General features: G+C 31.4%; 98 protein-coding genes, 2 pseudogenes and 2 riboswitches (2 of these 102 running past the window's edge). Of the genes and pseudogenes, 50 read left to right on the top strand and 50 right to left on the bottom strand.

Features of this window, described 5'->3' with window-relative positions; genetic code table 11:
* Positions 1-608 carry the 5' portion of a BglG family transcription antiterminator gene (locus C4N20_RS00610; RefSeq protein WP_005981968.1) on the bottom strand. It extends 811 nt beyond the left edge of the window, so 608 of the gene's 1,419 nt are visible here — the first part of the coding sequence; its start codon is at positions 606-608; its stop codon lies off the left edge, out of view.
* Positions 609-824: 216 nt separating this feature from the next.
* Between C4N20_RS00610 and C4N20_RS00615 the strand changes: the two genes are divergently transcribed.
* Entirely contained in the window at positions 825-1,118 is a 294-nt protein-coding gene (locus C4N20_RS00615; RefSeq protein WP_005981966.1) for an HU family DNA-binding protein, read from the top strand.
* Between the two features lie 24 nt (positions 1,119-1,142).
* Here the strand turns inward: C4N20_RS00615 and C4N20_RS00620 are convergent, their stop codons facing one another.
* Both C4N20_RS00620 and C4N20_RS00625 read right to left on the bottom strand, forming a co-directional pair.
* A complete protein-coding gene (locus C4N20_RS00620) occupies positions 1,143-1,601 on the bottom strand; it encodes a threonine/serine exporter family protein (RefSeq protein ID WP_005981964.1) in 459 nt (152 codons plus the stop codon).
* A gap of 1 nt (position 1,602) precedes the next feature.
* The gene (locus C4N20_RS00625; RefSeq protein WP_005981955.1) at positions 1,603-2,367 is read right to left on the bottom strand and encodes a threonine/serine exporter family protein; all 765 of its coding nucleotides are present in this window, start codon (positions 2,365-2,367) and stop codon (positions 1,603-1,605) included.
* Positions 2,368-2,483: 116 nt separating this feature from the next.
* On the opposite strand from C4N20_RS00625, the gene C4N20_RS00630 reads away from it, so the two are divergent.
* Complete coding sequence (locus C4N20_RS00630) at positions 2,484-2,894, top strand: RrF2 family transcriptional regulator (protein ID WP_005981953.1); 411 nt, start codon at positions 2,484-2,486, stop codon at positions 2,892-2,894.
* A gap of 233 nt (positions 2,895-3,127) precedes the next feature.
* Here C4N20_RS00630 and C4N20_RS00635 read toward each other — a convergent pair whose 3' ends face one another.
* The 6 genes from C4N20_RS00635 to C4N20_RS00660 form a co-directional block, all read right to left on the bottom strand.
* Entirely contained in the window at positions 3,128-4,459 is a 1,332-nt protein-coding gene (locus tag C4N20_RS00635) for an alanine/glycine:cation symporter family protein (RefSeq protein WP_005981951.1), read from the bottom strand.
* A 129-nt stretch (positions 4,460-4,588) separates the two neighbouring features.
* Positions 4,589-5,590, bottom strand: a complete 1,002-nt coding sequence (locus C4N20_RS00640; RefSeq protein ID WP_005981949.1) for a 7-cyano-7-deazaguanine synthase — start codon at positions 5,588-5,590, stop codon at positions 4,589-4,591.
* 2 nt (positions 5,591-5,592) lie between these two features.
* Entirely contained in the window at positions 5,593-6,141 is a 549-nt protein-coding gene (locus C4N20_RS00645) for a cell division protein SepF (RefSeq protein WP_005981947.1), read from the bottom strand.
* A 14-nt stretch (positions 6,142-6,155) separates the two neighbouring features.
* A complete protein-coding gene (locus tag C4N20_RS00650) occupies positions 6,156-6,833 on the bottom strand; it encodes a YggS family pyridoxal phosphate-dependent enzyme (RefSeq protein ID WP_005981945.1) in 678 nt (225 codons plus the stop codon).
* Between the two features lie 15 nt (positions 6,834-6,848).
* On the bottom strand, positions 6,849-7,925 hold the full coding sequence (gene hemW, locus C4N20_RS00655) for a radical SAM family heme chaperone HemW (protein WP_005981935.1): 1,077 nt from the start codon (positions 7,923-7,925) through the stop codon (positions 6,849-6,851).
* 25 nt (positions 7,926-7,950) lie between these two features.
* Positions 7,951-9,681, bottom strand: a complete 1,731-nt coding sequence (locus C4N20_RS00660) for a phospho-sugar mutase (RefSeq protein WP_005981933.1) — start codon at positions 9,679-9,681, stop codon at positions 7,951-7,953.
* Positions 9,682-10,023: 342 nt separating this feature from the next.
* On the opposite strand from C4N20_RS00660, the gene gltS reads away from it, so the two are divergent.
* Complete coding sequence (gene gltS / locus C4N20_RS00665) at positions 10,024-11,211, top strand: sodium/glutamate symporter (RefSeq protein ID WP_005981931.1); 1,188 nt, start codon at positions 10,024-10,026, stop codon at positions 11,209-11,211.
* An 86-nt stretch (positions 11,212-11,297) separates the two neighbouring features.
* Here gltS and groL read toward each other — a convergent pair whose 3' ends face one another.
* Together groL and C4N20_RS00675 are read right to left on the bottom strand one after the other, a co-directional pair.
* Entirely contained in the window at positions 11,298-12,917 is a 1,620-nt protein-coding gene (groL, locus tag C4N20_RS00670) for a chaperonin GroEL (RefSeq protein WP_005981929.1), read from the bottom strand.
* Between the two features lie 16 nt (positions 12,918-12,933).
* The gene (locus C4N20_RS00675) at positions 12,934-13,203 is read right to left on the bottom strand and encodes a co-chaperone GroES (RefSeq protein ID WP_005981927.1); all 270 of its coding nucleotides are present in this window, start codon (positions 13,201-13,203) and stop codon (positions 12,934-12,936) included.
* A 196-nt stretch (positions 13,204-13,399) separates the two neighbouring features.
* On the opposite strand from C4N20_RS00675, the gene C4N20_RS00680 reads away from it, so the two are divergent.
* Positions 13,400-14,752, top strand: coding sequence for an MATE family efflux transporter (locus C4N20_RS00680; protein WP_005981925.1), 1,353 nt, complete (start codon positions 13,400-13,402; stop codon positions 14,750-14,752).
* 8 nt (positions 14,753-14,760) lie between these two features.
* Positions 14,761-15,213 carry a hypothetical protein gene (locus tag C4N20_RS00685; RefSeq protein WP_005981923.1) on the top strand — a complete coding sequence of 151 codons (453 nt, stop codon included), beginning with the start codon at positions 14,761-14,763 and terminating at the stop codon, positions 15,211-15,213.
* Between the two features lie 278 nt (positions 15,214-15,491).
* Here the strand turns inward: C4N20_RS00685 and C4N20_RS00690 are convergent, their stop codons facing one another.
* Positions 15,492-16,148, bottom strand: a complete 657-nt coding sequence (locus C4N20_RS00690) for a YczE/YyaS/YitT family protein (RefSeq protein WP_005981921.1) — start codon at positions 16,146-16,148, stop codon at positions 15,492-15,494.
* A gap of 295 nt (positions 16,149-16,443) precedes the next feature.
* Here C4N20_RS00690 and rsgA point away from each other — a divergent pair, with 295 nt between their 5' ends.
* Positions 16,444-17,409: a ribosome small subunit-dependent GTPase A gene (gene rsgA / locus C4N20_RS00695; RefSeq protein WP_106878536.1), complete on the top strand. Its 966-nt coding sequence runs from the start codon at positions 16,444-16,446 to the stop codon at positions 17,407-17,409.
* A 97-nt stretch (positions 17,410-17,506) separates the two neighbouring features.
* Positions 17,507-17,779: a metal-sensing transcriptional repressor gene (locus C4N20_RS00700; RefSeq protein WP_005981917.1), complete on the top strand. Its 273-nt coding sequence runs from the start codon at positions 17,507-17,509 to the stop codon at positions 17,777-17,779.
* A 118-nt stretch (positions 17,780-17,897) separates the two neighbouring features.
* On the opposite strand, the pseudogene rbr reads toward C4N20_RS00700, so the two are convergent.
* From rbr to C4N20_RS00710, 3 genes and pseudogenes are all read right to left on the bottom strand, one after another.
* Positions 17,898-18,419 (bottom strand): annotated as a pseudogene (gene rbr, locus C4N20_RS16625) (rubrerythrin); the annotation flags it as partial.
* A 54-nt stretch (positions 18,420-18,473) separates the two neighbouring features.
* Positions 18,474-19,922 (bottom strand): annotated as a pseudogene (locus C4N20_RS16630) ([FeFe] hydrogenase, group A); the annotation flags it as partial.
* A gap of 47 nt (positions 19,923-19,969) precedes the next feature.
* Positions 19,970-20,347, bottom strand: coding sequence for a Fur family transcriptional regulator (locus tag C4N20_RS00710; RefSeq protein ID WP_005981913.1), 378 nt, complete (start codon positions 20,345-20,347; stop codon positions 19,970-19,972).
* A 261-nt stretch (positions 20,348-20,608) separates the two neighbouring features.
* On the opposite strand from C4N20_RS00710, the gene C4N20_RS16435 reads away from it, so the two are divergent.
* The 12 genes from C4N20_RS16435 to C4N20_RS00760 all read left to right on the top strand — a co-directional run bounded on the left by C4N20_RS16435 (position 20,609) and on the right by C4N20_RS00760 (position 34,508).
* Positions 20,609-20,770 (top strand): hypothetical protein, encoded by a 162-nt coding sequence (locus tag C4N20_RS16435; RefSeq protein WP_005981911.1) that lies wholly within the window; start codon positions 20,609-20,611, stop codon positions 20,768-20,770.
* A gap of 26 nt (positions 20,771-20,796) precedes the next feature.
* Positions 20,797-22,662, top strand: a complete 1,866-nt coding sequence (locus C4N20_RS00715; protein ID WP_005981907.1) for a heavy metal translocating P-type ATPase — start codon at positions 20,797-20,799, stop codon at positions 22,660-22,662.
* Between the two features lie 280 nt (positions 22,663-22,942).
* Positions 22,943-23,194, top strand: coding sequence for a YhdT family protein (locus C4N20_RS00720; protein WP_005981906.1), 252 nt, complete (start codon positions 22,943-22,945; stop codon positions 23,192-23,194).
* Positions 23,194-24,636 carry a sodium/pantothenate symporter gene (panF, locus tag C4N20_RS00725; protein ID WP_005981905.1) on the top strand — a complete coding sequence of 481 codons (1,443 nt, stop codon included), beginning with the start codon at positions 23,194-23,196 and terminating at the stop codon, positions 24,634-24,636. Before C4N20_RS00720 ends, panF begins: the two co-directional genes overlap by 1 nt.
* 429 nt (positions 24,637-25,065) lie before the next feature.
* Positions 25,066-25,209, top strand: coding sequence for a hypothetical protein (locus C4N20_RS16440; protein WP_167537219.1), 144 nt, complete (start codon positions 25,066-25,068; stop codon positions 25,207-25,209).
* Positions 25,188-26,762 (top strand): ABC transporter substrate-binding protein, encoded by a 1,575-nt coding sequence (locus tag C4N20_RS00730; protein WP_005981904.1) that lies wholly within the window; start codon positions 25,188-25,190, stop codon positions 26,760-26,762. Before C4N20_RS16440 ends, C4N20_RS00730 begins: the two co-directional genes overlap by 22 nt.
* 30 nt (positions 26,763-26,792) lie before the next feature.
* A complete protein-coding gene (locus C4N20_RS00735; RefSeq protein ID WP_005981903.1) occupies positions 26,793-27,971 on the top strand; it encodes an amidohydrolase in 1,179 nt (392 codons plus the stop codon).
* Between the two features lie 34 nt (positions 27,972-28,005).
* The gene (locus C4N20_RS00740; RefSeq protein ID WP_005981902.1) at positions 28,006-29,574 is read left to right on the top strand and encodes an ABC transporter substrate-binding protein; all 1,569 of its coding nucleotides are present in this window, start codon (positions 28,006-28,008) and stop codon (positions 29,572-29,574) included.
* 29 nt (positions 29,575-29,603) lie between these two features.
* Positions 29,604-30,776 carry an amidohydrolase gene (locus C4N20_RS00745; RefSeq protein WP_005981900.1) on the top strand — a complete coding sequence of 391 codons (1,173 nt, stop codon included), beginning with the start codon at positions 29,604-29,606 and terminating at the stop codon, positions 30,774-30,776.
* A 380-nt stretch (positions 30,777-31,156) separates the two neighbouring features.
* Positions 31,157-32,707, top strand: a complete 1,551-nt coding sequence (locus tag C4N20_RS00750; RefSeq protein WP_005981898.1) for an ABC transporter substrate-binding protein — start codon at positions 31,157-31,159, stop codon at positions 32,705-32,707.
* Positions 32,708-32,848: 141 nt separating this feature from the next.
* Entirely contained in the window at positions 32,849-34,018 is a 1,170-nt protein-coding gene (locus C4N20_RS00755) for a M20 metallopeptidase family protein (RefSeq protein WP_005981896.1), read from the top strand.
* Positions 34,019-34,028: 10 nt separating this feature from the next.
* Positions 34,029-34,508, top strand: coding sequence for a peptide deformylase (locus C4N20_RS00760; RefSeq protein ID WP_005981895.1), 480 nt, complete (start codon positions 34,029-34,031; stop codon positions 34,506-34,508).
* A gap of 381 nt (positions 34,509-34,889) precedes the next feature.
* On the opposite strand, the gene C4N20_RS00765 is transcribed toward C4N20_RS00760, so the two are convergent.
* From C4N20_RS00765 to C4N20_RS00785, 5 genes are all read right to left on the bottom strand, one after another.
* A complete protein-coding gene (locus C4N20_RS00765; protein WP_005981893.1) occupies positions 34,890-35,492 on the bottom strand; it encodes a hypothetical protein in 603 nt (200 codons plus the stop codon).
* Positions 35,493-36,362 carry a DMT family transporter gene (locus tag C4N20_RS00770; protein ID WP_005981891.1) on the bottom strand — a complete coding sequence of 290 codons (870 nt, stop codon included), beginning with the start codon at positions 36,360-36,362 and terminating at the stop codon, positions 35,493-35,495.
* A 66-nt stretch (positions 36,363-36,428) separates the two neighbouring features.
* Entirely contained in the window at positions 36,429-37,310 is an 882-nt protein-coding gene (gene galU / locus C4N20_RS00775; RefSeq protein WP_005981889.1) for a UTP--glucose-1-phosphate uridylyltransferase GalU, read from the bottom strand.
* A gap of 25 nt (positions 37,311-37,335) precedes the next feature.
* The gene (gene metG, locus C4N20_RS00780) at positions 37,336-39,261 is read right to left on the bottom strand and encodes a methionine--tRNA ligase (RefSeq protein WP_005981887.1); all 1,926 of its coding nucleotides are present in this window, start codon (positions 39,259-39,261) and stop codon (positions 37,336-37,338) included.
* 31 nt (positions 39,262-39,292) lie between these two features.
* On the bottom strand, positions 39,293-39,934 hold the full coding sequence (locus C4N20_RS00785; RefSeq protein WP_005981885.1) for a lysophospholipid acyltransferase family protein: 642 nt from the start codon (positions 39,932-39,934) through the stop codon (positions 39,293-39,295).
* A 641-nt stretch (positions 39,935-40,575) separates the two neighbouring features.
* On the opposite strand from C4N20_RS00785, the gene C4N20_RS00790 reads away from it, so the two are divergent.
* A complete protein-coding gene (locus C4N20_RS00790; RefSeq protein WP_005981884.1) occupies positions 40,576-41,532 on the top strand; it encodes a hypothetical protein in 957 nt (318 codons plus the stop codon).
* A 152-nt stretch (positions 41,533-41,684) separates the two neighbouring features.
* Here C4N20_RS00790 and carB (C4N20_RS00795) read toward each other — a convergent pair whose 3' ends face one another.
* Positions 41,685-44,891 (bottom strand): carbamoyl-phosphate synthase large subunit, encoded by a 3,207-nt coding sequence (gene carB / locus C4N20_RS00795; RefSeq protein ID WP_005981883.1) that lies wholly within the window; start codon positions 44,889-44,891, stop codon positions 41,685-41,687.
* A gap of 9 nt (positions 44,892-44,900) precedes the next feature.
* Entirely contained in the window at positions 44,901-46,004 is a 1,104-nt protein-coding gene (locus C4N20_RS00800; protein ID WP_005981882.1) for a carbamoyl phosphate synthase small subunit, read from the bottom strand.
* Positions 46,005-46,377: 373 nt separating this feature from the next.
* On the opposite strand from C4N20_RS00800, the gene C4N20_RS00805 reads away from it, so the two are divergent.
* Both C4N20_RS00805 and C4N20_RS00810 read left to right on the top strand, forming a co-directional pair.
* The gene (locus tag C4N20_RS00805; protein ID WP_005981880.1) at positions 46,378-47,583 is read left to right on the top strand and encodes a M20 family metallopeptidase; all 1,206 of its coding nucleotides are present in this window, start codon (positions 46,378-46,380) and stop codon (positions 47,581-47,583) included.
* Between the two features lie 134 nt (positions 47,584-47,717).
* Positions 47,718-47,892: riboswitch (Lysine riboswitch) on the top strand.
* A gap of 141 nt (positions 47,893-48,033) precedes the next feature.
* On the top strand, positions 48,034-49,440 hold the full coding sequence (locus C4N20_RS00810) for a YfcC family protein (protein WP_005981878.1): 1,407 nt from the start codon (positions 48,034-48,036) through the stop codon (positions 49,438-49,440).
* Between the two features lie 119 nt (positions 49,441-49,559).
* Here the strand turns inward: C4N20_RS00810 and C4N20_RS00815 are convergent, their stop codons facing one another.
* The 7 genes from C4N20_RS00815 to C4N20_RS16775 all read right to left on the bottom strand — a co-directional run bounded on the left by C4N20_RS00815 (position 49,560) and on the right by C4N20_RS16775 (position 58,208).
* The gene (locus C4N20_RS00815) at positions 49,560-50,372 is read right to left on the bottom strand and encodes a hypothetical protein (RefSeq protein ID WP_005981876.1); all 813 of its coding nucleotides are present in this window, start codon (positions 50,370-50,372) and stop codon (positions 49,560-49,562) included.
* A gap of 555 nt (positions 50,373-50,927) precedes the next feature.
* Complete coding sequence (locus tag C4N20_RS00820) at positions 50,928-52,052, bottom strand: patatin-like phospholipase family protein (protein WP_005981874.1); 1,125 nt, start codon at positions 52,050-52,052, stop codon at positions 50,928-50,930.
* A gap of 28 nt (positions 52,053-52,080) precedes the next feature.
* Positions 52,081-53,058, bottom strand: a complete 978-nt coding sequence (locus C4N20_RS00825) for an AGE family epimerase/isomerase (RefSeq protein ID WP_040490883.1) — start codon at positions 53,056-53,058, stop codon at positions 52,081-52,083.
* A 241-nt stretch (positions 53,059-53,299) separates the two neighbouring features.
* Complete coding sequence (locus C4N20_RS00830; protein ID WP_008695801.1) at positions 53,300-53,530, bottom strand: hypothetical protein; 231 nt, start codon at positions 53,528-53,530, stop codon at positions 53,300-53,302.
* 204 nt (positions 53,531-53,734) lie between these two features.
* Positions 53,735-56,941 (bottom strand): carbamoyl-phosphate synthase large subunit, encoded by a 3,207-nt coding sequence (gene carB / locus C4N20_RS00835; RefSeq protein WP_005981872.1) that lies wholly within the window; start codon positions 56,939-56,941, stop codon positions 53,735-53,737.
* A gap of 24 nt (positions 56,942-56,965) precedes the next feature.
* Positions 56,966-58,018 (bottom strand): carbamoyl phosphate synthase small subunit, encoded by a 1,053-nt coding sequence (locus C4N20_RS00840; RefSeq protein ID WP_005981870.1) that lies wholly within the window; start codon positions 58,016-58,018, stop codon positions 56,966-56,968.
* A gap of 64 nt (positions 58,019-58,082) precedes the next feature.
* Positions 58,083-58,208: a hypothetical protein gene (locus C4N20_RS16775; protein ID WP_261672018.1), complete on the bottom strand. Its 126-nt coding sequence runs from the start codon at positions 58,206-58,208 to the stop codon at positions 58,083-58,085.
* 206 nt (positions 58,209-58,414) lie between these two features.
* Here C4N20_RS16775 and C4N20_RS00845 point away from each other — a divergent pair, with 206 nt between their 5' ends.
* Together C4N20_RS00845 and C4N20_RS00850 are read left to right on the top strand one after the other, a co-directional pair.
* On the top strand, positions 58,415-58,798 hold the full coding sequence (locus tag C4N20_RS00845) for a GrdX family protein (RefSeq protein WP_005981868.1): 384 nt from the start codon (positions 58,415-58,417) through the stop codon (positions 58,796-58,798).
* A 17-nt stretch (positions 58,799-58,815) separates the two neighbouring features.
* Entirely contained in the window at positions 58,816-59,487 is a 672-nt protein-coding gene (locus tag C4N20_RS00850) for a hypothetical protein (protein WP_005981866.1), read from the top strand.
* 99 nt (positions 59,488-59,586) lie between these two features.
* Here the strand turns inward: C4N20_RS00850 and C4N20_RS00855 are convergent, their stop codons facing one another.
* On the bottom strand, positions 59,587-62,049 hold the full coding sequence (locus tag C4N20_RS00855) for an AMP-binding protein (protein ID WP_005981864.1): 2,463 nt from the start codon (positions 62,047-62,049) through the stop codon (positions 59,587-59,589).
* A 603-nt stretch (positions 62,050-62,652) separates the two neighbouring features.
* On the opposite strand from C4N20_RS00855, the gene C4N20_RS00860 reads away from it, so the two are divergent.
* The gene (locus C4N20_RS00860; RefSeq protein ID WP_005981860.1) at positions 62,653-63,846 is read left to right on the top strand and encodes a coenzyme F420-0:L-glutamate ligase; all 1,194 of its coding nucleotides are present in this window, start codon (positions 62,653-62,655) and stop codon (positions 63,844-63,846) included.
* An 87-nt stretch (positions 63,847-63,933) separates the two neighbouring features.
* Here C4N20_RS00860 and C4N20_RS00865 read toward each other — a convergent pair whose 3' ends face one another.
* The 7 genes from C4N20_RS00865 to C4N20_RS00890 form a co-directional block, all read right to left on the bottom strand.
* Positions 63,934-66,435, bottom strand: a complete 2,502-nt coding sequence (locus C4N20_RS00865) for an AMP-binding protein (protein WP_005981858.1) — start codon at positions 66,433-66,435, stop codon at positions 63,934-63,936.
* A 27-nt stretch (positions 66,436-66,462) separates the two neighbouring features.
* Positions 66,463-66,609 (bottom strand): hypothetical protein, encoded by a 147-nt coding sequence (locus tag C4N20_RS16445; RefSeq protein ID WP_005951366.1) that lies wholly within the window; start codon positions 66,607-66,609, stop codon positions 66,463-66,465.
* A gap of 12 nt (positions 66,610-66,621) precedes the next feature.
* Entirely contained in the window at positions 66,622-67,299 is a 678-nt protein-coding gene (locus C4N20_RS00870; RefSeq protein ID WP_008695817.1) for a winged helix-turn-helix domain-containing protein, read from the bottom strand.
* 11 nt (positions 67,300-67,310) lie between these two features.
* On the bottom strand, positions 67,311-67,940 hold the full coding sequence (gene trhA / locus C4N20_RS00875) for a PAQR family membrane homeostasis protein TrhA (protein ID WP_005981857.1): 630 nt from the start codon (positions 67,938-67,940) through the stop codon (positions 67,311-67,313).
* A gap of 243 nt (positions 67,941-68,183) precedes the next feature.
* Positions 68,184-69,791: a gamma-glutamyltransferase gene (gene ggt, locus C4N20_RS00880; protein WP_005981855.1), complete on the bottom strand. Its 1,608-nt coding sequence runs from the start codon at positions 69,789-69,791 to the stop codon at positions 68,184-68,186.
* A gap of 55 nt (positions 69,792-69,846) precedes the next feature.
* Positions 69,847-71,025: a hypothetical protein gene (locus C4N20_RS00885; RefSeq protein WP_005981853.1), complete on the bottom strand. Its 1,179-nt coding sequence runs from the start codon at positions 71,023-71,025 to the stop codon at positions 69,847-69,849.
* A 236-nt stretch (positions 71,026-71,261) separates the two neighbouring features.
* A complete protein-coding gene (locus C4N20_RS00890; protein ID WP_005981851.1) occupies positions 71,262-71,915 on the bottom strand; it encodes a GntR family transcriptional regulator in 654 nt (217 codons plus the stop codon).
* A 224-nt stretch (positions 71,916-72,139) separates the two neighbouring features.
* Positions 72,140-72,319: riboswitch (Lysine riboswitch) on the top strand.
* 303 nt (positions 72,320-72,622) lie between these two features.
* Between C4N20_RS00890 and nhaC the strand changes: the two genes are divergently transcribed.
* Together nhaC and C4N20_RS00900 are read left to right on the top strand one after the other, a co-directional pair.
* A complete protein-coding gene (nhaC, locus tag C4N20_RS00895) occupies positions 72,623-74,017 on the top strand; it encodes a Na+/H+ antiporter NhaC (protein WP_005981849.1) in 1,395 nt (464 codons plus the stop codon).
* 154 nt (positions 74,018-74,171) lie between these two features.
* Positions 74,172-75,317, top strand: coding sequence for a M20 family metallopeptidase (locus C4N20_RS00900; protein WP_005981847.1), 1,146 nt, complete (start codon positions 74,172-74,174; stop codon positions 75,315-75,317).
* A gap of 184 nt (positions 75,318-75,501) precedes the next feature.
* Here the strand turns inward: C4N20_RS00900 and C4N20_RS00905 are convergent, their stop codons facing one another.
* Genes C4N20_RS00905 through C4N20_RS00915 form a run of 3 tightly spaced genes read right to left on the bottom strand, consistent with a single transcriptional unit; the run spans position 75,502 to position 77,499 of the window.
* On the bottom strand, positions 75,502-75,894 hold the full coding sequence (locus C4N20_RS00905) for a YccF domain-containing protein (protein WP_005981845.1): 393 nt from the start codon (positions 75,892-75,894) through the stop codon (positions 75,502-75,504).
* Positions 75,895-75,931: 37 nt separating this feature from the next.
* Positions 75,932-76,693: a tRNA 2-thiocytidine(32) synthetase TtcA gene (locus tag C4N20_RS00910; protein WP_005981843.1), complete on the bottom strand. Its 762-nt coding sequence runs from the start codon at positions 76,691-76,693 to the stop codon at positions 75,932-75,934.
* A 2-nt stretch (positions 76,694-76,695) separates the two neighbouring features.
* Positions 76,696-77,499 (bottom strand): tRNA lysidine(34) synthetase, encoded by an 804-nt coding sequence (locus C4N20_RS00915; RefSeq protein ID WP_005981841.1) that lies wholly within the window; start codon positions 77,497-77,499, stop codon positions 76,696-76,698.
* 102 nt (positions 77,500-77,601) lie between these two features.
* Here C4N20_RS00915 and C4N20_RS00920 point away from each other — a divergent pair, with 102 nt between their 5' ends.
* From C4N20_RS00920 to C4N20_RS00960, 9 genes are all read left to right on the top strand, one after another.
* Positions 77,602-77,916, top strand: coding sequence for a hypothetical protein (locus tag C4N20_RS00920; RefSeq protein ID WP_005981839.1), 315 nt, complete (start codon positions 77,602-77,604; stop codon positions 77,914-77,916).
* A gap of 345 nt (positions 77,917-78,261) precedes the next feature.
* On the top strand, positions 78,262-78,786 hold the full coding sequence (locus C4N20_RS16635; RefSeq protein ID WP_005981837.1) for a helix-turn-helix domain-containing protein: 525 nt from the start codon (positions 78,262-78,264) through the stop codon (positions 78,784-78,786).
* 114 nt (positions 78,787-78,900) lie between these two features.
* Complete coding sequence (locus C4N20_RS16640) at positions 78,901-79,131, top strand: hypothetical protein (protein ID WP_147385049.1); 231 nt, start codon at positions 78,901-78,903, stop codon at positions 79,129-79,131.
* Complete coding sequence (locus C4N20_RS00935) at positions 79,118-79,921, top strand: ATP-binding protein (protein ID WP_040490881.1); 804 nt, start codon at positions 79,118-79,120, stop codon at positions 79,919-79,921. Before C4N20_RS16640 ends, C4N20_RS00935 begins: the two co-directional genes overlap by 14 nt.
* A gap of 25 nt (positions 79,922-79,946) precedes the next feature.
* Positions 79,947-80,186, top strand: coding sequence for a helix-turn-helix domain-containing protein (locus tag C4N20_RS00940; protein ID WP_005981833.1), 240 nt, complete (start codon positions 79,947-79,949; stop codon positions 80,184-80,186).
* 108 nt (positions 80,187-80,294) lie between these two features.
* On the top strand, positions 80,295-80,615 hold the full coding sequence (locus C4N20_RS00945) for a hypothetical protein (RefSeq protein ID WP_005981831.1): 321 nt from the start codon (positions 80,295-80,297) through the stop codon (positions 80,613-80,615).
* 439 nt (positions 80,616-81,054) lie between these two features.
* Positions 81,055-84,477 carry an autotransporter outer membrane beta-barrel domain-containing protein gene (locus tag C4N20_RS00950; protein ID WP_005981829.1) on the top strand — a complete coding sequence of 1,141 codons (3,423 nt, stop codon included), beginning with the start codon at positions 81,055-81,057 and terminating at the stop codon, positions 84,475-84,477.
* Positions 84,478-84,556: 79 nt separating this feature from the next.
* On the top strand, positions 84,557-84,847 hold the full coding sequence (locus C4N20_RS00955; RefSeq protein ID WP_005981827.1) for an HU family DNA-binding protein: 291 nt from the start codon (positions 84,557-84,559) through the stop codon (positions 84,845-84,847).
* Entirely contained in the window at positions 84,840-85,106 is a 267-nt protein-coding gene (locus C4N20_RS00960; protein WP_005981825.1) for an HU family DNA-binding protein, read from the top strand. The genes C4N20_RS00955 and C4N20_RS00960 overlap by 8 nt, the downstream gene beginning before the upstream one ends.
* A 129-nt stretch (positions 85,107-85,235) precedes the next feature.
* On the opposite strand, the gene C4N20_RS00965 is transcribed toward C4N20_RS00960, so the two are convergent.
* The 3 genes from C4N20_RS00965 to sppA form a co-directional block, all read right to left on the bottom strand.
* On the bottom strand, positions 85,236-86,171 hold the full coding sequence (locus C4N20_RS00965) for an SPFH domain-containing protein (protein ID WP_005981822.1): 936 nt from the start codon (positions 86,169-86,171) through the stop codon (positions 85,236-85,238).
* Positions 86,172-86,350: 179 nt separating this feature from the next.
* Positions 86,351-86,707 (bottom strand): YbaB/EbfC family nucleoid-associated protein, encoded by a 357-nt coding sequence (locus C4N20_RS00970; RefSeq protein WP_005981820.1) that lies wholly within the window; start codon positions 86,705-86,707, stop codon positions 86,351-86,353.
* A gap of 68 nt (positions 86,708-86,775) precedes the next feature.
* A complete protein-coding gene (gene sppA, locus C4N20_RS00975) occupies positions 86,776-88,530 on the bottom strand; it encodes a signal peptide peptidase SppA (RefSeq protein ID WP_005981818.1) in 1,755 nt (584 codons plus the stop codon).
* 627 nt (positions 88,531-89,157) lie between these two features.
* Here sppA and C4N20_RS00980 point away from each other — a divergent pair.
* From C4N20_RS00980 to C4N20_RS01000, 5 genes are all read left to right on the top strand, one after another.
* Positions 89,158-90,702: an AbgT family transporter gene (locus tag C4N20_RS00980; protein ID WP_040490918.1), complete on the top strand. Its 1,545-nt coding sequence runs from the start codon at positions 89,158-89,160 to the stop codon at positions 90,700-90,702.
* Positions 90,703-90,819: 117 nt separating this feature from the next.
* A complete protein-coding gene (locus C4N20_RS00985) occupies positions 90,820-91,704 on the top strand; it encodes a DMT family transporter (protein WP_005981814.1) in 885 nt (294 codons plus the stop codon).
* A gap of 9 nt (positions 91,705-91,713) precedes the next feature.
* A complete protein-coding gene (locus C4N20_RS00990) occupies positions 91,714-92,079 on the top strand; it encodes an ACT domain-containing protein (RefSeq protein ID WP_005981803.1) in 366 nt (121 codons plus the stop codon).
* An 85-nt stretch (positions 92,080-92,164) separates the two neighbouring features.
* On the top strand, positions 92,165-93,478 hold the full coding sequence (locus C4N20_RS00995) for a hemolysin family protein (protein ID WP_005981801.1): 1,314 nt from the start codon (positions 92,165-92,167) through the stop codon (positions 93,476-93,478).
* Positions 93,479-93,497: 19 nt separating this feature from the next.
* A complete protein-coding gene (locus C4N20_RS01000) occupies positions 93,498-94,421 on the top strand; it encodes a DMT family transporter (protein ID WP_005981799.1) in 924 nt (307 codons plus the stop codon).
* A 185-nt stretch (positions 94,422-94,606) separates the two neighbouring features.
* Here C4N20_RS01000 and pepF read toward each other — a convergent pair whose 3' ends face one another.
* Entirely contained in the window at positions 94,607-96,433 is a 1,827-nt protein-coding gene (pepF, locus tag C4N20_RS01005) for an oligoendopeptidase F (RefSeq protein ID WP_147385051.1), read from the bottom strand.
* 336 nt (positions 96,434-96,769) lie between these two features.
* Between pepF and C4N20_RS01010 the strand changes: the two genes are divergently transcribed.
* Genes C4N20_RS01010 through C4N20_RS01020 form a run of 3 tightly spaced genes read left to right on the top strand, consistent with a single transcriptional unit; the run spans position 96,770 to position 99,811 of the window.
* Positions 96,770-97,729 carry an ABC transporter substrate-binding protein gene (locus tag C4N20_RS01010; RefSeq protein WP_005981795.1) on the top strand — a complete coding sequence of 320 codons (960 nt, stop codon included), beginning with the start codon at positions 96,770-96,772 and terminating at the stop codon, positions 97,727-97,729.
* 16 nt (positions 97,730-97,745) lie between these two features.
* Positions 97,746-98,609, top strand: a complete 864-nt coding sequence (locus tag C4N20_RS01015; RefSeq protein ID WP_005981793.1) for an ABC transporter permease — start codon at positions 97,746-97,748, stop codon at positions 98,607-98,609.
* On the top strand, positions 98,609-99,811 hold the full coding sequence (locus C4N20_RS01020; RefSeq protein WP_005981791.1) for a quaternary amine ABC transporter ATP-binding protein: 1,203 nt from the start codon (positions 98,609-98,611) through the stop codon (positions 99,809-99,811). The genes C4N20_RS01015 and C4N20_RS01020 overlap by 1 nt, the downstream gene beginning before the upstream one ends.
* 266 nt (positions 99,812-100,077) lie before the next feature.
* Here the strand turns inward: C4N20_RS01020 and C4N20_RS01025 are convergent, their stop codons facing one another.
* The 6 genes from C4N20_RS01025 to C4N20_RS01050 form a co-directional block, all read right to left on the bottom strand.
* The gene (locus C4N20_RS01025; RefSeq protein WP_005981789.1) at positions 100,078-102,660 is read right to left on the bottom strand and encodes an autotransporter outer membrane beta-barrel domain-containing protein; all 2,583 of its coding nucleotides are present in this window, start codon (positions 102,658-102,660) and stop codon (positions 100,078-100,080) included.
* Positions 102,661-103,742: 1,082 nt separating this feature from the next.
* Complete coding sequence (locus C4N20_RS01030; protein WP_035959974.1) at positions 103,743-104,993, bottom strand: uracil-xanthine permease family protein; 1,251 nt, start codon at positions 104,991-104,993, stop codon at positions 103,743-103,745.
* A gap of 77 nt (positions 104,994-105,070) precedes the next feature.
* Entirely contained in the window at positions 105,071-105,448 is a 378-nt protein-coding gene (locus C4N20_RS01035) for a thioesterase family protein (RefSeq protein WP_005981785.1), read from the bottom strand.
* A 63-nt stretch (positions 105,449-105,511) separates the two neighbouring features.
* Positions 105,512-105,769, bottom strand: a complete 258-nt coding sequence (locus tag C4N20_RS01040; RefSeq protein ID WP_005981783.1) for a hypothetical protein — start codon at positions 105,767-105,769, stop codon at positions 105,512-105,514.
* A gap of 22 nt (positions 105,770-105,791) precedes the next feature.
* The gene (locus C4N20_RS01045) at positions 105,792-106,424 is read right to left on the bottom strand and encodes a thiamine diphosphokinase (protein WP_005981781.1); all 633 of its coding nucleotides are present in this window, start codon (positions 106,422-106,424) and stop codon (positions 105,792-105,794) included.
* A 15-nt stretch (positions 106,425-106,439) separates the two neighbouring features.
* Positions 106,440-107,264: an endonuclease/exonuclease/phosphatase family protein gene (locus C4N20_RS01050; protein ID WP_005981779.1), complete on the bottom strand. Its 825-nt coding sequence runs from the start codon at positions 107,262-107,264 to the stop codon at positions 106,440-106,442.
* A gap of 155 nt (positions 107,265-107,419) precedes the next feature.
* Between C4N20_RS01050 and C4N20_RS01055 the strand changes: the two genes are divergently transcribed.
* The 6 genes from C4N20_RS01055 to C4N20_RS01080 all read left to right on the top strand — a co-directional run.
* Positions 107,420-108,136, top strand: coding sequence for an HAD family hydrolase (locus tag C4N20_RS01055; protein WP_005981777.1), 717 nt, complete (start codon positions 107,420-107,422; stop codon positions 108,134-108,136).
* A gap of 26 nt (positions 108,137-108,162) precedes the next feature.
* The gene (locus C4N20_RS01060; RefSeq protein ID WP_005981775.1) at positions 108,163-108,501 is read left to right on the top strand and encodes a hypothetical protein; all 339 of its coding nucleotides are present in this window, start codon (positions 108,163-108,165) and stop codon (positions 108,499-108,501) included.
* A gap of 58 nt (positions 108,502-108,559) precedes the next feature.
* Entirely contained in the window at positions 108,560-112,789 is a 4,230-nt protein-coding gene (locus C4N20_RS01065; RefSeq protein WP_005981773.1) for a 2-hydroxyacyl-CoA dehydratase, read from the top strand.
* Positions 112,790-112,854: 65 nt separating this feature from the next.
* Complete coding sequence (locus tag C4N20_RS01070) at positions 112,855-113,961, top strand: pyridoxal-phosphate-dependent aminotransferase family protein (protein ID WP_005981771.1); 1,107 nt, start codon at positions 112,855-112,857, stop codon at positions 113,959-113,961.
* A 145-nt stretch (positions 113,962-114,106) separates the two neighbouring features.
* Positions 114,107-114,835: a GntR family transcriptional regulator gene (locus tag C4N20_RS01075; protein ID WP_005981769.1), complete on the top strand. Its 729-nt coding sequence runs from the start codon at positions 114,107-114,109 to the stop codon at positions 114,833-114,835.
* Between the two features lie 168 nt (positions 114,836-115,003).
* Positions 115,004-115,343, top strand: the 5' portion of a protein-coding gene (locus C4N20_RS01080; RefSeq protein ID WP_005981767.1) for an RrF2 family transcriptional regulator. 95 nt of this gene lie beyond the right edge of the window; only the first 340 of its 435 coding nucleotides appear in the window; the start codon lies at positions 115,004-115,006; its stop codon lies off the right edge, out of view.

Raw genomic sequence — 115,343 nt, forward strand, 5'->3', positions numbered from 1 at the left:
ATATTTTTGTCTGCCTTTTTAAGAAGTCTATTCCCTTTTAATATATATTCATTCAGCTCCTCTTCTGTAACTATAGAATAGAGAAGCTCTTTAAATACATTTTTCAGCTTTTTCCCTTTTGAAATAAATTTAGCAAGGAAAGAAAGCAGCAGTATTTTTTGATGCCTCTCATCTCCATGTAAAGTAATTCCCTTTCCATGTATGACTTCAACAGTTATAGAATAGGGGATTAGAAACTTTTTTATTTCTACCAGATCATAATTTAAGGTTCTTCTTGTTACATCTAATATTCTGCTTTCATGACTTAATATTATTTTGTCATCTATTAAAAGTTTAGTTATTAAATAATCTCTTCTATCAATAAAAGTAAGCGAAGAAAATTCAGAAATTAGCTTTTTTATTTTAGGCATTTCTTTTTTTTCAAGAAAATATTTATCTTTATTTTTTAATATTCCATTTAAATTACATTTATTTAACACTGTATTTATATCTTTAATGTTATAACGTATAGTCCTCGAATTGAGATTTAAAACAGAAGATAAATCCTCAACAGTGTATTTATTCTGAAATAAAAGCTCTAGAATATTCAGATTTTTCCCATTAAGCATCTTTAACTCCTTTCAAATTTTGTATACAACCTTATCAAAAAGTGACATATGAAATTTTTTTCATTATTTTTGAAAAAAAATTCGAATTTTATATTAATCAAAACAATGTTAATATAGGTTATATTAACATGAATATACTAATAGTATACTTCATTTTAAGAAAAAAAAGAACCATCTTTAAAAATAAAAATGGAACAAGTAAGGAGGCACACAAAAATGACTGAAAAAGAATTTATGAAAAAATATCTGGAATCTTTCAAGTTAGATGGAAGACTAAAAAATATAGGTGAAGCTAAAAAAAGAGTAAAAGTTTTTTTTGACACTTTAAAACAGGTTATTGATAAAGATGAAAAAGTTATTTTTAAAGATTGGGGTAAATTCGAAATAGAGCACAGAGAGCAAAGAACTTATGGTAACCCTAGAACTAAAGAAAGAATAATTATTCCAGCTAAAAAAGTTTTAAAATTCACAGTTGGAAAGAAATTTGCTGACAGAGTAAAAAACAGTTAAAAAGGGGAAAAAATTCCCCTTAATCTAAGTGTTCTTATTAACTCTGGACTTTATCTCATCATAAAGTCTAAAGACAGTTGATGCTGAAAAGATTCCTACAGCCATTGCTCCTGCTATAATAAAAGTCTGGATACCTTTTTGGACTGCCATGGGATAATTTTTATCGATCAGGTTATACATTGTATAGTAGATCCCTCCTCCAGGTGCCAAAGGTATCAATGCAGCTATCAATATTGTTGTTACAGGTGTGTATATTATTCTGGAAACTGCTTCTGAATATAGTGCAAGTGCAAATGTTGCTATGAAGAAGGTCAATCCTTCAGAATAGTTTAAATGCTGTCCTAAAAGATATACTGCCCAGCTCAATCCACCAGCTATACTGGTATGAAAGAGATTTTTGTGTTTGATATTAAACATCAATCCAAATCCAAAGGTAGTAAATATAGCAGCTGCAATTTGAAATATTATTTTTTCTACTGACATATTATACACCACCTAAATTTAGAAGTAATTTTAATGCTATACCTGAACCTACCGCTATAGAAGTTCCTATCATCGCTACTTCTCCTAGTCTGGAAAGTCCTGTAACAAGATCCCCAGAGAATATATCTCTCATGGAATTAATAAAAGCAACTCCCGGAACCAATATCATTAATGTTGAAATTATTGGAATGGAAACATCTGTTATAAATCCTAAATGAAGGAATAAACATGCTGTTCCTGAAGATATTCCACCACAGAGGAGATTGGTAAAGAACGTTCCTAATTTCAGTGCATCTGTAATTTTAGATGCTGTTGCAATAAGTATTCCGCATAAAAAGGCAGCTATAAATTCTCTTATATTCCCTGAAAAAAGGAAAGTAAAAAATCCAGCTCCTATGCAGTTTCCTGCTGCATTTATAAGAAAAGGATATGGTTTTTCATTTTCAATATTGAGGAGTTTTTCTCTAAGTTCATCACAGTTGTAGTCACTTATATTTCTTATAAGAGAATAGACTTGATAAACTTTATCTAAATTGGTAGTTCTAGATGTCACTCTTTCTACAAGGGAGATCACTTCTCCTTCAGAATTTTTAAGAGTTATTATTATACAAGTGAGCGTAGCAAAACATTGAGGAGTCATTCCATAGTATTCAGCTACCTGGCAAATATGATTTTCTACTCTGTATACTTCAGAGCCGTTCTGCAACATGATTTTTCCTGTAAGGCAGGCAAGTGAAAGAATCTTATATTCGGTTTTTTTATCCATTAAAATCTCCCAGATATGATTTATATTTGCCTAAATTATAGCATAAAATACAAAAAATAGAATATATAAAAATACAATTTTATAAAACAATTTAATTAAACAAGGAGTGATACATAATGAAAATAACACAAGAAAGCGATTACGCAATAAAGATAGTACTATATTTATCAAAACTAGATAAAGGTGAAATAGCAAATGCAAGAGAGATCAGTGAAGCTGAACAAATGTCTATGAAATTTGCTCTTAAAATATTAAGAAGACTTTGCAAAGTTAAACTTGTTGAATCTTTTAGAGGAATCAAAGGAGGATACAAATTAAAAAAGTCTGCAAACGATATAAGCTTGAGAAGTGTAATAGAAGTTATTCAAGGTGATCTTTTTATCAACACAAGTTTAAAGAATGTAAATTCCGCTAAAAAAGTTGAAGCTGACCCAGTAAACTCTTTACTTTATTCTATACAGGAAGAAGTTAAGGCGAAATTGAGCAACACAAGCTTCAAAGATTTAAAAGACGCTTCAGCTGAATAATAGTAATTAATATAATAATATAAAAGTAGATATCTCAAAAGAAAATTGAATAAGTTTTAGAGCTTTGGAAATTAGAGAGATTTGCGTAATTAATGATGCAAGTAAAATGTAAAAAATAGTATGTTTGAGTGAAACGAGTTTACTATTTTTAATTTTATGAGCAAGATTAATAGGAAATCTTTCTACTGGAAAAGCTCTAAAATTATATTTTGACTAATGAGATACCTACTTTTTTATTTTCTTATATATTCTTTTTCATATTCTTTCAGTGATTCAACCGCCTTGTAAGTCAATGGATAAACTCCCATAAGATTGACTATTGTCATAAGTCCCAATCCCAAATCAGCCAGATTCCACACTAAAAAGTTTTGTCTCACTCCTCCAACAAAAAGCATTACCAAAGTAAAAACTTTAAAGGCTTCCTGAAGCCATGGTTTATCATATAAAAAGGCCAGATTAGGTTTAGCATAGAAACTTACACCTAGTATAGTACTAAAGGAAAATAGGAATAATATGACTGCTGTGAATATAACTCCCCAATTTCCCACCTGATATCTAAATGATTCCTGTAGAAGCGTCATTCCTCCAAGTCCTTCTGGAATATCTCCTCTTGATAAAAGTATAACAAAAGCTGTTGCACTGCATATTAATATAGTATCTACAAATACTCCCAAAGCCTGTACCAGCCCCTGCTTCACTGGATGATCTATATCAGCCGCCGCTGCTGCACAAGGAGCAGATCCTGATCCTGCCTCATTAGAAAACAATCCTCTTTTTACTCCCTGCATTACTACAGTTCCAAATGTTCCACCTAAAAATTGTTTTATACCAAAAGCATGTTCAAAAATATCTTTGAGTGTTGCTGGAATCAAAATTATATTTTTCACTATAATGAAAATAACTACAATAAGGTAGATAGCAGCCATTGCTGGAACCATTTTATCCAAGACCTTTACTATCTTATCTCTTCTCCCAAAAAGAACTGCTGCTGCCAATACTACAATCACTATAGATGTAGTTTTTGTGTTTATTCCAAAGGCAGTATTGAAAGATTCTGTTACAGAGTTAGATATTATTTGAAAAACTCCTGCCCAGCATATAAGAGCAAATATTACAAAGAGAACTCCCAGCCATCTTTTATTCAATCCTTTTGTAAGAAAATATGGAGCTCCTCCTCTATATCCACCTTGAGGATCTTTTTCTCTGTATATTAAAGCTATTGTTGACTCTACAAATGCAGTGGCTGAACTCAAAAGAGCAACTATCCACATCCAGAAAACCGACCCCGGTCCTCCTACTGAAACTGCTGCCACTACTCCAGCCAGATTTCCTACTCCTACTCTTGAAGCTGTACTTATACAAAAAGCCTGAAATGAACTTATCCCTTCTCTATTTTTTTTCGTTTTTTTCGTTATGAGAGATATCATATGTCCAAATAATCTGAACTGTACTCCTTTTGTTTTTACAGTAAATATTATTCCACTCACTACTAATATTACTACCAACAAATTTTTATTCCACATAATATTATTCACAAAATTAACTATTGACTCAAAAGAATTCATTTTTCCTCCAATTTTTAAATACAAAAAGAGCCTGATACAAAAATACTTTATATACCTCTGATGTGAATAGATATAAGTAATTTTTGAATTAGACTCTTTTAATTTTTTTACTTTATATTCTCTATTCTACTATCCTACTATTTGAAACTCTTTTATCTTTTCTTCTACTTTTTCAATATCTACTGGGAGAACTTTTACTATATTACCATTTACTCTAACTTCTATCTCTGTTTTCCCTTTTACTTTAGAATATCTTGAAAATAAATCTACTGCAAACTGTTTTTCCTCTTCTGTAAGCTCACCATAACCGAGTATATGAGGCCCTGCTATCTGGCATCCAGTTACATGAAGACTTCCTAGTTCTTTATATTGATCTATCTTATTATTTCCTTCTTCATCTCTTCCAATAAAGAAATATTTTCCCTTATCCAGTCTATAGAATCTCCCTACTTTTAACAAATGGAACAGATATGAATTTTCCTCTTCAAGAAGTCCATCCTTTTCTAATATTTCCAGTCTGTCTGAATAAGCTGGATCTGTCAGAAGACATCCACCACCTGGCGAAGGGTAATCCTCAATTCCATAATATTTCATAAGATCCATCTGTCTTCCTCTGCCTCTTCCTTGAATATCCAGAAGTTGTTCTCTGTCTACCCATCCTTCCAGTTCTGCCTTGCTTGGAGGAAGAAGTTTAGCTGATAATGGTCTTAATACTAAATCATCCATTCCTGAAAGTTTCTTTACTTTTTCTAATGCAGCTGCATTCTGCGACATTGGTCTTTGACCAAGTACTTCTCCAGATATTACAAATTGAGCTCCATATTCTTCTAAAAGCTCCCCTGCTATTTTAAACATCAGAGAATGACAGTCAATACATGGATTCATATTTTTTCCTCTTCCATATACTGGGTTTTTTAATATTTCTGTATGTCTGCTTTTAAAATCTATATATTCTAATTTTATTCCAAGCTGCTCTGCCATTTTTTCTGCTTTTTCATTTTTACCGCCAAAAAAATGCGAAACAAAGTTCAGGGCTACAACCTCTACTCCCTGATCTTTTACAACTTTTACAGCAAGTGCACTATCCAGCCCTCCTGAAAAAAGAGCCAATGCCTTTATCTTTTTTTCCACTTCTATTTTTCCTCTCTTCCAAAATCTAAAATTGTTCTTCCTTTACTGTCCTTTTTCCCTTCATAGTATACTTTCATACTTTTAGGAACAGCAGTATATACTTTTTTACTAATCTCAATAAAGCTGGCACCTTTTATGCTCATAGCCCCTGCTAGGAAATCCATCAATCTTTGAGCTGTAGGAAGATCAAGATATTCAAGATTTAAAGTTACCATTTTATCACTTTTTATGTATGTAGCTATTTTTTTACAATCAGCAAAAGTCTTAGGATCCACGAATATAGTCTGATAGTTTCCACTTGCATTCAATTCTGCTTCAAGACTTGAAGATGACTTCCCATATCCACCTAAATTTAATGGAGTGCTTTCTTTTGGAGTAGATGTTTCAACTTCCTTTCCATTAGAATTTACTTCAATTATTCCAGTTTCATCTAAACCTTCTAATCCTTCCATATCGTCTATTTCATTTGTTTCAGGATTATCTATCCCTAAAAGTTCTTTTAAGTCCTGAAAAACTTTAAAAGAGTTTTTTCCGCCTTCTTTTTTCTTCATTATATTAAAACCTCCTATTGAAAAATCTTTCTGCCTACTCTTATCAATGTTGCCCCTTCTTCTAATGCTATCTTGTAGTCGTTAGTCATTCCCATAGAAAGTTCAACCAATTTTCCTTTAAACCATTTTTCATTCAATTCATCTTTTATTTCTCTTAATCTTTTAAATACACTTCTCAACAGCTCTTCATCTTCAACAAATGGAGCCATAGTCATAAGTCCAATTATATTTATATTTTTCAGTTCCATCAACTGAGGAAGTTCTTTGTACAGCTCTTCCAAATCATATCCTTCCTTGCTCTCTTCTCCAGCTATATTTATTTCAAGAAGAACATCAATGACCCTGTTATACTGCTCTGCTCTCTTATCTATCTCCTGAGCAAGAGAGAGTTTATTTACTGAATGTATCATTTTTACATACTCAGCAATATACTTAACTTTATTTTTTTGAAGATTTCCAATGAAATGCCATTCTACATCTTTTATTCCCATTTCATTAAATTTTTCCTGTTTATCCTTCATAACCTGAGCTTTGTTTTCTCCAAAAACTTTTACTCCGCAATCTATTATTGGAAGCATCTCTTCTGGCCCTACATATTTTGTAACAGCTATAAATCTTGACTTTTCAGGATTTAATGAGTGCTTTTTTATATCCTCTTCTATTTCTGAAATATTCTTTTTTATGTCACCCATTATTTTTTCAACTCCTTATATAAATTCATCTAATACATCATTTGCAACCATAAGTCCTTTTCTGGTCAAAATGAAATATTCACCTTTTTTTGTAAGATAACCTCGTTTTTCAAGAGATACACACTTCTCTATATACTCCCCTTCTGGCTTAACTCCTTTTTTTAAAAGTCTAAACCCAAGAATATATTTATATTCCTCTCTTTCTTTTAAAGTTACCATTTCTTTTTCCATAATAGGTTTTACTCTACTTTCTATACTATCATAATATTCTAAAAATTTCATCTGATTTTTATATCTTATATCATTAATATATCCAGAAGCTCCTAATCCTATTCCTAGATACTCTTTATTTTCCCAGTATTTTGTGTTATGGACAGCTTCTTTTTCAGGCAGAGAAAAATTAGATATTTCATAATGAATATATCCTGCCTCTTCAGCTGTATCTATTATTTTTTCAAACATATCTGCTTCTATTTCATTTTCAGTTTCTCTTAGAAGCCCTTTCTTCAGTTTTTCAAAAAATACAGTTCCTTCCTCCCAGATAAGTGAATAAATAGAAAAATGTTCTGGCTTCATACTTAATAGTTTTTTCAAATCATTTTCTACTTCTTCCACACTCTGACCTGGCAATGAAAACATCAGATCGAGACTTATATTTTCAAAACCTGCTTTTCTTGCATTGTAATAGGTTTCTATTCCTTCTTCTGAAGAATGCATCCTTCCAAGTATTCTCAAATATTTTTCATCAAATGACTGTATTCCTATACTCAGTCTGTTTATTCCGATTTTTTTTAATTGGACAAGTTTATCATAATCTACAGTCTTAGGATTTACTTCAAGAGTTACCTCTGCTCCCTCTTCTATATCCAGTTTTTCCAATATTCTTTCTATATCTTCCAAATCTAAAAGAGAGGGGGTACCACCCCCGAAATAAACTGTATTGTATTTATATGAAGGATATAGTTCCATCTCCTTCAGCAAATAATCTACATATTTTTTTCTGCTCTCTTTATCAGATTTGAATGATAGGAAATCGCAGTAATTACATTTGTTTAAACAGAAAGGAATATGTATATATATCCCATCTACCATTGATTTTCCTCCATTTACATTATAATTATAGTGAATCTACATAAGCTTGGAATCCAGCTTTTACCTCTTCAAGCTTAGCTAATGATTTTTCTTTAGTTGAATCTACAACACAGATATAATATTTGATTTTTGGTTCAGTTCCAGAAGGTCTTGCTGTTACACAAGTTCCGTCTTCAAGTATGAATTGGATAACATCTGATTTAGGCAGATCTATTTTTGAAGTTTCTCCAGTTTTCATATTTTTTTCTACTTGAAGTTTAAAATCTTTGTAGCATTCAACTTTTCTTCCAGCTACTTCTGTATGTTCATGTGTTCTTAGGTTCTCCATTATTCTTCCGATTTCTTCCAATCCATCTTTACCTTGTTTAGTGATAGCAACTGTTTCTTCAACAAACCATCCATATTTATCATATAGTTTATTTAATTCTTTATATACAGTTGTCCCAATACTATTATAGTAAGCAGCCATTTCAGATATCATCAAAGTAGCTACTACAGCATCTTTATCTCTTACATGTGTACCAACTAAATATCCTATAGACTCTTCAAATCCAAACAGGAAAGTTCCATCTAATTCTTTAGTTTCAAACTGTCTGATTTTTTCTCCTATGTATTTGAATCCAGTAAGTGTTCTGTATAGTTTTATTCCTTTGTCTTTAGCTATTACATCAAGCATAGGAGTAGAAACTATTGTAGATATTACAGCTCCATTAGCTGGTATATTCTTATTCATCTCTAATAGATAGTTCATTAAAAGAACCCCTATTTGATTTCCATTAGGATATACCCAGTTTCCTTCATTATCTCTAATTGCCATACCAGTTCTGTCAGCATCAGGATCGTTAGCAAGACAGATATCTGCTCCTATTTTATCAGCAAGCTCTGTACTTAATTTAAATACTGCTTTATCTTCTGGATTGGCATATGGACAAGTTGAGAACAGTCCATCAGGCATTTCCTGCTCAGGTACTGTATATACAGAATCAAATCCCATTTCTTTCAATACTCTCTGCACTGCCACTCTACCAGTTCCATGAAGTGGAGAATAAACTATTTTAAAGTCTTTCTTTCCAGGAATATCTCTGTTGATAGCTTGTTTTTCTACCTCTTCAACAAATCTGTCATCTATTTCTTTACCTATATATTCCAGCAACCCTTTAGCTTTTGCCTCATCTTCTGAGATCATTTTTATATCTTTAAATATATCTACATTATTTACTTCATTTACTATACCGCTTGCCTGAGGTTCTACTATTTGTGCTCCATCTTCCCAGTATACTTTATATCCATTATATTCCTGTGGATTATGAGAAGCTGTTACCATTACCCCTGCCTGAGCTTTTAATTCTCTTGTAGCAAATGAAAGTTCTGGTGTTGATCTCAATGATGTGAAAAGATAAGCTTTTATTCCATTTCCTGCCAAAACAAGTGCTGTATTTAATGCATACTCAACAGAACCTATTCTACAATCATAAGCTATGGCAACTCCTTTTTTCTTTCCAGTTTCTCCTGTACTTTCTATTATATAATTAGCAAGCCCCTGAGTTGCTTTTCTTATATTATATTTATTAATTCTGTTTTTCCCTATTCCTCTTACTCCTCTCATTCCAGCAGTACCAAAGCTTAGGTCAGTATAGAATCTGCTTTCTATTTCTATATCATTTCCTTTTATGCTCATCAATTCCTCTCTATCTTCTTTATCAAGATAGTCCGAAGCCATCCACATTTCATATCTTTCTAAAATTTCTTTTTCCATACCCATCCCTCCAAATATCTTAAATTTTTCATTCTATTTAAAAAGTATTCTATAATTACATATTATACCTCATTTGAACCTTATTTAGAAAATATTTTTAAAATATTTTAAAAAATATTTTCTTTTTTCTCTTCTTTGGTGTTTCATTTTTTTAGACAAATGACTTATAAATATACAAAACATTTATAAAATTTAACTTTATTTAAAATTAATATATTTTATATATTTGAAGTATATATAAAATTTGTGGTATATTAATTCTTGTAGTATATTTTATATATGATTAGAATATAATTTTTTTTACGGTATAAAATAATGAATATTTTCAAGGAGGACACAAAAATGATATTAAATCTTACCACTATTCAGACTATGGCATTAGCTGTCTTAGTTCTTTATTTGGGAAAATTTATCAACAACACTTTCAAATTTCTAAAAGAAAACTGTATCCCTGATGCAGTTACAGGAGGGACTATATTCTCTATACTGACTTTGATAGGACATGAAACTGGTATTTTTTCTTTTATATTTGAAGATACATTGAGAGAAGTTTTCATGATAGCTTTCTTTACAACAGTTGGTTTTTCTGCAAGTATAAAGTTATTGAAAAAAGCTGGAATCCCTGTTCTAATGTTCCTGCTGGCAGCTGTAGGACTTGCTGTTCTGCAAAATGTCTTTGGAGTAGCAATGGCTAAATTCCTTCACATAAATCTTCTTATCGGACTTGCTACTGGTTCACTTGCTACTACTGGAGGTCCTGGTACTGCTGGAGCTTTTGGTCCTATCATAGAACAGTTTGGTGCTCAGGGAGCAACTATGGTAGCTATGGCAACTGCTACTTACGCCCTTATTGCAGGAAGCATAATTGCTGGTCCTATATGTAAAAGACTTATAAAGAAGCATGAGCTGCTTGAAAAGAAAAATGGTAACTCTACATTTGAAAATTCTGGAAGCAAAAGTGAGTTTCTTTCAGCTAAAAGAGTTCTTCCAACTGGTTTCCAAATAGTTATAGCTATGGGAGCTGGAAGCCTTATTTCAAATTTCCTAAGCAGCTTAGGTTTAGTACTTCCACCATATATAGGAGCAATGTTTGCAGCTTCTATTATGAGAAATATGTCAGATTACTCTGGAAAGTTTGAAATTGACTTGGATATTATCTCTATTATTGGAAGTTTTACTCTTGCCATGTTCCTTTCAATGACTCTTATGAGTTTTAAATTATGGGAATTAAAAGAATTAGCTCTTCCATTAATTCTTATGCTTGTTGGACAGACTATTCTTATGGGTGCATTTGCATACTTTGTCACTTTCAATATCACTGGAAGAGATTATGATGCTGCTGTTATGACAGGAGGGCACTGTGGATGTGGATTTGGTACTACTCCAAAAGCTCTTGCAAATATGGAAGCTCTTACAGAAAAATATCTTCCATCACCTAAAGCATTTTTCGTTATCCCTATTGTTGGTGGACTATTTATAGATTTCTTTAACGCTGCTATTATCACATTTTTTATAAATCTGGTTAAATAATTCCCCCCCTTTTAACCAAATCCCAAAAAACCCTCTCCAAAGATCATTGATCTATGAAGAGGGTTTTTATTATAAGTTATTAATTATTACATCATTCCCGGCATCATACCTGGATTACCCATTTCTGGTTCTTTTGCTTCTTTTTTAGTAGCAACTAATACTTCTGTTGTAAGTATTAAAGCTGATACTGATGCAGCGTTTTGTATTGCTGATCTAGTTACTTTAGCTGGATCTATGATTCCTGCTTCTACCATATTTACATATTTTTCTGTTGCAGCATTAAATCCAAATCCTTCTTCCATTTCTCTTACTTTTTCTACAACAACTGCTCCATCTACTCCAGCATTTTCTGCTATCTGTCTCAATGGTGAAGTCAATGCTTTTTTAACTATTTCTACTCCGATACCTTCTTCTCCTTCAAGTTTGAAGTTTTCCATAGCTTTTACAATCTCTAACAGGATAGTTCCTCCACCAGGCACTATTCCTTCTTCTACTGCTGCTCTTGTTGCATTTAGAGCATCTTCTATTCTCAATTTTTTATCTTTCATTTCTGTTTCAGTAGCTGCTCCTACTTTGATTACTGCTACTCCGCCAGATAATTTTGCCAATCTTTCCTGTAATTTTTCTTTATCATAATCAGAAGTTGTAGCTTCTATTTGATTTTTAATAGAATTTACTCTTCCTTTGATATCTTCGCTTGTTCCCATTCCGTCTACTACTACAGTCATATCTTTTGTTACTTTTACTTTTTTAGCTCTTCCCAATTGACTGATAGTTGTTTCTTCAAGTTTCATTCCTTTTTCTTCAGAAATTACTTCTCCTCCAGTAAGCACTGCTATATCTTCCAACATAGCTTTTCTTCTGTCTCCAAATGCTGGGGCTTTTACAGCTACAACATTTAATGTTCCTCTTAATTTATTGATTACAAGTGTAGTAAGTGCTTCTCCTTCAAGTTCATCAGCAATTATCAATACTGGTCTTGAAGCTTGTACTGTTTCTTCCAATACAGGAAGTATATCTTTCATACTTGATATTTTTTTATCTGTTATAAGGATAAATGGATTATCAAGTTCAGCTGTCATTCTCTCTGTATCTGTTACCATGTATGGAGAAATATATCCTTTATCAAACTGCATTCCCTCTACAACTTCTAATGTTGTTTCAAGAGATTTTGCTTCTTCTACAGTTATAACTCCTGTTTCTCCTACTTTCTCCATAGCCTGAGCTATAAGTTTTCCAATCTCTTCATCTCCTGCTGATACAGAAGCTACCTGAGCTATCTCATCATTAGATTGAATTTTTTTAGATCTTGCTTTAAGATGTTCTATAACCTCTTTAGTTGCTTTGTCTATTCCTTTTTTGATAAACATAGGATTAGCTCCTGCACTTACCATTTTCAATCCTTCTTTAACTATTGCCTGAGCCAGTATAGTAGCTGTTGTAGTTCCATCTCCAGCTACATCATTTGATTTAGTAGCTACTTCTTTCACTAATTGAGCTCCCATATTCTCAAATGGATCTTCCAATTCTATTTCTTTAGCTATTGATACTCCATCATTTGTAATAAGAGGCGATCCATAGCTTTTTTCAAGAACAACATTTCTTCCTCTTGGTCCTAATGTTACTTTTACTGCATCTGCTAATATATTTACACCTTTTTCAAGTTTTTTTCTTGCTTCTTCGTCAAATTTTAATATTTTTGCCATTGTGTTTCCCTCCTGATTATTCAATTACTGCTAAGACATCTTCTATATTTAAAATGAGATATTTCTCTTCTCCATCCTTTATCTCAGTTCCAGAAAATTTAGCATAAACTACCTTTTCTCCAACTTTGATATCAGATAATTTTTCTCCCTTTCCTACTGCGACAACTTCTCCTAAATTAGGTTTTTCCTTGTCTCCAGTTCCTGGAAGAATAATTCCGCTTGCAGTTTTTTCTTCCACTTTTACAAGTTTAATTAAAACTCTCTCTCCTATAGGTCTGATATTCACAACATATCCCTCCATTCATTATTTTTTTATTAGCACTCATTGATAACGAGTGCTAGTTTTTACATATACATATTAAAACATTTGTTTTTCTCTGTCAATACTTTTTTTCAATTTTTTATTTTCTTTTTATGACTCTTGTATTTTAAATTTTTTATTGATAAAATATCTAAATAGCATATTTATCTTGGGAGGATTCATGCAAAAAGAAAAAGTAGATTTATCAGAATTTTATAGAAGTTTCCTTACTATAGGAATACCTTTAATGATACAGCAGCTCATATCTTCTTCATTAAATTTTATTGATAATCTTATGATAGGAAGGTTAGGAACTGAATTTATTGCCGCTGTGGGATTTGCCAACAGTGTTTACAGGATATTGGACCTTTTTTTATTTGGTCTGTGCAGTGGAATGGGAGTATTCATAGCTCAATATTTTGGAAAGAAAAATTTTGAAATGATAAGAAGAATACTAGGTAAACTGGTGTTAGCTGGTATTACTCTTTCACTTATTTTCTCTATCATCACTTTTATAGGTGCTGAAAAAATAATTGGAATCTTTACTAAAGAGCCTCAGGTATTGGCTATTGGTGTTTCATATATAAGAAGAGCTCTATTTTCATATACATTCTATGCAATTTCCTTCAGTGTAGGATTTTGCCTGAGAGCTATGGGGCTTACTAGAATCCCTATGATCTCTGCATCCATTGGAGTTACTGCAAATACATTTTTCAACTATTGCCTTATCTATGGAAATTTTGGATTTCCTCGTTTAGAAGAAAGAGGAGCTGCAATAGCTACTGTTATGGCTAGAATGCTTGAACTCTCTACTATTTTATTTATAGTTTATAAAAAAGATTTTAATCTGAAAGGGAATCTTCAATCATATTTGAATCTGCCTAAAGCTCTTATGAAAGAAATAATCAAAATATCTACTCCTATTTTTCTTACAGAAATGCTGTGGATACTTGGAGTGGTTTCTCTTTCAGTTGCATATTCAAGACTTGGAACTACACAAGCTGCCTGTGTACAGATAGCTGATATCATCACTGCTATTTCATCAGTATTATTCATGGGAATATCTAATTCAGCTTCTGTTATAATCGGACATACTATTGGTAAGGGAGATAAAAATAAAGTTATTGCTTATTCAAGAAAAATATTACAGATAGCTTTTGGAATGGCTATTGTTAGTCTGATGCTCGTTCAAGGGCTGACTAATACCATTGTTTCATTATATCATCTTCCACCAGAAACTCACATAATGGCTGTAAGAACTATGAGAACTGTAGGTATGTTTGTTTTCTTAAAAATGATTAACTGGACTTTGCTGATAGGACTATTCAGAGCAGGGGGAGATACAAAAGTAGCATTCTGTCTGGATATATTTCCTCTCTGGTTTTATGCTGTCCCAGTAGCTTTTATTGGAGCATATTACAAAGTCCCAGTATATATCCTTGTTGGAGTAGCTGATTTTTCTGAAGTTATAAAATTGATTTCTTCATTATTCAGATACAAGACTTTAAAATGGATAAAAGATGTTACAGTATAGGAGAAAAAATGATAGATAAAGAATTTACAGAAGATATATACGACATAGAACAGGAACCTCTAGATTTAAATATTTCAACTTTTGGGAAATACTTCCCAGCTAAAAGTTTAGAAAAAGTTCTTGGAGATTCTCTTTATGATAATTATTTCAGTGAAAATAGAATATGGAAAGATGAAATTTTACTTGATTATATAAAAGCTAGAATAGAAAAGATAAAACAGCAGAAATCTTTAGATAAAGAAGATAATATAATCTTGAAACTCTTTGAAGTATTTGAGCTTATGTATGAAGCTGAAAAAAATACTGATGAAGATTTTACAATGCAATATCTAGACCTTTATGATGAAAAAGAAATCCTACTTAAATTGATGATGATGATAGAAAAGAAATTTAAGGATTCTCTTGATACAGCCCTTGACCTTATTATTGGGCAATCTTTTTCTGATATTAATGAGGAATAAAAAAAGACTGCCTTCATAATTTGAGGGTAGTCTTTTATTTTGGGTTTTATTTTCACAACTCTTCATTATCTTCTTTTATAATTCCTATAAGCGTCAGTATAAAAAGATAGATAAAATAAAATGGTAAAAATAAACAATATAATATTTTTCTCATTTTCTCTCCCCAGAACTCATCTACCAGCTCTATTTTATCGAGTTATTCTTTTCTTTCCATATTTTGAGTAATTTATAAGTTGAAAGATAATTCTGGATTATATTTACTTTTAGCTTCTTTTTTTTTATTTTACTTTTCCAACTTTACTTAAATGCTTTATTTCTTCTTTTATGTTTCTGTGCTGAAGCTCCTTTACATCTACATTGTAGGACTTAAACATCACTTCTAAAATTATCCCCATAGCTAAGGCTGTAACTATTGTTCCAAGCCCAAGTTCTCCTCCTAAAAGCCATCCTAGAGAAAATGCAATTACTTCTATAACATTTTTTATCAGTCCAACAGAGTATTTTGTCCTCTTGGTAAGTATCTGCATAAATCCATCTCTTGGTCCACATCCCATTCCCTGAACCATATACAGAAAAATTCCATAGCTATAAATGAATATTCCAACTAACAGCATAACCACTTTTAATACCAATGAATCTGTAACAGGAAGGAAATCTAAATATAGTATCAGGTCCATAAAAACTCCTATTGACATAAAATTCAATACTGTACCCAATCCTATAGGCTGACCTAAAAATATATCCAGCACCACTATCATCAATCCTAATCCTATACTTGCCTGTCCTATTGTTATTCCTAAAGTTTTAGATAATCCCTGATGAAGCACATCCCATGGAGATAACCCAAGGTCTGCTTTTAAAATTATCATGCACCCAAGTGCACAGGCAAATAATCCAATAAATAGTTTTGTAAATCTTATGATCTCTTTTTTCATTTTCTCCCCCTGAATGAATATCACTCCACAACAATATCTTTATCTTACTACATATTTTCTTTTATTTCTATGGTTTTTAAATTTATTTTTTATTTTAAATTTTTCTTTAATTATCATCAAATAAGTATGCAACTTTGTTTTACATATGTTATAATTAAAATAGATTTTTATGGAGGTGTGGTTTTATGAAAAAAATGGATAGTGTATTCTTCCTATAGTAGGAAGGTACTCTTAAACCTTTCTATTATGGGTTTCTAAGAAAATAAAAACTTAAATAATAGTAAAGGAGATAAAAATGAATAATTATAGAGTTATATCTGTAGGAAAAAATATATACAAAATTTCAAATGGAACTGAGGAAATCAATGCTGTAATCACTGGAAAAATGGCATATGAAAAAGTGTTTCCAGTAGTGGGAGACTATGTTGTTGTAAGTGAGGAAAAACAAATAATTGATATTCTTCCAAGAAAAACAAAATTATCCAGAAAAGCTGCTGGAAAAGATATGAGAGAACAGGTCATAGTCAGTAATATTGACTATATTTTTATAGTTACTTCTTTAAATAAAGATTTTAATATAAAAAGATTGGAAAGATATCTCACTCTGGTATATGATTCTGGTGCTGCTCCAGCTTTTATTCTGACTAAAGCTGATTTAGAAGATAATATTTCTGAAAAAGTATCTGAATTGGAATCTATAGCTTTTGGAGTTCCCATTCATGTAGTTTCATCTTATGAAGAAAAAGGTATTGATGAAGTTAAAAGTTATCTAAAAGATAATATCACTATCGCTTTAATAGGTTCTTCTGGAGTTGGCAAATCAACTCTTATCAATAAGCTAATTGGAGAAGATATCATCAAAACATTAAGCATAAGGGAATCTGACGCTAAAGGAAGACATACTACTACAAGCAGAGAGATATTTAAAGTTGGAAATGGTTTCATAATAGATACTCCCGGTATGAGAGAACTTCAAATTTGGAACGGAGATACTGATACTGCTTTTAAAGATGTCGAAGAACTTGCTCTTCAATGTAGATTCAGCGACTGTACTCATACTTCTGAACCTGGATGTGCTGTAATCAAAGCTGTTGAATCAGGAGAAATTTCTCAGGAAAGGCTGGATAACTACTTCAAATTAAAAAAAGAAATAGTTAATACTCAAAACAAACTTTTACATGGACATAAATTTATGGAAAAAGAAAAAGTAAAAAATATGATGGGATCATTAAGTGCAAGAAAAAAGCTTAGTAATAAGTAGCTTCCCACTTATACAATATCTGCCTTTTATTTTTGACATAGTAAATATCCTGTGTTAGAATACAGATACCCCTAGCAGTATAAAGGATGGTGTAAAAATGAAAAAATGTATGGACTCTAAGACTCTTCATGTAAGAATAAAAAAAATCATTGGGCAGTTAAATGCTATAGATAAAATGATTGATGAAGATATTCCATGTGAAGATGTTCTTATTCAAGTAAATGCTACCAAAAGTGCATTACATAAAGTAGGGCAGGTAATATTGGAAGGGCATTTGAATCATTGTGTTCGTGAAGGAATTGAACATGGAGATTCAGAAAAAACTATTGAAAAATTTACTAAAGCTATTGAGCAGTTTTCAAGAATGTAGCTACTAAAAAATTTAAAAGAAAAAGAGGATTCCTCTAAGGAGAAAAGTATTGAATCTAATTTCCTTGAAGATATCCTCTTTTTTAATTCAGACAGATTTTTTACTGTCTTATTTTATCTTAATAGTTTTCAGCTTTTCTTTCAAAGTAAGCTTTAGCAAATCCACAAGTTGGACAGCTTTCAGGAGCTTCAGCACCATAATGTACATGTCCGCACTGTCTGCACATCCATTTAGTTTCTCCCTCATTTTTGAATACAAGGTTTTTCTCAACATTAGCAAGAAGTTTTAAGTATCTTTCTTCATGCTCTTTTTCTACTCTAGCTACATTTTCAAATTTAACAGCTAACTCTTCAAATCCTTCTTCTCTTGCTTCTTTAGCCATACGAGCATACATATCTGTCCACTCGCCATTTTCTCCCTCAGCAGCAGTTTTTAAGTTTTCAGCTGTATTTCCAAGTCCGTGGAATTCTTCATACCACATTTTAGCATGTTGGCTCTCTTGCTCAGAAGTTTCCATAAATATAGCAGCTATTTGTTCAAATCCTTCTCTTTGTGCTACTTGTGAGAAATATTTATATTTGTTTCTAGCTTGTGATTCTCCAGAAAAAGCTTCCATAAGATTTTTCTCAGTTTTAGTTCCTGCATATTTGCTTCCAGAAGCTTTCTCTTCTTCTACTAAAACAAATTTGTCTGCCCCTTGTTTACATACTGGGCACTTTTCAGGTGCAGTTTCCCCTTCATGAATATATCCACATACTGTACATCTAAATTTTTTCATACTATCCTCTCCTTTTCCTAATTCTTTACTTCTATCATAATATTGAGTATGCAGCATTTCTTCTGCCAGCTCACTCAATGGATGACCATAAAATTCTTTGTATAACGCTATTATTTCACTATTTTCATGACTGCTTCTTATTGGTGTAAGTGTATCTTTTTTATATAGGCTGTCTATTCTTTTCTGATTTATCTCATCTCTTTCTGCATCGAGATCTTTAGGCTGACCTCCTCCACCAATACATCCACCTGGACAAGTCATCACTTCTATAAAATGATATGATTTCTCACCATTTTTAACTTTCTCTATAACCTTATCTGCATTCTCTGTACCATATATTACTGCTACATTTACAGTTAAGTCTCCAACCTTTATTCCAGCTTCTTTTATTCCTCCCATTCCACGAACTTCTTTTAATTCGAATAAGTCAGCAGGTGCTTTTTCATGAGTAACATACTCATAAGCTGTACGAAGTGCTGCTTCCATTACTCCACCTGTGTTTCCGAATATTATTCCTGCTCCTGTAGATTCTCCCATCACTTTATCAAATGATGATTCTTCTAAAGCTTTAAAATCCACTCCTGCTTCTTTAGCCCAAAGAGCCAGCTCTCTTGTAGTGATTACATAATCCATATCACGCATATCTTCTATTCCAAGTTTTTTACCAGCATCTTTCATTTCATCTCTGCGAATTTCAAACTTTTTCGCTGTACATGGCGTTACAGCTACATTTACTATTTTTTCAGGGTCAATATTCATCTTTTTAGCAAAATAAGTTTTTATAGTTGGACCCTGCATTCCAATAGGGCTCTTTGCAGTAGACAGATTAGGCAGTATTTCTGGATGATAGATCTCTGCATATTTTACCCATGCTGGACAGCAGCTTGTAAACTGCGGCAAAGGTTTGCTTCCAGTAGTTATTCTTTGAATAAGTTCGCTTGCTTCCTCCACTATAGTAAGGTCGGCTGCAAAGTTAGTATCAAGAATATAGTTTCCTCCCAATGCTCTCAAAAGAGATACCATCTTTCCTTCTACTAAGCTCCCTTTCTCCATTCCAAATTCTTCACCCAAGGCTACTCTTACTGAAGGAGAAGTTGAAAAAATAACTATCTTATCTTTGTTTTTTACTGCTTCAGCAATCTGCTGATACTCGTATTTTTCTGTGATACTGCTTGCTGGACATACATTAGCACATTGACCACAGTTAATACAAACAGCTGTATCATTTGTATCTTTCAAACTGTATGTTCCATGTACACCTATGTAATCACGGCATATATCTCTGCACATACCACACTTAATACATTTTTCTTCAAAACGCATAATTGACGGATTATCAAGCTCAATAGGAACTCTGATATCCATTGATAAGTGTTTACTCACGGCATTTCCTCCTAAAATTACATTTTTTCTTACATTTTTTTCTTACACTCTTTACATATTCCTACAAACTCTAAATTATGACTTTCTATTAAAAACCCATCTTCATCTTCGTGATTGATAATCTCGTGATAAGGATAAGTACTGTCAATTATTTTTCCACAGATTTTACATCTCAAATGATAATGTTTTTCTGTATGAGGATCATATCTGTCCTCTCCATCTGGAGAACTTATCTTAGTAATTATTCCATCTTTTTCAGCTTCATTCAATACTCTGAAAACAGTGGCTCTACTTACTTTATATCCTCTTTTTTCCAGTTCTTCCATTAATACAGCAGCAGTAGGATGGTTGTCTAGTTCTTTTATTACTTCAAATATAGCTTTTTTTTGCGGTGTATTCCTTTTCATCCTAACACCTCCTTATTAATACTTAGTCTCAATAAGATAATAATATATTTTTTATAAAAAATCAAGCTTTTTTTTCGTCTTTATACAAGAGTATGGATTATATTTTTATTCCAACCAAAGAAAATACTGGAAAAGAATCAATTTATATTTAAATAATTTTTTTATTTTTTTCTTGACTTCATATACCCCTATAGGTATAATTATACCCATAGGGGTATATTGCTTTTATATCCAATTTTTAATTATTTAAAGGAGGAGTTTATGTATTTTACTATTTTCATGATCATAGCTGGTTTTTGTCTTCTGCTTGCTGGACTTCATTTTTTCATCAAAGAAAAGCACGATAAAGACAGTAGAAAAGTTTATGGAAGTATGACTTTGATAGGAGCAATTATAGTTATAATCAATATTTTTAAAATTTAATTTATAAAATTTAAGGGGGAAATACTTTGGAAAAAGCAGAAGAATTTTTAAGCAGTATTCCTATGACAATCATAGGAGGAATATTTTTAGGAATAAGTCTTGTTTGTATGCTTATGGGGATAGAACTTCCTGTAAATCCAGCATGGGTACCAATAATAATATCTGGTATTCCTATCTTATATGGAGCTTTAACAGCTCTTTTTTGTGAAAAAACTATTTCATCTGAACTTTTAGTCTCTACTGCAATAGTTGCATCTGTTGCAATAGGAGAGATATTTGCAGCTGGGGAAATTGCCTTTATTATGGCAATAGGGGAAATACTGGAAGATATTACTGTAAACAGAGCAAAAAAAGGTATCAGCCAGCTTATTAAATTATCCCCTCAACAGGGACGTAAAATAATAAAAGAAAATGAAAAAACAACAGAAAAAATTGTTCCAATTGAGGAAATATACAAAGATGATATATTGAGAGTACTCCCAGGAGAAATGATTCCTGTAGATGGAAAAATAATTTTTGGAAATTCATCTGTTGACCAGTCTATAATGACAGGGGAATCACTTCCTATAGATAAAACTATTGGAGATGAAGTTTTTTGCGGTACTGTAAACTGTGACGGCTCTATTGATATCATAGCCACTAAAATTGGAGAAGATTCTTCTCTTCAAAAACTTATAAGAATGGTAAAAGAAGCTGAAGAAAACAAAGCTCCAATGCAGAGAATCGTTGATAAATGGGCTGGTTGGCTAGTTCCAGCAGCTTTAATTATAGCTGTTGCAGCATATTTCATCACATCTGATATTATTAGAGCAGTTACTGTTTTAGTTGTTTTCTGTCCTTGTGCTCTGGCTCTTGCCACTCCTACATCTATCATGGCAGCTGTGGGACAGGCTGCTAAAAATGGAGTTTTAATAAAATCTGGAGAAGCACTGGAAAAAATGGGAAAAGTCAACTGTATTGCCTTTGATAAAACAGGTACGCTTACCTTTGGAAAGTTGAAAATAAGTGATATTATAACAACTTCTTCAGCAACAGAAAATGAATTATTAAAACTGGCTTGTTCTTCTGAAAAAAGGTCTGAACACCCATTGGGAAAAGCTATTGTGGAACATGGAAAAAAACAGAATGTAGAATTTCTGGAAATGGAAGACTTCAAAATGATTCCGGGAAAAGGGATTGCAGCAAAAATTGAAAATAATGAGATATATTGTGGAAACAGCAGATTTCTTCAAGAACAGGGAATAATTTTAGATGAAAATATTGAAAGTATTCTGGAAAATCTTCGTAAACAGGGAAAAGTATCAATATTAGTAGGAAAAAATAGAGAATGTATAGGTGTAATAGCTCTATCAGATACTATTCGCCCTACTGCTAAAGAAATAGTAGTAAAATTGAAAAATATGGGAACAAGGGTAGTTCTTCTTACAGGAGATCACAAACAGACAGCAGATTATTTTGCTGAAGAGGTAGGAATTGAAAATGTATATTCTGAGCTTCTTCCAGCTGAAAAAGTTACATATATAAAAAAATTGGAAGAAGATGGAAATAAAGTCTGTATGATAGGAGATGGAGTAAATGATGCTCCTGCTCTGAAAACTGCTGATGTAGGAGTATCTATGGCAAGTATGGGAACTGATATTGCTGTTGAAGCTTCTGATATTGCTCTTATGGGAGATAATATAGAAAAAATTCCATATCTGAAAAAATTATCTACAGCCACTATAAAAACTATAAAATTCAACATCACTGCTTCTATGGTTATAAATCTTGCAGCAATTATTTTATCTGTTATGGGACTGCTGAATCCTATCACTGGGGCTCTTGTGCATAATGTAGGATCTGTTCTTGTAGTATTAAATGCTGCTCTCCTTTATGATCGTAAATTTGCATAAGATTTAAAAATATTAGAAATATCAACAAGCTGATTTAAAAGTTAGAATGAATTTTAAATATTTGAAAATTGAGAGGTTTTAAAATTTTCTCCTCTTTATATTGAAAAATTATTAAAATAATATTCAGACTTATGAATCAGCCTTTTTTATAATCTATCCAAGTATAAAAATATTCCAGATAAATATTTTTTGTTAATTGTATGTAAAAAAAATTGATTTTTTTTGTATTTTAATATATTATCCTCTTGTATAGCAAATAAATTTCAATAAGAGGTGAAAAATGAATGTCAGAAAACAAATAAACAAAGAAGTCGTTATTACTATTATTCTTTATTTAATATATTTTATATGGTGGTATTTCTGGGGATATATTGATGAAAATATTCCCCCTTCAGAATATAAATTTATTTTAGGGTTGCCTAGATGGTTTTTTTATTCATGTGTTGTTGGACTGTTTCTCATTAACATACTTGTTTTTTTAGCAGTAAAATTTTTCTTTAAAGATATTGATTTAAATCAGGAGGAAGAATAATGATAATAATTCCAATAATAATCTACATTTTAGTTATTCTTCTTATAGCATGGAAAATGGGAAAATACAAAAATGAAAGTGGAAAGTTTATAGAGGAATACTTTATTGGAAGCAGGAGCATGGGAGGTCTTGTTCTTGCTATGACTCTTATCAGTTCCTATGTAGGAGCCAGCTCTTTTATAGGCGGTCCCGGAATAGCATATAAATTAGGGCTCAGCTGGGTATTTCTTGCCTGTATTCAAGTTCCTACTGCTTTTCTCACTCTTGGAGTATTGGGAAAAAAACTTGCCATTATATCAAGAAAAATAAATGGTGTCACTATAACAGATTTTTTAAGAGCAAGATATGAAAGCAACCTTGTTATTATTCTCTCATCTCTTATGATGCTCATATTTTTCATCGGAACTATTGTAGCTCAATTTGTAGGAGGAGCCAGATTATTTGAAAGTGTAACAGGATATTCCTATACTCTTGGACTTATAATATTTTCTGCTGTAGTAATTATCTATACAACTTTTGGAGGATTTCGTGCTGTAACTATAACAGATGCCATACAGGGAATAGTCATGCTTCTTGCTACTGGGCTTTTATTTGTGATAATCCTGAATAAAGGCGGTGGCATGGAAAACATCATGAAGAAAGTTCTTGAAACTAATCCTTCTCTCCTGACTCCTGATGGCGGAGGTGCTGTATCAAAACCTTTTATATTATCTTTCTGGATGCTGGTAGGAATAGGAGTATTAGGACTTCCTGTCACTGAAGTTCGATGTATGGGATTTAAAGACAGTAAAGCTATGCATAGAGCTATGATAATCGGAACTTCATTTGTAGGTCTGCTTATGCTTGGAATGCATCTGGTTGGAGTGATGGGAATAGCTGTAGAGCCCGGAGTTGAAGTTGGAGATAAAATAATCCCTATTCTTGCAATAAAAAATATGTATCCAATACTTGCTGGTATATTTATAGCCGGCCCTTTAGCAGCTATAATGTCATCTGTAGATTCTCTTTTGATAATGTCATCAGCTGCTATTGTCAAAGATTTATATATAAACTACATAGAAAAAAATCCCAGTGAAGCAAGAATTAAAAAGCTTTCTCTAGCAACTTCCCTCACACTAGGAATAATTGTTTTTGTTTTAGCTTTAAATCCTCCACAGCTTCTGGTGTGGATAAATCTCTTTGCTCTGGCTGGACAGGAAGCTGCTTTTTTCTGTCCTATACTCTTTGGATTATACTGGAAAAAAGCTAATGCTACTGGAGCAGCTGTTTCTATGATATTCAGTGTAGTATCTTATCTCTACATGGTAGTTATGGATATAAAATTCATTGGTATGCATCAGATTGTCCCTGTAATAATTTTTTCTGTAATACTTTTTGTTGGAGGTTCTTTCCTTGGAAAGCCTAATTCACAAAAGGTTGACAACTTATTTTTTGGTAAGTAAGTATCATTTTTTTGTAATTTTTAAAAATTTTCCTTGCATTTTTTTCAATTTAGGTTTATACTCTGGTCAACAAATAAATCAAGGGGAGGTTAGAATATGTTTTTATTTAACATAATAATATTTGTCATATGTATAATAGTGCTCATACTCGGTTCTAATAAAATTTCATATGCCAATAATTATGTTAAGGTCAATTTAAACATTATTCGACTTTTCAAAGGTTCAAAAATATATAGCTTGAATTAAATTTGGATGGTACAGCCATATATTAAGTTCCTATTGATAAATATTCTGCATTCTTTGTAGTACTCTCTATGAGTCTATCTATATAGGAATGAAATATAAAATGTCGTTTTAGTTATTAAAGCAGCCTAACTGGCTGCTTTTTTTTATACAAAATATTAAAAAATAACTTTAGGGGGAATAAAAATGAAAAACTTTAAAACTAACTATTCAACACTACTCTGTTCATCACTATTACTAAATGCTGGAAGAAATATTTCTAATTCTATCTTTAATAATTTTGATGATAAACACAGGGAGTGGTATAAATGGAAAATAAAAATAAAGTAATAAAAAGAATCGGAGTGGCAGCTGTTGCAGCAGCAGTTATATTTTTTACAGGAATGAATGTTATTGCTACTGATAAAAAAACTGAAACTAAGAAAGCTGAAATAGTTAAACCATATAAAGAAAACATCGTAATAGCTTCAAAAGCTGATGCTAAAACACTTGATCCTCAAAGAACTATTGACACAACATCTAACAAAACTATTCGTTTGATATTCAATGGATTGTTGTCACTAGATAAAGATTTGAATGTTCAGCCTTGTTTAGCTGAAAGCTGGGAAGCAGTAGATGATACAAACACTGTATTCCATTTGAAAAAAGGGGTAAAATTTCACAATGGAGATACAATGACTGCTGAAGATGTAAAATTTTCTATAGACAGAGCAAGAGTTTCTAATCAAACTGCTTATTTATATAAACCAATAACTGAAGTTACTGTTATTGATGAAAATACTGTAAAAATAACTACTGAAAAACCTTTTGGTCCTTTATTGACAAACTTGGCTCAAACACAAGGTTGTATAGTGAGCAAAAGAGCTGTGCAGGAAGTTGGAGAGGAAAATTTCTTCCAGCACCCAGTAGGAACTGGACAATATAAATTTAAAGAATGGATTCCTGGAGACAGAATAATCGTTGAAGCTTTTGATGAAGCTTTCCAAGGTGCTCCAAAAGTTAGACAGATTACTATGAGAACTATAACTGAAGTAAGCAACAGAATGATAGCTTTGGAAACTGGAGAAGCTGATATCGCTTTCGATATTGGAATAATGGATAAGGAAGCTGTTAAAAATAATAAAAATATGGAATTTTTAGAAGTTGCTTCTCCATCTTCATTGTACTTAGGATTTGACCAGACAACTCCTGAATATCAAAATAAAAAATTAAGACAGGCAATAGCTTATGCTGTAGATACTAAAGTCTTGGCTGATGCTGTATTCAGAGGCTCTGCAATAGCTGCTGACTCTGCTTTGCCAAAAGCTTGTCCTGCTCACATCACTCCAGCTAAACAATATGATCAAGATATTGAAAAAGCTAAACAATTAATGGCTGAAGCTGGATACAAAGATGGATTGAATATAGAGTTGTGGGTAAATGATGATGGTCCTAGAACTGATATGTGTGTAATTATGCAGGAACAGTTAAAAGCCATTGGAATCAATGCTGAAATTAAAATATTTGAATGGGGAGCATATGTATCAAGAACTGCTCAGCCTAACAAGCAATTATACTTGCTTTCTTGGAATTCTACTAGTGATGGAGATGCTGCTTTATATGCTTTATTCCACTCTACTCAACAAGGATTGTCAGGAAACAGAAGTTACTATAAAAATGAAAAATTAGATGAAGTTTTAGATAAAGCAAGATACTCAGTTAATCAGGAAGAAAGAACAAAAATGTATCAGGAAGCTCAGGAAATATTACAGGAAGATATTCCTCATTACACTTTAGTATATCCAATGTTGAATGTAGCTATAAGAAAAAATGTAAAAGATATGGTATTCAGAAACGATGGATATATCAGTGTTGAAAATATGTATGTTACAAATGAAAAATAAAATAGATAAATAAAAATGGGAGGAACCAATATGAAAACTATAGATTTAGCTAAAAAGAACCACGATTATGTCATACAAATGAGAAGAGAATTCCACATGAATCCAGAAGTGAGCATGCAGGAATATAATACTTGCAGAAGAATAAAAGAGGAACTTGAAAAAATGGGTGTTGAATATAAAGGGATAGCTGGTACTGGAGTAATAGCTACTATCAAAGGAACTAAACCTGGGAAAACTGTAGCACTTAGAGGAGATATAGATGCTCTGGCTGTTGTAGAGGAAACTACTCATGACTACGTTTCTAAAGTTCACGGAATGATGCATGCCTGTGGACATGACACTCATGGAGCTATGCTTCTTGGAGCTGTAAAAGTTTTAAATGAAATGAAAGATGAAATAGAAGGTACTGTTAAATTCTTCTTCCAGCCAGGAGAAGAGGTAGGAAAAGGAGCTGCTGCTATGGTAGCAGAGGGAGCTCTTGAAGGTGTAGATGGTGTTATGGGAATACACATATCTTCTGATATGCCTGTTGGAACTATAAATGCTGATCCAGGACCTAGAATGGCTTCTGCTGATTGTTTTAAAGTAACTATCACAGGAAAAGGCGGACATGGAGCAAGACCTGAGCAATGTATAGATGCTGTTGTAGTAGGTGCTGCTACTGTTATGAATCTTCAATCAATAGTAAGCAGAGAACTTTCTCCATTTGACCCTGTTGTAGTGACTACTGGATCAATAAAATCTGGAACTAGATTTAATGTAATAGCTCCTACTGCTGTATTGGAAGGAACTGTTAGATATTATAAACCTGAATACAAACAAGTCATAGCTGATGCTATTGAGAGAATAGCTAAATCTACAGCTGAAGCTTACAGAGCTACTGCTGAAATGGAATATTCTAGTCTTGTAAAACCTACTATCAATGATGATGCTTGTGCTGAACTTGCTCAGGAATCAGCTGCTAAAATAGTTGGAAAAGAAAATGTAGTACATACTCCTGCTGGTACAGGTGGAGAAGATTTCTCTGAATTTTCTTCAATAGTTCCAGGAGTTATGACTAGACTTGGAGCTGGAAATGTGGAAAAAGGAATAACTTACCCTCATCATCATGGAAAATTTGATGTGGATGAAGATTCTTTTGTTTATGGAGTTGCATTTTATGCACAATATGCTATCGATTATTTAAAGAAAAATCCTAAGCCCCTCTAAGGGGCCTTGGGAATAACTAAGGAGATGTGAAAAAATGAATTATAAAACGTTTAAAAAACTCGGAATGTGTATGTTATTGGTTTGTGTTGGGTTATTTAGTGCTATGAAACTTTCTGCCTCATCAAAAGATGAGAAAAAAACAGATCCTGCCGCTACTTCTGCTAAAGTCCAACTGAAAGATACTCTTGTTGTAGCAATGAAGTCTGATCCTAAGACTGTTGATCCTCAAAAGAGTATTGATACTATGTCTAATAAATCTATCAATCTTATGTATGACTCTCTTTTAGAATTAGACGAAAACCTTAATGTAGTTCCTGCTCTTGCTGAAAGATGGGAAAGAATTGATGAATATAGTGTTGTCTTTTATTTAAGAAAAGGTGTTAAGTTCCATAATGGAGATGAACTGAAAGCTGAAGATGTAAAATTTACATTGGAAAGAGCTGTTGCTTCTCCTCAAACTATGTATCTTTACAACCCTATTTCTGAAGTTACAGTTATAGATGACTATACTGTAAAAGTTACTACAAAGGCTCCTTTTGGTGCTCTTTTACAAAACCTTGCTGCTGTTCAGGGAGGAATTGTAAACAAGAAAGTAGTAGAAGCTGCTGGGGATGATTATGTTAAAAATCCTGTAGGAACTGGACAATACAAATTCAAAGAATGGCTTCCTGGAAACAAGATTGTTTTTGAAGCGTTTAATGATTCATATCATGGTGCTCCTAAAATCAAAGAGATCACTTTCAAAACTGTTCCTGAAGTAAGCAACAGAATGATCTATTTGGAAACTGGGGAAGCTGATATCTCTTTTGACATTGGTCTTATGGATAAAGAAGCTGTTAAAAATCATAAAAATTTAGAGCTGCTTGAAGTTGAATCTCCTTCTATCCTTTACATTGGATTTGACCAAAGTGTACCTAAATTCCAAAATAAAAAATTAAGACAGGCAATCGCCTATGCTATTGATAATAATGTTTTTGTAGATGCAATCTTCAGAGGTTCAGCTGTTGCTGCTGATTCAGTTATGGCTAAAGCTTCTCCTGCATACAATCCTAATGTAAAAAAATATGACCAGAATATCGAAAAAGCTAAAGAACTTTTAAAAGAAGCTGGATATCCTAATGGACTTGACCTTCAATTATGGGTAATGGATGATGGTCCTAGAGTAGATATGTGTGTAATTATTCAAGATCAATTAAAAGCTATTGGTATCAATATCGAAATCAAAGTTTTTGAATTTGGAGCTTATGTATCTAAGACAGCTCTTCCTGACAAAGAACTTTATTTCCTTTCATGGAATTCATCTGGAGATGGAGACGCTTCTCTTTATCCTTTATTCCACTCTAGCCAGCACGGAGCATCTGGTAACAGAAGTTTCTATTCTAACAAAGAGATTGATGAACTTTTAGATAAAGCAAGAACTTCAGTAGATCAAGATGAAAGAACTGAGATCTACAAAAAAGTACAAGATATTCTTCAAGAGGAACTTCCTCATTACACTTTAGTTTATCCTAAATTAAATCTTGCAAAAAGTACTAAAGTAAAAGGTATGATCTTTAAGAAAAATGGATATGTTGATATGACAAAAGCATATGTTGAAAAATAAAAGCTAAACCAACTGGGAGGAAAAAATAAATGCAAACTAAAAAATTAGCAGAGAAATATAAAGATTATGTAATAAAAATGAGAAGAGAATTTCATATGAATCCTGAAGCAAGTATGGAGGAATACAACACTTCAAGGAGGATAAGGGAAGAGCTGGACAAAGCTGGTATTGAAAACAGAAGCATAGCCAGTACTGGAGTTATAGCAACTATCAAAGGTGATCATCCCGGAAAAACTGTAGCTCTGAGAGGTGATATTGACGCTCTGGCTGTAATAGAAGAAAGTGGAAAAGAATATGCTTCAAAAGTTCACGGGCTTATGCACGCCTGTGGACATGATACTCATGGAGCTATGCTTCTGGGATCAGCTATGGTGCTCAATGAAATGAAAGATAAAATCAATGGAACTGTTAAATTTTTCTTCCAGCCTGGTGAAGAAGTTGGAAAAGGTGCTGCTGCTATGGTGGCAGAGGGAGCTCTCGAAGGTGTAGATGGTGTTATGGGAATGCATATTTCCAGTGGACTTCCATCTGGTACTATCAATGCTGACCCTGGTGCAAAGACAGCTTCTGCTGACTATTTTAAAATTACTGTAACTGGAAAGGGTGGACATGGTGCTGAACCTGAAAAAACAATAGATGCTGTTGTTGTTGGTTCTGCTGTTGTTATGAATATGCAGTCTCTTGTCAGCAGAGAATTCAGTCCTTTTGATCCTCTGGTTGTAACAATTGGTTCTATCCAGTCAGGAACTAGATTCAATGTAATAGCTCCAAGAGCTGTTATTGAAGGGACTGTAAGATACTATAACCCAGAATTTAAAGAAAAAGTTCCAGCAGCTATTGAAAGAATAGCTAAGGCTACTGCTGAAGCATATAGAGCAACTGCTGAAATGGAATACTCTAATCTAGTAAAAATAACTATCAATGATGATGCCTGCACTTCCATTGCTCGTGAAGCAGCTGGAAAGATAGTAGGAAAAGAAAATGTAGTAGAAACTCCTCCAGCTACTGGTGGAGAGGATTTTTCTGAATTTTCTTCTATTGTTCCTGGAGTTATGTGCAACTTAGGTGCCAGAAACGAAGAAAAAGGCACTACATATCCACATCATCATGGAAAATTTGATGTAGATGAAGATGTATTTGTAGGTGGAGTAGCATTCTATGCCCAATATGCTCTTGATTTCTTAGATAAGAATAAAGATTAAAAAATATTTTAAAATATTTCTTGACTTTTCGTTTTTTTAGTATTACAATCCTCTACAAGAAGTAATCATTTTGAAAAGGAGGACACAGGGTATGTTAAGAACTAACTTAGAATTTAGAGCATTTGTATATTTTTATTACTTTTACTACTTTTTTTACTTTTACTTTAAAAGAAATATATATACAATTATCTCTGATGTTAGGTTTAGTTTTCATAGTTTTAATAACTTTTGTGTTCCTATTGATATCAGTCATAATTAATAGGGAACCCTTATTGGTTATGAGTGTATAAGTCAAATGATTATTTTAGGATAAATAAAAGTATATTTAGAGCAGCCTGACTGGGCTGCTTTTTTTTATACAAAATTTAAGGGGGAAAAAAATGAACAAGAAAATTTTAAAAACATTGGGATTGATACTAACGATACTGGTATTAGTTGGATTTGGAAAAACTGTTGCTGCTGAAAAGAAAACTGGTAATGATACTGCTTTAAAAGAGACTCTTGTTATAGCTCAAAAATCTGATGCTAAAACTCTTGACCCTCAAAAGAGTATTGATACTGTTTCAAACAAAGTTATGCAGATGATGTTTGATACTTTGACTTCTATGGATGAAAATCTTAATATCGAACCAGGGCTTGCTGAAAAATGGGAAAGAGTAGACGACTACAGCATGATCTTCCATTTGAGAAAAGGAGTTAAATTCCACAATGGAGATACAATGACTGCTGAAGATGTAAAGTACTCTCTCGACAGAGCAATAGCTTCTCCACAGGCTTCATACCTTTTTAATCCAATAAAAGAAGTTGCCATCATTGATGAAAACACTGTAAAGGTAACTACAAAAGAACCTTTTGGTCCTTTGCTAAAACATCTGTCTACTACTAATGGTTCTATTATCAACAAAAGAGCTGCTGTAGAGGCTGGGGATGATGTTTTCAAAAATCCTGTAGGAACTGGACAGCATAAATTCAAAGAATGGATAACAGGAGACAGAATAGTTCTTGAATCATTCCCTGAGAGTTGGAAAGGTGAATCAAAAATAAAAAATGTAGTTTTCAAAAATATCCCTGAAGTAAGCAACAGAATGATATCTTTGGAAACTGGTGAAATAGATGTAGCTTTTGATATTGGTATCATGGACAGAGAAGCTGTTATGAATCACAAGAAGCTTGAATTAGTAGAAGTGGAAGCTCCTTCAAGTCTTTACCTTGCTTTTGATCAGACAAATCCATTATTTGTTGATATCAGAGTAAGACAAGCCATTGCTTATGCTGTAGACAACAGAGTTCTTGCAGAAGCTGTATTCAGAGGTGCTGCTGTTCCGGCAAATTCAACACTTCCTACTGTAGTAGCTGGATACAATCCTGACTCTAATATCTATGAAGTAAATATAGAGAAAGCTAAGGAGCTTTTAAAAGAAGCTGGATACCCAGATGGCTTCAATATAAAATTATGGGTAAATGATGAGTCTACAAGAGTTGATATGTGTGTTATCATTCAAGATCAGCTGAAAGCTGTTGGGATAAATGTTGAAATAGAAGTTTTTGAATGGGGAACTTACCTTTCAAAAACATTAGAGCAAAATAAACAACTGTACCTTTTCTCATGGAATGTATCTTCTGGAGATGCTGACGCTGCTCTATACCCAATGTTCCACTCTTCACAGAGAAATGGTTCAGCTAACAGAAGCAACTATGTATCTAAAGAAGCTGACGAACTTTTGGATAAAGCAAGAAACTCTGTAAATGAAGATGAAAGAAACCTTATTTACAAAGAGGTACAAGATATACTTCAAAGAGATCTTCCTCATTACACTTTAGTTTTTCCTAAACTTAATCTGGGAATGAATAAAAATGTAAAAGGGCTTCTTATGAAAAAAACCGGTTATATAGATATCACTAACACTTACATAACAAAAGATAATAAATAATTTTATATCAATAAATAAAAATATAAGTTAAAATAGATCTAAGATCTTAAACTAATCCACAATATTTAATATAAATATAACTTAAAAAATAAGTAAATATAGAAAATATTTCATATTTACATTATACAAGGGGGAAATAAAATGAAATCACAAGAATTAGCTAAAGAGTACAAAGATTATGTCCTAAATATGAGAAGAGAATTTCATATGAATCCAGAACCAAGTCTTCAAGAATATGAAACTTCTAAAAGGATAAAAGCTGAACTGGAAAAAGATGGAATAGAATGTGAAATAGTTGCTGATACTGGAGTAGTTGCTACTATCCATGGAGCTAATTCTGGAAAAACTGTTGCTTTAAGAGGAGATATTGATGCCCTTGCTGTTATTGAACAGACTGGGAAAGAATATGCTTCTAAAGTTCATGGGTTAATGCATGCATGCGGACATGACTCTCATGGAGCTATGCTTTTGGGAGCTGCTAAAGTTCTAAACAGAATGAAAGATGAAATAAATGGTACTGTAAAACTTTTTTTCCAGCCGGGAGAAGAGGTAGTACTTGGTGCTAAAAAAATGATAGCTGCTGGAGTTATGGAAGGTGTAGATGCAATTATGGGTATCCATGTATCATCTGATGTTCCTTCTGGGCAAATATCTGCTGACAGTGGAGCAAGAATGGCATCAGGAGATATGTTTAAAATAACTGTAACTGGAAAAGGGGGACATGGAGCAAGACCAGAGCAGTGTATAGATGCTGTTGTAGTAGGTTCTGCTATTGTTATGAACCTTCAGCCTATTATCAGCAGAGAGTATTCACCTTTTGATCCTGCTGTGCTTACTGTTGGAGAAATTAAATCTGGAACTAGATTCAATGTTATAGCTCCTACTGCTATATTGAGTGGTACTACTAGATGCTACAGCCCTGAAGTTAGAAAGAATTTCTTTGACTCTATAACAAGAGTAGCTAAATCTACAGCTGAAGCTTACAGAGCCACTGCTGAAGTAGAATTTACAGAGGGAGTAGGGCCAACTATCAATGATGATAACTGTGCTGCGTTAGCAAGAGAAACTGCTGCTTCTCTTGTAGGAAAAGAAAATGTTATTGCTGTTCCCCCTTCTACTGGAGGAGAGGATTTCTCATTCTTCTCTAATATCGTTCCAGGAGTTATGGTAAAACTTGGAACTGGAAACAAGGAAAAAGGAACTGACTTCCCTCATCATCATGAAAAATTTGATATAGATGAGGATATGCTTGAAGTTGGTACTGCATTGTATGCTCAATTTGCTTTAAACTACTTAGCTAATAACAAATAAGGAGATTGCTATGAAAAGAGAGATTCTGCTTCTTGGAAATGAGGAATTATACCAAATAAGTGAGCCCGTGAAACCAGATGAAATTGAAACTCTTAAATCTGTAGTTCAGGACCTTCATGATACATTGATGGATTTCAGGGAAAAATATCATGCTGGACGTGCTATTGCAGCACCTCAGATAGGAGTTAAAAAAAGACTTCTCTATATGTTCATTGATAAACCTGTGGTATTTATAAATCCAGTTCTGGAGTTTCCTGATAATGAAATGATGGAAGTATTAGACGACTGTATGTCTTTTCCAAATCTGCTTGTTAAAGTGATGCGTCATAAAAGATGCAGAATAAAATATTTAGATATGGACTGGAAAGAGCAGGTAATGTCTTTAGAGGGAGATCTTTCTGAGCTTTTACAGCATGAGTTTGATCATCTGGATGGGATATTGGCTACAATGAGAGCTATAGATAATAAATCATTAGTAATAAAAAAATAAAATTACTTATATTTTCAATAAAAAAAGACCAATCTATTAGATAAAAGAATCTCTTAGATAAGAGAAATATAAAATTATCCTGTATTTTATGTAATAATTTAGCTAAATTAAAAAGAATAATTTTTTTTAGTTTAAGACTAGCTTCAGTAGAAAGAAAACCTATTAATTTTGTTCATACTCCTAAATCGGTAAACTCATTTCGCTTATCGCTTCATTCAAACAGTACCGATTCTAACGAAGTATATCACTTCATTAATTTTACGATTTTCCTTCTAATTTTCACTAGTCTTAAACTAAGATATTTTTTATAGCAAATAGTTACTATTTTATATTTTTTGCTTGGTCTTTTTTTATTATATTTTTATCTTGGGCTGACCTCTTTTATTTTTTTAATTCCTCTATCACTTTATATGCTTCATCAGCCATATCTACACATACATCTGTTTTACATGAAGCTTTTTTATTAAATATAGTATTAAAAATAGTATATGCTGCTAAAGTCGATCCTGCCTCAGAAGCATGTTTATTATCTTTAAAATAAAGCTCAATTTCAGGATGTTTTTTCTTAAAGTTCCACCATATTATTCCTACAGGAGCTACTGCTATATTAAGTTTTAAACCTAAATTTAAATAAGCATCTGACATAGCTTTCTGTTTATCCTCTTCTCCTTTTAAAGTCCAAGGCATATACAATACAGCTTTTGATCCAGCCATTTTTATAAACTTATTAATCGCTTCAACAGAAGTTCCAAGAACTTTTTCATCAAATCCAGATTGAAGGTGCTGAAGCACTACATAGTCATAATCTCCATAAAGTATATTAAATCTAACTTCTGGTTCATCTTTATGAAAATCCAATCCCTTATAACCATGTGCTATCATTGTTACTTCCATGGCAATATTATTTTCTTTGCATATCATTTTAAAAATATGAGGCATATCATTAAAATAAGTATGACTATTTCCTATAAATAAAACTCTCATTTATTCCTCCTTGTTCTTTGTAAGCTCACTTATTAAAGTTGAACCTAAAATTAGAACACCTCCTGCTATCTGCAAGAGTCCCATTCTTTCTCTTAAAAATATAGCTGAAATTATTACAGCAGATATAGGGTCTATATAACTCATAACTGCTATAGTTTGACCTTTCAATTCTTTCAAAGATGAAAAATATAGCAGATAAGCAAGCCCAGTATGAACTACTCCCAATATCAATATATATGGTATTGAAGATGCAGGCATTCTGAAAATATTAAATCCTTCAACAGTAAATACATAAGGCATAAGTACAACTGCTGCTAAAATTAATTGTATGTAAGTTGTTTCAAGACTTTTTAAATTCTTTAGAAATTTATTCATAAGCACAACACTAGCATAAAAAGCTGCTGCTGCAAGTCCATAAGAAATTCCTAGAAAATCATTTCTCCCCTCAGTAGCTCCCCCACTGTTTCCTACTATACACATCATTCCCAGCATTGCACAGGCAACACAGAGTATTTTTTTTAGAGTAAGTTTTTCTTTCAATATAAATGGCGAAAGAAGCATGACAAAAACTGGAGCAAAATAATAACTTAATGTAGCATTAGAAATAGTTGTATATTTATATGCCTGAAACAGAAATATCCAGTTCAATCCAATTGCTCCCCCTGATAATAATAGAAGCAGAAGATTTGCTTTTACATCTTTAAAAGAAACTTTATTTTTTATAAGAAGAGAAACTACAACAAGAACAATTCCCCCTATTACTCCTCTTACCAATGCTATTTCACTGGAAGTCAAATCTATATTTTTTACAAATAATCCTATTGTTCCAAATATCAGCATTGCACTTACATTTCTTAACTTCGCTCCCATTCTCTCCCCCTATGTATAAAAAGAATGATGAGGTGATTTATAAAATCATACTCATCATCTTAGTTATTAATCTAATTTAAGTTCTGTTTTTAAATATTTTAATAATTCTTCTCTTGTTTCTTCATTTTTAAGTCCAAACTCTATATTAGCTTTTAGAAGTCCTACTTTATTTCCAATGTCATATCTTTTTCCTTCAAAGTTGTAAGAAAGAACTCTTTCCCCATCTTTAAGCATATCCAATATAGCATCTGTAAGCTGTATTTCTCCACCTTTACCAGGTTTAACCTCTTCAAGATACTTGAATATCTTTCCTGTAAGAAGGTATCTTCCAAGACATGCAAAATTTGAAGGTGCTTCCTCAATAGATGGTTTCTCTATAAAATCTTCTATGACGCAAGTACTATCATCAAGTCTTTCAATAGGCTTCACTATTCCATATTTAGAAATATCTTTTTCTGCCACTTCCTGACATCCTACTATACTTGATCTATATTTTTCATATACATCTATCAGCTGCTTAGCTACTGGTCTTTCTGGATTATCTACTATATCATCTCCCAGAGCTATAACAAATGGATCATCTCCTATAAAAGGTTTTGCTTTTAATATAGCATGTCCCAAGCCTTTAGGAAGGTTCTGTCTCACATAAAAAATATTTGCCATAGTTGAAAGGTTTTCTATTTTTTCTAAAAGCTCATCTTTTCCATCTTTTTGTAATGTATTTTCAAGTTCATATGAATAGTCAAAGTGATCCTCTATAGAATTTTTATTTCTTCCTGTAACAATTACTATATCTGTGATTCCAGATTTTACAAGCTCTTCTACAATATATTGTAAAGAAGGTTTATCAACTATTACAAGCATCTCTTTAGGCTGTGCCTTTGTAGCAGGTAATACTCTTGTTCCTAATCCTGCTGCTGGAATTACTGCCTTTGTAACTTTTTTCATTCTATATTTTCCTCCTGTATATTCCTTATTTTGCTCTTGACCCTACTACTACACTTTTATCTACTTCTACTAATTTTAATCCATTTACTTTGTCTTCAGTACTTAAAAGCATTCCTTGAGATACTTCACCTCTTAGTTTAACTGTTTTTAAGTTAGTTATAGCAAGAACTTTTTTACCTACTAATTTTTCAGGTTCTGGATATGATTTTGCAATACCAGAAACTATTTGTCTAGCATGATCTCCAACACTTACTTTAAATTTAAGAAGTTTATCTGCTCCAGCTATTTTTCCAGCTTCTAATATTTCCACAACCTGTATTTTTAATTTATCAAATTCAGAAATATCTACAGCATTTTCTATTACTAATTCTGGATCAATTACCATTGGATCTTTTTTAGGTTCAAGAGCTTCTAAGTCAAGTCTTGGGAATATTGGTTCAGCATTTCCTAATACATGTCCTGCTGGAAGAAGATCCCAACCTTCAACCTCTGCTACTTTAGCATCTCTTACAGGTTTTTGTACTCCTAATTGATCCCAGATTTTTTGAGCTGCTGTTGGCATACATGGATAAATCATTACAGCAGTTTTGTATAATCCATTTACTAAATGGTTCATTACTACTGCAAGTCTGTCTTTTTTATCTTCATCTTTGGCAAGTGCCCAAGGCATAGTTTCATCAATATATTTGTTAAGTCTTGATATAAATTTCCATATAGCTTCAAGAGATTTTGAGAATTGAACTATATTCATTTGTTCAGTAACTTCTTTTAAAGTTTCATTCCATAAATTTTCTATTTCATCATCAAAAGCATCTCTTGTTGTTCCAGCGGCTATTACACCATTAAAATATTTTTTATACATTCCAAGTGTTCTGTTCAATAGGTTTCCTAAGTCATTTGCAAGATCAGAGTTTATTCTAGTTACCACTGATTTTGTTGAATAGTCTCCATCATTTCCAAATTGAACTTCTCTTAATAAGCAGTATCTGAAAGCATCTACACCATATTTTTTAGTTTCTGCCACTGGGTCTACTACATTCCCTTTAGACTTAGACATTTTTTCTCCCTCAGAAGTCCACCAACCATGAGCAACAATATTATCTGGAAGTTTTACTCCTGCTGAAAGAAGCATACAAGGCCAGATAATAGCATGGAATCTTACTATATCTTTTCCTAAAAGATGTACAACTTCTCCATTAGTCCAGAATTTATCAAATAACTCAGGATTATTTTCATACCCTACAGCTGTAAGATAGTTAGTAAGAGCATCAAACCATACATAAGTTATATGTCCTGGTGCAAACTCTATTGGAATACCCCATTCAAAAGTATTTCTAGATATAGACAGATCCTGTAATCCCTGTTTAATGAAAGAAACAACTTCATTTTTTCTCGAACGAGGAAGAATAAAGTCAGGATGAGAATCTATATGAGCTAAAAGAGCATCTTGGTATTTTGACATTTTAAAGAAGTATGATTCCTCTTTTACTACTCTTAATTCTTTTCCACAGTCTGGACAATGATTTCCATTTACTATTTGATTTTCAGGAACAAATGTCTCACAAGATACACAGTATTTCCCTGAATACTCTCCTTTATATATATCTCCATTTTCATACACTTTTTTCAATATTTTCTTTACAGCTTCCTTATGTCTTGGTTCTGTAGTTCTTATAAAATCTGTATATTCTATATTTAAAGCTTTCCACATCTCCACAAATTTTGGTGCCATTATATCTGTCCACTCTTGAGGTGTATATCCTTTTTGTTTAGCAGTTTCTTCTACTTTCTGTCCATGTTCATCTGTTCCAGTTAAGAAGAAAACATCATACCCCATAGTTTTTTTATATCTAGCTATAACATCTGCTGCTATTGTTGTATAAGCACTCCCTACATGCGGATCTCCATTTACATAATAAATTGGTGTTGTTACATAAAAATTTTTACTCATTTATCTCTCCTCTCAATATCAGATCTTCTCACTAAAAATATTTTTCAGCTTCTTTATCTAATTCATTTAATTTATTTTTTAATATTTCACAGTATTCCTCTACATTTGCATCTTTAGGTATATCTATTGGATCTCCCATTAAAAATACCATTGTTGTAAAAGGTTTGGGAAATTGAAATTTATCCCAAGCTTTATTAAATGTCCATTTACTCTTATAGGCCCCTCCCAGGGGAACCATCCGCATACTTCCTTTTTGAGCTAAATAAATCATTCCGGGCTTCACCTCATATATAGGTCCCTTAGGTCCATCTACTGGAGTCCCTATACTATATCCCTTTTTCATCAGTTTAATAAGAGATATCAAACTGGATGTTGAGTTTTTATCTGAAGAACCTCTTACCATATGAAATCCCATTTTTTCCAAAGGCACAGAAATAAGCTCGCCATCTTTTGAAGGACTGGCAAGCACTGCTCTCTTTTCTATATAATCAAGACAAAGAGTTGGAGCTACAAGTTTATTATGCCAAAATGCAAAAACATAACTCTCTTCATTTTCTTTGACTTTATCATTCTTTATTATTTTTATATTTAATGTTTTTCCTACTATTCTCAGTATGTAATAAAGAATTAATCCATACCTACGATATTTAACTGCCTCTCTTTCCCTGCTCATGTCAATTCTCCTCAAGTCAATTATAGTATCTATTAATTATAACATTATTCATTTTTAAAGTAAATGTAAAACTGCTAAAACCTTATACAGTTCTATTATCAAAAATTTTCAAATAAAAAAATCATCTTATATTTTATATCATTTATAAAATAATTTATTTTTTCTTTAGAAAATTTAAAACTTAATATTTTTTCTATTGTATATAATTATATTTTAAGAGATGTTATAAATCAACTGTTTTCTATAAAAACTTTATCTCAGATTAATCACATATAAAATATTTTTATTTAAAATTAAAATATAAATAAAATTTTAAAAACTTAAAATCTACATTGGATCTCAGATTAACAATAAGTTATAAAATATTAAATTTAGTTTTTTATTTTTCCAACACAATAAAAGCATTAAACAATCATTTAACTATAATAGAATAATTTTGTATTTTTACGTTTTTAAACATTAATATCCTTAAAAATTACAATTTAGTTTTATCTGCTTGTTTTTTAAGAATATTTGAATTTGACAAAAACTGCAATATAAGATAAACTTATTTTGAAATATGGTTTTTATCACTCAATAAAAACTTATATCTCTCTACTTGAAATATTAAAATTATAAAATATTATATATAGGAGTTATTTATGAACCAATTAGAAAAAAGAGAATACTATGAAGAAGATGAGATAGATATCTATGAGTTAGTCGATATCATCATCAAAAGAAAAATTTTAGTTTTGGGGATTTTTATTATCTGTTCTTTGTTGGGATTAGGAGCTGCACTCTTTGTCAGAAGCCACAAAGAAAATACTTTGGCTTTAAAATTTAATATCAATTATTACAAACTTGAAAGTAATTATTTCTTTAAAAAGTCTGGATTGACTTTGAATAGAATAAATATAGATAACATTTTAATTACCAATAAATATGTTGATGAATTTTTCAAAATTGAAGAATTAAACACTCTTTATTTAGAAAAGATTAGCAAAGAAAATGAAAGTGATTATTCAAAATCTAAATTTTTAAACAATATTTTAAGAATAAATTATAATAAAGACAGTAATAGCTACACTGTATCAGTTACTATGAAAAAAAATCTTGAGCTTCAAAAAAATATTTTGAATAAATATATTGATATTGTAAAATCTATCAGCCATATACAAGTTGATGATGAAATAGAAAATAGATATGAATTTCTTGAAAAAGAAAATAAAGAATCAAGAGAAAAACTTAATATAATAGAAAATACTATTAAAGAACTTATTGAGAAAGAAAAGAATACTATAACAAAAGATACTAATATAAAAGACTTTATAGAATACACTAATCCTGTTCTAAATGTAGAAAAGGAAAAAGTAAGTGATTTATATAATCAAAGCTCTGAAATGCTTATTGGTTTAAATGGATTGACAAGAGATCCTAATATAAAAAATATAGTTTCTTTAGATTCTTCTGTCTATGAAATAGAAGCAAAAAGCAAAGCTAAAATGATTCTGGCAATAGGGGTATTATTCGGAATAGTACTGGGAATAATGAGTGCTTTCGTTGCTGAATTTATAGATAATTACAAGAAAAGATCAATTACTCTTATTAAAAAATAATACAAAAATTGAAATATAATGTACTGCATCTAAAATCTTAGAAATTAAGAAAGAAGGTGCAGTTTTTATATTCTCTTCCTTAAATTTTTTAATTCTAACATAATAGGCTATAGATAAAATAAATTATCTATAGCCTGCTGTTTTAACTAGAACTAAATTTTACTTACATCAAACACTTCTAGTTTTGCTTCATCTACGTGTCTGTCCTGCATTCTAAGAATAGCACTTATAGTATCAAGAGATGTTAATACTTCTACTCCATACTCTATTGCTGTCCTTCTCATTTTAAATCCATCTCTTTGAGCGTCATTTGCTTTTGTTGGTGTATTTATTAATAGATCTACTTCTCTATTTTTTAATACATCAGAGATATTTGGCGATGGCTCATCTATTTTATTTATTACTGTTGCCTCTACTCCATTTTCTGCTAGGAATTTTTGTGTTCCACTTGTTGCAAATAGAATTGATCCGTGCTCTACCAGACTTTTAGCAATTGGTAAAAACTCTGCTTTATCTTTGTCTCTGATAGTTACTAATATTTTTCTGTCTTTGATAAGATGTACTCTTTTTGCTCCAAGCAGTCCTTTATAGATAGCCTCATCTACATTATTTCCTACTCCCAGTACCTCTCCTGTTGATCTCATTTCTGGTCCTAATGATACCTCTACACTTGATAGTTTTTCTGTTGAGAATACTGGTACTTTTACTGCTACTACATTTGGCTTCTTGTAAATTCCTGTTCCATATGCCATATCTTTTAGTTTTTCTCCAAGCGCTACTCTTGTTGCTATTTCAATAACCGGCACTCCTGATACTTTTGAGATATATGGAACTGTTCTTGATGATCTTGGGTTTACCTCTATTACATACAGCTCATTTTCATAAGCGATAAACTGAATATTCATCATACCTTTTACTTCAAGAGCTTTTGCTATTTTATATGTTATTTCAAGAATCTTGTCCTCTGTTCCCTCATATAGATTCTGCTGAGGATAGATAGTGATTGAGTCTCCAGAGTGGATACCTGCTCTTTCCAAATGCTCCATTACTCCCGGAATAAGTACCTCTTCTCCATCACACACTGCATCTACTTCTAATTCGATTCCGTTTAGATATTTATCTATCAACACTGGATTTGATGGATCTCTGTCAAATGATGCTTCCAGATATTTTACTAGATTGTACTCGTCATGGCATATTTCCATTCCTTGTCCACCTAGTACATATGATGGTCTTACCAGCACTGGATAGTTTATTTCATTTGCTATTTCTATTCCATGCTCAATATCCCACACTGCTCTTCCTTTAGGCCTTTTTATATCCAGTTCTTCCATCATTTCTTCAAATCTTTCTCTGTCTTCTGCTTCGTCTATTTTGTCTGCACTTGTTCCTATTACTTTGATTCCTCTATCGCTCAAATCATTTGCTAATTTGATTGCTGTCTGTCCTCCAAATTGAAGTATTACTCCCTCTGGTTTCTCTTTTTCAAGGATATTCATTATATCTTCTGTTACTAATGGTTCAAAGTATAGTTTGTCTGCTGTTGAGAAGTCTGTTGAAACTGTCTCTGGGTTATTGTTTATTATGATGCTTTCTATTCCCAGTTTTTTCAATGTTTTTACTGCATGAACTGTACAATAGTCAAATTCTATTCCTTGTCCAATTCTTATCGGTCCTGATCCTATTACCACTATTTTTCTTCTGTTAGATACTTCTACTTCATCATATTGATCATATGTTGAGTAATAATATGAAGATGTTGCTTTAAATTCTCCAGCACAAGTGTCAACCATTTTATATACCGGCAATATATGAAGCTCTTTTCTCTTAGAAGTTATATCTTCTTCACTTATTTTCATAAGTTCAGCTATACCTTTATCTGAGAATCCTTTCTTTTTAAGCTTTCTTAAATAGATCTCATCTAAATCTCTAAGAGACATTCTTTTTACTATTTCTTCCTGTTTAACAATCCATTCAATTTTCTCCATGAAGAATTTATCTATTCCAGTAATTTTCTGTAATTTTTCTTTGATGTATCCTCTTCTAAGCATCTCTGCCACTATGAAGATTCTTTCATCATCTGGTTTTACAACTGCTGCTTTTAACTCTTCCATAGTCATTTTCTTAGCAACTGGATGTTCTAAATTGTATCTTCCTATTTCAAGTGATCTGATACCTTTCAGTAATGCTGCCTCAAAATTATTTCCTATTGCCATAACTTCCCCTGTTGCCATCATTTTTGTACCTAATCTTCTATTTGCTTTTTTGAATTTATCAAACGGCCATTTAGGTATTTTTACAACTATATAGTCAATTGTAGGATCAAAGCAGGCATAAGTAGTTTGAGTAGCCTCATTGATTATCTCATTAAGAGTATATCCCATAGCCAGCTTTGTTGATACTCTTGCAATAGGATATCCTGTTGCTTTAGAAGCTAGTGCTGATGATCTTGATACTCTTGGGTTGATCTCTATTATTGCATACTCAAATGATTTTGGATGAAGAGCAAATTGTACGTTACATCCTCCAATAACTCCAACTTCATTTACTATTTTTACAGCTGAAGCTCTCAGCATTCTGCACTCTTTATCAGATAAAGTCTGTGTAGGAGCAACAACTATTGAGTCTCCAGTATGAATTCCCACTGGATCCACATTCTCCATATTACATACAACTATTGTATTTCCATTTTTATCTCTTATTACTTCATACTCTATTTCTTTCCAACCATATATAGATTTTTCAAGAAGAACCTGTCCTACCATTGACAGAGCCAGCCCTTTCATAAGGATGTCTTCCAGTTCATTAGGGTCGTTTGCTATTCCTCCCCCAGTACCTCCCAATGTATAAGCAGGTCTTACTACTACTGGATAACCTATTTCTCTAGCTACTTCAAATCCTTCTTCCAAAGTTTCTACTATTTTACTTTGAATAATAGGCTCTCCAAGTTTATTCATAGTTTCTCTGAATATCTCTCTGTCTTCACCTTTTTTGATAGCTTCTACAGATGTTCCTATTACTTTTACTCCATATTTTTCAAGAATACCTTTTTCATGTAATTCTACCACCATGTTCAGACCTGTTTGTCCTCCCATTCCAGCGATTACAGAGTCTGGTTTTTCTTTAGCTATTACTTTCTCAACAAAGTCCAAAGTAATTGGCTCGATATATATTCTATCAGCTACTGCTTTATCTGTCATTATTGTTGCTGGGTTAGAGTTGATAAGCACAACTTCTATTCCCTCTTTTTTCAAAGTTTCACAAGCTTGAGTTCCTGAATAGTCAAACTCTGCTGCCTGTCCTATTATGATTGGTCCTGAACCTATAACTAATGTTTTCTTTATAGACTTATCTAACATTTTCCCCTCCTAATTCAGATGTGCTTCTTTTTTTTCACATTCTTTATCATTATTTTTTTCAACTATCCCTTTTTCAATTACAGCCATGAAATCAGTAAACACATTATTCAAATCTTCTCCAGAAAGATCCGGCATAAATTGAACTCCCATAGCAGCAAGAGAATCACATCTAAATCCTTCTATTGTTTTGTCATTAAGATTCATGTGAGTAGTTTCAGAAGCTCCACCTAGATTTTCTATTGAATATCCATGATTCTGATCTGTTATATATATTTTTTTTCTATTTAAATCTTCTACAGGGTGATTTACTCCTCTGTGTCCATTTTTCATTTTTGTTACACTTCCACCTAGAGCTAAATTCATTATTTGAGCTCCAAGAGATATTCCAAGCATTGGAACATTAGACAGTGTTCCTTTTACTTCCTTAATTATTTCCTTCATTTCGTTTGGATCTCCAGGACCACTTGAAATAATAAGACCATCAAGACTATGTCTCAATAATTCATTTGATGAAGTATTATAAGGGAATACAGATACAGCAAATCCCATTTTTTCCAATAGATCTAAAGTACTTCTTTTTACCCCTAAGTCTAATACACCTATTTTTAGTCCATTTCCGCCAATTTCAATTATACCTTTTCTGCTCACCTGCTCTACTGCATTTTCATATGAAAAATTATCAAATCTTTCTTTTAATTCTTTGTGTGTTAATTCTTTATCTGTAATAATAGCCTTCATCGAACCTTTATCTCTTATTATTTTAGTTAATTCTCTAGTATCTACACCTTTGAATCCAACTACATTATATTGACTTAAAAATCCTTCTAAAGTCATCTCACATCTAAAGTTATTTGGAAGTTTCGCATCTTCCTTTATAATAAATCCTTTTAGATGAATTTTGTCTGATTCCATATCCTCAAGATTTAATCCATAGTTCCCAACCATAGGATACGTCATAACAACTATCTTTCCATAAAGAGATGGATCTGTTAAAACCTCCTGATACCCAGTCATTCCAGTAGTAAAAACTATTTCCCCAGTTGTCTCTCCAAAATGTCCAAAAATTTTTCCATCAAAACTCATACCATTTTCTAGAATAAGCTTTCCTTTCATCTTACCTCCTCTAAAAAAAAAGATATAACTATAAAAGTTATATCTCTATAATATAAAAATTTAAATTGCAATCATAAAGTGTAAAATTAGAAAAAATTTTTCTTAAAAAAAAATTGAAAAATGAATTAAAAAAGTTTGGATCAAATATCTGTTTGTCAATAAGCATTGATATTTCTAACCTTTTCATTTCTTTCCTCCTAATTTTTACTAAGAAGTATTATAACGATTTTTCACTAATTTGTCAAGAAATTTCAAAATATATTTACTTCCTGAATATCTCTTTCAAATTAATTATATCAAATAATCAATTGACATGCTATATTTTTTGATGTAACATTTATAATTATTAAATAATATAAGTCTGGAGGGAAAAATGTTTAAATTAGAAGGTATTAAAAAAGAACTTTATGCTGTTGAAGACACTTGCAAAAAAGATATTGAAGCTGTTTGTGACTATATTTTTAAAAATCCCGAGCTTGGAGAAAAAGAATTTCTTTCTTCAAAATACCTTATAGACCTTTTAAAGAAAAATGGTTTTACTGTAGAAGAAAATTATTGCGAACTTCCTACGGCTTTCAGAGCTGAATATGGAGATAACAATGGACCTAGCATAGCTTTTCTTGCTGAGTATGATGCCCTTCCTGGATATGGACCTGATAAAGTTCCTGGACATGCTTGCGGACATAACTGGATAGCTGCTGGAACTTATGGAGCTGCTCTGGTTTTATCAAAATTTAAAAATAATTTCAAAGGTAAAGTAATTTTAATTGGAACTCCAGCTGAAGAGACTTTAGGTGGAAAAGTAAACATGGTTGAGCAAAATGCTTTTGATGATATTGATGTTGTTCTTCAAATGCATTTGGAAGCTAATAATAATCTTAGTTGTAAAACTCTGGCTATTGACTGCATAAAATTCCAGTTTACAGGTAAAGCTGCCCACGCTGCTGCTCATCCTGATGAAGGAATAAATGCTTTAGATGCTGTTCAGTTGATGTATAGCGGTATAAACTGCTTGAGACAGCATATAACTTCTGATTCAAGAATTCATGGTATTATCACAAGCGGAGGAGATGCCCCTAATACTGTTCCTGATTTTGCTGAATGTAAATTTCATATCAGATCAAATGACAGAGCTTATTTAAATACTCTTACTCAGAAAGTAATAAACTGTGCAAAAGGTGCAGAGTTTATGACAGGTGCTGTTTTGAAATATGAAAAGTATGAAAATTCATTTGATAATTTATTAAATCTTCCATCTCTACAGGATTTAATGAGAAAAAATCTTATAGAAGTTGGAGTAAGTAATTTTTTAGATGAGAAACATGGAGCCAGTGGTTCATCTGATATAGGAAATGTAAGTCAGGTCTGTCCTACTATGTATACAGAGTTAGCTCTTGATATTGATGAAGTATGCTTTGTTCATGATGAGGCATATTTAAAATATGTAAATTCAGAAGAAGCATATGATAAACTTCACAAATCTGTAAAAGCTATGACTGGAACTGCTTTGGAACTTTATTGTGAACCTGAATTATTAAAAGTTGTAAAAGAAGATTTTAAAAAATTAAAAAGAAGTTAATTTCTGGTTATTAAAGAATAACTATTGATTTTATTATGTCCATTTTTTATATTTATAAAAAAAATATAATTGATTCATTTATTATATTTTACTTTTTATGTATGTTGACGTATAATCAGCCTTATAAAATTAAAAAGAAAGATAGAGGCGCAGAAAACATCAGTAGGATCATTTAGTTTAGCAAACAGTGAGGTGATCTGAAAGGGAATTCTGCCGAAATGAAAAAGAATGCTGAAGCTTTTTTGTTGGGAGTATAGATAATATCTGTACTACTGTCATTGATTACTTCAATGGAGTGCTATCTGTGATTCTGATCTATGTGCATTTTTTGCTTTGCATATAATTAAGTTGTTTTGTCACAGTTTAGTGTTCTGAGCTGTGACTTTTTTATTTTATAAAAATATCAAAAACATGTTTTTATATATTAAAATTATCTTGAGGGAGGAAAAAATGTCAGAAAACACTACTAGAAGAAAACTTACAATACCACATACTTATGTGATAATTGGAATCATTCTTGTTATTTTAACTGTTTTAACTTATATCATACCAGCAGGTACTTACGAAAGGGCTGTAGATCCAGTTTTAAATAGAACTATGGTTGTTCAGGGATCATTCAAATATATTGAGCAGACTCCTGTATCTCCTTTCCATATGTTTATGGCAGTTGTAGAAGGGCTTGTTTCTACTGCTGATATCATATTCTTTATCTTTTTTGCTTATGGTTTTGTATATCTTTTGATAAAAACAGGAGCTTTTTATGGTTCTCTTGGTTCTCTTATCAAAAAATTTCATGGTAAAGAAACTATGATTTTCCCTATCTTCATGATAGTATTTGGAATCTGTGGATCTACTTTTGGTCTTTATGAAGAAACTTATGGTCTGCTTCCTGCATTCATGGGAATATCTGTAGCTCTAGGATATGATGCTCTAGTTGGAGGAGCAGCTGTTATCCTTGGTACAGCTACTGGATTTGCTGCTGCTACACTTAATCCTTTCACTATTGGAATAGCTCAAGGAATAGCTGAACTTCCAATAGGTTCTGGAATAGGATTGAGAATCATATGTTTTATAGTTTTTCAAGGAGCTGCTATTATCTATCTTATGCTTTATGCAAGAAAAGTAAGACGTCATCCTGAATTATCTATAGTTAAAGATGTTAAATTTAATTTTTCAAATGGTATGAATCGTGAAGAGATGGAAAAACTTCCATTCAATGGAAAACATAAACTTATCATGATGCTTTTTGTTGTAACAATAGTTTTGTTAGTATATGGTACAAGCCAGCTTGGATGGTATCTAAACGAACTTTCAACTCTGTTCTTTATTATGATGATGATAACTGGACTTGTTGGTGGATACAACTTCAGCCAGATTGCTTCTCTTTTTATAGAATCAGTTTCTGATGTTATCTTTGGAGCTTTGGCAGTTGGAGTAGCAAGATCACTTACTATAGTAATGGAAAACGGTCATATAATTGATACAATCATTAACTTTATGGCTAATACTCTTGCTACTATGCCAAAAACTGTTGCAGCTATTGGAATGGTTGTTGTACAAAACTTTATCAATTTCTTTATTCCATCTGGTTCAGGACAGGCAGCTACATCTATGCCTATCATGGCTCCTCTTGCAGATGCCATTGGACTTACAAGACAGACAGCTGTACTTGCATTCCAGTTTGGAGATGGATTCTCAAATATGTTCTGGCCTACATCAGCAGCCACTGTATGTGGACTTATGAGCCTTCCAATAGAGAAATGGTATAGATTTATTACACCATTATTTCTATTTATGTTCCTGCTGCAAGTTGTATTTATGGTTATAGCAGTGGCAATTAATTATGGACCTTTTTAATATTTAACATATATAAAGGGGCTGTCTATATGGCAGCCTTTTTAAGTTTAAAAATTTTTTAATAAAAAAATGTTGATACCCTTTTAGTATCAACACCAAGTATTATACAACTATATTTACTATTTTATTTTTGTTTTTAATTTTCTCTGATTATATTTCTTCGAAAATTCACACAGCATAACAGCAAAAATTCCTGCTACTATTCCAAAAATATTCATCATTAGAAATATTTTTAGAAAGTTATCCTTTTTATTCATTGACACATTATCTATTACTACCATATTTTCATATCCTTTTTGAAGTTTCAAACCTGTCAATGTTCTCATTTGTTCTAGACAAATTTCAATCGTTTTTCTTAACTCTTCTCTTCTTACAGTATCTGTACTTCTTGTCATTTCTCCAGAAAAATATTCGATATTTCCTGTTGCTTTTTTCTCCTCCACTGTAATCATTTCTTCCATTTTTTTTGATATATATTTATTAATTTCAAAAAATATTTTATCTTTTTCAGCGAATAATTTTTCTCCATCTTTACTTTCAAGAAAATAAATAGTGTTATTTTCTTTTTTTATATTTCTTATCTCTATAATATTAGAACCATAATTATATTGTTTTATATTCTGTATTATCGGAATTTCTTGCTGTAGAGCAGATTTTTTTATATATTTTGATATATTTTCCAAATCTAAACGTGGAAACAGAATCCCAGATTTTTGATATAGCTCATCATTTAAAACTCTTTCTTTGTCTATATGAAACTCTATCCTTAGTTCATCTTTTTTATTCCTATTCTGAGAATATGAAACTATTATACTTGCAATAAATACTACAACTACAATTGAAAAAAACATTTTCTTCCACTCTAAAAAAATATCTACTATCTCATATATATCTATTTCCTCTTCCATATCTTCAATTCTATCTTTGTTCATAAATTTCCCCTTATTTTTTAACTTTTATTTATTTTTAAAGACTAGCATTTGTTAATTTATTATCCCCTATCTGCATTATTTTTATGTATAAAAATAAATATCCACTGATTCAAATTCAATTAAAATATTCTTTATACTTGATAATAGTATATATAATAAAACTTAATTTTTTATTCTAATAAAAGTTCGCTTTTATATAAAAAAGAGAACTTTTCTGAAATAGAACAATATGCAGTTAATTTTTTGTTTTATTTTCACGAAATCTTTTAAGAATTAAAGGTATGATTCGCTTTAAAATTATATTATTTTTTTATTTCTTTGTCAACATAAATATATAAAGGAATATTTTTTTCTTTTATAAAACTTAGAATTTGAGAATTAAATATCAGTGTTCGTGTTATTATATAAAAGCGAACCGTTTTAACTTTACTATATTTTTGATTTTTATTCTTTTTTAAAATTAAAAACCCATGAATTTCAGAATATTAATTCTTAAAATTACATGGGCTTGATTTTTTAGGATAGCAGATATGAAATTATTCTTCTAAAATTAATTTATTTAAGTGTTGACTCATAAGAATAATATACACATTTAGCATTTTCATATCCGTGCCTTACTATTAAATCAAAATCTTTTTCACTAGGTTTGAATAAAGTTGTTGGATAGTTTTTCAATTTTTCGCTTTCCTCTTTACCTAAACATTCTTTTAAAAGTCTCTCTTTTACTTTTTCATCTATTATTCCTCTAGCAGTTATTTTTTCAGCTGAATTTCCAATTTTTACACACATACCTGATTTTTTATTAATTATAAAATCAACAAAATTTCTCAATCTTAATCCCGCAACCTGATCCATATCTATATCCACAAGTCTTTTTATATCTGTCAGCTTTCCAAATAAATTTTTACTTGGTTTTGTAAATTCCTCTGTTCCTGCTGAAGCATCACTTACAATACAGAAATTTATTCCCTTTCTGCATTCTCCACCATTATCTGGTTTGTATAGAGCTTCTATTCCAAGATTGTCATATACTCCTCCATCCCAAAGGTGAATTTTATCTGCTGGTAATTTTACCTCTTCTCCTTCATAATTTTTCCAGATATATTTATCAGTTTTTACTTCTGTCATTCCTATTAGTATGGGGAATCCAGCTGAAGCAGCTACTGCTTCTGCAATAGGAAAATTGCTGCCATCAAAATATCCTATTTTATAGTCTCCACATCTTTTTTGACTGAAACGGAAACATTTTCCAGTTTCAAAAGTTGTACAGTTTATATACCATGCTGGTTTTTCAGATAATTCTTTAATTATTCCATCCATTTTCCAGTATTTTTTCATAGTTTTAGCAAGAGATTCTGTCTTGCTTTCAAATAGTTTCTTTATATCCCATCCTTCAAGAGTTTTTCCAAAAGCTCCAAATGTTACATCTTTATCTAAAATCTTTTTCTTTATTTCAGGAAGTACTTTTTCAAGATATTCCTTGCTTGAAGGCCACTTCATATTATTTGATGAATAGACTAATCCAGCACAAATACTCCCACCAGATACTGTTGATACATGTTCAATATTTTCTAGAAGTTTCATTTCAGCCAGCCATTTTAATATTCCCAAATGAAAAAGAGTAGCTCTCATACCTCCCCCTGATAATGCAAGCCCTATTTTTATTTCTTTTTTATCCATATTTTTTTCCTCCCTTAATTAAGCAATATTAATGAAGTCCATTGTAAGTTACAATTGAAATACTATTTCCATCTGGCATAAACTCTATTTTTTCTCCCTTTTCTATTTTTACTATATTCCCAAAGAACATATATGGAGCTATTGTATAGTGTGATGCATTTTCCCATTCAGGAAGTGCATAATAAAGTTCAAATTCTTTATTTTTTATCTGACTGGCTGTCATATAACTGAATAAAACATGTTCAAAGCTATGCAATGATGTCTTCCAGTTATGTACTTTTGGATAATTTATTACTGGTTTATGAGTTTTCCCATCTACCATATGCCATATTTCTCCATATTCATGATCTACCATTTTATCCAGCCAGTAACGCTGTGTGTTATTTAAATAAGCATAATAAGAAGGATCATGAATAGCTAATATTTCACAAGCCTGATCCAGCTCTGCTAATATCCACCATTCTTTATCTATATCAATATTACCTTCAGAATCCAGACGACATGCCCAGCTTCCTTTTATAACATCAGAAATATTCTCCTCAACAAAAGCATCTTTTGATATTTTATCAATCTTCGGACGAGCAAAATCTATATAAAAAGGTTCACCTAACATTTCTCCTACTTTTTGTATTACCCAAAAAGTTTTTACTGAATGTCCAAAGTCTGTATGATCAGTCCCAAGGCATAAATTTGAAGTTTCTGTTTCTACTCCCCAAAAGAATTTATATCTTTCACTATAAAAATGAGTTATCAATATATCAGCTACTTTTTTCATGTCTTTCTTCCAAATATCTTTGTATGGCTGAGGCAGTGTTGGTGTAAGCATTACTATGTAAGCATAAAGCTGATCTAATTGAGCTACTATCTGCACTTCTGGATCTTTTGTATGTTTAGGATACCAAGTAAAATATCCACGCCCATCATCTAAATAGACACTAAATATATAATCTTTAAGCTGAATTATTTTATGAAGTACTCCAACATCATGAGTTAAGAAATAATACATTCCTAATCCTGTAATTCCATAAGCAAGGTCCTGACTAGTATGTTCATATCTCTCTGCTCCCCATTCTCCTGTTTCTATATTTTTTTAGTAAACATTCCGTAATTTCCATCTATTGCATCTATTAATGCTAAAGTACCTTTTCTGCATAATTTCAGATACTCAGGTTTCCCAGTCATATGAAAGGCTATACCATAGGCGTATGTCTGACGTGAATGTGCTCTTATAAAATTATATTCTGTTTCTATCCTTCAGTTATTTTATCTTTTAAAGCTTCTTTAAATTCTTCTGGCCATTCTTCTTGATTCTTCGAAAGAACTTCTCCTTTATTTGTACGATATGTTGGAAATAAATCATCTTTTAATTCTACAGCATCTGGAAGAGTCCAAAATTTCATTAAATCATTTTCTAAATGGTTAAGCCATACTTCTGGACCTAAAGCATTTTCTATTAACTCTTTTGTTTTTTCAGCCATTATTTTTCTCCTTTTAAAATATTATACTTCTACATGCTATTGTATTACTCTATTTCCATTTATTTGTCAATGCCTATAAAAAATAATCTTTGAATAATATTATTTTTGAAATAAAATCCAATAAATTATGCTATATTATAAACTTATAAAAAAAAGAACAGCTAAAGCTGTTAAAGCTTTTAACTGTTCCATTTTATATAATTATTAGATTTTACTTACATCAAATACATCTAGCTTGTCTTCTTCTATATGTCCATCCTGCATTCTAAGAATAGCATTAATTGTATCAAGAGCTGTTAATACATCCACTCCATACTCTATTGCTGTTCTTCTCATTTTAAATCCATCTCTTTGAGCGTCATTTGCTTTTGTTGGTGTATTTATTAATAGATCTACTTCTCTATTTTTTAATACATCTGAAATGTTTGGCGATGGTTCATCTATTTTATTTACTACTGTTGCTTCTACTCCATTTTCTGCTAGGAATTTTTGTGTTCCACTTGTTGCAAACAAGATTGATCCATGTGCAATTAAGCTCTTAGCAATTGGTAAAAATTCATCTTTATCTTTATCTCTGATAGTTACCAGTATTTTTCTGTCTTTGATAAGGTGCACTCTGTTAGCTCCAAGCAGTCCTTTATAGATAGCTTCATCTACATTGTTTCCTACTCCCAGTACCTCTCCTGTTGATCTCATTTCTGGTCCTAATGATACCTCTACACTTGATAGTTTTTCTGTTGAGAATACTGGTACTTTTACTGCTACTACATTTGGCTTCTTGTAGATTCCTGTTCCATATGCCATATCTTTTAATTTTTCTCCAAGTGCTACTCTTGTTGCTATTTCAATAGCTGGTACTCCTGATACTTTTGAGATATATGGAACTGTTCTTGATGATCTTGGGTTTACTTCTATTACATAAAGTTTATTTTCATATGCGATAAACTGAATATTCATCATACCTTTTACTTCAAGAGCTTTTGCTATTCTCTTAGTTATTTCTAAAAGTTCAGCTTCAGTTCCTTCATATAAATTTTGCTGTGGATAAATAGTGATTGAGTCTCCTGAGTGAACTCCAGCTCTTTCTAAATGCTCCATTACTCCCGGTATTAAGATATCCTCTCCATCACAGATAGCATCTACTTCTAATTCGATTCCATTTAGATATTTATCTATCAACACTGGATTTGATGGATCTCTGTCAAATGATGCTTCTAGGTATTTTACCAGATTATATTCATCGTGACATATTTCCATTCCCTGTCCACCTAGTACATATGATGGTCTTACCAGCACTGGATAGTTTATTTCATTTGCTATTTCTATTCCATGCTCTACATCCCATACTGCTCTTCCTTTTGGTCTAGCAATATCAAGCTCTTCCATCATTTCTTCGAATCTTTCTCTGTCTTCTGCTTCATCTATTTTATCTGCACTTGTTCCTATTACTTTGATTCCTCTATCGCTCAAATCATTTGCTAATTTGATTGCTGTCTGTCCTCCAAATTGAAGTATTACTCCCTCTGGTTTCTCTTTTTCAAGGATATTCATTATATCTTCTGTTACTAATGGTTCAAAGTATAGTTTGTCTGCTGTTGAGAAGTCTGTTGATACTGTCTCTGGGTTATTGTTTATTATGATACTTTCTATTCCTAGCTTCTTTAATGTTTTTACTGCATGAACTGTACAGTAGTCAAATTCTATTCCCTGCCCAATTCTTATCGGTCCTGATCCTATTACCACTATTTTTCTCTTGTTAGATACTTCTACCTCATCATATTGATCATATGTTGAATAGAAATATGATGAATCAGCTGCAAATTCTCCAGCACAAGTATCAACCATTTTATATACTGGCTCTATGTGGAAATATTTTCTTTTTCTTTCAATATCTTTTTCAGTAACTCCCATTAAAGACGCAATTCCTTTGTCTGAGAATCCTTTCTTTTTAAGATTTCTTAAATATGTTTCATCTAAATTTTTAAATTCTGTATCTTTTAAAATTTCTTCCTGTTTAACAATCCATTCGATTTTCTCCATGAAGAATTTATCTATTCCAGTAATTTTCTGTAATTTTTCTTTGATGTATCCTCTTCTAAGCATTTCTGCCACTATGAAGATTCTCTCATCATCTGGTTTTACAACTGCTGCTTTTAATTCTTCCATAGTCATTTTTTGAGCTACTGGATGCTCTAAGTTGTATCTTCCTATTTCAAGTGATCTGATACCTTTCAGGAACGCTGCTTCAAAGTTATTTCCTATTGCCATAACTTCCCCTGTTGCCATCATTTTTGTACCAAGTTTTTTATCAGCCTTTTTAAATTTATCAAACGGCCATTTAGGTATTTTTACAACTATATAGTCAAGAGCTGGCTCAAAACAAGCAAAAGTTTTTCCAGTTACTTCATTTTTTACTTCATCTAACAGGTATCCTAGAGATAATCTTGTAGCTACCCTTGCAATAGGATATCCTGTTGCTTTAGAAGCTAGTGCTGATGATCTTGATACTCTTGGGTTGATCTCTATTATTGCATATTCAAATGATTTTGGGTGAAGAGAGAACTGTACATTGCATCCTCCAATAACTCCAATTTCATTTACTATTTTAATAGCAGAAGTTCTAAGCATTTGATATTCTCTATCTGATAAAGTTTGAGAAGGAGCAACAACTATTGAGTCTCCTGTATGGATTCCTACTGGGTCAATATTTTCCATATTACATACTGTAATACAGTTTCCATCTTTATCTCTTATTACTTCATACTCTATCTCTTTCCAACCAAGGATAGATTTTTCAATAAGTACCTGTTTTACTCTAGACAGAGCCAGTCCTTTCATAAGGATATCTTCAAGCTCTTTTGGATTATATGCAAATCCTCCACCAGTTCCTCCCAATGTATAAGCAGGTCTTACTACTACTGGATACCCTATTTCTCTAGCTACTTTAAATCCGTCTTCAAGGTTTTCTACTATTTTACTTTGAATAATAGGTTCTCCTATTTTTTCCATAGCTTCTCTGAATAGTTCTCTGTCTTCTCCTCTTTTGATAGATTCGATAGGAGTTCCGATTACTTTTACTCCATATTTTTCAAGAATACCTTTTTCAGATAACTCAACAGCCATATTTAATGCTGTCTGTCCTCCCATTCCAGCAAGAATAGAGTCTGGTCTCTCTTTAGCTATTACTTTTTCAACAAAGTCTGCTGTGATTGGTTCTATATATATTCTGTCTGCTACTGCTTTATCTGTCATTATTGTTGCTGGGTTAGAGTTGATCAGTACAACTTCTATCCCCTCTTTTTTCAGAGTCTCACAAGCCTGAGTTCCTGAATAGTCAAACTCTGCTGCCTGTCCTATTATGATTGGTCCTGAACCTATAACTAATGTCTTTTTTATAGACTTATCTAACATTTTATTCCTCCCTCAAACTTTAAATTAACCTTCTATAACTTGTAAGAAATCATCAAACAGATAATCAGAATCAGATGGTCCAGGCCAAGCTTCTGGATGGTACTGTACACACATTATTTTCAATTCGCTGCTTTTCATTCCCTCAATAGAATTATCGTTCAGGTTTATATGAGTTACTTTCATAGCCTCTGGTACATTATCCACTACATAACCATGGTTTTGTGAAGTTATGAATATCTTATTTTTCTCTAAATCTTTAACTGGATGATTGCATCCTCTGTGACCATATTTTAATTTAGTAGTAGATCCTCCAAGTGCCCATGCCAGAAGCTGATGTCCAAGACATATTGCAACTATTGGAAGTTTTCCTATCATTTTCTTTATTTCATTTATTACTTCTGTAAGATCAGCTGGGTCTCCTGGTCCATTTGAAAGGAACAATCCATCAAGATCATATTTCATTATCTCTTCAGCAGTTGTGTTCCAAGGGAAAACTACCATATGGCAATCTCTCTTTTTAAAACTTCTAAGGATATTTCTTTTGATTCCAAAATCCATTACCCCTATTCTTTTTCCAGTACCTGGTATTTCATATATCTCTTTTGTACTTACTTTGCTCACTGCATCTTTGTTGCAGAATTTTTCAAAATGTTCATCTATCTCTTTTTGAGTCAGGTCTTGAGAAGTGATTATAGCTCTCATAGCTCCCTCTTCTCTTATTATCTTTGTAAGCTGTCTTGTATCTACACCTTTGAATGCCACAACTTTATTTTGTCTTAAGAATCCATCTAAAGTCATCTCACATCTAAAATTATTTGGAAGTTTTGCATCTTCTTTAATAACAAACCCTTTTAAATGTATTTTAGAAGACTCCATGTCCTCTAGATTTATTCCATAATTTCCTATCATAGGATATGTCATTACTACTATCTGCCCACAATAAGAAGGATCTGTTAAAAGCTCCTGGTACCCTGTCATTCCTGTATTAAAAACAAGTTCTCCAACAGTTTCCCCTAACTCTCCAAAAATCTTTCCTTCAAAACTCATACCATTTTCAAGAATAAGCTTTCCTTTCATTTGACCTCCTGTAATTTAAAAGTTTTCCTAAAAAAAAAGATACAACAGTTTGTCATATCTTTTCTTAAGATAAATATATGTGAATTAATTTTAAAGACAATATTCCCGTAAAAACTTTAGAAATAAATGTAAAAGAGCAGAAAATAGAATCCTTTATCTTCTTTAATGATAAATTTTTTATTCCTTCCATTCCTTTACCTCCTTTTTTTTACTAAAAGAAAGTATATCTATTTTTTCAAATTATGTCAAGAATTTTTTGATAATATCCCCTTTTAATTTTTTTTTTGATCTTTTTTTATACATTTTTCATAAAATATTAAAAAAATATAAATTTTTTTAGTTTCTCGTATTGACTATTAGCCATTTATGTGATAATAAGATATCGGGAGGTGCATCATGGATTTTATAATTATCACAAATAACAACAAGGTTTATAATTTTTACAAAGAAACAAATGATGTTTTTTATTTTCAAAAAAAAGATTTCCTAGATCTTTTAGAGATAGTGAAAGAGGAAATATATAAAGGACATAAACTTCTTTCTGATCCTATCATGTATAATCTAGAAAATTCTGAGAATCCATATAAATCTATTGCTGTCTCTAAAGACACTTTTTCAGATGATGGAACTCAAAAAAAATTAATAGATGGAGTAATTAGTATAGCTAGAAAAATTCCAAACAGAAAAAATTTCTCTGAATTTTCTGAAACTACTTTAGAAGAATTTAGATTTATTGACTTAAATCTTCTAACTGATGGAACTAAATCTTTTAGCTACTAATCTCTTGGAGGTGGACTGTGGTTCAATTTTATTTTAAAAGAATCCTTGAAAAAATAAATTTCAATTTCATTCCTGTTTTTGATTTAAAAGATGATTCTATTTATGGTTACAAAATTATAAAAGATTTTTCTGTAATAGGGTTCAATGACAAAGATCTTATGTATCAAATGGCCTTTGAAGATGATACATTTGAAACTCTTGTCTTAAAGCTTCTTGAAAAGTCATTTCAAATGGCTATTGAGAATAACTGCATAGATAAGAAGCTTTTTTATACTTTAAGATTGAATTATGTCCTGGACAATAGTATATTCTTTGACAGAATACACACACTGGTATCATCACTTAAACTCAATGAAAATAATATTATCTTTGACATAAAAGGAATAACAGATTGGGAAAAGTTTTATGAAGAAACTAAAAATTGTAAATTTGAATATCTTAAACTTTATAAAGAGGATAGAGGTATCCCCATCAATTTAAACAGAGTTGCACAAGAAAAACCAGAACTTATTGAAATCAGAGATACTCAAAATTTTATGCACATAGGTGAATATATTGATAATGATATCAAGATAATTTTTAATACAAATACTGACCCTTCTTTTACAAAAGAAGATTTGAAAAAAATAGGAGCAGACTACTATTATTATTTTAATAAAAATAAACAATTTGATGAAACTGAGTCATAATATGAATCTAAATAAAAGAGCCTAATCCAAGAAGTTATTATCTTTTAATAACTGGTGGATCAGGCTTTTTTTATTTTCTATCTGCTTTTTATCTTTTCTCTAGATTTTATCTTCTACCCATTTTACAAGGCTCTCTCTTGTTTTTTCTACAATCTCATCATAATTTAATCCTTCAGGTGATACTTTCTCAAAGAATTTAACTTCTATCTTAGAAGCCTTAGGAAATTTAGTATTTGCAGGGAAAGCTTCAAATGCTCCTCTTATTCCAAAAGGTACAACTGGTATATCCAACTCTTTTGCCAAAATAGCAAATGCCTTTTTAAATTCCAGCATCTTTCCATCTCTTGTTCTTGCTCCTTCTGGGAATATAACAACGCTCTTTCCATCTTTCAATACTTTAGCCATTGTCTGAAGTACCTCTCCAAGATTTTTATTGATATCTACCAGAATAACATTTGAATTTTCTCCAAGTTTTCTCATATATCCCTTAGAAAAATGCTTTACTTTTGCAAGATAATAAATGTTTCTAAGTATTTTTGATGGAACTGAATGATTAAATATAAAAGCATCCAAAAGACTTTGGTGATTTCCTGCATAAATAACTGGTTCTGATGTCAGATTTTCCATTCCGCTTTTTTGTACTCTAAAATACAATTTGAAAGGAAGCCATGTCAGTAATTTTCCCATCATTGTTACTATATTTGACTTAGGAAGATCAGCCTCTATATCCTTATTCAGATAATCTTTCCAGTTGATTTCCTCTATCTTTTCATCGCTTCTATTTTCTTTTACAAATTCAGCCAGTTTCTCTACAGTTGGATTATCAAGAATTATGTTCTCTGCTCCCTTTACTCCAAAATTACTTTCCAAATAAGTCAAAAGTTCAACCATATCTAAAGAATCCATACCTAAATCCAGTTCTATATGAGCTGATGGCGAAACTGGTCTGTTCTTAGTCTTTACCAGATAATCTTTTAAAAGAGTATATTCTTCATATTTAGGCTCTTCTATATGAATATTTTCTGTTTCCTTCTCTTTCAGCATATCAGGTATCATAAATCTTCTTATCTTACCTATTTTTGTTTTAGGCATCTCTTCCTGTACTATTCTTATATCTAGTATTTTTCTATAATTAGGAGCTTTTCCATTGTATGAATCAATAACTCCCCATTTCAGTGTTTCTTTTATGTTTGTTACTTTTTCATCATATATTTTCTGAAAGTTAGGATATATAACTGCTGTAAGCACTGAATCTATTTCAGAAATTACTATCTCCTGAATAAGATTAGTCTTACTCATTATCTGCTGTTCTATCTCAATTGGATTGATATTTTTTCCATTTGATAAAACTATCATCTCTTTTTTTCTTCCTGTTACATATAGGAATCCATCTCTAATTTCTCCAAGGTCCCCTGTATGTATCCATCCTTCACTGTCAATAGTTTCAGCAGTTTCTTCTGGTTTATTGTAATATCCTTTCATTACATTTCTACCTCTGGCAATAATTTCTCCATCTTCTGCTATTTTAGCTTCTATTCCAGGAAGTATTCTTCCAGCTGATCCGGGTCTTATCTCATCTAGTGGTGTAAATGAGATCATTGGAGCTGTTTCTGTCATCCCATACCCTTCACATACTTTTAATCCCAGTGTAAGAAAATCTCTTGATACTCTTGGGTCAAGCTTAGATCCCCCTGATACAAAAAATCTTACATTTCCACCAAAATTATCATGGACTTTTTTAAATATTTTTCTGCTGAAAGAGATGCTGTTTATTTTTTCACATAATTTAAAAATAAGCTTTGTTGCCTTACCAGCATTTATTTTTTCCATTATTTTCTGATGAAGCATTTCCCATAATCTTGGAACTCCTATCATCATAGTTACTTTATAAGTCTGAAAAGCATCTACCATAGACTGAGAAGACATCTCTTTAAGGAATATTATTGTTGCTCCCTTAGCCAGAGGTACTACCCCTGATCCCAGTAATGGAAATATATGATGCATAGGAAGAAGTGCCAGAACAATATCTTCTTTCACAAACATTTTATATTTGTCCAGTCCTTCTATATTCACAAGTATGTTATCAAATTTAAGCATTACTCCTTTAGGTTTTCCAGTAGTACCTGAAGTATACAGCATCAAAGCAATATTTTCCGGCTCTGGTGAATTAAGAACAAGTTCTTCTGTTATCTCATGATCTTCAACATCATCTACAACCACTATTTTTAAATCTTTTTTTGCTGCTTCAAGAGCTTTTTTTACATTTGAAAGATTATTTTGTGATGTATAGATATATTTCGAATCAGAATCTTCTATATAATATACAAGTTCCTCCCCTGATAAACTTGAATCAAGACACACACATGTTCCTGATTTGTCCCATACTCCTAGGAAAGAGTAAAGAAGTTCAGGTCTGTTTTCCATATATATTATAACTCTGTCCTCTTTTTCTATTAATACTTGTGAAGAAAAAATCTTAGCTTTAGTTATCATTTCTTTATAACTTATATTTCTTCCTTCGTATATTATCGCTGTCTTATTATAATCTCTTACAAATTCCAACTTATCCCCCTAAATATTTTAATCGTTTAGTGCAATTATAGCATATTTTATAATTTTAGACAATTAGAACAGTACCCCTCACCTATTCTAAATATTTGTTATTTCAATATTTAAAATCATTATTTTACTAAAAACACTAAATAATGAACTTATTCTTATTTCTTTTGCATCTCTTAAATATTCTGGGACAAACACTTTTATCCCCTCTGCTTCTTTTTCTATATATTTTATCTCTTTTTGAGAAATATTATTTGTATCTTTTATAAATTCACCCTGAATTATATCTTGGCATCCTGCTCATCCAAAACTTTGAATTTCTTTTTTCAAAATTATTCCTTTAAAATTATTTTTCTTCATATATTTTATAACTTTTTCTTTTATTTCTATCAAATTTTTCCTCCTTTTAAAATTTAGTATTTTCTTAAATTTTATCACATTTTTGTATTAATTCAATATAAAGAATATGTATAAAAATCAATAATTGGAAATAAAATTTCATTTTTACGATATATAAAATTTTATTATTCAAATAAAGGGTTTACATATCTTTAAATATGTATTATAATTAACTGTTAATACTTTATAACTTTAAAGGAGAATGTGATGGGAAGATTAGTTGGAACTATTTCTAGAGGACTTCGTGCACCTATTATTCATCAAGGTGACAAAATTGAAGATTTCGTAGTTGATGCAGTGTTAGCTGCTGTTGAAAGCGATGGTATAACATTAAGAGACAAGGACATTGTTGCGGTTACAGAATCTATAGTTGCCAGAGCTCAAGGAAACTATGCTACTATTGATGATATTGCAGCAGATGTAAAAAATAAATATGGAGATAATGCTATTGGTGTTATTTTTCCAATTTTAAGCCGTAACAGATTTTCTGTATGCTTGAAAGGAATAGCTAAAGGAGCAAAAAAAATTATTCTTATGTTCAGTTATCCATCTGATGAAGTTGGAAACCATTTTATTGATATGGAGCTTTTAGATGAAAAAGGTGTAAATCCTTGGAGTGATATTCTTAGTGAAGCTGAATTTACTGAGAAATTTGGAAAGCCTCTTCATGAATTTACTGGAGTAAATTACATTGAGTACTATTCTGATTTAATAAGAGAGCAGGGAGCAGAGGTTGAAGTAATATTTGCTAACAATCCTACTGCAATTTTAAATTATACTGACTGTGTTTTAAACTGTGATATCCATACTCGTTTCAGAACTAAAAAATTATTAAAAAAAGCTGGAGCTAAAATAGTATTTGGTATGGATGAAATACTTACTTCTTCTAGAAATGGAAGCGGATATAATGAGGATTACGGGCTGTTAGGTTCTAATAAAGCTACTGAAGATACTATAAAACTTTTCCCTCGTGATTGTAAAGATACAGTTCTTAATATCCAAAAAATGTTTTTAGAAAAAACTGGAAAAGCTATAGAAGTTATGGTATATGGAGACGGAGCATTTAAAGATCCAGTTGGAAAAATATGGGAACTTGCTGACCCAGTAGTTTCTCCGGGATATACTTCTGGATTAGAAGGAACTCCTAATGAAATAAAATTAAAATATCTTGCTGATAATGATCTTGCTGGACTTACAGGAGAAGAATTAAACAAAGCTGTTGCTGAAGCAATAAAAAATAAAGATTCTGATCTTAAAGGGCAAATGATAACTCAAGGTACTACTCCTAGAAGACTTACAGATCTTATAGGATCACTATGTGACCTTACTTCTGGAAGTGGAGATAAGGGAACTCCTATTATCTTAATTCAAGGATATTTTGACAACTACATAGATAACTAATTATTAAAATAAAAGAGATTGACTGGAAAGTATTTTTACTTAACAGTTCAATCTCTTTTTTAATTAATATTTTATTTTGTCAGCGTTTTATTTTATAAGCCACAATTCTATTTCATCTTTGCTTTTTTCTACTATCTCTTCTACTGTAAGACCTTCTGGCATTACTTTATCAAAGAATTTTATAGTTATTGGTGACATGCTGGGAATTCTCTGTCCATAAGGCATAGCTTCATATGCTCCTTTTATTCCAAATGGAACAACTGGTATATTCAATTCTTTAGAAAGAATAGCAAAAGTCTTTTTGAAATCCTGTATCTCTCCATCTCTTGTTCTTGCTCCTTCTGGGAATATAACAAGATTTTTTCCTTCTTTCAATACCTTAGCACTTACCTGCAAAGTTTCTTTTAAATTTTTATTAATATCTATAATAAGTACATTTCCTCTTTCAGCCAGATATTTTCTCAAAGGAGTACCAAAGTGAACTATTGTTCCAAGATAATATGTATCTCCCATTTTAGCAGATGATATTGCCTGATTAAAAATAAGAGCATCTAGGAAACTTTGATGGTTTCCTACATATATTGTCGGTTCTGAAAGTATTTTATCCTGCCCCTCTTTTTTCAGGCTGAAGTATATGCTGAAGAACGGCTTAAATATAAATCTTATTAACTTTCCTACCCATGCTGATTTAGGAAGTTCTATATTTGTATCTTGGCTGAGGATAGTTTTCCAGTCCACTTCATTGTCACTGAATTCTCCTCCTCTTTCCTTAACAAATTTAGCCATATCCAATACATTTTTTATATCAGTAAATTCTTCTTCTGTTATTTTTATTCCAAAACTCATTTCTATAAAGGACAATATCTCTACTATATCCAATGAATCAAGTCCTAAATCAAGCTCTAAGTGAGCATCAGGTGTAACTTCTACATTGTAGTTCTTCTCCATATAATCTTTTAAAGTTTCATATTCAGCTTTAAATTCTTGTGGAATTACTATCTCTTTTTTTACTTCATGTTTTGAACTATCTTCATTTTCATCTTCTATTGCCTGTCCTGCAAGGAAATCATTCAACATAAATCTTCTTACTTTTCCAAGCTTAGTTTTTGGAAGTTCATCTTTTACAATTTTTATTTCAAGTATTTTTCTATATTTAGGAGCTGTTATATTATATTTATCTATTATCTCCCATTTTAATGTTTCTTTTATATTAGTTATCTTTCTATGTTTTATAAGGTCAAAGTCAGGATACACAACTGCCATCAAATGATTGTTGTACTCCATAACAGCTATCTCTTTTATAAGATCTGTTCCTTTGAATATTTCACTTTCTATATCACTTGGATTGATATTTTTTCCATTAGAAAGAACTATCATCTCTTTTTTTCTTCCAATGATACTTAAATAATTATTTTCTAATTTACCAAGGTCACCTGTGTGGAACCATCCATCAGCATCTATTACTTCAGCTGTTGCTTTAGGATTATTGTAATATCCTTTCATTACATTGGCACCTTTTACCAGAACCTCTCCATCTTCAACTATTTTTACTTCTATATCCGGTATCAGTTCTCCTACTGTTCCGGGCTTTATTCTATCAGGGTTATTAAATGAAATAATTGGAGATGTTTCAGTAAGTCCGTACCCTTCCATCAATGGAAGTCCTAGAGTAAGGTAATCTCTGGCAATTTCAGGATCTAATTTAGCTCCCCCTGATGCCATTACTCTAAGTGAGCCTCCAAGTTCATTATTAACTTTTTTAAAGACTAATCTGCTAAGTGCACGACTGTTTATCTTTTGACATAGCTTGAATAATTTTTTGATTGCCCAGCTTTTATTTATCTGCCCCATTATAGCTTTATGAAGCATTTCCCATACTCTAGGCACCCCAATTATTACAGTTATTTTGTAATCTTTCAAAGCTTTTTTCAAAGCTTCAGAAGACATTTCATCTAATATTACAACTAAAGTTCCAAAGTACATAGTCATCAATAAGTTTATGTTTAATGGAAATATATGGTGATAAGGGAGAATAGCCAGTATTCTATCTGTTTCATCCACCAATTTTATTGCTTTTATAGCATTTATATTAGAAAGAAGGTTTGCATATGTAAGCATTACTCCCTTTGGATTTCCTGTTGTTCCAGAGGTATATAACAAAAGAGCTACATCTTCTACATTATCAATATTCACTTCATAGTCATCAGGTGTAAAATCTTCTGGAACTACTATTTCATCTACATTTATTATCTTTATATCTTTTCCATATTTTTCTTTAGCTTCAACAACATTTTTATAATTCTTATTTGTTGCATAAATATATTGAGGTTCTGCATCTTCAAATACATAAAGAAGCTGCTCTGCTGTATATCCAGCGTCTAAAACAACTCCTATTCCTTTTGAATTCCATACTGAAAATAATGCCTCTATTATTTCAGGTCTGTTTTCTATATATACAACAACTTTATCATCTTTTTTTATTTTCAATAACGTGGAATAATATTTTATCCCTGTTATCAGCTCTTTATATGAATATTCTCTATCCTTGTATATAATAGCTGCCTTCCCTCTATCATGTAAAAAATTCATCTGCTGCCTCCTGTTGTCAGAGATATTTTATAGATTGTCAATCATCTCTTCCAATTGTTTTCTATCTTTATTATTTAAATCTATTCCAGATTTTAATTTTTTCAAAACTTCACTTTCTTGTGCACTCATGCTCTTCTCTAAAACTTTTATAAGCATTTTTACATAAAAATTCATACTCATCTCCTTTTACCCTTTGAGGATATATCCCACTCCTCTTACTGTGTATATTAATTTTTCCTTGTGATCCTTATCTATTTTTCCTCTTAAATGCGTCATATACACATCTACTATATTAGTATTGCTTGTAAAATTTATACTCCATATTTTTTCTTTTATCATTGTTCTGCTGAGAACAAGATTTTTATTTCTTACTAAATATTCAAGAAGAGAAAATTCTTTATATGTAAGTTCTATAAGTGCCTCTCCCCTTTTTACTTCTCTAGTAAGAAAATTTATTGATAAATCCTTTATTGTAATTATATTATTTCCAACAGCAAAACTCTTTATAGTTCTTCTTATCACTGCTCTTATTCTCCCTAAAAGCTCTATAAAAGAAAAAGGTTTGACTATATAATCATCAGCCCCTGCATCCAGAGCCTCCACCTTTTTCTCTATTTTATCCTCAGAAGATATAAATATTATCCCTGATTCAATATTCTCTTTTCTTATTTTTTCACATAGTTCTATTCCAGTTTTATCTCCAATGACAGTATCCAGTATTATAAGCTCATAATTCCCTGATACAGCATGATAATAAGCATCTTCCCAGTCAGAAGTGTCTTCCACTGAGTACCCTGCTTCTTTTAACCCTTTTTTCAAATATTTTTTTATGTCTACATCTTTTTGAACTATAAGAATATTCATTTATTCCCCTCTTATGTATGGATAATATTGTAAATAGAAAGATAATTAAGAACACTTCCTCCTATTACAAATATATGCCATATAGAATGTGCAAATTTAAGTTTTTTCATTGCATAAAATATTGTTCCTACTGTATATATAACTCCTCCTATAATAAGAAGATTTAGAGAAACTGGACTTAAAGCATTTTTTAAATCTTTAAATACAAATACAACTATCCATCCCATAAGTATATATAACAGAGTAGAAAGAATTTTAAATCTTCCAACAAAGAATATTTTAAATATTATCCCTAAAAAAGTCAATCCCCATTGTATTGCAAAAAGTATCCATCTGTTTCTTCCTTCTAATACAGTGAGAAGATAAGGGGTATATGAAGCAGATATCAATACATATATTGCCGAGTGGTCTAGTATCTTAAATACTTTTTTGGCTTTTCCTTCCTCAAGCAGATGATAAGTTCCTGACATAACATACATCAGAATGAGAGCACCTCCAAATATAGAAGATCCTACTATGTAGTTTGAATATCCTGTTCTTACTGCATGTACTATTAATGTAACACATCCAGCTATTGCCATTCCTGCTCCTATATAATGAGTTATAAAGTTAAATTTTTCTTCTAATTTATTGTAATCCATATTATTCAGCTCCTTTCAAAAAAATATAACCATCCTTTTTTTAAGTATTTTCTTTCTTATATTATACCATATTCTAAATTCTGTTTTTCAAAATAAATCGTCTCTAATCTTTATATTTCATCTAATTTTTTTATAAATCAGATGTCATATTTTTTTATTTTACATTATACCATAAAAATTATAAAAGGGATATTGTTCTTTCAAACAATACCCCCAATACTCTTTTAATGTATTTTTTTCATACTAATATAAAGCAATATGTCCATCTGTTCTTGGTTCAGTTCCTCCTACAAGAACTCCATTTTCCATTCTCCAGATGATTTCTCCTCTTCCCATCATAAGAGGGTCATAAAGAACTTTTACATCATGTCCCATAGCTGCAAGCTCGTAAGCTATATGCTCAGGTACTCCATGTTCCAGTTCAATATTTTTCTTACCTACCCACTGCCATCTTGGAGCATCTAATGCTGCCTGTGGATTCATCAGGAAGTCCACTGTATTAGTTACTACCTGTACATGTCCTTGCGGCTGCATAAATCCTCCCATTACTCCAAATGGTCCGATAGCTTTTCCATCTTTTCCAAGGAATCCCGGAATAATTGTATGATAAGGTTTTTTTGCTGGTCCTACACAGTTTGCACTTTCAAGATCAAGGTTAAAGTTGTTTCCTCTATTATGAAGAGCTATTCCTGTTCCTGGAACTACCATTCCAGAACCAAATCCCATATAGTTGCTTTGAATATATGATATCATATTTCCTTCATTGTCTGCTGCTGCAAGATATACAGTTCCTCCACAGAATGGATCTCCTGCTTCTGGCATTATAGCTGTATTTCCTATTAGTTTAGCTCTGTCTTCTGCATATGCTTTAGACAGCAGCTGCTCAACTGTTACTTTCATAAATCTAGGGTCAGCTACATATTTTTGTACATCTACAAAGGCAAGCTTCATAGCTTCTATCATTGTATGATATGATCTTACTGTCTCTCTAGCTTCAAACTGGAATCTATCAAGAATATTAAGAGCCATAAGAGCACTTATTCCATGTCCGTTAGGTGGAAGTTCATATACATCATATCCATGATATTTTACAGTAATAGGCTCTACCCATTCTGCTTCAAATCCTTCCAAGTCGTTTTTTCTAAGATATCCATTGTATTTTTTAGAGAATGCATCTATTTTATCAGCAAGCTCTCCTTTGTAGAAAGCTTCTGCATAAGTATCTCCTATCATTTCAAGAGTATCTGCATGATCAGGAAGTCTTACTATATCTCCTATCTCAGGACATTTTCCATCTTGAGTAAAAGTATCAAACCAAGGTTTAAACTCTTCTCCCTCTTCTTTTCCAAAATTCACAGCAGCTTTTTTCCAAAGTTTAGCAACATTTACAGGTACAGCATACCCTTCTCTTGCTAATTTTACAGCTGGAGCTATAACTTCACTCAAAGGAAGTTTACCAAATTTTTTACTTAGCTCTGCCCATGCTTTAGGTATTCCCGGTACAGTTACAGGAATAAGTCCATATTTAGGCATTGCTTTCAATCCTTTATTTAATAACTCCTGTGCTTCAATAAGTTTTGGTGAAGGACCGCTTGCATTAAGTCCATAAATTTTATCTTTTACACTAAGGATAGCAAAACCGTCTCCTCCTATACCATTACCTGTAGGCTCTACAACAGTAAGAGCAGCAGCAGTGGCAATAGCAGCGTCGATTGCATTTCCTCCTTTTTTCAATATTTCAAGTCCAGCTTGTGCAGCAAGTGGAGATCCAGTTGCCACCATACCATTTTTAGCATACATCACATTTCTTCTTGATGGATACGGATAAATAGTAGAATCAAATTTTAACATCTTATTCCTCCCTAATATTCATATTTATATGTGATTAAAAAACTAATATTCAAAATTAAAGCATTTTTACAAATTCTCCAGCTACGATTACAGACAATGTAGTTACGGAAGCTAGTCCGGCAACAACATATGCAGGTGTAAGTTTTGCCATTATGAATTCATGCTCTTCTTCATCTTCTGCCACAGCTGTAGCTATCTCATTACAGATCAGATATGTAGCTGGGAATCCTAGAAGCTGAGCAACAACTATACCCATAGCCAGATTTTTAGATCCAACAAGTTTCCATACTGGAAGTATTTGTGTAAATACATATAGTCCAATCATTGTTGCACCAAATATAACTAACAGATAATATCCCATAACTATAAGGTCATCAAATTTTATCTTGGCAAGTGAAGGAATAATTTGAGCAAATGTCAGCATTGAGAAGAACCCAGACATTTTACCTCTATCAAGTATTCTTGGTGGAATTATTCCTAAATATGCAAGTACAGCAGCTATAACAAGTGACCAGATAGTAGCTCCAACCCCAGTATATTTAGCAAGTATTGATGCAAAATAACAACATATAGCTGTTACTGCAAAACATACATAAACAGTAAAATACTTATCATATTTTTTGTACCATTCTTTTTTTACTTCCTCTTTTTTCTCTTTTCCCCCAGAGACTACTATTTTTTCTCCATCAGCTTTTTTCAATCTGTAGTCTGCTATAATTACCTTTGCTTCTCTTAAACCGAAAAATGATGCTGGCGGAGTTCCAACGAATTTTTGAATAGCATAAGCAAATGTACCAAAAGCTGCTGCTGTCACAAATCCTTTTTCAAGTGCGCCGTTTACCATAATATTAGTAGCAACAATTCCACCATTTAATACAGGGATACTAACAATAGCTACTTCTTTTCCTACAATCGGCATTACTAGAAAAACTGCAATACAAGTTATTACCATTCCTATGAAAGCCATTAAAACAGTTTTCCACTCTTCGATTAACTGTTTTACATTTACCATACTTCCCATATGGAATACAAGTATAGGACTTGCTAATGTTGCAACTTTATCTAATTGTGCTTTTGCAATTAGATCAGAAGGTATTACCCCAGTCATAAATAGGATAAGGAATCCCATCAATGCAATAAATACTGATGAAAGTTTAGCTTTAGTTGCAACACCTAGAATATCCCCGATTGCAAATAAGCCGGCTACGATACTAAGCATCAAAAATTTTTCCATTTCTACTTCCCCCTTGTAGATTTATTAATACTTTTATAAAAAAGTATTTACTAAGATATACCTTGAAAAATAGATTTTTACAAATATAATTTCTATATCGTAATAATACATCTCTTATATTTTTCGTATACAATATATTATTTTTGGTATACAATACTTGCATGTAATAAAAAATTGGTGTAAACTTTCTATAAAATAAAAAAAGAACGGATCAATTTTTCCATTCTTTTTTTATTTTAAATAGATATTTTATCAAAAGTCTTTACAACATACTCTGCTGCATTATCTAAATGCTCTCCTAAAGCAGCATATATTTTATCATCATTTTTTTCTTTTAGCGCCTCTATTATTTTTTCATGTTCATCTACTGTTTCCTGCATATTGGGGTTTGTTTTCTTAAATATATTCATATAGAAAGACAGTTCAGAAAGTATTTTTAAGGAAAGTTCTTTCTTAGAAAGAGAATAAAGATAATTATCAAATTCTTCCAATGTTTCTGAAAATTTTGCAAGATTGTTGCTGTTATTATATTTTTGACTTTTTGCAACTATCTTTTCAACTTTTTTAATGTGTTTATCTGTCATTATCTCTTTTATTTCTTTATATATAATATATTCAAGTTCTAATCTTATTTCGTATATTTCTTTTACTTTTTCTGAGTCAAACTTCTTTAGAAATACACCTTTAAAAGGTATTCTCTCTATTATCCCCATCATTTCCAATTTGCTTAAAGCTTCTCTCAAAGGTGTTCTGCTTATATTATATCTGATGGAATATTCATTTTCATTTATTTTTTCCCCGAATTTTATATTACCATTTATAATATCATTTTTTAATGCTTCAAATACAAGTGTTCTCCTGTCCATAACTTCTATAGCGTTTTCTTTCATATGTTACACTCCTTAATAAAAATTTACCAAAAAATTGATTACCCCATAATAATTTTATCACACTTTTTCTTTTTAATCTAGGATTTCAAATTAATTTCTACTAAAAAAATAGATAATAATAAAAAACTTTTATTCTTCTACAATTTTTCTATATATTAATAATATAAATAATATATTTTACAAAAAAAATTATCTATTATATACTCAGGTCTACAATAAATAATTTTTTAGATAGAGGCGCAAAAGACATCAGTATAATCATTTACATCTGGCAGATATTAAAAATGATTTGAAAGGGGATTTTGCCGAAATAGAAATATAAATGCCAAAGTATTTTTATTGGGAGTATGGATAACATCTATACTACTGTCATTATTTTTCATTAATGGAGTGCTGTCTTTAGAAATTTTTTAATCAATATTATTTTGGTAAATAAAAAATTTTTAATCACAGTCTATAATTTTTAGCTGTGATTTTTTTATTTCATTCTTCTGAAAAATAACTTTTTAGGTAATTTACCCGTTTTTTTAATATTGAAACAAATCAAAAAAAATTAAAATAATACATTTGAATCAAAAAAAGTATTGACAAATCAACAATTATACTTTAAACTTTGTTTAAGAAATCGTATACAATATTCTAAATTTTAAAAAGTTGTATACAATCTTTAAAGGACGTATATTAAATTAAAATGGGGGGTTATCTTTATGGAAAACCAAGCAAAAAAAGTTTCATCTGGTCAAGCTATGCTTATTCTCGTTATTTCTATACTTGTTATCATATTAGGAATAAAAGTAGTTAAAGCACCTACTGCTATTATCTTGTTATTTGGAGGAGTTATAACTGTTATAATTTCTACTATCTTTGGGATCGAATATTCTAACATTCAAAGTGATATAGTGAAAACTATAACTACTATGGCTGTTCCTATCCTTATTGTACTATCTGTTGGAGTTTTAGTTGGAGCATGGATGATTTCTGGAACTGTTCCTCTTATGATTTACTACGGAATGAAAGTGCTAAGCCCTAGTCTTTTCTTAGTAATGGTATGTATAATCTGTACATTGATGTCTGTTATGGCAGGAACATCTTGGGGAACTATCAGTACTGTTGGTATTGCTTTTATGGGAGTTGCTGTTGGACTTGGTATTTCTTTACCAATGACTGCTGGAGCTGTTGTAAGTGGAGCTATCTTTGGAGACAAACTTTCTCCTCTGTCTGACTCTACTGTATTATCAGCAGCAGTTTGTGAAGTTAATCTTCTAGAAGCAATAAAGCACTCTTTTAAAACAACTTTACCTGCATTTATAATTGCTTTGATCATGTACTTTGTTGTTGGTCTTCAATATAAAGATGGTGTTATTGGTGGAGAAAGTTATGATCTTATCATGGGAACTTTAGAAAAAACTTTCACACTTAATCCTTTATTATTGATTCCACCTGTATTAGTTCTAGTGCTTATCATTATGAAAAAGCCTACACTGCCTGTATTTACTATTGGAATTATTGCTGGATGTGTTCTGGCTATGGTATTCCAAGGAACTACATTAAATCAAGTAGCTGGTGCTCTTTCTAGCGGATATACTAGTAAAACTGGTGTAGCTATTGTTGATAAAATGCTTGTTAGAGGTGGATTGAACAGTATGCTTGGTACAGTTGCTCTTCTTATAGCTTCTGCAATATTCGGAGCTCCATTGAGAACAGCTGGAGTTGTAGATATTCTTCTTGAAAAAATAACTAATATTGCTAAAACTGGTAAATCAATGATGGTTGGAGTATTTGTTTTACACTCTTTATTCTTCACAATTACTGGAAGCTACTATGTAACTTACTCAGTTCTTGGACAAATGGTAAGAGGATTATTTGATTCTTATGGATTAAAAAGAAAGAACCTTGCTAGAATACTTTTAGATACAGGTACTGGATTTGCACCTATCGTTCCATGGAGTGTTACAGGAGTATTCGTTGCAACTACTCTTGGAGTAAAAACAATGGATTTCATATTATATGCTCCAGTTACTTATCTAAGTATAATAATCTCTTTCATCTATATTATTACTGGATTTACTATTGAAAAAAGCGATGGTAAAAAAGAAATTTAAGCCAAACTATATAACATCAGGGGAAAACATTGACAAGTGCTTATAAAATAAAAAATACTAAATTTTGAGGGGTTAATTTAATAAATTAACCTCCCAAATTATGAAACCTTAAAAAGATAAAAATTTAAAAATAAACTATATCGGGGGTTAATTTATGATAAATGAAAATTTAATCAAAGAGTATTGGTATGATATGATAAAAATCAGGAGTATTACAGGAGAAGAGGCAAAACTTGCTGAATATGTTGCTGATAAATTAAAAGGATTCGGACTTGAACCTAAAATGAGCTATTACGAAGGAGACGAAGAAAAACAAAGTCCTTCTGTTTATGCAGTTTTAGACAGTGGAAAACCTGGTCCTAAACTTATGCTCATTGGTCATATAGATACTGTAAAAGTAGCAAATGGATGGAATACTGATCCATTTACTCCAACTGAAGATGGAGACAGGACATATGGTCTTGGAGCTATGGATATGAAAGGCGGACTTGCTGCTATTCTTGCTACTACAAAATATTATTCAGAAAATAAAGATAAATTCACTGGAGAACTTGTCCTTGCATTTGTATCAGATGAAGAAAATCTTTCTAAAGGAACTTATCAGTTAGTAAACGAGGGATTAAGTGCTGACATGGCTATAATGGCTGAATGCAGATTTGATAATATGGCTATTGGTTTCAGAGGAAGATATAGTATTGAAGTTACTGTATCTGGAAAAGCTGCTCATGCAAGCCATTATCCAAATGTTGGAGAAAACGCTCTTATCTCTGGAAGTAAATTAGCAATAGCTATTGAAGAGCTTCCTACTATTATCCATCCAACTCTTGGAGGAGGAACTTGGGTAGTAAGAAGTATAGAAGGTGGAGTTAAAAATGCTCTTATAGTTCCTGAAAAATGCGAACTATTCATAGACAGATATACTGTACCTGGAGAAACTTATGAAGTTTGTGAAAAACAAATATTAGAAGCTGCTGAAAAATTAGGATTAGCTGGTAAAGTAGATGTAAGACTAAAACCTAGAAAATCAGCATATATGGAACCATTTGCATTAGAAGAATCTCATGTATTAGTTCAAACTGTAAAAGAAACATTCAAAGAAGTAACTGGTAATGAAATCAGAATAGAATTTGACAAATCAGTTTGCGACTCTAATATATTAGCTAACTCTTTAGATATTCCTACAGTAACTTTTGGACCATCTGGAGGAAATATGCATGGAGCTAATGAATATGGACATATCCATCAAGTACTTGCTGCCACAGAAATTTATATAAAAACTGTTTCAAAACTTTCAAAATAACCATTAAGTATCCCTAAAACAAAGAACATGAAAAAAGCTGACAAGAAGGAAATCTTCAAGTCAGCTTTTTTCTATAAAAAGAACTATCTGATTGGAACAGATAGTTCTTTCTGAGGTTTTACCTTCTAAATTATAATTACCAACTTAAATTTACCAAAAATACAAGTAAGGATATTTATCCTTATTATTTTCTGCCTGTAAATCTTCTGTCTACCAAAGTATATTTATATGGATTAAAAGCTATCTTAGCTAATTTAAAATTCTGTATTCCCATAGGTATTCCTATTATTGTTATACATTGTAATATTCCAGCTATGATATGTGATATTGCCAGCCATATTCCTAAAAGAATTATCCATAAAAATGCTGATATCGGTCTTGGCGGCTCTCCATACTCTGTTTTCAGTACTATATCTTTTCCAAAAGGCGTCAGACATGAACCAGCCATTTCAAAACATCCCCTTGCAAATGGTATAGTCACTATAAGGATTGTACTTATTATTCCAGCTACAAACCATTCAAAAGCCAGAACCAGTCCTCCTAAAAATAACCATATAATATTTAATAATAAATTCATAATTCCTCCTCTATTCTGTATACAGTTGATGTATTATTTAATCCAGTAATTCTTTGATACTGTTAAAGATCACGCTTCTCACATCTTTATTTTCTAAAGATATCTCTTTTATGAGGTTTTTAACTCTCAATCTTCTTGAATTTTCACTGACTTCATATGGACAGTCGGATTTTACCACAGGAAGCTCCAACTTATTCACATATCTTATTATATCTTTTTCTTCAACAAATGCAAGAGGTCTTATTACAGTGACTCCATATTCTTCTGAAAGATAGCACGGTTTCATCATCTTCATATTTCCCTGATAAAATACATTCATGAGAAAAGTTTCTATTATATCGTCTTTATGATGTCCTAAAGCAAGTTTATTTACTCCCTGCTCTTTCATCATTCTATAAAGAATCCCTCTTCTTATTCTTCCACACAGAAAACATGGATTTTTTACTTCTTTTTCTCCAAAAAGCATATCACTTAGATTTGTATGCTCCACTTGAAGTTTTAATCCCAGTTTTTCACAATATTTTTCTATTACTTCAAATGAAGCTTTATCAATATTGGGGTGTATATGAATAGGAATAATTTCAAAATCTATATTAGCTATCTTTTTTATTCTTACCAGAGCATTTAGAGTAGTCAGACTGTCTTTCCCTCCTGATACCCCCACAGCTATTCTGTCTCCTGCCTCTATCATGTTATATTTGTGCATTGCACGTCCTACAGGGCTCCATATAGTTTTACTGAAATTCTTATTCTCTATAAAATTTAATATATTATTTTCTTTTTTTATTATCTCTTCCATTATTATTCCTCTGTCTTATTAATATCGCTTTTATTTCCTCTTGTATATCCAATGACATAGTCAAGGTTGATGTTCTTCATAGAATTAAAAATACTTTGCTTTATATTTGGATTTTTTTCTTCAAGTTCATTCAAAAGAATTTTTATCTCTTTTCTTTTAGAATCAGTTTTACCAGATTCCACAGGACATCCACATCCCATAGCTTCTATCTCGTTTCTTTGAGTATAGGCTATTATATCCTTTTCTTTTATGTATACCATTGGTCTTATAAGCTCCATTTTTCCACTTGTTGATTTTACTTTTGGTATCATTGTTTTTACAGTTCCAGCATAAAACATATTTATCATAGTTGTTTCTACAACATCATCAAAATGGTGTCCCAAAGCAAGCTTGTTATATCCTAGCTCCTCCACTTTATTATATAGCACCCCTCTTCTCATCTTGGCACATAAAAAACATGGGCTTTCTGGATTTTCTTTAAAGGCAATCTCCCAAACATTAGCTTCAAAGACTTCACATGGTATCTCAAGTTCTTCTAAATTAGACTTGAACTGCTCCATATCCATAGCTCCAAATCCCGGATTCATTGAAATAAAAGCTACTTCAAAATTTTTGCTTCTGTCTTTTTTCATTTCCTGAAATAATTTACATAAAAGAAGGCTGTCCTTCCCTCCTGATACTCCTACTGCTATTCTATCTCCATCTTCTATAAGATTAAAGTCTTTTACGGCTTTTACAAACTTTGTCCATATTTTTTTTCTGTATGTAGTTCTTAAACTTTCTAATGCTATTTCTCCTTTTCTCATCTGTTCCTCCTTTTGTGATATGATATTATAATATTTTTTCCAATTTCTGTCTAGGATATGATATAATTTATTCAAACATATCTTATTACGAAAGGAAAAATTATGACTGATATTGAAATAAAGCTTATAAAATTTCTTCTTACTTCATCTGTCTACAGTGACAATGCTGTAATGAAAAATTTAGGAATAAATGAAGAGGAACTTGCCAAGGCTTATGAATCTCTTGAAAAAAATGGATACTTAGAATCATATAGTGAATATGAAGCTAGAAATCCCAAAACTGGATGTTCTTCCAACTGTTGCAGCGGCGAGGATTGCAGCAGCTGTAATAAATGCAGTATGGACAATACTTTTGATACTTCAAAAGTAAAGGTAATCACAGTAAAAGCAATTCTTGAATTTGAAACAGAAATTTAAAAAATATTTTTCTTTAAATTGAGCTCTTTTTAGGGCTCTTTTTTTATTTCAATGAAAAAATTTTCTTTTATAGAAAAAAACAAATTAGAATTTTTTTGAGGAATTGTGATAAAAATGATGAACTTTTAAAATTTAAAAAATAAAAAAAATTATTAAAAAAATACTTAAAAAAATATCTAAAGAATAAATTTGGTTAAGAGCAACATCGTGAACATTTATTATTCTTCTTATTCACACCTTTAATTCAAATTTTAAAATAATTTATATACAAGAGTAGGATGTTATGATAATATAGATATTGTTAACATTAAAAAAATAAATTTAATAAAGAAAGAGGAGAGTAGAGTGGATAAGATTAAAATGCAGGGAGTATTTGAAAAAGGGTATGGATTTGTAGCAAAAAAAGTGATGAGGGATAAAACTTTAAATATTTTATCTAAAGCCGTCTATGCCTATATATGCAGTTATGCTGGAAAGGGAAAGGATGCCTTCCCATCACAGAATTTGATATGTGGAGATTTAGGAATAGGAAAAAGTACACTTTTAAAATATATCAAGGAATTAAAAGACAGAGGATATATAACAGTAATCCAGCATAAAGAAAAAGGGAAGTTTGCCCAAAATCTATATACTGTAAATGTTATACCGTGTATAGTTTCATCGGATACGACGAGAACCGATACGAATCCTACCGCATGCGGTCAGGTGAACACTAATAATAACCAAAAGAATAATAATAACATAAAAGATAAAAAGATAAATAATACACACACAGGGGTGGAAGAAAAAACTAGTGATAGTGTAGAACATAAAAATGAGCTTGAGAAAGAAAAATTAAGTGATGCACCTATGGAGATACAGGATATATAAAAAAAATATAAAGATCTGGGACTGCCAGAGTATAGCTACAGACCAGATAACTATGTAATCTTGGGAGTATGGAGGGAATTAGGAGCTGTAAAGCTTTTTGAAGCACTGACACTGATGTCAGAGTCTAAGTTTGTAAAAAACAACATGAGCATCAACAGTATTTTCAAGATAGAAAATCTGAAGAAAGCCTTGAATGGCAACTTCAAGGATAAGAGAAAAGTGAAGAAAAATGAAGATGATGCTAAGAAAAAATTTGAAAGAACAGTATATGAAAATTCTACAGGAAGCCTGATAAAAGGCTTACTTGATGGAACTATTGGAAGGAATGGAAATGGAAAAATGTAAATATTGCGGGAAAGAATATGTGAAGAATGAGAGCAGCTATCTTAAAAACCTTTCTAAAGTTTTTAGAAAAAGCTTAGAGTATCTTCCAGCCTGTGACTGTCTGGAAAAGGAAAAAGAAAGAGAACTGAAGGAATTGGAAAGAAAAAGAATCAAAGAAAGCATAGAGAAAAAAATGCAGAAATGCAAGGATATCTCTGTGGTAGACAAGAAATTCCTAAACAGCAGATTTGAAAATGCTGATATGAACTGCGATCATATGCAGTTGGGAAAAAAATATGTAGAGAATTTCCTGAAGAAAGACAAGCAGATAGGACTGTTGTTTTATGGGGGAGTAGGAACAGGAAAGACATTTGCAACAGCCTGTATAGCAAACTATCTCATGGAGAAAGGAAAGACAGTATTGGTAATGAATCTGGGACTGTATTTTAACAAGCTGACAGAATGGGGAGATACAGAGAAAATTGTTTTGAAGCAGGCAGAGGATTGTGATTTGCTGATTATTGATGATTTTGGAGCTGAAAAAGGTCTGGATAAAAGCCAGACAGGGTGGAGAGGAGAAAAGATATATAATCTCATAGATGCAAGATACAGAAGTGAAAAGCCTTTGATAATTTCTACAAATTTAAATTTCAGCGAAGATGAAATAAGATGTGAACTAAGTGAAAAATTTTCAACTCAGGGAAAGAACAGAATAAGAGACAGAATAGTTGATATGTGTTTTCCTGTGGAAGTAACTGGAAGAAGCAGAAGGGGAATGAAGCAAGAGGCGTTTATAGAATTTATGCTATAAAAAATACTAAAAGGGAGAACTACACATGGAGAGAGAGGAATATATTTTTAAAAAACTGGGAAATCTATCCCCAATGAATAAAACTTTAGCAGATGAAATAGTGAAAGAACTGGGAGAATGGGCAACAATAAATGAGGTGGCAAAATATTTTAAAAAACATAGAAATACTATTTACAACAAAGTGGAAGAGGGAGACATACTCCATAGAAAAATGGGAGCAAGTATTTTAATCTACACTAGGAGCCTAATTTTTTTACTGGAATAAAATTTAAATGCACAAACCTGTACAAATCGACACACTGGTCCACTGGTTTATTTTTTCTCAAAAAGGTATCATATACCTATGGAAAAAACAAACACAGGAGGTAGCAAAATGGCAACAGAAGACAATCAAGTAATATTAGCAGTGGTGCAAAAAGAAATTACAAAGGTGGAAAGTTCTATCAAAAGAGAAAAAGCTATATTGAAAAATATAGACGATATCACAGCAACTATCGAACACATAGCTGAACAGATAGAAGCAGGAACACCACTTCCAGAAAATTCAGCATATGAATCATATGGGGAATGGCAGACAAGTGCAGAAAAAGAGATCAAGTCTTATCACTCTTCACTGGAAACTATCGACAAGTACAGAAGCTTACTGGCAGCATATCACTTCTATGTGAAAAACAATACTCCAGATAATATTTAGAATTTTTTAGCAGAGAGGAATTAAAAAAGCGAGAAAATAAAAAAAATATTTCCACAAAAAAAGAATAGAATTAAAAAAAATCCTCAGTAGAAACCTGCTGAGGATTTTTGTATTTAAGGTACATCTGAAATATTCACATTTATACACAAACGCGAACACTTATATTTTGATTCACCTAAAAATTTCTTTAACTCACAAATTATCGCTGTATACTCACATGGTAGATGATACATTATTTTCAAAAAAAAGTCAATATTTTAAATTTAAATAATATTCTCTAAAATTAATAAATAAGGCAGTGTTCGCAAAAGTGTATAAATGCGTACAGTTTAAAAGTTGATTTAGTTTTAAAATTTTAGAATAACTAAAATATTGGATTTTGAGAATTTTATAAAATTGAATTTTTTAATATTAATTTTAAAATACATAGGGGGAAAAGATGATAGGAAAATTATTAAAAATGGTAAAAAGCAGCAACAAAAAAAGAGGGAGAAATATTACAATAGGAGCAGTAGTAGGAATGCTTCTGTCTTGCAGTTCTGTAATGAAAGCAGAAGAATTTCTATGGATAAGAGGCAACGGAGGAGGAATAGAATATAATACAGCAGTAACTAATGATAAGGATGGAACTGATGGTAATTGGAGTAATGCGAATCCATATTCTGAAAGAAACACAATGGAAAATGGAACTTACACAAATAATATAACACTATCAGGAACAGATAATGGGAATAGGATTGGTTATGGACTAAGATTTAGTGGAGATATAAATGGATTAAATTTTGTAAATAATGGAAATATAAATGCTAATATTACTAACTCTGGGAATTCTTCTTATGGAATATATGTAGATTCAGCAGAAAATATGGGAGATATAGAAAATAATGGGAATATACAAGCTGTAGTATCTGGTGGTTATAGTGGTAGTGGAATATATATATCAAGTACTGGAAAGATAGGAAATATAATAAATTATGGAAATATAAGTACTTTTAGAAATGGGGAATTCCAAAGATATCACTATGGAATATATATAAAGTCTGAAGTTGGAGATGTAATAAATTATGGAAATATAAATTGTAATGATATTAGTACTAATATTAGTGATATTACTGGTATAAGTGTATATGATAATAAAAAAAATATAATAAATTATGGAAATATATTAGCAGGTGCTCCTAATGATACTTATGGTGATGCTATTGGAGTGAGGAGTGCAGGTGGAGATGGAAATATAGTAAATAATGGAGTTATAAGATCTTATTCTGGTGATGAGAGCTATGGAATAAATGTAAATAATATAGGAAATATAATAAATAATGGAAGTATAAGTGCTTTTGCTAGCGACTTTACTAATTATTCTAATATGATGAGGGATAAATTTGGAATAATTTTATCTGGGGGTTCAAAGGTAGGAAATGTAGTGAATACAGGGGTTATTTTTGGAGGAAAAGGAATAATAGAGATTCGTGAAAATGGGAATATAGATTTAGTAAGTAATTGCGGGATGTATATAGTGGGATTTGGAGCTTCAATTACTTCTGGTGTGGGTAATGCTACAACTACTAAAGATTATGGAATGCATATAACAAATATAAATAATAAAACCGATAATGGTGCAGTGAGTGAAGATCAGGATTTTGTTGTAACATTGGGAGATGAGGCAGAAGAGCTTGCTGGTGCTGGTGGTAAAACAACAGTAACAATGGGGTTTGATGGAAATAAAGAATTAGAAAGAGAGATGACTATAAAGAATGCTACATTGAAAGGAGAGTCAGGAACAGCAATAGCAACTAACACTATTGAATTTTCAGGTTCAGAAAATTATAACAATCATATACTAAATGGAAAATATAATACAATAACTGTCAAAGATGATGGAGAAATAGAAGGTTCTGTAATAAATGCATTTGGTACAGCTGTTCTATTTGGTGATAATGGGAAAAAGCTTACTTTGTCAGGGTCAATAGTAAATGGCGGAGTTTCTAACATACTTCTTGAAAGGAAACCTACATTAGGGACTTCCATAGAGGGAAGTAATGATGGAGATATACTGGTGCTTCAAGCTGGAACAATTACTTATGAAGAAGCTGGAACTAAAAAACTTCAAAATACTATTATAAATGGAAATATAGCATTAGGGAAAGGAAACGACACTCTTACACTAGGTAATGGAACTATTGTGAATGGAATTCTTGATGGTGGAAGTGAAGATGCTGGAGGAATTGAAAATGACATTCTTAATCTAGGAATGGCATCAGATCCAAATACAGCTGAAAATATAAATATTCTACATGATATAACTAATTTTGAAACTATAAACATACTGACTAAAACTACTCTATTTGAAAAGACACTGGAAAATAAAGCTTTAAGTATAACAGGGGCAAGTGAGATAAAAATAGGAAAAGCTGGAGAACTTCTTTTAAGACTGAATATAACTGATTTAGATAGTAATGGGAAAATAAAAGGTCATGCACTATATAAAAATGCTAGAACTATTTCTACTGAAGGAGGAAAGCTGGTATTAGTCCTTAATGGAGCAGGAAATAAAAGTATTGTCGATTTTAAAGATAATAGTTTAAATGATAGTTTAAAAACAGCTTTTGAAACAGAGAATGAAAATGAGGTAAATTTCGTTACATCATCACTGCTTCACCATGTAAAAAGATTATCAGGTAATGAGGTAGAAATTTTAGTTAGAGAAAAAGTTCCTGAAATTCTTAAATATAAAAAATTAAATGAAATATATCAAGGAATTATATCTGTTGATGGAGTAGGAAATTTCAATGTAGGAGAAAATGATGAGGAAATTTCATTGTTTTTAGGATATTTGAATGATATCTATGCTGGAAATCCATATTCATACTCTAGTGAACTTTCAAGAAAATCAACAGGAATGTTTAGAGATATTGTAACAGAGAATATCTTCAGACCAGAAACAAATAAATGGATGATACATGGGGGATTAACTCATGTAGATGGTGGAACTAAAGATACTTACTATGGAAAAGGATATTATACTTATGACATAGGAAGCAATGATATGGATGCAGATACTAAAATAACTGGAGCATATATGCTTGGAGAGTATGGAATATCTGACACATTGACTTCTGGTGTAGTAATCGGAGGAAACAAACTTAAATCTGATCTGTCTAATGGTTCTAAAGTAGATGGAAGTGCAATGTATCTTGGAGCTTATGCTAAAAAATATGTAGGAAATCTAAAAGTAACAGCAGGATTAGGATTCCAGTATGGAGATTATGACGCTGACAGAATGGCAGTAAATAAAGTAGCTTCTGATTCAGCAAAATCAGTAATGAGCTATTCATCAAGTTACAATGATATAACTTATGATATTTATTTTAATGGAAGATATTCTAATCCTATAGGAGAAAACCTATTCCTAGAGCCATACACAACTTTATCATACACATATGTAGATCAAGATGGAGCTGATGAAGGAAGCAAAGATTTATCTCTAAAGACAGATTCTAAGTCATTTGACTACACAGTTGGAAAAGTGGGAGTAGACCTTAAAAAAGTTATTCCACATGAAAAGGGTAAAAGTACACTTTCAGCTGGTGTAAGCTATACAAGAATATTTAGTGGAGCAGATGAGGAATATATCACTGGAAAATTCAAAGGAAAGTCAGCAAAGGATTTCGATATTCTAGTTGCTCATAAAAATGAACATAGTATAGGATTAAATGCTAAATATGCTCTTGAATTAGAAAATGGAATAATCTTTGATGTAAAAGGAACTTACTCTGTAGAGAGAGACTCGAACAACAATTCAGGAAAAAATAAGACTAAAGGTGAATGGATAGTTGGAGCAGGTTTAGGCTACAAGTTTTAATTAAATAGAAAGTATTAACTTAGCAGTGAAGGGCTGGCTGATATAGCCAGTCTTTTACTTAATATTAAAAGGGGAAGATATGACAGAAGGGGAGTTTATAAGATTCTATAAAAAAAGAAATAAAATCAAAAATCATAAAGCAGTAAAAGAAAAAATAGATTTATTCTGGGATGTACTGCTGAAAGCTTTAGATGAAGATAAAAAAGTAGCATTGCAAAACTGGGGAGTATTTGAAAAAAAAGAGAGAAAAGCTAGAAAAGTACTGATGCCTATGTGGGAGGAAGCAGGCTATACCGAACCTAAAGAGGCAGTAAAGTTCAAAGCAGGAAAAGCCCTTGTGAAAATAGCCAATGGTGATAAAGATGAATAAAAAAGAGATGGCAAAGCTATATCAAAAAATGACTTCAGAGAAAATTTCAATAATGGAAGCAAAAGAAGAGATAGAAGAATTTCTTGAAACAGTAAAGGAAGCTATCGCCTTAGATGGAGAGGTAAGATTTCCCAAAAGAGGGGCATTTGAAATACTCACAAGACAGCCTAGATTAGTAGCCAATCCTATAACCAAAGAACAGATGAAGATTTATCCAAAGAAAACAGTGAGGTTCAGAGCATCCAAAAAGATGAAATAATTGATTGAAGGCAGAGAGAAATCTCTGTCTTTTTTTCTTTGTAAAATTCTCATAAATTTACTGAAAAGTGTACATAAAAAAACAGCCCCTATGATATATTATATTACCATAGGAAGCTGTTATTATCTTTTACTTCTTAGCTATATCTTTCTCTTTAAATTCTCCAAATAAAGTACTGAATGTAGTTAGATTTTGAAGTTCTGATGGAATAATTATCTTAGTAGACTTACCATCTGCAACTTTACTGAATGTTTCCATTCCTTTTATCATAAGTACTTCTTTACTTGCATCTGCTTCTTTCAATAGTTTTATTGCTTCTGCTTCTGCTTTTTGTACAGATAATATAGCCTCTGCCTTACCTTGAGCTTCTTTTATAGCAACTTCTTTCTGTCCTTCTGCTCTCAGGATAGCTGATTGTTTTTCAGCTTCTGCTCTCAAGATTTGAGATTCCTTTTCTCCTTCTGCCACAAGAACTGCTGATTTTTTCTGTCCTTCTGCTCTCAGAATAGCTTCTCTTCTTTCTCTTTCAGCTTTCATCTGTCTTTCCATTGCATCTTGAATTTCTCTAGGTGGAATGATGTTTTTCAATTCAACTCTGTTTATTTTCATTCCCCATGGATCTGTAGCTTCATCAAGAATAGCTCTCATTTCAGTATTGATAGTATCTCTAGAAGTAAGTGTTGCATCAAGCTCCATATCTCCTATTATATTTCTAAGAGTAGTAGCAGTAAGATTTTCTATAGCATTCATAGGATTTTCTACTCCATATGTGTATAGTTTAGGATCTGTAATTTGGAAATATATTACAGAGTCTATCTGCATAGTTACGTTATCCTTAGTTATAACAGGCTGTGGTTTAAAATCAATAACCTGCTCTTTCAAAGAAACTCTTTTAGCAACTCTGTCAATGAAAGGAACAAGAAAGTTTATTCCAACATTCCAAGTTTCCTTATATCCCCCAAGTCTTTCTATTACATAAGCTCTTGATTGAGGCACTATTCTCACATGAAAAGCTATTAATACCACAATAAATACAAATAGTAAAAATACAATAAATGAACTCATTTTTTTCCTCCTTAAATAAGTTAATAATACACTTAATGATACCATAAAACAGCTTGAATTAAAACAGATAATTTAAAATATAATTTTCTCAATTCCACATTTTATCTTAATTTCTAATTTTCTTTATATCCAAATATAAAAAAGAGACTGAAAAATTTTCAGTCTCCGTACATTTTTTATTAGAATAATCCAGGGATATTAATTCCACCTGTTACTTTTCCCATTTCAGCTTCTGCTAATTCATCAGCTTGTCTCATAGCTTCTTTTACAGCTGAAAGAATAAGATCTTCAAGCATCTCTTTATCTTCAGCAGCTTCTTTAACTATTTCATCGCTTAATTTAACTTCTAATAGTTCTTTTTGTCCGTTAACTCTTACTGTAACAGCTCCTCCACCAACTGATGCTGTTAATTCTTTTTCTTTAAGCCCCTCTTGAACTACCATCATTTGTTGCTGCATAGATTGAGCTTGTTTTAATATATCCATTTGGTTTGAAGCTCCATTACCTGTTCTTCCACCCTTTAATTTTCTTACCATTGTTTTTTCCTCCTAAAGTTTTTGTTCTTCACGATTGATTATATCACAATATCTCCTATTTTTTCAACCTATAAGTTTATATCATAAGGAAAATAATATATAGGCTTAAAATAAAGCTCCTTATCTAAAATAAATGAATCATATTTTTCTAACATTTTTACTGCTGGTACATATTTCTTTATAATAGAATCATAGTTTGGAGCATTTATTATCTCAACAGTATCATATTCTACTAATTTAAGATCATCTGCAAGCCCTTTTACAGTGTCTTCCAGTCCTCCTATTTCATCTACCAGTCCCAGCTCCAAAGCTTCTTCACCTAACCATACTTTACCTTGAGCTATTTTTTCTACATGCTGTCTGTTAAGCTTTCTTCCAAAAGAAACAGTATCTATAAATTCATTATATACTTTTAAGTTTGAAGCATAAAGTTTATCTCTTTTATCTGCATCAAAATCTTTTACCATAGAATAGATATCTGAGTATTCTCCTTTTTTTACTTCATCTACATTAATAGATACATTCCCAAGCATTTTCTTTATATTTGGAATTATACTTACTACTCCTATTGAACCTGTAAGACTTTCTTTATCAGCATATATCTTTTCTCCAGAAGCTGCTAGGTAATATCCTCCAGAAGCTGCTACTCCTCCTATTGATACATATATAGGTTTTATTTTATTAGCTTCTATTATCTTATTGCTTATAATATTAGCTGACAGTGCTGATCCACCCGGTGAGTTTATTCTTAAAACTATTCCTTTTACACCATCATCTTTTAATGCTTTATTTATCTCTTCTATCAACACATTAGGAGTTGTATTTCCAGAAATTCCTCCTGAAGGGCTGTCCATATACATTGTTCCTTCTGCATATATTAAAGCTATCTTATCTTTTCTTTTATTAGTACTTGATCCTAATAGGCTGTTCTTTGATAAAAATGAATTATAGCTTTCAAAAGAAAGAAGTTTTCCCTCTCCAATTACTTGTTTAAGATTCTCATAATACATAAACTCATCTATTAGATTTAATTTTTTCATCTGATTTGGTTCTGATGCCATTAAATCACCATTCAGAATTTTTTCATTGATAAAATCATGATTAACTTTTCTTTCAACAGTTATATTATTTACAAAATTAGCATATTTCTTATTATACATTCTTTCTATATTTTCTTTATATTCTTTTGATATATGCTCTTTTGTAAGATTCTCTCCATACGCTTTATAGTCTCCCACATGAATAACATTAAATTCTATTCCCATTCTGTCTGCCAGAAGTTTATAATACATAAGTTCTCCATAATACCCAGTTATATTTACAGGTGCACTCATTGCAGGTGGCATAAAGATATGATCACTCTTTATAGCTAATGAATAATTTCTATTATCAGCCATTGTCATATAAGAATATACCTCTTTTTTATTTTTCTTTAAGCTGTCTAATTTTTTCCCTAGCTCTTCTACCTGAGCACTGTTAAGAGACAAATTATCAAGCTTCAATACTACACCTTTAATATTGCTGTCTCTTTCCAAATAATCAAAAGTTTTTAACATAGAAAAAAAGTTTGTATCCTGTCCTCTTAAGAACCCGGGTAAATTTTTTCCCTTTTCTTTGTATTCTTTTGATAAATCTACTTCTATATAACTTCCTTTTTCAATAACTACTTTATCTTTTTCCAATGTTGTTTTTGCAAAAAATGCCACGATTGAAAATATAACTACTAAAAATAAAAAAGCTTTTATGAAAAAAGAAAATATTTCTTTTATTACAAATAAAATCGTTCCCAAAATAAATTTCTTTAAAAAATTTAAAAATTTCACTATGCTGCACCTGCCTCTATAATTTATTCTTCATAGTTGTATAATAACAGTTCCATACATTTGTGTCAAACTTTATAATCTTTTTAAAATGATTTTTCATCAAATATAGAACTTTAAATTTTTTAAAATAATATCTAAAAAATATAAAATTTAACTTTTTATTTCTTCTTATTAAAAACTATAAAATACCGCAATAAAAATTCAATTATTTTCACTGTTTAATAATTAAGCAGATTAATTTAAATATAAATGAAAAATATATATCCAAATAATTTTTTTTACTCTTATTTCTCATATTTATACCTATTAATATTAAGTTTTTTATTTTTTTATAAAATATTTTTAAAAATTTATTTTTCCCCTTTTTATTAATTTATACTATTTTTTTATTTCTTTAATATATTCTTTCCTATTAATTAAGTTCTTATATACTCCGTTTCTTTCAAGAATATATGAAATATATCATTTCCATAAGTAATATCAAATTGATTTTAATATCATTTCCGTGTATAATTTGTTCAGATAATGACTTTTGATTTCAAATATACACAATTTGTTAAATATAAATAGTGATTTTTGATGTCATGACAGTCAAGAAAAAAGTTTAGGGAGGATTTTATGAGTCAAATGAAGCAAGAAAAAAAGGGCTTTTTCAATAAGTTCCTTGATTTCATTGAAGTTGGTGGAAATAAACTTCCACATCCAGTGACACTTTTCGTGTTATTCTGTTTAACTATTATCATAGTATCTGGAATTACTGAAAAAATGGGTGTGTCTGCTACTTACAATGCTTTAAACAAAAAAACAGGGAACTTTGAGCAAATAACAGTTACTGTTAAGTCTTTAACTAATGCTGCCGGTATAAGATATATTTTTAACTCTATGGTTAAAAACTTTACTGGGTTCGCTCCATTAGGTACAGTTCTTGTAGGTATTATAGGTATTGGAGTTTGTGAGGGAAGTGGACTTATGTCTTCTACTATCAAAAAAGTTGTTATGGGAACTCCAAGAAGAGCTATAACTGCTATAGTTGTTTTTGCTGGAGTTATGTCTAATGTTGCATCTGATGCTGGATACGTTGTTCTTGTTCCATTGGGAGCAGTTATCTTCCTTTCATTCGGAAGACATCCACTAGCTGGATTGGCTGCTGCATTTGCTGGAGTATCAGGAGGATTCTCTGCAAACCTTTTACTAGGAACTACTGACCCATTACTTGGTGGTATCACTACAGAGGCTGCAAGACTTATCAGACCTGATTACTTTGTTGCTGCGACTGCTAACTACTACTTCATGTTTGTGTCTACATTTATCATCACTGCTTTAGGTACTATTATTACTGAAAAAATAGTAGAGCCTAGACTTGGACCTTACCATGGTGATGTTGATCATGATATGAAAGAATTAACTGATCTTGAAAGAAAAGGATTAAGAGCTGCTGGGCTGGTTGTACTTGCTTATCTTGCAGTTATGTTATTCCTTACTTTACCAGCTAATGCTGTATTAAAAGTTGATGGAAGCTTAAAAGCTTGGACTTCTTCTGGACTTATTCCAGCAATGATGTTCTTCTTCTTACTTCCTGGATTAGCTTATGGATTTACTGCTAAAACTTTAAAAAGTGATAAAGATGTTGCTAAACTTATGGGTAAAGCTCTTGCTGGAATGGGTGGATACATGGCCCTTGCATTTACAGCTTCTCAGTTTATAGCATACTTTGGATATACAAATCTTGGAACTATCCTTGCTGTTAAAGGTGCTGACACTCTTAAATCAATAGGATTTACAGGATTGCCGTTAATTCTTGGTTTCGTTCTATTCACTGCATTTATCAACCTATTTATGGGTTCTGCATCAGCTAAATGGGCAATCATGGCTCCAGTATTCGTTCCAATGCTTATGGAACTTAACTACTCGCCTGAATTTACTCAAGCTGCTTATAGAATTGGAGATTCATCTACAAATATCATTTCTCCATTGATGTCTTACTTTGCAATGATAGTTGCTTTCATGCAAAAATATGATAAAGATTCTGGTATGGGAACTCTTATTTCAATGATGCTTCCATTCTCAATCTGTTTCTTACTTGGATGGACTATACTTCTAGCTATCTGGTTTGCTTTCGGATTACCAATTGGACCAGGAGTATTTATCGAATTCAGTAAAATGTTAGGATAATCTAATAAAAACTAAAGAGCCTGATTTTAATTATCAGGTTCTTTTTTTATTTCTCTTTTTATTTTAAAAAAAATATATTATAATGTATCTTAACAAATAAAAAAATAGGAGGAAAAAATGAATTATCTTGGGGAACTCTATGCTTTAATAACGGCTTTTGGTTGGACATTCAGCTCTATATTTTTTGAAGCAGCTTCTAAAAAAGCTGACAGTATAACAGTTAATGTAATCAGACTTATTATGGGAATAATTATGTTGGGGTCAGCTACATTCCTCTCAAGAGGAGTATTTTTCCCTACTGATTCCACATTGCACAACTGGACTTTCCTGAGTATTTCTGGAATAATTGGATTGTTTCTTGGAGATATGTTTCTCTATGAATCTTATATTCTCATAGGAGCAAGAATATGTATGCTCTTTATGACTATGACTTCTCTTATTGTAGGTTTATTTGGATTTTTATTTCTTGGTGAATCTCTTACACTTGTTCAGACAATAGCTATGTTTATCACATGCTCTGGAGTCCTTATGGTAGTCTTAAAACCCAAAAGTGAAAATCCAGAGGATAAGAAGCTCTCTCCTAAAGGAATAGCCTTTATTACAACCGCAGTTATCTTAGAAGCTCTTGGTAATATTTTTACAAAGATAGGAGCAAAGGGATATGATCCAAGTTCATCTACACAGATCAGAATGATTTGTGCTATGGGGGTATTTCTGTTTTATCTTACATTTAAAAAGAAATGGGGAAAAATATTTATCTCTTTTACTGACAAAAAACTTTTAGGACTTATTCTGCTTGGAACTGTTACTGCTACTGTTGGTATTACTTTTCTGATTTCTGCCTTTAATTTAATAAATGCAGGAGTTGCTTCAACTTTTTCATCTATTAGTCCAATTATAGTAATTCCAATATCTATAATTGTTTTTAAGGAAAAAGTTAAGATTAGAGAGATAGCTGGTGCTTTTGTTTCTGTTATTGGTATTGCTTTATTTTTTCTATAAGGAGGTTTTATGAATTTAAGAATTTTATCTACTGACTTTTCTATCTGCAAAATAAAGAATCTTAAAGATGTAAACTTTGAAGATGAATTTGTTTTTATTGGAAAAACTGATGAGGAAATTTCATTAGTGTGTTCTGAAAAATATGTCCCACAGGAATATATTGAATGTGACAATGGATGGAAAGGATTTAGAATAGAAGGAGTTTTAGACTTTTCATTAGTTGGTATTCTTGCTAAGATATCTGGTATTCTTGCTGAAAACGAAATAAGTATATTTGCTGTTTCTACATATAATACAGATTATATCCTTTTAAAAGCTGATAAATTTGATAAAGCAGTGGAAATCCTAAAAAAAGCTGATTATATTTTTAAATAAAATTTCATAAATATACTTTGACTTTTATTATTAAATTTGATAAAATCCTCTTAATTTAAATCAATTATTTTAGGAGGATTTTTTTATGGACGAAACACCCGGTACGACCAATGTCATATCACAATTATTATTTCTTTTAATTTTAACTATTGCAAATGCTTTTTTTGCTGGTGCAGAAATGGCTACAGTTTCTGTGAATAAAAACAAAATCAAAATGCTTGCTGAAAATGGAAATAAAAATGCTCAGCTTCTTCAGGAACTTTTAAAAGAACCTACAAAATTTTTATCAACTATACAAGTAGCTATTACTCTTTCTGGATTCTTAGCAAGTGCTTCTGCTGCTACCAGTTTCTCTGCTCCTTTAGATATTCTTATGACAAAGTTAGGAATACCCTATGGAGAAACCATTGCAATTATCATAGTTACTGTTGTTCTATCATTTTTTACTCTGGTTTTTGGTGAGCTTGTGCCTAAACGTATTGCATTGCAAAAGGCTGAGGCAATCAGTTTATTTACTGTAAAACCTGTTCTGTTTATTTCAAGACTTACTTCACCTTTTATTAAGCTTCTGTCTTTTTCTACTGGTCTTGTTCTTCAAGTTCTAGGAATGAAAGCTGAAAATCTCGAAGAAAATATTTCAAAAGAGGAAATAAAATCCATGGTGGAAGCTGGTCAAGCAAATGGTGTATTTAATGAAACTGAAAAAGAAATGATAAATTCTATATTTGAATTTGATGATATATTGGCTTCAGAAATAATGATTCCACGAACAGATGTTTACTCTATTGACATTGATGCTTCTATTGGTGAGTATTTAGATGAATTATTAGAAACAAAGCATTCCAGAATACCTGTATTTGAAGGAGATATAGATAATATCATAGGTGTTCTTTATATAAAAGATCTTATTTTAGAAGCTAGAAATAAAGGCTTTGAAAATGTAGACATTCGTTCTATACTTCGTAAACCTTACCTTGTCCCTGAAAGTAAAAATATAGATACACTGTTTAAAGAAATGCAGAAATCTAAAAAATATATCGCCATACTTATAGATGAATATGGAGGCTTCTCTGGAATAGTAACCATGGAAGATCTTGTGGAAGAAGTAATGGGAAATATTGATGATGAATATGATGATAATGAACCTAAACTTGAAAAGATAGATAATCATATTTATTTAGTTGATGGACTTTATCCTGTTGATGAACTTATAGATATCCTGAATATTGATATTGTTTCTAAAAACCACAATACAATCTCAGGGTATTTGATAGACACTTTAGGAGAAATTCCTGATAATTCTTATCTTGACAAAGAAATAAAAATAAATAATACTATATTTAAAATAAAGAGTATTAAAGAAAATAGAATAGACAAAATTGAGCTTATTCTAAAATAGATTTTTAATGGGAGAAAAAATGAAAAAAGCACTTTTATTTGGTATTGGAGCATCTTTTTTCTTTTCCTTTACATTTGTTCTCAATAGACAGATGAATATTGGAGGAGGAAACTGGTATTGGAGTTCATCTTTAAGATATCTCTTTATGCTTCCTATTTTATTTTGTATAGTAGCAACAAAAAAACAATTATCCCCAGTTATTGAAGATATCAAAAAAAATCCTGTTTCATGGTTTATATGGAGCACTGTAGGTTTTGGATTCTTTTATGCTCCTTTAAGTTTTGCTTCAGCATATGGAGCTTCATGGCTGGTAGCAGGAACATGGCAGCTGACTATTATTGCTGGTGCTCTTATGTCTCCATTTTTTTACACAATAGTTGACGGGGAAAAAATAAGAAGCCATATTCCAAAAAAGTTTCTGCTTGTTTCTCTTGTTATTTTGACTGGTATATTTCTTATGCTTTCTGAAGAAGCTAAAAAAATATCTATCATTGATAGTCTTTTTGTAGTTGTTCCTGTTCTTTTTGCAGCATTTTCTTATCCACTGGGAAACCGTAAAATGATGGAATTATGCAGCAGCAGATTAAATACTCTTCAAAGGGTATTTGGAATGACATTATGCAGTATTCCATTCTGGATAATCATTGTAATATTTGGTTTTGTGCAGACAGGACCTCCAGGCCATAATCAGCTTATTCAATCTTTTATTGTTGCTGTCTCATCTGGAGTTATTGCCACAATAATGTTTTTCAAAGCTACTGATATGGTTAAGGGTGATACTCACAAACTTGCTGTTGTAGAATCTACACAGGTTGGAGAGCTTATATTCACTCTTTTAGGAGGAGTTCTTGTTTTTCATGATACTATTCCTACCACACTAGGAATAGTTGGGATAATTTTAGTAGCTGTTGGAATGATGGTTAATAGCTTTATTCAGGAATAAATAAAATAAAAGAGTGCCTCTTAAACAGGATTTATATCTAATCTTTGAGACACTCTTTTTTATTATTCATATTTCTTCTATGGAGCAGATTCTTATTTAATTGAGATATTAATGCCATTTTTAATATCAACATCAAATATTATAACTTTTATTTCCTATTCTGCTTCCTGTTTTATTCCTAAATTTTACTTGTTGTTTTCTAATTTTTCAAGCTCAGATTCCAGTTGATCCAGCAGTCTATCAAATTCTTTTGCTACTGCATGGAAGCTCTCCTCTTTTTCCAAATCTACCCCAGCTTTTTTCAGCTGATTCATTGGATGATCGTTTCCACCTGATTTTAATAGTTCAAGATATGCAGAAGTTGCTGCTCCTCTCTCTTCCATTCCATATTTTTCATTAGTTATTCTGTCATAGAGATTTGCTGATGATGCAAAACTTGTTGCATATTGATATACATAATATGGTGAATTATAGAAATGTGGTATTCTTGCCCAAACTATTTTTTGAAGTTCATCCATAGTAAGAGTTTCTCCAAAATATTGTTTAAACAGATTATCCATTATTCCACTTAATACATCTGGTGTTACTGCTTTTCCTTCTTCTACTAATTTATGAGCCTGATATTCATAGTTAGCAAATAAAGTCTGAATATAGAAAGTACCTACTATATTTCCCAAAGCCTGCTCCAGTAATGCTATTTTTTCTTTTGGATCTTCACTATTTTTTATCATATAATCAAGCATAAGTCTTTCATTAAATGTAGAAGCTACCTCAGCTACAAATATTGTATAATTAGAAGAAGCATATGGTTGATTTTCATTAGAAAGTATTGTATGCATTGTATGTCCAAGCTCATGTGCTAGTGTAAATACATCATCCATAGTAGATTGATAATTTAAAAGCATATATGGGTGAACATCATAAATTCCAATAGAATAAGCTCCACTTCTCTTATTCTCAGTTTCATATACATCTATCCAACCTTCGCTGAGAGCTTTATTCATTTTTTCGCTGTAGTCTTGTCCTAATGGAGCTACTGAATTTAGAACCATCTCTCTTGCTGTATCATATGAAAACTCTTTATTATAGTCAACAATATTTATACTGTTGTCATAATAATGGTATCCCTCTAAACCTAAAGCTTTTTGTCTAAGTTTTACATATCTTTGAAGTGGTGCATTATTATCTATTGCTGATTTTAAAAGTGTTTCAAATACTTCTGATGGTACATTTTTAGGCTCAAGAGCTTTATCCAATGTAGATTTATAATTTCTTGCTTTTGATGAAGCTGCATCTCTTTGAAGAAGAGATCTATATATTGCTGCATATGTATTTTTATTTGCATCATATGATCCATACAGAGCTTCAAAAGCTTTCTTTCTATCTTCCTGATTTCTATTAGTAGCTAAAACTTTTGAATATATTCCATTTGTTACTGGTCCTTTATACCCATCAGAAAGTTCTACCTCATTCCATTTCATATCTGAAATAGAAAGTTCTCCATATATATCATCTGGAGCTCCCATATATTGCCCATAATAAGATAAAAGTTTTTCTTTTCCTTCATCAAGTACATGTCCTTGCAGTCTGTATATTTCCATCAAACTAAATTTATGCTCTTTTAAAACAGGATTTTTTTCAATCCATTTTTCCATTGTCTCTTGTGGGATCTCCAATATTTCAGGAGTCATCCAAGAAGTTGCTACTGAATATTCTGTAAGAATAGACATTATCTCCTGCAATTTCACTGATGCTGTTTCATCTTTAGAATTGATATCCTTCAGCATATATGGATATATATACAGTTTTTCTATTGTTCTTCCAATTTTTTCTTCAAGCTGAATCATTTCTGTAAATTTCTCAGAGCTATATTTTATTTTTCCTTTATATTCTGGAACTTTTTTCATTAGTTCTCTTGTTTGAGCAAGTTCTCTATCCCATACCTCCCAGCTTGGATAATATTCCTCTAAATTCCATTTATATTTTTTATCTATATCCTCTCTTTTTAAAATCTTCTTTTCCATTTTTTCTCCTTTCACTTCTTCTTGTTTTTCTATTTTTATATCTTCTTTATTATGATTTTCTTTCCCTTTTCCTTCATTTTGAAAATAAAACTTTGCACCTATGAGTGCAGCTAAAAATCCAATTACAAATATCTTTTTTATAGTCCTTACCCCCAGTATCACTAATTTTGCACTCTTTCATTATAGCATACTTTTAGAAAAAAATCTTGACAAAAGTAACAACTTAGTTATAAAATAAAGTTGTTACTTTAAAAAAAAGAATTTTTTGTTTGCAGTCGAATAATATATTAACATAAATTTTGATTCATTAAGAGGAGGTTTTATATGAAGAAAAAAATATTTACTTTTATTATTACTGGTTTTCTTACTCTGGCATTTTTAGGCTGTGGAGGAAATGATAAAAAAGAAGTACGTTTCGCTGACGCAGGGTGGGACAGTAATAAAGTTCACAATGCTGTTGCAGGTTTTATCATAGAAAATGCATTTGGATATACATGGAGTGAAGTTCCTGGTTCTACACCTATTCTACACGAAGCAATTAAAAGTGGTGAGATAGATGTACATATGGAAGAATGGACTGACAATATTCCTAGTTACTATCCAGATCTAAAAGCTGGACTTTTTCAGGAATTAGGTACTAACTTTGATGATAACAGACAGGGAATATATGTTCCTAAATATGTGATAGAAACTATGGCTCCTGATCTTAAATCTGTAAAAGATCTGCCTAAATACAAAGAACTTTTCAAAGACAGTGAAAATCCTGAAAAAGGGCGTATTTATGGTGCTATTCCAGGTTGGGAAATAGACAATATCATGTATAAAAAATATGAAGCTTATGAATTGAATAAAGATTTCGTATATTTCAGACCAGGTTCAGATGCTGCATTATCTGCTGCTTTTACAGCTGCATATGAGAAAAAAGAACCAATCGTAGGTTACTATTGGGAACCAACTTGGCTGTTAGGTAAATATGATTTCGTTTTATTAGAAGATGAGCCATATGATGCTGAAAAATACTTTGAAGGAAAAACAGCTTGTCCATCTGTAAAAGTAACTATTGGTGCAAGCAACAAGTTTAAAGAAAAAGCTCCTGAAATTGCTGCTTTTCTTAGCAAATATCATACTTCAAGTAAATTGACATCTGAAGCTCTGGCACATATGCAGGAAACTGGAGATAACTACAATGCTACTGCTAAATGGCTTCTAAAAAATAATGATAACTTAATAGATCAATGGCTGGATGCTGATAAAGCAGCAGCTGTAAGAAAAGCTTTAAATTAATAAACAGGAGGATATTATGGATTGGATTTTTAATTTCCCCTTTAAATTGAATATTGATGTTGCTCTTATTGATAGAACTGTTAAAAACTTTAGTATTCAATTTAGTGGATTTTTTAACGTTATAAAAAACATTTTAAATGGATTGATAGGTGGTATACTGACCATACTTAATTTTATTCCTTGGTGGGTGCTTGTTCTTCTTGTATTTTTTGCTGGATGGAAGCTTACAGGTAAATTAAGAAATGGAATACTTTACAGCTGCATGCTTTTTTTCATAGGAGTAATCGGACTTTGGGATTTAATGAATGATACTCTTTCTATTGTTCTTGCTGCTGTATTTATTTCTCTTCTGCTTGGATTCCCAATAGGTATCCTTATTTCTGGCAATGAAAGAATAAATAGTTTTGTAAGACCTATACTTGATACAATGCAGACAATGCCTGTATTTGTTTATCTTATTCCAGCAGTTCTTTTCTTTGGACTGGGAAAAGCTCCAGCAGTTATTGCTACTACAATATATGCTATAGTTCCTGTTATCAGACTTACAAGTCATGGTATCAGACAGGTAGATAAGGAAGTAGTTGAAGCTGCAAGAGCATTTGGTTCTACAAAATTTCAAGCCCTATGGAAAGTACAGATACCTCAGGCTCTTCCCACTATCATGACTGGTGTCAACCAGACATTGATGATGGCTATGGCTATGGTTGTTACATGTTCAATGATTGGTGCCAGCGGTCTGGGTATGGAAGTCCTTATAGGAGTAAACCGTATTGAGATAGGCCGTGGTCTTGTTGCAGGTACTGCTGTTGTAATAGTAGCTATCTTAATGGACCGTATCACTCAGGCATGGATCAATAGAAGCGAGGTGAAGAAAAAATAATGAGCAAAAATATAGAGAATGATGCACATGATGAAAAATATATTTTAAGTGTAAAAAATTTAACAAAACTTTATGGACTTAATAAAAATGAAGCTGTAAAAATGCTTAAAGCTGGAGCAGAGAAAAGTGAAGTTTTCAAAAAAACAGGGGTTACTTCTGCTATTTGGGATATGTCTTTTGATGTAAAACAAGGAGAAATCTTTGTTATTATTGGACTGTCTGGTTCAGGAAAATCTACAGTTATTCGTTGCCTTAACAGACTTCATAACCCTACATCAGGTAATATATTATTTGATGGTAAAGAAATCAGTAAATTTTCTCAAAAAGAGCTTATAGATTTTAGAAGAAATAAAATTTCTATGGTTTTCCAAAATTTCGGATTGATGTCTCACAGAGACGTTATCAGCAATATTGAGTATGGACTTGAAATCAAAGGTATTTCAAAAGAAGAAAGAGAAAAAAAGGCTATGGAAGTATTAAAAATGGTAGGACTTGAAGGTCTGGAGCACGAAAGCATCAACAGCCTTTCTGGTGGAATGAAGCAGAGAGTTGGAATTGCCAGAGCTTTAGCTAATGATCCTGAAATACTTCTCATGGATGAGCCCTTCTCGGCTCTTGACCCATTAGTTCGTAGTGATATGCAGTTTGAGCTGCTTTCAATACAAAAAAAATTGAAGAAGACAATAATATTTATTACTCATGATATAAATGAAGCTTTTAAACTTGGTGATAAGGTTGCTATCATGAAAGATTCAAGACTTATTCAGCTGGATACACCTGAAAATATGTCTGCTAATCCTGCTGACGATTATGTTCGTCAATTCATTGATAGTGCTGATAAAACTAAAGTTATAAGTGTAAAACAGATAATGTTTAATCCTTCTTGTATTATTCGTTTAAAAGAAGGAGCAGGTATTGCTATTCGTGAAATGAAAAGCAACAGAGTTTCAAGTGCTTATGTTATAGACAACCACATGAAATTTTTAGGAATAATAACTATTGATAGTGCACTTAAATGCAGAAATGAAAATGGATTCCTTTCTGATTATATAATTGGAGAAATCCCAACTACATCTTCTGATACACTAATAAATGATATACTTCCTATTGCTGTAAATACTAAGTTCCCTATTGCAGTTATTGATGATGGAGAACTTATGGGAATAGTTTCTAAAGCATCTATTCTTTCAACACTAATATAGAATATGAAAATATATAGTATAAAGCATGGTTAAAATAACCATGCTTTTTTAGTTATTACTCTGCTGTTTCTATAATTTCAATTATAAAATAACATAAAGTTACTAAGATGTTCTAAATTTTTATTGTAAATACAATTTTAAATATAATTAAGATTTCTTCTATTTTCTTCTACACATTAAAACAGCCTCCTATGAAATATTTACTTTATCATAGAAAGCTGTTATTATTTTTAATTTACAGAAATTATTTCGCAAAACCTAAAAATCTAAAAACTATATTTTATACCTATAGTAACTTTTGTATCTCTATATCCACTTCCGCCCCATTGATGAGAGACATTTCCCCAGACATTAAAACTAGGATTTAATTTTACTTCTGTCCCTACTTTTACTTCTCCAATATCTTTTGTTCCTTTTATCTTATTATTTATATCATCCATAGATACATTTACATCTTTACTGTTATGAATCCAGTTTGCTTCAACAAAAGGTTGAATTTCTTTGCTGTTATCTCTGTCAGCAGGATTGAAATGATTTACATATACCCTTGCTCCTATACGAGTTTGAATATTTCCATCACCTTTAGTTTCAACTTTAGTTCCATTTGCTTCAGTATGATCATCAGTATCAACACCCATGTATATAATTTGGGCTTTTGGCTGTATATAATATGTCTTTCTATCAGAGTCATCGCTTTTTATTTTAAAGCTGTATCCACTTTCTAATGAAGCTGTAATTCCTTGTGACTTATATTTTTCTTTTTCTAATTCATCTCCACGAACTTCATTATCAAACCAGCTGTATGTCAGCCATGTATCAGCATAAAATCCAGACTTGTCATTTTCATTAGCATAATATGTTCCATAGACTCCTAAATTAAATCCTTCTGTTTCTCCTTTAGAAGTATAAGAAGTTTTATTTGATTCAGTCTTACTATGATTAAAGCCATACCCTGCCATGATTCCCAAATGGTAACGATTATTTTCATTACTGCTCCAGTCTGCTATATCTCCTCCTACCTGAATTACATTCTTTTTATTTCTTGTTTTCAATTGATTTGAACCATCTCTAAATGTCCCATATCCTCCAACATTTCTCACCCAGATACTAGATACCTGCTCTCCATTCTTAAGAGCATCTGTATACTGCGTTTCACCTAAACGATCATGAAGAGTGTGAACAAATAGAGAATTTACCGCTCTTGCATTTGCAAGATAACTTCCAGATTCAGGACGATAAATAGGTTCAATTACATTAGGCAATTCTGGTCCTAATGGTGGATCTAAAATTTCAGGATCTATCGGATCTTCTGTATCTGGTGGTGTAACTGGTGGTGGAATAATAGAAGGAATAGTACTTGTCAAATACCAGTTATTACTGTCTGTAGTAATTCCATCACCACGATTTAAAAAATATTCATAAGCTCCTGCTACAATTCTTCCATCTTTTACAAACTCACCATCTGAAATTCCAAGAATTGAAATAAGTTCGATTCCATTTTCTGTATGAGCTCCTTGTCCACCCATATTATTAACTCTAACCTTTGTTGTTCCAGAAGTATCTCCTTCTACTATCATTTTATCAGTAACAGAATTATCATCTTCAAGCTGAGTATTAAAAACTATTGTACCACCATTCCCATGATAATTTTCAGTTATTGTGAGAGTTCTTCCAATAAAATTACTGTAATCAGGAGCAGCATTAAGATAAACTGTTGTTCCAGATAGAATATCCAGATTAGTCACTGTTGAATCTTCTGTCATTTTCCATTTACTTCCAGTCATTTTAATATCAACAGTACTCCCATTTCCTATATAAGAAGCTCCTTCCCAAAGAGAGCCGCTATTCATTGCTACTGTTATTTCAGAACTATTATTAGCATACATATTTCCCTTTAAATCCATAACAGAATCTACAGCAGTTATTCTCCCGCCATTTGTAGTATAGAAAACAGCCTGTATTCCTCCAGAATTACTTTGAACAGTCAAATCACCTGTTATATTTATAATTCCTTTATTAGCATATATTCCTATTTCATTTCCATTAGTGTAATTATCTCCAAATACTATTTTTCCACCAGCATTTAAATTAAGGATTCCATTAGCATTAGATACAGCTACTCCATAAGCAGTAGAAGTATTGTCACTGATAGAATTATTTTCTACAGTAACAAATCCATTAAAGTTTGTAGTAGATAAAGTATTAGTTGTATTGGAAATTATTCCTGTTGCCCCATTGGAATTAAGAGAAATATTTACATCTTGATTAAAATCTGTATTTCCCAGACTATAAATTCCTATTTTTCCAGCATATATATTTACGCTGCCATTTCCACTGTCATTTTTGCTAAAGCTGTTAGTAGTTCCTTCTCCTAGATATAACCCATACCCCTTTTCGAAATTGGCATTGATATTAGTATCTCCCTTAACATGAAGCTGTGAGTTCCCTCTAATAACTCCAATAGCATAATAATCATTATTACTATTCATTATATTAGCAGTAAGTCCTCCATTAAAATATGCCTTTCCTCCATCAGTTACTAATACTGCATCACCAGTAGTAGGTCCTAGTTGATTTACAATTACCATTCCATCAGCTGTAAGTTTCCCTCCTGTTTCTATACTTAACACGCCCGTGCCAGGTTTTCCAGACATATTTGATTCAAATATTACTTCATTTACATTTTGAATATGGACATCTCCACCATAATCCCAATTTCCTGAATTTACCCAAGTATGCCCCTTAGGTGTAGTAAAATCTGCATCTGTCCAAATCGTTTGAGAAAATGTTGTGTTTCCTATATATAGAAGAGCTGCAATCAGCTGTCCCCAGAATATTCTTTTCTTCATTTAGTTCTCCTAATTATATTAAAATAAAAAATAAAATTCTCCATTAAAGTACCCTTGAAATATCATGTATACTTTACATCAACAGCAATTATGCTTTCTACTAAATAATATTTATATTTTTATCCCTCCTAATTGTTATCACAGGAGTATTTTTCCCCAAAGAAATTTATCCATGACTATTCATATATACTTTCTATTGCTGCATTATCCAAAGATGTTTTTAATATCTGTGATTTTTTATTTTAAAAAATTTTAAGTATTATAATTTATAACTAATCTTTATTTTTCTTTTTAAAATTCTTTTTTTAATGACATTTATTTTTTCTAAAACATTCTTAAAACAAAATATTTATTCGTGTAAATTCGACAATTAAATTAACATACATTAAATTTAATATTTTTGTATGTTAAAAAAATGTGATAATTATGTTGAAAATTATAAAAAAATAATGAGAACATTATTAAAAATTTATTTATTCAATCAAAAAAATATATTTAAAGAATACATTTAAAAACTTATAAGTTAATATTCGACCTGGAAAACTTTGAATAAAGAGGAAATGAAAAGAAGATTTAAAAACTTTTTAATTAATATTCAAAAAATAAAAAAGAAGGTATATTTCAACCTTCTTTTCTTTTTAAAAAACTTATAAGTTACTAGTCAATCTTAAAATTTATAAAATACCATTAAATAAACCTGTATTTAAAAACTTATCAAGTTACTAGTCAATTTTGTATTAGCTAACAGATGGGGAAGAGCAGCATTTGATTTAAAAACTTATCAAGTTACTAGTCAATTTATCTACTGCTTTTATCTTTTCAGCACCACTTAATTTAAAAACTTATCAAGTTACTAGTCAATATTCAGCAATTCACAACTTCTTTTTTCCTTTAGCTTCTCCATTGCTCTAATTATACCACTTTATATTTATTTTTCCAACCTAAACAAAGATTTTTTTCATTTTTATTTTTCTCTTCTATTTATATCTTTATTTCTTAACTTAATTTCCATTGGTATCTTTTCCCTTGGAAAATAAAAAATCCATCAATCATAAATTTTGCATGATCAATGGATTTTCAAATTAATCTATTTTTTTATTTATTGCTACTTCTCTATCTAAAGGAAGAACCTTATTTAAAACTACTCCTGCAAGAGCTGCAAGTGCAAGTCCAGAAAGAGAAACTGTTTTCCAGATAACAATATTATCTACTGCTATTCCAAATACAAATATTAATGATGCTATGATAAGATTTCTTGAGTTAGAAAAATCCAATCCTGCATCTACTAATGTTCTTGCTCCTACTGATGAAATCATTCCAAACAATATTATTGAAACCCCTCCCATTACTGGAGCAGGTATAGTTTGAAGGATAACCCCAAATTTACCTAGAAGTCCTAAAACAATAGCATAACAAGCTGCTATTCTCAAAATTGATGGATCATAAACTTTAGTTACTGCTAGAACTCCTGTATTTTCTCCATAAGTAGTATTTGCAGGTCCACCTAAAAGTCCTGCCACTATTGTAGCAACTCCATCTCCCATAAGTGTTCTGTGTATTCCGGGATTTTTAAAGAAATCTTTTCCTACAACAGCACCATTTGTTGTAATATCTCCAATATGCTCAATAAAAACTACTAAAGCTATAGGAGCTATTGCAAGTACTGCACTTACAGAAAAGTGAGGAAGTGTAAAAAGATCATTTGCAGCTTCTGCTGAAAGGCCTATCCAATTTGCTTTTGCAATAGGCTCAAAGCTTACAAGCCCCATAAACATAGCCACCACATATCCCAATGTTACAGATATTAAAATTGGAACTAGTCTAAAAAATGATTTTTTCATTATTGTAATACTTATCATAGAAATAATAACTACCAAAGCAATTATCAAGCTTTTAGGATCAAACTTACCATTTGCATATCCTGCCATGCTCAAAGCTACTGGACTCATTCTAAGCCCTATTACCATTATAATTGGTCCTGTTACTACTGGCGGGAAAAAAGATTTAATCTTTTCTACACCAAAAACTTTTACCAAGTAAGCCATTAACAGATAAATAAATCCTGCTGCTATAACTCCGCCTTTTACAGCTCCTATCCCTTCATCTTTCAATACAAGAGATAAAGCTCCTATAAACGCAAAAGAAGATCCCAAAAATACTGGTACTATCCTCTTAGTACAAAAGTGAAATATCAGTGTTCCTGCTCCTGCTGCTATAAGTGCGATAGAAGGATTCAATCCAGTTAAAAAAGGAACTAAAACTGTTGCTCCAAACATTGCAAGCACGTGTTGTGCCCCTAACAGAAGCTTTGTCTTGCTTCCTATTTTTTCCATGCTATTATCCATTTTTCCCCCTTTTAAAATATATTATTAAAATTTATTTACTCCTTAAAAAAAGGATAGTACTGGGACTACCCTTTTAATTTACTTAAAAATTTCTCTTCGTTTACTATAAATCTTCCATGCTTTCCTTCTCCAACTAGAGTATCTCCATGATACACTTTTACAGAGAAATCAAGTTTTTTACCATCAATTTTTTCAAGAACAGATACACATTTAATTTTATCTCCTACAAGATTAGCTTTCAAATGCTTTATATCTACTGATATTCCTACTGTTGTTTCTCCTGCTGGAAGTTCTTTCTGTACCAGTTCAAATGAGGCATTTTCCATAAATGCTATAAGTATTGGTGTTGCAAAAACATTTAAAGCTCCAGATGCGATCTTAGCTGCTGTTTCATTTTCATTTACTATTTTTTCAAGTGTTAAGCTCATTCCTTCTTTCAGCATTTTATCCTCCTGATATTAAATTCTCGAAAAATTATACTACAATAATGTGCTTCTGTCAATAGTTTACTTCATTGTATCTTTTTTCAGTTTAGGTTTTCTTCCATTCAAGACCATATATCCTACCCATAGAATAGCATAAGAGAAATATACACCTAAATTATTTTTCTTTCTATTGAAGTATTCAAATACCTTATATCCTGTTTTTAATATTCCCACAACATATTTATCATCTGATTCTTTTGTTGAACTCGCCAAAAGAATTCCGACATATGCTGCAATTATTAATAATGATATCCCTATAACTATCCATACCTTTAACATATGCTCCCCCTCCTACAGTAATTTATCCATTTAATACTATCCCCATCAATTTCCCTGTATCAAAAGTTACTCTGCACCTGTCTTCTACAGCTACATTGCTCATACAGATGGAATCCCCCTGATGGAGTGTATATTTATTCAATGGATACTTGAATCCTTCTAATGTAAGCCCTTCAACTTTTTCAGAGAAAGGAACAAAAGAAATAGTTTTTCCATTTAATTCTGTTAATTCAGCTTTTTTCTCAATAGAAAATATTTTTTCTTTTTCTGTCACAAACATAAGATTCTTAAATTTAAATATGAGATTCAGGTTAGTCAATAAATGATCTATTCTTCCTCCCAGTCCTCCAATTATAGTAATCTTATCATAATCCATCTTGGAAATATGCTGTAATATCAACTCACCATCTGTATAATCTTTATCCTTAGGAAATTTTTTTATTGTTACTTTATTATTACGATATTTCTCTATGATTTCCTTTGTTACAGAATCAAGATCTCCCCATATTTCTAAGGGTAAAATCCCTAAAGTCTCTAAATGGTTAGCTCCACCATCAGCACAATAAATGTCTCCTTTTTCTTTAGCCAATAATTTTATATAAAATTCTCTGCTCCCTTCAAGCTGTCCATTAAAAAATACATATGCTGTTTTCATCGTTACCTCTATGTTTTAGTCATCATCCTCTGATATTTTTACTACTATGAATATAGGAAGATGATCTGATATTTTATCTTTCATAAGTCTATATTGTCCCTGAGTAAAATCCAAGGCTCCACTTTTCCCTGTAAATTCTTTAGTATATATTGTAGAGAGAAACATATTATCATAAGAACTTGCCAAGCTTTTCTTTCCCAGTGTTGTTTTAATAACTGGGCTTAAAGCATATATTATTTTATCAGGATGGGAAAGCAATTTCTCAAATGATTCATCAAATCCAGATAAATTAAAATCTCCAGCAATAATAACATCATTTTCTTTCAAATCCAGATTTTGAAAATAATCGTATACTTCATTCATTTTAAAAGCTTCCGCTCTCCTTGCACTTTCATTTTTTCCAAATACTGAATGTACAAGAACAAATGTAAAATCAAACTCTCCTATTTTAAAATCTGCTCCATATGGAGGTCTTGCAAATTTTTCTTCTGTATCTTTATAGAATCCTCTTTCTTTTAAAAATTCTACTTTATCTTTTTTCCACACATAAGCAAAATATTCCTTATAGCTATTTTTTCCTACTGGATATGGAGAAATGTGATAATCCCATTTTTCTCCTGACACCTTCTCCAGAGCATTGATAAGTTTTTCTACACCTTCTGCATCCATTACTTCTATAAGCCCTGCTATATCAAACATCTCAAGTGCCTGTGCTGTCAATATATAGTCTTTCTGACTTTTCCCCAGCCTTAGTGTATTAAAAGATGCTATATATCCCTCTTGAGCAAAAATTGTCATTGCTAACAGAAAATATATAAAAACTAGTTTTATTTTTTTCATATTTCACACACCTTTTTTGTAAAAAATACTATTATGTTAATTTTACCATATTTTAGTCAATAAACAATGAGAAAAATTGACTTTTTTTCATTTTTGAACTATAATTTCTTAACATGGAGAATTAATTTCATATAAAAAATGAGGGGATGATATATATGATTGCAGCATTTTTTGACATTGATGGGACAATTTATAGAAATTCTCTTCTGACTGAGCATTTTAAGAAACTTATAAAATATGAATTGCTGGATTTTAGAGAATATGACACAAGAGTAAAAGAAGCTTTCAAGCTTTGGGATGAGAGAGTTGGAGACTATGATAAATATCTCCTTGGACTTACTCAAACTTATGTTGATGCTATAAAAGGGCTCTCTACAAAATATAATGATTTTGTAGCAGATCAGGTAGTCGAGTTAAAAGGAAACAGAGTTTATTCTTATACTAGAAGAATGATAAAATGGCATAAGGAACAGGGACATAAAGTTATTTTCATCTCTGGAAGTCCTGATTTTTTAGTGTCTAGAATGGCTAAAAAATGGAAAGCTGATGATTTCTGCGGTTCTGTATACCATATAAAAGATGGAGTTCTTTCTGGAAAAATTTCACCTATGTGGGATTCAGAAAATAAAATGAAATCTATACATATGTTCTGCCAGAAATATGGCATTGATTTGATGAAAAGTTATGCTTATGGAGATACTCATGGAGATTACAGTATGCTTCTCAGTGTCGGACACCCAAGAGCTATTAATCCCAGCCTTGAACTTCTAAACAGTATAAGGGAATCTGATTATCTCAAAAAAAATACAGAAATAATCATAGAACGGAAAGATATTATTTATAAAGTTCACTCTGATGTAGAAACTTTATAATTTTTAGGTTTACAAAGGAGGCAAATATGACAGTGAGATTATTTTATTTTATAATTTCATTTATGTTTATGTTTTTTACTTCTAATTTTGATATTCAGGAAAAGCATTCTGCCTTTAAAGATTTACCTCAAAACATTCTTCTTTTAGGTAAAATAGAGAGCAGTCGAGAATATAGCTTCATAAAAATAGACAAAATAGAACTTGCAGACAGGACAAATTTAAAAAATCCTATACCTGCATTTTTAGAAATGACAGAGATTGTTACAGAAGAGCCTTGCATAAATACTGTTATTTATCCACAAAAAGATAGTTTAACATTTTATACAATCCTTGAACGGTATGGTTCCCGAATTCTTTTGATTTAACAATCTCTCATAAAAATCACATTATATTTAAATGAAACAATAATAAGGAGATTAATTTATGAGAGAATTTCATATAGGAATGGATGTTGGTTCTACTACTATAAAAATAGTCTGTCTTGATGAAAAGGATAATATTATTTACTCAATTTATCAAAGACACCTTTCAAATGTTAGAGAAACAACAAAGAAAATGTTTGATGAATTTTTAGAACATATTAAAAGTAATTTTGGTGAAGATATAAGATACAGAATAAGTATCACTGGTTCCAGTGGAATGGGAATATCTTCATGGATTGGAATAGATTTTGTTCAAGAAGTTATTGCCTGTATCAAATCTATCGAAACACTTATACCAGAAACTGATGTAGCTATAGAATTAGGTGGAGAAGATGCAAAAATAACTTTCCTTAAAAATGATATGGATCAAAGAATGAATGGAAGCTGTGCTGGTGGTACAGGAGCATTCATTGATCAAATAGCTACTCTTTTAGATACAGATGCTTCAGGTCTTAATGAACTTGCTAAGGGATTCGATTCTATCTATCCTATTGCTGCAAGATGTGGAGTATTTGCAAAAACTGACATACAGCCTCTTATCAATGAAGGGGTAAAAAAAGAAAATATAGCTGTATCTGTACTTCAGGCTGTAGTCAACCAAACTATAACAGGTCTTGCCTGTGGTAAAAAAATAACTGGAAAAGTAGCTTTTTTAGGAGGGCCTCTTTTCTTTTTAAGTGAGCTTAGAAATAGATTTATCGACACTTTGAAACTTACTCCTGAAGATGTCGTTTTCCCTGAAAATTCACAGCTTTTTGTTGCTCAGGGAGCTGCTTTCCTTGCTAAAGAAAATGAATCTGTATTTTCATATGATGAACTTAAAACAAAAATAGAACGTCTTAATGAAAAAGATACTTCTGATACTTCAAGGTTGCAGCCATTATTTGAAAACGAAGATGCACTTAATGAATTTCTTGAAAGACATGAAAAAGAAAAAATAGAAACAAGAGATTTAAGTACTTATGAAGGAAATGCTTATTTAGGAATAGATGCAGGTTCTACTACTATTAAAGTGGTTCTTATTTCAGAAGAAAAAGAGATATTATTCTCTCACTATTCTCATAATAAAGGAAATCCACTTGATAATATTATTGCTACACTTAAGAATTTGTATTCAAAGATGTCTGAAAAAGTTATTATCAAAGGTTCATGTGTTACTGGATATGGAGAAAGCCTTATTAAAGCAGCACTGAGAGTTGATATTGGTATAGTTGAAACTATGGCTCATTACAAAGGATCTCAATTCTTCCAGCCAAATGTTGATTTTATACTTGATATTGGTGGACAGGACATGAAATGTCTGAAAATACAGGATGGTATTATAACTTCCATTCTTTTAAATGAAGCTTGTTCTTCAGGGTGTGGATCATTCCTTGAAACATTTGCTCATTCACTTGGAATGGATATTTTAGAATTTTCAAGATTGGGAATGGAATCTAAATCTCCTGCTGACCTTGGTACCAGATGTACTGTATTTATGAACTCAAAAGTTAAACAGGCTCAAAAAGATGGAGTAGAAGTCTCAGATATCTCTGCTGGACTTTCTTATTCTGTTGTAAAAAATACTCTTTTTAAAGTTATAAAAATAAAAAATAAAGATGAATTAGGTAAAAATATAGTTGTACAAGGTGGAACTTTCCTTAACAATTCTGTACTAAGAGCTTTTGAATTAGTTTCAGAAAGAAATGTAATCAGACCTAATGTTGCTGGACTTATGGGAGCTTTTGGAGCTGCCCTTATAGCCATGGAGCAAGCTGAAGAAAGTTCAACTATTATGACTCTTGATGAGCTTAATAATTTCAACTGTACTACAAATCTTACTAGATGTAAACTTTGTAATAATCATTGTCTGCTGACTATTCATAAGTTCAAAAATGGAGAAACTTTCATCTCTGGTAACAGATGCGACAATCCACTTGGAAAAATGAAGAAAAATACAGCTCCTAATATGTTTGATTATAAGTACAACAGATTATTTAATTACACACCTTTAGAGCCTTCAAAAGCTACAAGAGGAGAAATTGGTGTTCCTAGAGTATTGAATTTTTACGATTCATATCCATTCTGGTTTACATTATTGACTCATCTTGGATTTAGGGTAATTATATCTGATGACTCATCTAAAAAATTATACGAAAAAGGAATAGACACAATATCTTCTGATTCTATATGCTATCCTGCAAAACTTGTTCATGGACATATTGTAGATCTTATAGAAAAAGGGGTAAAAAGAATATTCTATCCTTGTGTTATATTTGAGGAAAAAGAGGATATAAAATCTTCTAATCAGTTTAACTGTCCAATTGTTATGTCTTATCCAGAAGTTATTAATAACAACATGGATATCTTAAAAGAAAAACATATTGATTTGATATTACCTTTCTTCTCATTTGAAAGTAAGGAAGTACTTTACAAAACTGTATTTGAAGAATTTGAAAGATTTGGAATAACAAAATCCGAAGCTAAAATGGCTGTAGATGCAGCATGGGAAGAAAAATATAATTTCAGAAAAGATATGAGAAACAAAGCTCTTGAAATAATTGCTGATTTAGAAAGAACTGGAAAAACTGGAGTAGTTCTTTGTGGAAGACCTTACCATTGTGATAAAGAGATTCATCATGGTATCCCAAATATAATAAATTCATTTGGAATAGCTGTTCTTACAGGAGATGCTGTTGCCAGTCTCGCTTCTTTAGATGAAGAGCTTAGAGTAATAGATCAGTGGACATATCATTCAAGATTGTACAGAGCTGCTGCCTATGTTGGAAAAAGCAGCTGTCTTGAACTTATTGAATTAAATAGTTTCAGCTGTGGTATAGATGCTGTAACTACTGATCAGGTAGAAGAAATTTTAGCTAATCACGGAAAAGTTCATACTCTTCTGAAAATAGATGAAATAAGCAATCTTGGTTCTGTAAAAATAAGAATAAGAAGTCTTTTAGCTGCTCTTGATTACAAGAAAAATGCTCTTAGATCTTCTCTTAAAAAGAAAATAGAATACAAAAAAGCCCAATTTACAAAGAAAATGAAAAAAGAATACACTATTTTAGCTCCACAAATGGCACCTATGCACTTTAAATTATTGAAAACTGCTTTCAAAGCTGAAGGATATAATCTTGAAGTTTTAGAAGAGACACAGGAAGCATTAGATTGTGGACTTCAATATGTCAACAATGATGCCTGCTATCCATCTATATTAGTTATTGGAGAACTTATTGCAGCACTTAAATCAGGAAAATACGACCTTGATAAAACTGCTGTTATGATCTCTCAAACTGGTGGAAGCTGTCGTGCTACCAACTATGTTGGATTTTTGAAAAAAGCTATTAGAGACAGCGGCTTTGAAAAAATACCAATTTTATCTTTAAATGCAAGCGGTTTTGAAAAACAGGAAGGTTTCTCTATCACTCTTCCTTTTGCTCATAAATGTCTGATAGCTGTATCATATGGAGATATTCTTATGAAGCTTCTCTATCATGTACGTCCTTATGAAAAAATCAAAGGAAGTGCTTTGGAATTATATGAAAAATGGAATGAAAAAGTTAAAGAAAACATAGCAAATGGTAAATTTTCTCAATTTAAAAGTAATATAAATGCAATAGTAGAAGATTTTTCTAAGATTGAAGTCTCTGATGAAAAGAAAATAAAAGTAGGAATAGTTGGAGAAATTCTTGTTAAGTTCAGTCCTTTTGCCAATAATAATTTAGCTGACTTCATTGAAGCTGAAGGTGGAGAAGTATATACTTCAAGTCTTATGAGCTTTGTAAAATATTGTATATATAGTGATATATTTATTACAGAAAGATTCAAAGGTAAAATTGCAGCAATGAAACTTAAAGCTGCCCTTTGGGTAATAGACCAGTATACAAAAGTATTAAATAATGCTTTACAAAAGAATCCTAGATTTGGTCATGAAGATTCTATTCAAGACCTTGCTAAAAAAACTTCTCAATATATCTCAATAGGAAATCAATCTGGAGAAGGATGGTTTCTTATGGGAGAAATGATAGAATTCATTGAAAAAGATGTTCCTAATATAGTTTGTGTTCAACCTTTTGGATGTCTTCCAAATCATATAACAGGAAAAGGTATGATTAAGAAGTTGAGATCAGAATATTCTAATGTCAATATAGCTCCTATAGATTATGACCCTGCTTATTCTGAAGTTAATCAATTAAATAGGATAAAACTTATGCTGTCTGTTGCCAGAAAAAACCTAAAAAATTCTTAAAAAATATTTAATTTGTGATATAATTAAAGAAATAAAGAGGTTTTAATTTTTTGGAGGTGGATTGATTGTATAAAGCTAATTATCTTATGATGACTCCTGGACCTACAATGGTAAGAGAAAATGTGTTGAAAGCTAGATGCAGCTTTTTTGGAAATCCTGATCTAGACCCTAATTTTTTCGCTTTTTATGAAGAACTATGTAAAAAAACTGGAAAATTATTTGGTGCTAAAAAAGCTCAAACTATAATAATGAATGGGGAAGGTATGCTGGGGTTAGATACTGCATGTGCTTCACTTACTGAGCCTGGAGATAAAGTTTTAGTTATATCAAATGGTATTTTTGGAGAGGGATTTAAAGGACTTGTAGAAACTTATGGTGGAGAAGTCACTCTTTTTGAAACTGATGTAAAAAAAGCTCTTGATATTGACAAATTAAGAATATTCCTTGAAAAAAACAAAGATTTTAAATATGCTACTATGGTTCATTGTGATACTCCATCTGGAGTACTCAACAATGTGGAAGTTATTTGCAAAATCTTAAAATCTGAAGGAATTATGACAGTAGTTGATAGTGTTGCTGCTGTAGGTGGAGTACAATTAGAAGTAGATGAATGGGGAATTGATATTGCCCTTGGAGGTTCTCAAAAAGTTTTCTCTGCTCCTTCTGGAATTACAATTATGACAGTAAGCAATGATGCATGGGAAGCTATTGAAAATAGAAAAACTCCAATTGCTTCTTTCTATTGTAATTTATCTCTATGGAAAAATTCTGTAAAAGAACAGCTTTTCCCTTATACAATGCCTGCCAGTGATCTAATGGCGTTTGACGTTGCTATTGATAATATTTATAAAGAAGGAGTAGAAAAAGTCAGAGAAAGACACTATACTGCTGCTGAATATGTAAGAACAAGACTTATGGATATGGGAGTTGACCTTTATCTGAAAAATGGATACTCTCCAACAGTGACTGCTTTCTGTCTTCCAGAAGGATATAACTGTAAGGAAGTTTCTGATTATCTTCTGCATAATTTTGAAGTAATGATTGCTGATTCTTATTCTTACTTAAGCAACAAAGTCCTTAGAATAGGACATATGGGTGAAAATGCTCGTTTTTACAGACTTGACTATACTTTAAAAGCTATTGAAAAAACTTTAAGAGTTCTAAAAAAATAATGTTTTACATTAAAAGTCTCTTTTATGACACTTCAAGTCCTAAAAGAGACTTTTTAAGTCCAAACTATTGTTTTTATTTTATTTTAGAGATATTATATAATGCTACTATTATAAATAATTTCAAATTCAAGGGGAAGGAGAATTTATGTGTGATTTTGATAAAAACAATAAGATGCCATTATATGGGCAATTGATGAACTTTTTACTTTCAGAAATAGAATGTGACAAATTTAAGGAGCATGAAAAAATTCCTTCTGAAAGAGATCTATGCGATAAATTTAATTTAAGCCGTGATACTGTAAGACAGGCTATTTTTCAGTTGGAAAAAATGGGTTATATCTATAAAAAACATGGAAAAGGAACTTTTGTAGCCCAAAAGCAATTAAAACCTGATCTATACAAATTTTATGATTTTACAGAAGAAATGAAAAAACTTGGAAAGGAAGCTGTTTCTAAAGTTTTATCTTTTGAAATAATTCCTGCTGATAAATATATATCGAAAGCTTTGAAGATAAAAGAAAACAGTAATGTTCACAGAATTACTCGTTTAAGACTTGTAGATTCTATTCCTCTTATTTTTGAAAAAGCATATCTGTCTACAGAAAAATTTGACTTCTTTTCTATAGATGAATTAAGCAATTCATCTCTTTGCAACATATTGAAAAATAGATTTTCTGTAAAGTTTTCTAAAGGAGAGGAAACTTTTTATCCTATTACTCCTGATGATGAAATAACAAGATATTTGAATTTAATGAAATTTCAGCCAGTTATAAAAATAGAGAGAACTACTTTTGAAGATGAAATTCCTGTTATGTTTACTGAAAGAATAATTAGAGGAGATAAGTTTAAATATACAATTACTACTTCGTTCTAATTTTTAAAGAAAACTAAATTTATAGAAATTCTTTATAATAAATAGATATAAATGTTTATCTGCTTGTTATAAAGGATTTCTTTTTTTCTTTCTAAAAAAACTATACTAAAAAACTATATTTTATGATATAATAGAATGTAACATATAAAAATGATAAAGGAGTTGAAAATGAAAATAACTCAGGAAACAAATTGCGCTATAAAGACTATTTTATATCTATCTACACTTCAAAAAGGTGAAATCTCTCCTGCAAAAACTATTGGAAAATCCATTGGTTTTTCTGATAAATTTGTACTTAAAGTTTTAAGACCTTTAACCAGTGCAAATATAGTTCTTCCTTTCAGAGGTGTTACTGGAGGTTATTGTTTAGGAAAAACTACTGATAAAATTACTCTTTTTGATGTTATAGTTGCAGTACAAAATGATATTAATATCTTAACAGTTATGAAAAATATGTCTAAAAAAGATATAAAAAAAGATGAAATATTTTCTATATTTGATCAAATAC

Origin of the sequence: Fusobacterium ulcerans (genome assembly GCF_003019675.1) — a bacterium.
GTDB lineage: Bacteria > Fusobacteriota > Fusobacteriia > Fusobacteriales > Fusobacteriaceae > Fusobacterium_A > Fusobacterium_A ulcerans.

What these genes read in the sequence shown, in the direction of transcription:
- C4N20_RS01050 (WP_005981779.1), bottom strand. Translation starts at nt 107,264, where the DNA reads ATGAAAAAAATAAAACTAGTTTTTATATATTTTCTGTTAGCAATGACA.
- C4N20_RS00935 (WP_040490881.1), top strand. Translation starts at nt 79,118, where the DNA reads ATGGAAAAATGTAAATATTGCGGGAAAGAATATGTGAAGAATGAGAGC.
- C4N20_RS00945 (WP_005981831.1), top strand. Translation starts at nt 80,295, where the DNA reads ATGGCAACAGAAGACAATCAAGTAATATTAGCAGTGGTGCAAAAAGAA.
- C4N20_RS01030 (WP_035959974.1), bottom strand. Translation starts at nt 104,993, where the DNA reads ATGGAAAAAATAGGAAGCAAGACAAAGCTTCTGTTAGGGGCACAACAC.
- C4N20_RS00760 (WP_005981895.1), top strand. Translation starts at nt 34,029, where the DNA reads ATGAAAAGAGAGATTCTGCTTCTTGGAAATGAGGAATTATACCAAATA.
- C4N20_RS16445 (WP_005951366.1), bottom strand. Translation starts at nt 66,609, where the DNA reads ATGAATTTTTATGTAAAAATGCTTATAAAAGTTTTAGAGAAGAGCATG.
- C4N20_RS00745 (WP_005981900.1), top strand. Translation starts at nt 29,604, where the DNA reads ATGCAAACTAAAAAATTAGCAGAGAAATATAAAGATTATGTAATAAAA.
- C4N20_RS00815 (WP_005981876.1), bottom strand. Translation starts at nt 50,372, where the DNA reads ATGAACAAAGATAGAATTGAAGATATGGAAGAGGAAATAGATATATAT.
- C4N20_RS01075 (WP_005981769.1), top strand. Translation starts at nt 114,107, where the DNA reads ATGTGTGATTTTGATAAAAACAATAAGATGCCATTATATGGGCAATTG.
- C4N20_RS00965 (WP_005981822.1), bottom strand. Translation starts at nt 86,171, where the DNA reads ATGAGTTCATTTATTGTATTTTTACTATTTGTATTTATTGTGGTATTA.
- C4N20_RS00865 (WP_005981858.1), bottom strand. Translation starts at nt 66,435, where the DNA reads ATGAATTTTTTACATGATAGAGGGAAGGCAGCTATTATATACAAGGAT.
- C4N20_RS00940 (WP_005981833.1), top strand. Translation starts at nt 79,947, where the DNA reads ATGGAGAGAGAGGAATATATTTTTAAAAAACTGGGAAATCTATCCCCA.
- C4N20_RS00840 (WP_005981870.1), bottom strand. Translation starts at nt 58,018, where the DNA reads ATGAAAGGAAAGCTTATTCTTGAAAATGGTATGAGTTTTGAAGGAAAG.
- C4N20_RS00810 (WP_005981878.1), top strand. Translation starts at nt 48,034, where the DNA reads ATGTCAGAAAACACTACTAGAAGAAAACTTACAATACCACATACTTAT.
- C4N20_RS01060 (WP_005981775.1), top strand. Translation starts at nt 108,163, where the DNA reads ATGACAGTGAGATTATTTTATTTTATAATTTCATTTATGTTTATGTTT.
- C4N20_RS00800 (WP_005981882.1), bottom strand. Translation starts at nt 46,004, where the DNA reads ATGAAAGGAAAGCTTATTCTAGAAAATGGTATGAGTTTTGATGGAAAA.
- C4N20_RS01035 (WP_005981785.1), bottom strand. Translation starts at nt 105,448, where the DNA reads ATGCTGAAAGAAGGAATGAGCTTAACACTTGAAAAAATAGTAAATGAA.
- C4N20_RS00860 (WP_005981860.1), top strand. Translation starts at nt 62,653, where the DNA reads ATGGGAAGATTAGTTGGAACTATTTCTAGAGGACTTCGTGCACCTATT.
- C4N20_RS00955 (WP_005981827.1), top strand. Translation starts at nt 84,557, where the DNA reads ATGACAGAAGGGGAGTTTATAAGATTCTATAAAAAAAGAAATAAAATC.
- C4N20_RS00960 (WP_005981825.1), top strand. Translation starts at nt 84,840, where the DNA reads ATGAATAAAAAAGAGATGGCAAAGCTATATCAAAAAATGACTTCAGAG.
- carB (WP_005981883.1), bottom strand. Translation starts at nt 44,891, where the DNA reads ATGTTAGATAAGTCTATAAAGAAAACATTAGTTATAGGTTCAGGACCA.
- C4N20_RS16435 (WP_005981911.1), top strand. Translation starts at nt 20,609, where the DNA reads ATGTATTTTACTATTTTCATGATCATAGCTGGTTTTTGTCTTCTGCTT.
- C4N20_RS00755 (WP_005981896.1), top strand. Translation starts at nt 32,849, where the DNA reads ATGAAATCACAAGAATTAGCTAAAGAGTACAAAGATTATGTCCTAAAT.
- C4N20_RS00690 (WP_005981921.1), bottom strand. Translation starts at nt 16,148, where the DNA reads ATGAAAAAAGAGATCATAAGATTTACAAAACTATTTATTGGATTATTT.
- panF (WP_005981905.1), top strand. Translation starts at nt 23,194, where the DNA reads ATGATAATAATTCCAATAATAATCTACATTTTAGTTATTCTTCTTATA.
- C4N20_RS00615 (WP_005981966.1), top strand. Translation starts at nt 825, where the DNA reads ATGACTGAAAAAGAATTTATGAAAAAATATCTGGAATCTTTCAAGTTA.
- carB (WP_005981872.1), bottom strand. Translation starts at nt 56,941, where the DNA reads ATGTTAGATAAGTCTATAAAAAAGACATTAGTTATAGGTTCAGGACCA.
- C4N20_RS00650 (WP_005981945.1), bottom strand. Translation starts at nt 6,833, where the DNA reads ATGGGTGACATAAAAAAGAATATTTCAGAAATAGAAGAGGATATAAAA.
- hemW (WP_005981935.1), bottom strand. Translation starts at nt 7,925, where the DNA reads ATGGTAGATGGGATATATATACATATTCCTTTCTGTTTAAACAAATGT.
- C4N20_RS01040 (WP_005981783.1), bottom strand. Translation starts at nt 105,769, where the DNA reads ATGTTAAAGGTATGGATAGTTATAGGGATATCATTATTAATAATTGCA.
- C4N20_RS00680 (WP_005981925.1), top strand. Translation starts at nt 13,400, where the DNA reads ATGCAAAAAGAAAAAGTAGATTTATCAGAATTTTATAGAAGTTTCCTT.
- C4N20_RS00730 (WP_005981904.1), top strand. Translation starts at nt 25,188, where the DNA reads ATGGAAAATAAAAATAAAGTAATAAAAAGAATCGGAGTGGCAGCTGTT.
- C4N20_RS00770 (WP_005981891.1), bottom strand. Translation starts at nt 36,362, where the DNA reads ATGGGAGCGAAGTTAAGAAATGTAAGTGCAATGCTGATATTTGGAACA.
- C4N20_RS00635 (WP_005981951.1), bottom strand. Translation starts at nt 4,459, where the DNA reads ATGAATTCTTTTGAGTCAATAGTTAATTTTGTGAATAATATTATGTGG.
- C4N20_RS01055 (WP_005981777.1), top strand. Translation starts at nt 107,420, where the DNA reads ATGATTGCAGCATTTTTTGACATTGATGGGACAATTTATAGAAATTCT.
- C4N20_RS16775 (WP_261672018.1), bottom strand. Translation starts at nt 58,208, where the DNA reads ATGGAAGGAATAAAAAATTTATCATTAAAGAAGATAAAGGATTCTATT.
- C4N20_RS16440 (WP_167537219.1), top strand. Translation starts at nt 25,066, where the DNA reads ATGAAAAACTTTAAAACTAACTATTCAACACTACTCTGTTCATCACTA.
- C4N20_RS00710 (WP_005981913.1), bottom strand. Translation starts at nt 20,347, where the DNA reads ATGAAAAGGAATACACCGCAAAAAAAAGCTATATTTGAAGTAATAAAA.
- C4N20_RS01000 (WP_005981799.1), top strand. Translation starts at nt 93,498, where the DNA reads ATGAAAAAAGCACTTTTATTTGGTATTGGAGCATCTTTTTTCTTTTCC.
- C4N20_RS00660 (WP_005981933.1), bottom strand. Translation starts at nt 9,681, where the DNA reads ATGGAAAAAGAAATTTTAGAAAGATATGAAATGTGGATGGCTTCGGAC.
- ggt (WP_005981855.1), bottom strand. Translation starts at nt 69,791, where the DNA reads ATGTTAAAATTTGATTCTACTATTTATCCGTATCCATCAAGAAGAAAT.
- C4N20_RS00990 (WP_005981803.1), top strand. Translation starts at nt 91,714, where the DNA reads ATGAATTTAAGAATTTTATCTACTGACTTTTCTATCTGCAAAATAAAG.
- C4N20_RS00765 (WP_005981893.1), bottom strand. Translation starts at nt 35,492, where the DNA reads ATGAGAGTTTTATTTATAGGAAATAGTCATACTTATTTTAATGATATG.
- C4N20_RS00985 (WP_005981814.1), top strand. Translation starts at nt 90,820, where the DNA reads ATGAATTATCTTGGGGAACTCTATGCTTTAATAACGGCTTTTGGTTGG.
- C4N20_RS01010 (WP_005981795.1), top strand. Translation starts at nt 96,770, where the DNA reads ATGAAGAAAAAAATATTTACTTTTATTATTACTGGTTTTCTTACTCTG.
- C4N20_RS00630 (WP_005981953.1), top strand. Translation starts at nt 2,484, where the DNA reads ATGAAAATAACACAAGAAAGCGATTACGCAATAAAGATAGTACTATAT.
- C4N20_RS00790 (WP_005981884.1), top strand. Translation starts at nt 40,576, where the DNA reads ATGAACCAATTAGAAAAAAGAGAATACTATGAAGAAGATGAGATAGAT.
- C4N20_RS00740 (WP_005981902.1), top strand. Translation starts at nt 28,006, where the DNA reads ATGAATTATAAAACGTTTAAAAAACTCGGAATGTGTATGTTATTGGTT.
- galU (WP_005981889.1), bottom strand. Translation starts at nt 37,310, where the DNA reads ATGAAAAAAGTTACAAAGGCAGTAATTCCAGCAGCAGGATTAGGAACA.
- C4N20_RS00685 (WP_005981923.1), top strand. Translation starts at nt 14,761, where the DNA reads ATGATAGATAAAGAATTTACAGAAGATATATACGACATAGAACAGGAA.
- trhA (WP_005981857.1), bottom strand. Translation starts at nt 67,940, where the DNA reads ATGGATTACAATAAATTAGAAGAAAAATTTAACTTTATAACTCATTAT.
- C4N20_RS00870 (WP_008695817.1), bottom strand. Translation starts at nt 67,299, where the DNA reads ATGAATATTCTTATAGTTCAAAAAGATGTAGACATAAAAAAATATTTG.
- C4N20_RS01025 (WP_005981789.1), bottom strand. Translation starts at nt 102,660, where the DNA reads ATGAAGAAAAGAATATTCTGGGGACAGCTGATTGCAGCTCTTCTATAT.
- C4N20_RS00735 (WP_005981903.1), top strand. Translation starts at nt 26,793, where the DNA reads ATGAAAACTATAGATTTAGCTAAAAAGAACCACGATTATGTCATACAA.
- C4N20_RS00890 (WP_005981851.1), bottom strand. Translation starts at nt 71,915, where the DNA reads ATGAAAGAAAACGCTATAGAAGTTATGGACAGGAGAACACTTGTATTT.
- C4N20_RS00995 (WP_005981801.1), top strand. Translation starts at nt 92,165, where the DNA reads ATGGACGAAACACCCGGTACGACCAATGTCATATCACAATTATTATTT.
- metG (WP_005981887.1), bottom strand. Translation starts at nt 39,261, where the DNA reads ATGAGTAAAAATTTTTATGTAACAACACCAATTTATTATGTAAATGGA.
- C4N20_RS16640 (WP_147385049.1), top strand. Translation starts at nt 78,901, where the DNA reads ATGTCAGAGTCTAAGTTTGTAAAAAACAACATGAGCATCAACAGTATT.
- C4N20_RS00750 (WP_005981898.1), top strand. Translation starts at nt 31,157, where the DNA reads ATGAACAAGAAAATTTTAAAAACATTGGGATTGATACTAACGATACTG.
- C4N20_RS00920 (WP_005981839.1), top strand. Translation starts at nt 77,602, where the DNA reads ATGACTGATATTGAAATAAAGCTTATAAAATTTCTTCTTACTTCATCT.
- C4N20_RS00885 (WP_005981853.1), bottom strand. Translation starts at nt 71,025, where the DNA reads ATGGAAAAATTTTTGATGCTTAGTATCGTAGCCGGCTTATTTGCAATC.
- nhaC (WP_005981849.1), top strand. Translation starts at nt 72,623, where the DNA reads ATGGAAAACCAAGCAAAAAAAGTTTCATCTGGTCAAGCTATGCTTATT.
- C4N20_RS00820 (WP_005981874.1), bottom strand. Translation starts at nt 52,052, where the DNA reads ATGGATAAAAAAGAAATAAAAATAGGGCTTGCATTATCAGGGGGAGGT.
- C4N20_RS01015 (WP_005981793.1), top strand. Translation starts at nt 97,746, where the DNA reads ATGGATTGGATTTTTAATTTCCCCTTTAAATTGAATATTGATGTTGCT.
- C4N20_RS00625 (WP_005981955.1), bottom strand. Translation starts at nt 2,367, where the DNA reads ATGGATAAAAAAACCGAATATAAGATTCTTTCACTTGCCTGCCTTACA.
- C4N20_RS00720 (WP_005981906.1), top strand. Translation starts at nt 22,943, where the DNA reads ATGAATGTCAGAAAACAAATAAACAAAGAAGTCGTTATTACTATTATT.
- C4N20_RS00915 (WP_005981841.1), bottom strand. Translation starts at nt 77,499, where the DNA reads ATGAGAAAAGGAGAAATAGCATTAGAAAGTTTAAGAACTACATACAGA.
- C4N20_RS00830 (WP_008695801.1), bottom strand. Translation starts at nt 53,530, where the DNA reads ATGGCTGAAAAAACAAAAGAGTTAATAGAAAATGCTTTAGGTCCAGAA.
- C4N20_RS00910 (WP_005981843.1), bottom strand. Translation starts at nt 76,693, where the DNA reads ATGGAAGAGATAATAAAAAAAGAAAATAATATATTAAATTTTATAGAG.
- C4N20_RS00905 (WP_005981845.1), bottom strand. Translation starts at nt 75,894, where the DNA reads ATGAATTTATTATTAAATATTATATGGTTATTTTTAGGAGGACTGGTT.
- rsgA (WP_106878536.1), top strand. Translation starts at nt 16,444, where the DNA reads ATGAATAATTATAGAGTTATATCTGTAGGAAAAAATATATACAAAATT.
- C4N20_RS00805 (WP_005981880.1), top strand. Translation starts at nt 46,378, where the DNA reads ATGTTTAAATTAGAAGGTATTAAAAAAGAACTTTATGCTGTTGAAGAC.
- C4N20_RS00900 (WP_005981847.1), top strand. Translation starts at nt 74,172, where the DNA reads ATGATAAATGAAAATTTAATCAAAGAGTATTGGTATGATATGATAAAA.
- C4N20_RS00620 (WP_005981964.1), bottom strand. Translation starts at nt 1,601, where the DNA reads ATGTCAGTAGAAAAAATAATATTTCAAATTGCAGCTGCTATATTTACT.
- C4N20_RS01020 (WP_005981791.1), top strand. Translation starts at nt 98,609, where the DNA reads ATGAGCAAAAATATAGAGAATGATGCACATGATGAAAAATATATTTTA.
- C4N20_RS00700 (WP_005981917.1), top strand. Translation starts at nt 17,507, where the DNA reads ATGAAAAAATGTATGGACTCTAAGACTCTTCATGTAAGAATAAAAAAA.
- C4N20_RS00950 (WP_005981829.1), top strand. Translation starts at nt 81,055, where the DNA reads ATGATAGGAAAATTATTAAAAATGGTAAAAAGCAGCAACAAAAAAAGA.
- C4N20_RS00970 (WP_005981820.1), bottom strand. Translation starts at nt 86,707, where the DNA reads ATGGTAAGAAAATTAAAGGGTGGAAGAACAGGTAATGGAGCTTCAAAC.
- C4N20_RS01045 (WP_005981781.1), bottom strand. Translation starts at nt 106,424, where the DNA reads ATGAAAACAGCATATGTATTTTTTAATGGACAGCTTGAAGGGAGCAGA.
- gltS (WP_005981931.1), top strand. Translation starts at nt 10,024, where the DNA reads ATGATATTAAATCTTACCACTATTCAGACTATGGCATTAGCTGTCTTA.
- C4N20_RS00980 (WP_040490918.1), top strand. Translation starts at nt 89,158, where the DNA reads ATGAAGCAAGAAAAAAAGGGCTTTTTCAATAAGTTCCTTGATTTCATT.
- C4N20_RS01065 (WP_005981773.1), top strand. Translation starts at nt 108,560, where the DNA reads ATGAGAGAATTTCATATAGGAATGGATGTTGGTTCTACTACTATAAAA.
- C4N20_RS00825 (WP_040490883.1), bottom strand. Translation starts at nt 53,058, where the DNA reads ATGTATTATTTCTTAACTCATGATGTTGGAGTACTTCATAAAATAATT.
- C4N20_RS00645 (WP_005981947.1), bottom strand. Translation starts at nt 6,141, where the DNA reads ATGAAGAAAAAAGAAGGCGGAAAAAACTCTTTTAAAGTTTTTCAGGAC.
- groL (WP_005981929.1), bottom strand. Translation starts at nt 12,917, where the DNA reads ATGGCAAAAATATTAAAATTTGACGAAGAAGCAAGAAAAAAACTTGAA.
- C4N20_RS00785 (WP_005981885.1), bottom strand. Translation starts at nt 39,934, where the DNA reads ATGAGCAGGGAAAGAGAGGCAGTTAAATATCGTAGGTATGGATTAATT.
- C4N20_RS00845 (WP_005981868.1), top strand. Translation starts at nt 58,415, where the DNA reads ATGGATTTTATAATTATCACAAATAACAACAAGGTTTATAATTTTTAC.